The following is a 115,343-nucleotide window of genomic DNA, read 5'->3' on the forward strand; positions in this document are numbered from 1 at the left end:
CCGGTACACAGAGCGGCCGTTGACCACCTCCAGCTTGCCGTCCTGGTCGATGTCCACCGCGAAGGACACGGGGCCCGTGAACAGCGCGCCGCCCATGCCATCCGAGCCCACCCACTTCAGGGCGCCCGTGTTGCTGTAGACGCGGTTGCCGTCGAGGATCTCCACGGCGCCGTCGCCATCCAGGTCCGCCAGCGAGGGGCCACCCCACTCGTTGTAGTCGTTGGCGTCCGCGGAGGAGCGGAACTTGAAGGCGCCATCGTTCTCGAAGCAGATGATGCCGCGGCCGCTCTCGGGAATGCCGCAGATCTCCACGGCGCCGTCGCCGTCGATGTCACCGGCGGCGATGCTCGCGGCCGGCTTCACGCGGTAGGCCGGGTCCTCCACGGACCACAGCTCCGCCCCGGTGCTGCCGCTCACCGCGCGGAGCACGCCGTTGGTGTTGCCGTCGTAACCGTTCTGGTAGGCGGTGTTGTAGAAGTCACCGTCGAAGGTGCTGAAGACGATGTCCGGAGTGCCGTCCCGGTTCACGTCCACCACCACCGGCTGCATCATCACCTGCTTGTGCGTGGGGAGGATCGGGCTGCCCGTCCACTCCCACTGCAGCTCCGGCTCGAAGTTGGCCGTGAACGGCGGCTTCACCTCACACCGCTCCGCCAGGTTCCCCGTGTCGCGAGCAGCGGGCCGCTCCTGCGAATCCGTGGTGTCGCACGCGCTCCCCGTGGCCAGCGCCGCCAGCGCCAAGAAGAACCTCCCACGTCCCCGACCCTTCCACTGCGCGAGACCCTGCGTGCCGCGCTTGAGCTTCATGTGTGCCTCTCTCCTTCTGCGTTCGGGACTGGCCTGGTTCCCCGCTGCGCCCCAAGAGAACTTGACCGTGGGGTGGCAACTGGATCCCAGTCCGAACCCTGAAAGAACCGCGAGTACTGACACACGCGGAATACCACATCACAAGAATCCATGTCCGCCAGAATTATCTATTCAAAGCAGATAATCATCCCACAAAGAGTGCCTTGTCTGACAGTGTCACAGAAAGACAGACATCCACCGACGTAATGCAGACACCCGGAAGACGAGGCCCGTCCAAAAACAAAAGGCCCCAGGTTCCGGAGAACCCGAGGCCCTTGTCTGGGTGAAACGGAGGGATTCGAACCCGAGCCCCCCAGGGGATGTTGGCGCGGGTTTGTGGGTTGGCGAGGCTCAAGCCGCCCGGGACGGCTCCGGCGACATGTAGTCCTCGATCGGCGGGCACGAGCACACCAGCTTGCGATCGCCCAACACGTTGTTCAGCCGTCCCACCGACGGCCAGAACTTGTGATCGGCCACCCACGGCGCCGGGAAGGCCGCCTGCTCACGCGAGTAGGGCCGGTTCCACTCCGGATCCGTCATCACCCGCGCCGTGTGCGGCGCGTTCTTCAGGACGTTGTTGTCCCTGGGCGCCTTGCCCTCCTCGATCTCGCGGATCTCCCCACGGATGGCGATCAGCGCGTCGCACAGGCGATCGATCTCCGCCTTGGACTCGCTCTCCGTCGGCTCGATCATCAACGTGCCGGCCACCGGGAAGGACACCGTGGGCGCGTGGAAGCCGTAGTCCATCAACCGCTTGGCCACGTCCTCCACCTCGACCCCCGCCGTCTTCTTCAGGTGCCGCAGGTCCACGATGCACTCGTGCGCCACCCGGCCCCGCTTGCCGCGGTAGAGCACCGGGTAGTGCTCCTGGAGCCGCTCGGCGATGTAGTTGGCGTTGAGGATGGCCAGCTTCGTGGCCTTCGTCAGGCCCTCGGCGCCCATCATCGCGATGTACATCCACGAGATGACCAGGATGCTCGCGCTGCCCCACGGCGCCGCGGACACCGCCCCGATGCCGTCACTGCCACCGGTGGAGATGACCGAGTGCCGCGGCAGGAACTTCACCAGGTGGCTCGCCACGCAGATGGGACCCATGCCCGGGCCACCGCCGCCGTGCGGGATGCAGAACGTCTTGTGCAGGTTGATGTGGCACACGTCCGCGCCAATCGCCGACGGAGACGTCAGCCCCACCTGCGCGTTCAGGTTGGCGCCGTCCATGTACACCTGCCCGCCGCGCTCGTGCACGATGGAGCAGATGTCCTTGATCTCCTCCTCGAACACGCCGTGCGTGGACGGGTAGGTCACCATCAGGGCGGCCAGCTTGTCCTTGTGCGCATCCGCCTTGGCGCGCAGGTCTCCCAGGTCGATGTTGCCGTTCTCGTCGCACTTGACGACGACCACCTGGTAGCCCGCCATCACCGCGGTGGCCGGGTTGGTGCCGTGCGCGGAGGACGGAATCAGGCACACGTTGCGGTGCCCCTGCCCCCGGTTCTGGTGGTACGCGCGGATGACCAGCAGGCCCGCGTACTCGCCCTGGCTGCCCGCGTTGGGCTGCAGCGACACGCCCGCGAACCCGGTGATGCTCGCCAGCATCTGCTCCAGCTGCTCGAAGAGCACCTTGTAGCCCGCCGCCTGCGAGCTCGGCGCGAACGGGTGCATCTTGCCGAACTGCGGCCACGTCACCGGAATCATCTCCGCGGTGGCGTTGAGCTTCATCGTGCACGACCCGAGCGGAATCATCGACTGCGTGAGCGACAGGTCCCTCGACTCGAGGCGGCGGATGTACCGCAGCATCTCCGTCTCGGAGTGGTAGCTGTTGAAGACCTGGTGCGTGAGGAACGGGCTGGTGCGGCGCAGGCCCTCGGGAATGGTGCTCTGCAGCTCCTTGCCCAGCTCCTCGAGCGTGAAGCCCAGCGGCTTGCCGCCGGCGAACACGGAGAGGATGGCCTCCACGTCGGACGGACGGGTGGCCTCGTCCAGGCTCAGCCCGATGGCCCGCTCGTCGATGCGGCGGAAGTTCATCCCCTTGGACTCGGCGGCCGAGAGGATGCCGCGGATGTGCGGCGGCGCCGTCTCCACCCGGAGGGTGTCGAAGACGTTCTCGTAGTTGGCGCCATAGCCCAGCTTGCGCAGGCCGCGCGCCAGCAGCACCGTCAGGCCGTGCACGCGCTCGGCGATGGCCTTCAGGCCCCGGGGCCCGTGGTACACCGCGTACATGCTCGCCATGATGGCCAGCAGCACCTGCGCGGTGCAGATGTTGCTCGTGGCCTTCTCGCGGCGGATGTGCTGCTCGCGCGTCTGCAACGCCATGCGCAGGGCGCGCCGGCCCTGGGCGTCCTCGGACACGCCGATGATGCGGCCCGGCATGACGCGCGTGTAGGCGTTCTTCGTGGCGAAGAAGGCCGCGTGCGGACCGCCGTACCCCATGGGCACGCCGAAGCGCTGGGCGCTGCCCACCGCCACGTCCGCGCCGAACTCGCCCGGCGGCGTCAGCATCGTCAGCGCCAGCAGATCCGTGGCGACGATGAAGAGGCCGTTGGCCGCGTGCACCTTCTCGCTGAAGGCGCGGTAGTCGTGCACCACGCCGTCGGTGGCCGGGTACTGCACCAGCGCGCCGAAGTACTTCTTGGCGCCCAGGTCCACCGTGCGGTGGTCACCCACCACCACCTCCACGCCCAGCGGCTGGGCGCGGGTGCGCACCACCTCGATCGTCTGCGGGTGGCAGGCCTCGGAGACGAAGAAGACGCCCCCGTTCTCGTCACCCTTGGTGTGCAGCGCCAGGGCCATGGCCTCGGCGGCCGCGGTGCCCTCGTCGAGCAGCGAGGCGTTGGCAACCTCCAGGCCGGTGAGGTCCATCACCATCGTCTGGAAGTTGAGCAGCGCCTCCAGGCGGCCCTGGGCGATCTCCGCCTGGTAGGGCGTGTACTGGGTGTACCAGCCCGGGTTCTGGAGGATGTTGCGGAGGATGACGTGCGGGGTCTGGGTGTCGTAGTAGCCCATCCCGATGAAGGACCGGAGCAGCTGGTTCTTCGACGCGATGGCCTCCAGCACCGCGAGCGCATCGTGCTCCGAGTTGGCCACCGCAATCTTCAGCGGCTCCTTCGAGCGGATGGCAGCGGGGACCGTCTGGTCGATGAGCTCGTCGAGCGAGCCCACCCCCATGGCCTTCAGCATCCCGTGCAGTTCCTTCTCGTCCGGCCCGATGTGCCGGTCGGAGAACGATTCCTGGTATTTCCAATTCAAGGACATGGTTTGAGCACTCGCAGTGCGGGTGTAACGAAAGGCCTGTGTAACAACCAGGCCGCGCGCGTTCAGCCCGGAGGGCGCGTCACGCCTAGGCGTCGTCCTTCACAAACTCCTCGTACGCGGTGGCGGACAGGAGCTCGTTCAGCTGATTGCTGTCCGAGAGCTCGACCTCGATGAGCCACCCGTCACCATAGGGCTCTTCGTTGATCAGCTCGGGGCTGGCGACCAGTTCCTCGTTCACCTTCGTCACCTTGCCGGAGAGCGGAGCAAAGGCCTCGGACACGGCCTTGACGGACTCGATGGAGCCGAACGGCGAGCCGGCCTCGAAGGTCTCACCCACCTTGGGAAGCTCCACGTACACCACGTCTCCCAGTTGCCTCTGGGCGTGGTCGGTGATGCCCACCACCGCGGTTTTGCCATTCACGCGAACCCACTCGTGGTCCTTCGTGTACTTGAGATCGCTGGGAACGTTCGCCATGTCCGTCTTCCTCGCTTCAGGTGCTTCGGATGGGACTGAGTCAGGACTTCTTCCAGAAGGGCGTCTTCACGACGACGGCGGGCACCGCGCGTCCACGGATCTCCACCTCGAAGGTCGAGCCCTCGGCCGCCAGCTCGGCGGGCACGTAGCCGATACCGATGGACTTCTTCAAGGAGGGACCCATGGTGCCGCTCGTCACCTCGCCCACCTTCTGGCCATCCTTGAGGATGGGGTAGCCGTGGCGGGGGATGCCGGCAGCGGTCAGCTCGAAGCCCACCAGCTTGCGCTTCACACCCTCGGCCTTCTGCTTCGCCAGCGCGTCACGGCCAATGAAGCCGCCCGCCTTGTCCAGCTTGCAGATCCACCCCAGCCCCGCCTCCAGGGCCGTGTGGGTGTCGTCGATGTCGTTGCCGTAGAGCGCGTACTTCATTTCCGTGCGCAGGCTGTCGCGGGCGCCGAGGCCGCAGGGCTTCACGCCGTCCTGCTGGCCCTCCTTCAGGAGCGCCTCCCACAGCTTCTCCGCGTCGCCGGGCGCGCAGTACAGCTCGAAGCCGTCCTCCCCGGTGTAGCCCGTGCGCGAGATGATGCACTGCACGCCGGCCACCGGGCCCTCGGTGAAGCGGTAGGTGCTCACCTTGGAGAGGTCCGCCGGGGTCATCCGCTGCACCAGCGCCACGGCCTTGGGGCCCTGCACGGCGATCTGCGCGTAGTCGTCGCTGCGATCCACCGGCTTCACGCCCTCGGCGCGGGCCTGCATCCAGGCGAAATCCTTGTCCTTGTTGGACGCGTTGACGACGACGAGGATCCGCTCGGGCGAGAAGCGGTAGGCCACCACGTCATCCACGAAGCCACCCTGCTCATTGAGCAGCCCGGCGTAGACGGCCTGGCCGTCCGCGCACTTGGAGAGATCATTGGTGATGAGCTTGTTGGCCGTCTCGAGGGCCCCGGGGCCGGAGAACTCGATCTCCCCCATGTGCGAGACGTCGAAGAGGCCCACGGCGGTGCGCACGGCCTCGTGCTCGCCAATGACGGAGGTGTACTGCACCGGCATGTCCCAACCGGCGAAATCCACCATCCTGCCGCCCAACCTGCGGTGGGCCTCGTTGAGGGGCGTACGCCGGGCCATGCTCTTCTCTCCTGAGGGGGGTGAAAAAACGGCGCGGACTATAGCCGCGCACTTCCTTCAATCAAGGCTCTCGGGAACCCCACTGAAGCGTTCTAGACTGCTCGCGTCATGAAGATTCGTAATCGTTTGAATCCATCCAACCCCTGCTTCTCCTTCGAGTTCTTCCCGCCGAAGACGGACGAGGGCACCGCCAACCTGCTGAAGACGCTGGAGGAGCTGGCGCCCCTGGAGCCGGGTTTCGTCTCCGTCACCTACGGCGCGGGCGGCAGCACCCGGGACAGGACGGTGGAGCTCGTCACCCGTATCAAGCGCGAGACGGGCATCGAGGCCATGGCCCACATCACCTGCGTGGGCCACACGCCCGGAGAGCTGCGCGACGTGCTGCAGCGGCTGAAGGACGCGAAGGTGGAGAACGTGCTGGTGCTCCGGGGGGATCCACCCCAGGGACAGACGGCCTTCGAGCCCGTGCCCGGGGGTTTCCGTCATGCCTCCGAGTTGGTGCGCTTCATCCGGGACGAGGATTTCAATTTCAGCCTGGGCGGAGCGTGCTATCCGGAGGGCCATGTGGAGACGGCCTCGCGCGACGACGACCTGCGTCATCTGAAGGAGAAGGTGGACGCGGGCCTGGACTTCGTCATCACCCAGCTCTTCTTCGACAACGCCTTCTACTTCGACTTCGTGGAGCGGGCGCGCCGCATCGGCATCAACGTCCCCATCGTCCCGGGAATCATGCCCATCACCAACTACGAGCAGGTGCAGCGCTTCACCCGCATGTGCGGGGCCACCGTGCCCATGCGCCTGGGGCTCCAGCTCGAGCGCGTGAAGGATCAACCCGAGGCGCTGGTGCAGCTGGGGGTGGCGCACGCCACGGTGCAGTGCATGGAGCTGCTGTCGCGCGGCGTGCCCGGCATCCACTTCTACACGCTCAACAAGTCACCGGCGACGCGGATGATCGTGAGCGCCCTGAGGGCCCGGACATGAGTGGACCTGGATTGAACGTCCCGCGGAGCGATCCGCGGTGGCCGGCGCTGCGGAAATTGCGCCCGCCGGCGTTCATGCTGATGAACGTGGGCTTCATCAGCATCGCCTACGCCCTGGTGATGGCGGCCGTGCTTCAGGGCTGGCTGCCCGTGCCAACGGATTTCGCCACCTCGCTGCGGGGGCAGTCCGAGTGGGAGGCTCCAGTCAAGGTGCTCGTGGCCATCGTGACCGGGGCGATGACCATCGTGGGGGCGTGGAACGCCTTCGGCCTGCGCAGATGGGGCCTGGTGGTGGTGGGCGCGGTCACCGCCATCACCCCCGTCACCCCCGTGTGCTTCGTGGGCTTCCCCTTCGCCCTGTGGGCGCTGTGGGTCCTCAGCATGCCCGAGGTGCGACAGCACTTCACTTGAAGTCCACGGGGTCTCCCGGCACCCGTCACGGCGGCCTTTCACTCCCGGGCTGCCGGTCCTATTCTGCGCGCGCAGCCGCACAGCCACCGGGAGCCGTCCTTGCAGCACCACTACGCGGACATCAATGGGGTCACCCTGCACTATGTGACGCACGGTGCGGGCGAGCCAATCCTCTTCATCCATGGGTTCCCCGAGTACTGGGGGGTCTGGAAGAAGCAGCTCAACGAGCTGGGGAAGGATCACTTCGTGGTCGCCCTGGACTTGCGTGGGTACAACCTCAGCTCCAAGCCGAAGGAGGTCGAGGCGTACCACATCAAGCACCTCGTCGAGGACATCCGCAGCCTCATCCAGCACCTCGGGCTGAAGAAGATCTCCATCGTCTGTCAGGACTGGGGCGCGCTGCTGGGCTGGAGCTTCCTGCTGCGCCACCCGGACCTGGTGCACCGGTTCATCACCCTCAACATCACGCACCCCGCCCTCTTCGACCGCGAGCTGCGCGAGAATCCCCGCCAGCAGCTGGCGGCCCAGTACATGCTCGTCTTCCGCTCGCCGCAGGCGGAGCCGCAGATCATGGGCGACGACTTCGCCTGGCCCAAGCAGGCCGTCTTCAATGACGCCCGGGCCCACGGCGCCATCCTGTCGGAGGAGGACACCTCCGAGTGGATCTCCGCCTGGAGGCAGCCGGGCACCATCACCTGCATGCTCAACTACTACCGGGCGGCGAAGATGGGTCCGCCCGATGGCGAGGGCCACCCGGGTGGCAGCAACCTCCTGGAGGGACTCAAGCCCGAGCAGTACGTGGTGCAGACGCCCGTGCTCCTCATCCACGGCGAGCAGGACACCTACCTGCTGCCGGACGGACAGCGCGGCCTGAAGGATCTCGTGCCCAACCTGACCATCCACCGCATCCCGGATGGGACGCACTGGATCGCCCTGGAGAAGCCGCGCGAGGTCAGTCAGCTCGTGCGCGACTTCGTGCGTTCGTGATGGTCCCTGAAGCCCGCGAGCACGAGGAGCACGCCGAGGTCCGGCGCTAGTACCGGACCTTCTTCTTCGGAGCGGGAGCGGGGGCGGGCCTGGCCACGAGAGTGGACTCGTCCCGCCCCATGCGGGCCTGCAGCCAGTTCACGAGGTTCGCGGCCCGGTCCTGGTCACCCTTCCACTCGGCCACGAGCTCGGCACGAGACCCTCCGCGCAAACGGAACATGCACCGGTAGTACTCGGAGCGGCTTCCCTTGTTGGACCGGGTCTCCTTGTCGAGGATCACCGCCCGGATGGCATCCCACTCCAGCTCGCGCCGTTTGGTGCGGCCGTGCATGGGCGGCAGGGAGAGGCTCCGGGCCTGCTCGTCGAGGATCAGATCGTAGTCCCCCGTGCCAAGCCGCGACCGCCACCACATGGCGCCCCCCACGCCCGCGGCCACCGCGAAGGCCCCCGCCAGCACAATGGCGGTCAGGGGCGCATCCATCCCCATCACCATGCCCACGATCATGGCGAGCAGGATGGCCGCCGGGAGCGAGCCCTCGAATCCCACGCGCACGGGGGTCCTGTCCGTCAGACGCACATGGACGCGGCCATTCCGCTCGAAGGCCCGGACTCCCAGCCTGGATTTCCTCGTGGAATCCAGCATCAGGTACAGGCCCCAGAAGATGGCGAGATTGAAGGGCGTGAAGCCCAGCAGCAGGAGGAGCGTGCGGCCCTGCACCCCCGGCACCACCACCGACTCCCAGGGCGATCCCGGCCGGTAATACACCCGGAGGGGTGAGCCCGCGCGGAACTCCGGCCCCGACCACGCCTTGAAGTCGGACTCGTTCTTCACGGTGTACCGGTAGTTGTCCCCCTGGTACGCCCGCCCATCGACTTCATAGGCGTAACTCAGCGTCTCCAGGCCCTGGGTGGTGACCGTCCCCATCACGCTGGGGTAGGTCATCGAGTACAGCCCCCGCGAGAAGATGCGGAGCAGGCTCAGCTCGAAGTACGCGAAGCCGAGGATGAAGGGGCCCAGCATCAGGGTGAGGCAGCCCAGGTTGACGAGACGCATGGCGCCATCCTAGCGCGCCACCCGGTGGAAGCCTCTTTGCTACCCCGGAGGGCGGGCGAGCAGCTGCTCCACCATGGGCCGCAACCACTCCTCCTGCCCGCGCAGTGCCCTCCTCCAGCGTTCCGGAATGGCCTGGATGCCGTCCCGGAGCCCCGCGATGCCGCCCGCCACCGCCGCCGTCGTGTCCGTGTCGTGCCCGAGCGCGATCGCCGCCTTCACCACGCGCTCGTAGGGCCCCACCGCGACGCAATCCCGGGCCGAGCGCAGGCAGTCCACCACATACCCGCTCCCCCGCCCCGTATCGGGCGAGTCGGGCCGGATCGCCCCCTCCAGTTCCTCGCGCGGCGCCGTTCCCTCGGGGAACAGCGCGCGGAACGTAGCCACCGCGTCCACCCACGCATTCGCGGAGCCCTCCAGCGTCCGCCGGGCCCAGAGGCAATAGAGCGCACAGCACACCTGCGACCGAGGGTGCCCGTGCGTCACCCTCGACTGAAGCATCGCGTCCCGCGCCAGCGCCGCATCGTCACCCTGGTGCCAGAGCGCCAGCGGCAACACGCGCATCAGCGAGCCGTTCCCGTTCTCCTGCTCGCCGCTCGGGCCCGCTTCCAGCGCGGGGACTCCGGCACGCACGTTCGCCAGGGCCTCCCGCGTCTGGATGCCCACGTCGAACACCTCGTAGTCCACCGCCATGTAGCCCAGCTCGTACCAGTTCACGAGCCGCCGCCCCAGGTCCTCCACATCCAGCGTTCCCCGGTACAGCAGCGAGGCCAGCAGGCACAGCGCGTGCGCGCCGTCGTCGGACCACGTGCCGGGGGGCACACCGCCGTGCGCTCGCGAGAAGCCAGGGGGCGGCTCGAATTCGAGCAGTGCCAGCTCGGGAATCTGGGCGGGCGGATGGAACTCGTAGGGGACGCCGAGTGCGTCCCCGATGAGCAGGCCGTAGAGGCCTCCTTCGATTCGCTCCTGACGCGCCGGCATGATTCACGTCCCTCGTGTAGGAGCGGCATGGAGGGCCTCGTAGATGATGTGCTGCCCCGAGGCCAGATCGTGAAGGATGAGGATGACCTTGTCGGCCTCCAGGCGCGCGTCCATGTCGAGGATGATGTCGCCCCGCCCCTGGCTGAGAGCGGCGTGCATCCCGTCATAGCTCTCCTTCAACCGGCGTGTCTGGAGCTCGCCCCGCGCGTCCAGCCACGCATAGCTGGCCACGGTGTCCGGTCCTTCCCCATCGTGGGTGGACTCGTACTGGTAGACGAGACCCCAGGTCGCATGTCCCTGGAGCAGGAGCGGCTTGTAGAGCGACTGGTAGCGCGGCTGCGAGAGGTAGCCGTTCTCACCCCAGACGTCGGGGCGCGGCGCAGGCACCGCCAGTTCGGGCGGCAGCGGACGGCTCCGCAGTTCCTGGAGACGCCGCAGCACGAGGGGACCGGCCGTGGCGGGCTTCGGCTCACCTGTCGAGGACATGCGCTTGACCACATACAAGACCGCGGCACCGGCCAACAGGGGCAGAAGGGGAAGCGCCATCCGAGCGTCTCCGTGTGGCCGGTGCGATGGGGTTTACAGCGTGGCCTTCGCCGCCTCGAGCGTGTTGCGCATCAGCATGGCGATGGTCATGGGCCCCACGCCTCCCGGCACCGGCGTGATGAACGAGGCCCGCTCCTTCGCCTTCTCGAACTCCACGTCACCCTTGAGCTTCCCATCCGGCATCCGGTTCATGCCGACGTCGATCACCACCGCCCCGGGCTTGATCCACTCGCCCTTGATCAACTCGGGCACGCCCACCGCGGCCACCAGGATGTCCGCGTTGGCCACCTCGGCCGCCAGGTTGCTCTTGCGGTGACACACCGTCACCGTGGCGTCCGCCGCCAGGAGCATCAGCGCCATCGGCTTGCCCACGATGTTGCTGCGCCCCACCACCACCGCCCGCTTGCCGGACGGGTCACACCCCGCCTCCTTCAGCAGCCGCATCACCCCGAACGGCGTGCACGGCCGCGGCGCCGGCTTGCCCACCGACAGCATGCCCGCGTTCATCGGGTGGAAGCCGTCCACGTCCTTCTCCGGCCTCACCGCCGAGATGATCCGCTCCGCGTCGATGTGCTTGGGCAGCGGCAGCTGCACCAGGACGCCGTGCACCGCTGGATCCTTGTTCAGCTTGTCCACCAGCGACAGCAGCTCGTCCTCGGTGATTTTGTCGTCCGGGTGCAGCTCCCAGGAATTGAAGCCCACCTCCTCCGCCGCCTTCTTCTTGCCGGTGACGTAGATCTTCGAGGCGGGATCCTCTCCCACCCGGACCACCGTCAGTCCCGGCACCAGGCCGTGCTCGGCCTTGAGCTTCTCCACTTCCGCCTTCACCTCCGCCCTCACCCGCGCCGCCACCGCTTTTCCGTCGATCAACTGGGCCATAGCGCGGCGGACTCTATGCGAAACTCCCCCCTGGCAAGGGAGTGAAGCGATCGTGGCACCTGGAAAAGTTCTCGGAGCGATGCTTGGGCTGGCCCTGGGTCTGTTGATCGGCGGACCGCTGGCCATCGTCCTGCTCGTGCTCGCGGGGCTCCTGGTCGGCCACCAGGTGGACGAGCTGAACCTCCTGCCCTCCGGCAAGGCGGAGGCGCAGAAGAACGGCAAGCCCGTGGACACCCGCTCTCCCCAGGAGCTCGCCGCCCAGGATCACTTCGCCCGCCACCTGTGTGCCCTCTTCATCGAGGTGGCCCGCGCCGATGGAGACGTGGTGCGCGACGAGGTGCGCGTGGTGCGCGAGTACTTCGAGCAGCGGCTCAAGTATGGCCCCGAGGCACTCGGGCTCGTCCGCCGCTACCTCAAGGAGCACCTCGCCCGCCCACCGTCCCTCGAGCACGCCGCCGCCGCGTGCCGGGACGAGCTCCCCGCCTCCGAGCGTCTGCTGCTGCTGGACGCCCTCTACGGACTGGCACTCGTGGACGGCCACCTCCAGCGCGCCGAGCAGGACACGCTGCGCAAGGTGTCCCAGGGGCTCGGGCTGTCCGAGGAGGAGTTCCGCTCCGTCACCGCACGCCACTTCGGGGATGGGCAGGTGCACTACGCCCGGCTCGGCCTCACCCCCGAGGCAAGTGACGCGGACGTGAAGCGCGCCTTCCGCCAGCTCGCCGCCACCCACCACCCGGATCGTGTCGCCAACCTCGGCAAGGGCGCTGTCGAGCAGGCCTCCCGCCGCTTCCAGGAGATCCGCGAGGCCTACGAGGAGATCCTCCGGCTGCGCGGGAAGTGAGCCGCGAGGGCACTTTCCTCCCTTCGACGCTCAGGCCAGTTTCTTCTGCCCGGTCAGGTCGAAGAAGGAGGACACCACCATGTAGGGCGCCGCCTCTCCATGGCGCTGCAACGGCTGGGCATTGACGAGCAGCCAGACCCGGGAGCCATCGGGCCGGTGGATTCCCATGATCACGTTCCTCACCGGCCTGCCCGTGCGCAGCGCCACCATCGCCGGATGCTGCTCGCCGGGGAAGTCCGAGCCATCCTCGTGCATGGCCCGCCACCGGGGATCCATCGAGGTGCGGCCCGTCAACTGGTCCATGGGCAGGCCGAGGATGAGCTCGGCGCTCGCGTTGGCGGTGACGATGCCGCCCTCGCTGTCCTGCACGACGATGCCCTCCCAGAGCGCGGTGAGGATGGTGCGGAAGATGGACTCGCCCTCCATGAGCGCCAGCGCCTCGGCGGCCTCGGCCTTCTGCTGCCCGGGCCACGAGGAGCTCTGTCCCCGGCAGTCCCCCCTCTCCGCCGCCATCACCCGGCGAGGCAGCTCCACCGTGAAGGTCGCGCCCTTGCCCGGCTCACTCCGCACGCTGATGTGTCCACCCAACTGGAGCACGAACCGTTGGCTGATCCACAGCCCGAGTCCCAGGCCGCCATAGTGGCGCTCGGAGACGGCCCGCTCGAAACGCCCGAAGATGCGGGCCTGGTCCTCGGGAGTGATGCCGATGCCTTCGTCCCGCACGCTCACGCACACCCTGTCCCCGGGCAGGGCCGAGGCGCGGATCTCGATGGGCCGGCCCTTGCCATACTTCGCCGCGTTGGACAGCAGGTTGGTCAGCACCTGATCCAACCGCGAGCGATCCCAGTACCCCGTGAGGGGAGACTCCAGCGCCAGCACCACACGACAGCCCGCCCGCGCCAGTTCGGGCCTCAGGCGTCCCACCACCTCCTCCACCAGGGCCTGAAGGTCCATCTCCTGGCACACCAGGGCCAGGCTCCCCGAGCTGAGGCGTCCCACGTCCAGGAGATCATTGACCAGCCGGCCCAGCCGCTCGCCCTGGCGCTGGCAGTTGGTGAGCCACTTCGCCATGCGCTCCCGCTCGCCCAGGGACTCGGCCTGCCGGGAGAGGTTCTGCAACCCGAGCTTCAACGCGGTGAGGGGCGTGCGCAGCTCGTGTCCGGCGATGCCGAGGAACTCGTCACGCAGGGCCACGGCCTCGCGGGCCTCGTGGTAGAGCCTCGCGTTGTCGAGGGCGGTGGCCGCATGGGTGGCGAACTCCCGGGCGAAGGTGCGGTCGTCCTGGGTGTAGACCCACTCCGAGGAGCCGAGCACCAGCACATGGGTGACGCGCTGGCGCGAGGAGATGGGGACGAGCATGACGGAGCGCAGGGCGAGCCGTTGGCGCACGTGACACCACTCCGGATCCTCGTGGCCCGTCCAGAAGCCCGGCTCGTCCGTCGCCAGGATGATCCGGGGCAACCCCGTGCGCAGGACGTCATGGAGGGGATGCGCCGGCGAGGCGTGGAAGTGCTGGAAGGCCCGGGCGATCAGCGGCTCGAGCTCGGGCTCCGCGTGCGCCATGGACAGCACGCCGGGAGGGCCCTCCTCCGGGGAGCCCAGGAGCACGGCCATGCTGGCGAGCCCGGGGACACACAGCCGGACGAGTACCTGGAACGTCTGCTCCGGCTCCAGGGAGGAGGCCAGTGCCGCGCTGCTGTCCGCCAGGAAGCGCTGGGCCTCCATGGCACGTGTACGAGACGCGTGCTCCTCATGGCGAAGCCGATCCGCCTCGAGGGCCCACGCCACGAAACCGGCCACGCTCTCGGCGAGCGCCTGCGTGTCCGGGTCGAAGCGCACGGTGGGCTCCCGGGTGGCGAACGTCAGCACGCCCAGGATTCGTCCGCCCAGACGCACCGGCACCGCCATGCAGTCCAGGAGCCCGGCGTGCCGGAGCTCCGGCAGCCGCGTCTCGTCCGGCGCCAGGGTGGCGGCCACCTGCTCCGAGGGACCCGAGAGCCGCTCCGGCACACCCGTGAGGGCTACCCGCCGGGCCATGGGCGTGGGTGATTCCCCGGGATGCTCCAGGTCCGGAACCCGGAAGGTGGCGGTACGCCGGAGCACCCCGTTCTCGAGCAGATCCACATCACACCAGTCCCCCAGCCCACTGCCCACGCACTGGCGCAAGGCGCGCAGCACGTCCTCCCCGCTGGTGGCCGAGCCCAGACTCCCGTGCAGCCGTGCGAGGAGCGCGCAACCCGTCAGGCGCTGGTGCACGGCAGGTGGTGGTGAGGCTCGCGCGAACGGACGCGGGCGGCGGCTGGCGCGGTGCCGGTACGTCTCGCATCGCACCGACAGCACATGGCCCCGGGAGCCGAAGACGGGCTCCAGGTGGGCCAGGAAGAGAGCGGGCTCCTTCGATCCGCACTCGTCCCGGAGAGGGAACTCGAACTCGAACCACCGGCCTTCCTCCCGCTGGAAGACGCGCCGCAGCTCTTCATGCCAATGCCGGACGAGCCGTGGGGGCATGCCGAGCTCCTCGTTCGTCCTTCCGATGAAGGAGGAGACGGGCAGCCCGGTGACCTCCTCTATCCTGCGGTTCACATAGAGGTGGCGCAGCTCGCGGTCGAAGTGGGCCACGATGAAGGGGAACACGCCCTGTGCGACCGAGCCCCCCTGCGGGGGCTTCATCATCCGCCCCCGGAGGCACCGGGTGCGGCCGATGCATTCGTGCTCCAACACGAGCTCGGTCCAACGGGTGCGGCCATCCGCCGAGCGGGCACGGCAGCGCTCCTGGATCCTCGCGCCCCTGGCGGCGGCCCGGCATCCGGCGAGAAAGAGCTCCCGGTCGGGCGCGAACAACGTGCAGGAGAGGAATCGCTCGTCATCCAACCACCGCTCGCGCGGGAAGCCGAGGCTCCGGGCCTGCTCGTTCACCGACAGACAGCGCAGGGTTCGCCCATCCGCCTCCCACTGGATGCACCCGTCTCCTGCGAGCGGGCCGTGCCAGGCGTTGCGGATCTGCATGAGCGACTCCCCCTGTTCCATGAAGAAACCGGGCGTTTCCCCCGCCTAGTCCCTCCCCCCGTCAACGTGCCGCCTGGAGCGCCTGTTCGAGGTCCCCGAGGATGTCCTCCAACGCCTCCAGGCCGACGGAGTAGCGCAGCAGTCCATCCCCGATGCCCCGCTGGAGGCGGATCTCCCGCGGCATGGCCGCGTGCGACATCATGGCCGGGTAGGACAGGATGCTCTCCACCGCGCCCAGGCTGACCGCCACCAGGGGAAGCGTGACGTGCTCGAGCACCTTCCGCGCGCGCTCTCCCGAGCCGACATCGAAGGACACGATGGCCCCGTACCCCTGGGACTGCCGCTCGTGGATGGCACGCCCGGGATGTTCCGGGAGCCCGGGGTAGTACACCCGCGACACCGAGCGCTGCCGCGTCAGCCACTCCGCCAACTGTCGCGCGCTGCGCTCGGCACACTCCATGCGGGCCAGGAGCGTCTTCATTCCGCGCATCAGCAGCCAGGAGTCCTGCACCCCCAGCACACTGCCCAGGCCGTTCTGCAGGTGCTTGAGTTTGTGGCCCAGCCGCTCGTTGGACACCACCGCCAGCCCGGCCAGCACGTCGCTGTGGCCCCCGAGGAACTTGGTCGCGCTGTGCACCACGATGTCGATGCCCAGCTCGATGGGCCGCTGGAGGCACGGCGTCATGAAGGTGTTGTCCAGCATCGTCAACAGGCCGTGCTTCCGCGCCCACTCCGCCACCGCAGAGATATCGGTGATCTTCAACGTCGGATTGGACGGCGTCTCCAGGAATACCGCCCGCGTGTTCGGCCTGCGCGCGGCCTCGAGCCTGTCCAGGTCCGTCGCGTCGACGAAGGTCGTCTCGATGCCCATGCGGCCGAGGATCGTCGTCAGCAGCCGGTACGTGCCGCCGTACACGTCCTCGGAGCAGATGACGTGGTCCCCGTTGGACAGCAGCATGAAGGCGGTGGAGATCGCCGCCATTCCCGAGGAGAAGGCGAAGCCCCTCGCCCCACCCTCGAGCTGGGCGATGGTGTCCTCGAGCGCCTGACGGGTCGGGTTCCCCGAGCGCGTGTAGTCGTACTCCGGGGGATTCTCGAGCGAGGCGTGATGGAAGGTGGACGCCTGGTAGATGGGAACGCTGGAGGCACCGGTGCGTGCATCCGTCCCCGAGACGGTGCGGACGACTCGCGTGGCGAACTTCCGGCCGGTGCCGGCGGTACAGGGACTCTCCTTGGGATGAATCATGACGCTTGAACCTCCTTCCGGGCCGCCTCGAAGGCCTGCCACAGGTCGGCGATGAGATCGTCCACGTGCTCGATGCCCACCGAATACCGGAGCAACCGCTCGTCCACGCCCACCCTCCGGCGCATCTCCTCCGGGATGTCCGCGTGCGTCTGCACCGTGGGGTACGTCATCAGGGACTCCACCCCGCCGAGGCTCTCCGCGAAGGCGATCAACTGAATGTGGCGCAGCACGGGCTCCACGAGGCGCGCGTCCTTCAACTTGAAGGAGAAGATGCCCGTGTTCCCCGAGGCCTGCCGCTTCTGCAGGGCATGGCCCGGGTGGCTCTCCAGGCCCGGGTGGTAGACCTGCTCGACGAGCGGATGCGCCGCCAGCCACTGGGCGATGCGCAGCGCGTTCTCCTGATGGCGCTCCATCCGCAGCGCCAGCGTCTTCATCCCGCGCATCAGCAGCCAGCTGTCCTGCGGTCCCAGCACCGCCCCCATGGAGTTGTGCAGGAACGCCACCTGCTCGGACAGCGCCTTGACCCGCGTCACCACCAGGCCCGCCAGCACGTCGTTGTGCCCCCCCAGGTACTTGGAGGCACTGTGCACGACGATGTCCGCGCCCAGCTCGATGGGCCGTTGGAAGAACGGCGTCATCAGCGTGTTGTCCACGATGGAGATCAGCTCGCGGGCCCGGGCCCAGCGGCACACCCGCTCGATGTCGGTGATCTTCATCAGCGGATTGGTGGGCGTCTCCAGCAGCACCGCCTTCGTCACACCGGGCCGGAACGCGGCCTCGAGCGCGTCCGGGTCATTCGTGTCCACGTAGGTCGCGGTGATGCCGTACCGGGAGAGCACCTTCTCCAGCAGCCGGTACGTGCCGCCATACAGGTCCAGCGACACGAGCAGGTGCGCGCCCTGGCCAAACAGGGAGAAGACGAGCTGGAGCGCCGCCATGCCCGAGCTACAGGCGAAGCCGGCGTCTCCCGACTCGAGCCGGGCGATGGCTTCCTCCAGGACGGCCCGTGTGGGGCTCTTCGTCCGCGCGTAGTCGAACCCCGTGCTCTGACCCAGGCGCGGGTGCCGGAAGGCGGTGGCGTGATGGACGGGAAAGCTGACCGCGCCCGTCACGGAATCGGAAACGGAACCAATCTGTGCCAGCAGGCTTTCGAGCTTCATGTTCATCTCCTTCCCCGCACGTTCTGGGCGAGGCGCAGGATGTCGGCCAACACACCGGCGGCGGTGACATCACCACCCGCGCCGGCTCCACGGACGATGAGGGGGAACTCCCGGTAGCGCTCGGTGAAGAAGGACACCATCGCCTCCGCGCCCTTCAACCCGGTGGCCGGGTGCGCCGCGTCCACCGCCACGGGGCCCACCTTCACGCGGGGCCCCCCGGGTGCATTGGGAAGTATCTGGGCGAGGTAGCGCAGGCTCCTGCCCGCCGCGCGGTAGCGGGACACCTGGGCGCTCACGTCCGCATCCAGCGAGCCCAGGGTGCGCAGGAAGGTCTCCGGATCCTCCTCACGAAGGTGCTCGGGCGGGACGAGCGGCTCCACGGCCACATCCCCCAGCTCGAGCTCCAGCCCCAGCTCCCGCGCGAGGATGAGGGCCTTGCGCGCCACGTCCAGGCCCGACAGGTCATCCCGAGGGTGCGGCTCGGTGTAGCCATTCGCCCGGGCCGTCCGCACCGCCTGCGAGAGGGGCACGCCGTCCATCAGCGCATGGCAGATGGCGCCGAGCGAGCCGGAGAAGCACCCCTCGATGCGCTCCACGCGGTCCCCGGTACGCACCAGGTTCTTCAACGTCTCGATGACCGGGAGACTCGCGCCCACGGTGGTCTCGTAGTGCCAGGTGCGGAAGTGCGCGCGGGCCAGGGCCTGCAGGGACTCGCACTCCTTCCAGGGACGCGCGAGCGGCTTCTTGTTGGCCGCCACCACGTGGATGCCCCGCCGGAACGCCTCGGCGTAGAGCGTCTCGATTCCATCCGCCGCGGTGCAGTCCACCAGCACCGGCACGGACAGGCGTGACAGCCGGTCGAGCAGCGGCTTCACGTCCGGAGGCGTCGTGCTGGCCGGGGACACCTCCGCGAGCCTCGCGTGGACCTCGGCGGGAGGCAGACCCCGGGGCTCGAAGAGCGCGCGGCGGCTGTCCACCACGCCCACCAGCCGCAGGGCCACACCGTGCCGGGCCTTGAGCGTCGTCGCGTTCTCCGCGAGCTGGGCGAGCAACCGTCCACCCACCGTCCCCTTCCCCACCAGGAGGACGTTGATCTCCGTCTCGTTGAGGTTGAAGGCGCTGTGCACGGTGCGCACCGCCACGGCCGTGTCCTCGGCATCCACGGCGCACGACACGCTTCGCGAGCTGGCTCCCTGGAGGATGGCGCGCACGTTCACGCCCACGTTCCCGAGCGCATGGAAGAACCGGCCCGCCACGTTCGGCCGATGGCCCATGGACTCGGCCACGAGGGTGACCAGCGTCACCGGCGCGTGGGGCGGAGGGACACGCACCTCCCGCCGCTCGCGCTCGCCTCGCAGCGCCTCCTCGAGCACGGCGTGGGCCCGCTCCGCCTGCGCCTGGGGCACCACCAGGGAGATGGAGGGCGCCAGCGCGGACAACGTCCCGCCCCACACCGTGATGCGGGCCGCCTCGAGCGCCTGCAACACGCGGTGCCCGAGCGGCTCGCTGAGCGTGGGACGCAGCGACTCGACGTGGAGCAGGGCCAGACGCTCCAGGCTCGTGACACTGGTGGGACGGTGGGGATCCGGGTTGCCCTCGGCGTCGATGCGCGTGCCCGGCGCGTCCGGCTCGGTGGTGCCACGGATGTGCAGCGCGGCCCCGCTCTCCAGCAGCGGAATCATCGTGCGCGGGTGGAACATGCGGGTGCCGAAGTGGGCCAGCTCGAGCGCTTCCGCGTAGGTCATGCGCGGCACGGGGTAGGCGTCCGCCACCAGGGCCGGGTCCGCCGTCATGACGCCGGGCACGTCCGTCCACACCGTCACCTGCCGGGCCTCGAGCAGCCACGAGAGCAGCGTGGCGGTGTAGTCGGAGCCATTGCGTCCCAGCGTGGTGGTGCGCCCCTGGTGCGAGCGGGCGATGAAACCGGTGATGACGGGCACCTTGCCCTCCCATCCGGGGAGGAGCGGCGTGAGCCGGGCACGGCTCGCTTCGATGTCGACCCGGGCCGCGCCCGCCGTCTCATCGGTGACGAGGAAGGAGCGCGCATCCACCGCGAGGGCGGGAATGCCCCGGGCCGTCAGGGCGCGAGCGACGAGCTCGGAGGAGATGCGCTCGCCCACGGACAGCACCTCGTCGAGCGTGGCCGGCGTGCACTCGCGGGTCAGCTCCACGCCCGTGAGCAGCCGCTCGATGGGGGCCAGGAGCTGATCCACCGTCTTCTCGTGCGCGGTGAGGACAGCGCCCTCGAGGACCGTGCCCGCGATGGACCGGGCGAGGCCGCGGACCCGCGACAGCTCCGAGCCGCTGCCCACCGCGTCTCCCCGTGCGGCGGCGTTGGCCGCGGAGATGAGCCAGTCCGTGGTATCGCCGAGCGCGGACACCACGACGGCGAGTGGGCGCTGTGCCTCGGAGATGAGGGAGAGGACGCGCGGCAGCCGTCCGGGCGTGCCGACAGAGGAACCACCGAATTTATAGACACACCACGGCCTGCTCGCGGCGGGGTGCGAGGGATTGCTGCTCACGGATGTCTTCCTTTCGGAACTGCTGGGGCGAGGAACCGCGAGCCCACGGCGGAACGAAAGGCGGAGCTCGGAGCGAAGAAGCTCGGAACGCAGCCGTGCCGCGGGCGGTGTCAGGTGGGAAACCCGGGCACCCGCGGCGCTTCAGAGGGGGAGTTCAGCGAGAACCGGCTGGAGTCCCATTCCTCACGCGAACGCGCGCATGCCCGGGCCACGCATGAGCATGGCCTCCATGGACATCGGCATTCGGGTGACAGGACGGAACACGAAATTCTCCAGACGAATGCGATGGAGATACAGGCAGCGTGCCGCGCTGTCAACCCTGGGTTCGGTTACTTTTGAATCAATGACATCACTGGAGCAGGGCGGCGGCCCGCCAGCGGCTACGCTGTGGCGATGCCTGAGCACTCCACCATCCGGGTCCGGTTCATCGATGCGACCACGGGCGAGCTCGTCGGAGAGACGGACGTGCCCGCCGAACAGCTCCCCGAGAGCTTCGAGGCGGCCACGTCCATGGATGTCGGCGAGAACACCTTCGAGGTCGTCTCCGCCGAGCCCATGACGGCCCGGGAGTTCCGCCAGACGGGAACCCTGCGCATCGAGCTGCGGGAGGTGGAGTACACGACGGTGGATCCGAGCGAGCTGCTCTATTCGCTGCCCTCCATCTCGGAAGAGCTTCCGCCCATCACCGAGGGCTCGACGAAGCTGGGGAGGAACGTGCTCGAACTGCGCGAGGACGACTGGCGGCAGGTGGAATTCGTGGCGCTCGCGCTCCAGCCCGCCATCACCACGGTGTTCGCGGCCATCGAGCGCATCTACACCGAGCATCGTGAGGGGTACGGCTTCAAGGCGATCCACGTCCGCAAGGAGGTGCCCACTCCGCTGGAGGGGAGCTCACTCACCCTGGCGGAACTCCGTGGCTCCGTGGGAGAGGCCGTGACGTGGCTCGACGGCATCTCCTTCGCGGGAGTGGCCGGTCTGGTCGAGGGAGGCTTCGCCGTGAAGCTGCCCTCGGGACCCGCGCTGTACGGCCTCCAGCGGGAGGGCCGTATTTCCGTGCTGGGTCTCCATCACACGAAGGCCAGCGCGGCCGTCGAAGGGGATGCGCGCCTGCTGGCGGCACTCGCATCCAAGCACCAGTTGAGCCTCGTCGACTGGTGCCGGGTGAAGCAGCTCCCGCCGTCCGCCGAGCGCCTCCAGGCCTGGTTGTCCGGTCAGGACTGAATTCAGCGGGTACCGCCGCCCTGCTCCTCGCCCCAAAGGAAGGGCAATTCCAGCTCGAGAGCCTCGAAGGGCTCGGCGCGCACGTGGGCCAGACCCGAGTGCGTGACGAGCAGCGTATAGCGAGCCCCCTCCAACCGGAGGACCTCCAGCGTGCGAGCCTCCGGGTCCACGAGCCAGACGTGCCGCACGCCCTCTCGCACGAACACGGGCAGCTTCACGGCTCGATCCAGTGCCCGCGTGGAGGGGGATAGCACCTCACAGACCCAGTCCGGCGCGAGCGTGATGGCCGCGGTTCGCGGAGGCTTGGGCATCCGCTCCCGCCGCCAGCCGCACAGATCCGGAACCAGGACGTCCTCGCCCAGGTGCAGCTCCGGTTCATCGAGGAGAATCCACCCACCAGGGCCCCCCCTCCCCCGGTCGAACGGGCCTATCAGTTCCCCGCCCATTCGAGAGGACGCGAGCGCGTGCGGAGTCGCGGGCCTGGGGCTCGCATAGAGCTCTCCCGCGATCAACTCACCCACCATGTTCGCGGGGAGTGCTTCCAGATCCGCGTAGGTTGCTGGTCTCCGTCCCATTGCTTCCCCATATTCCTCGACGCCCGTCACCGTTTCCATGAGGTGAGGGCGTAACATCCTGGTCTGACGTCCCAGGACACCTCCGACAACATTCCCTCACAGGTTGCTCCCCCGATGAGCGAAGCGCAAGGACCCTCCCGGCCAGGGGCCATTCCATTTGGAACAGTGGACGATGATGGGATGATGCCGCCGCGAGGCTTTCCCATGAGTGCATCCGACGACCGGTGTACCCACCATCCGCGTGCTGCCGCCGTGGTCACATGCATGAGCTGTGACCAGCGTGTGTGCCGCGATTGCATCGATGTGATGAGCAGCGCGGACAGTTGCCACCCGTGCGTGGCCGCCCGTCCCCCCGAGGAACAACTCCCCACGCGCCGGCCCGAGGCCGCCGTGGTGCAGGCTCCCAAGGACCGGTCCTCCAAGGCCGTGCCCCTGGGATGGTTCGGGCTGTTGTTGGGCGGACTGTCCGCCGTCCTCCCCTTGGTGAGCATCATACAGCTCCCGCTCATGCTGCTCTGCCCCATGGTGATGTTGATCCTGGGCAAAAGAGCGTGGGTGATGGCCAGGTGCGACCTCGAGGACATCTACCAGGAGCGGATCCCTCTCGAAGTCAGGCCCGCGATCAGAGGCCGGGCCACCCATGCACGAGTGCTGGGCGTCCTCAACATCCTGGGCGGGCTGCTGGGCTGCATCCGCCTGAGCACCGTGGTGTCGTACTTCGGAGGGGCGCTCTTCTGAGCCCTCCAGGCAGGCCCGGGCCCCTCGCCCGCTCGGGAACCAAGAAACCGGGTTGAACTGTGGCCCGCCCTGACGCATTACAAGTTCCACCATGAGCGATCGCGGCTCCCCCAAGAAGAAGAGCGAAAGCTTCAACAACCCCTTCAAGTCCGCCCTCGCGGACCTCAAGAAGAAGCAGGCCGAGCCGCCCAAGAAGCCCCAGGCGCCTCCCCCACCCTCCAAGCCCTCCAGGTCCAAGCGCCCCCAGGAGGAGGACGACATGTCCCTCTTCCTCTCCGCCATGGACGGCGTCGAGCAGATCACCCACCGCGGCAGCGAGCCTCCCCCGCCCAACCCCCGCCTGCCCGAGATCATCGACGAGAACGCCGAGGCCCTCGCCGAGCTCGCCGAGCTCGTGGCCGGCCAGGGCGACTTCGATGTCTCCGATTCCAACGAGTACATCGAGGGCGCCGCTCCGGGCATCGACGCGCGCCTGCTGCGCTCGCTGCGCCGGGGTGACTTCTCCCTCCAGGGCCGCCTCGATCTGCACGGCATGACCCAGGCCGAGGCCAAGACGGCCGTGGACCGATTCCTCTCCGAGAGCCGCCGCGCCCACAAGCGCTGCGTGCTCATCGTCCACGGACGAGGTTTGAACTCCCAGGATCAGATCCCCGTCCTCAAGCAGCGCATCCGGGAGTGGCTCGGGCAGAAGAGCATCGGCAAGACGGTGCTGGCGTTCGCCACCGCACGTCCCCAGGACGGAGGCGCGGGCGCCGTCTACGTGCTGCTCCGCCGTTAGCTGGACGGCCGGGCGGCTCTGTGCATACATGCCGCCATGGCACGCGATCTCATTGATCTGCACATCCACGTGGGCAGCTCCGTGGCTCCCCACGTCCTCTGGTCCCTCGCGCACCAGCAGGGATTCAAGCTCCCCGTCAAGAACTACTTCGACTTCGTCGAGCTCATCACCTCGCGTCCCGGCAAGGTGGGCAGCCTCGAGGACTACCTGAAGATCCTCCACACCTGGACGGAGAAGATTCAAAGCTCGCCCATGGCCGTCGAGCGCTCCGTCTACGAGATCATCGGCAAGGAGTACCGCGGCAGCCGCGTCACGCAGATAGAGCTGCGCTTCAACCCCATGAAGCGCAACCTCAACTCCGAGCTCGATCTGGACCACATCATCCACGCGGCGCTGCGCGGCATGGACCGGGCGATGCTCGAGTACGGCGTGAAGGCCGGTCTCATCTTCTGTCTGGCCCGTGAGTTCGACCACCGGCTCAACAGCATCATCGTGGACAAGGCCATCAAGTACCGAAGCCGCGGCGTGTACGGCATCGACCTGGCCGGCACGGAAAAGCACGCGCTGGAGCTGGAGCCCACCGTGGTGGCGCAGTACGAGGACCTCTTCGCCCGCGCGCGCAAGGCCGGCCTCAAGTGCACCGTGCACACCGGGGAGACGAAGGGCACCGGCGCCGAGGGCGTCATGGCCGTGGTGGACAAGCTCAAGCCCCACCGCATCGGCCACGGCATCCGCGCCGCCTACGACGAGTCCGCCATGAAGCTGCTGCGCGAGCGCGACGTGGTGCTCGAGCTGTGCCCCACCTCCAACCTCCACACCCGCGCCGTGGAGGGGCTCGACGAGCTCAAGCACATCATGCGCACCTTCTGGGACCGGGGCGTGAAGTTCACGCTCAACACCGACGGCACCTACCTCCTGGAGACGGACATGCTCCGCGAGGTGGAACTCGTCGAGAAGAACGGGCTGCTCTCCACCGAGCAGGTGGATCAGACGCTCGCCTGGGCGCGCCAGTACTCCTTCATTCCCACGTGAGCCCCATGTACCGCCTCGCCCGTGCCCTCCTCTTCCTCTTCTCCGCCGAGCGCGCCCACCGCCTGGGCATGACCGCGTTGCGCTGGCTCGGGCACCTCGCGGGGACGTGCCGTGGCATGCGCGCGCGGACGCTCGCCGCCGTCACCTATGACGCCTCGGTGAAGGTGGCGGGACTGGAGCTGGCCCACCCGGTGGCGCTCGCGGCGGGGCTCGACAAGGAGGCCGAGGCCGTGGACGGGCTGCTGGCTCTCGGCTTCGCCGCCGTGGAGGTGGGCACGCTCACCCCGAGGCCCCAGCCGGGCAACCCGAAGCCGCGCCTGTTCCGCATTCCCGAGCACCGCGCGCTCATCAACCGGATGGGCTTCAACAACCACGGCGCCGCCAACGCCGCCGAGCACCTCCGGGCGCGCACCTGGCACCCCGCTCCGGTGGGGGTGAACATCGGCAAGAACAAGGACACGCCGCTGGAGCAGGCGGTGGACGACTACGTGGCGTGCGTGGACACCCTGGCCCCGCTCGGGGACTACGTGGTGGTGAACGCCAGCTCGCCCAATACTCCGGGCCTGCGGAAGTTGCAGGAGCCCGAGCAGCTCACCGCGCTCCTGCGGGCGGTGAAGGCGCGCCTGGATCAGGTGGCTCCGGGCAAGCCGCTCTTCCTGAAGATCGCCCCGGATCTCACCCCCGAGGCGGTGGACGAGGTGGTGGACGTGGTGCGCGCGTGCGGACTGGCGGGAATCATCGCCACCAACACGACCATCGCGCGGCCCTTCGAGCACCCGGTGGCGAAGGAGACCGGCGGCCTCTCGGGAGCGCCCGTGCGCGAGCCGGCCAACGCCGTCATCCGCCGGGCCTACGCGCGCAGTGGAGGTGCCCTGCCCATCATCGGCGTGGGCGGCGTCTTCACCGCCGAGGACGTGTACGAGAAGCTGCGGGCCGGAGCCTCGGTGGTGCAGGTGTACACGGGTTTCATCTACGAGGGCCCGGGCATGGTGCGCCGGTTGCTCGAGGGCCTGGGCCCGTTGTTGGCCCGGGACGGCTTCCGCTCGGTGCACGAGGCCATCGGCGCGGACCACCGCGTTGCCCCGCCAGCCGCCCTGCCCCAGCGCGAGCCCCTGCACCCCCAGGCCTGACTTCGCCGCAGCGGGACGGAAGCAGAGGCCGGGCTTGCGCTTTTCATGCGCGATCCCGAGGGCTTACAGCAGGCCAGGTTCCTCCGGGCGAGCCAGGGAGTACAGTCCTCGGCATGCGAACGCGTATCGCGGCTCTCCTGCTCCTCCTTCCGCAGCTCGCTCTCGCCGGGGGCTTGCGGCTCGTGGCCGAGCTACCCGACGTGCGGTACACGAACGCCGCGAAGGTCAGCGCGCAGCGCTTCGTCCTCGTCGGCGTCACGTGGGAGCGCGACGCGAAGAACCGCCCCATCATGCCGCATTACGAGCTGTTCGATTTCCAGGAGCGCAAGGTCATCGACGTGCCCGTGCCGTTGCACCAACTCCCGAAGACGCACACCGACACGCTGGGCCGCACGAACCCGTCCGCGACCGTCGTCCATCACGACGGCCAGGTCACCTCGCTCACGTTCAACGCGACGCAGGGCTACTCGGCGGTGGCCACCTACTTCTGCCAGTACGACCACCGCACCAAGCGGTTCTCCGACCTCGTGCTGCTCGGCCCCTGGAACAACACCCAGTACGTCGAAGACATCGGGTTCGATCCGGCTGACACGTACTTCTATTACGCGTCCGCCGTGAACCCCGCGGGCAATGTGCTCAAGGGCGGCTACACCTCTTTCGAGCTCGCCCGCATCAACCTCGAGACGCGCGCCATCGACTGGACGATGAAGGTCGACTTTCCCAAGCGCGACAAGCCGATCAAGTTGGTGTCCGGTCCCAAGAAATTCAGCCCTGACGGCACGAAGCTCGCGCTCGTCGAGTACAACGACAAGGGCAACGAGCGCCAGCACCCCGCCAGGCCACAGCAACAAGTGCTCGTCATCGACATCCCGTCGAAGCAGGTGGACTCCTACCCCGCTCCGCTCACCACCTACGGCACGGCCTTCACGCCCAACAACCGCTACCTCCTGCTCGGCTCGAACGAGCTCGGAGACGTCATCCGCATCGACCTCGAGAAGAAGAAGATCGACGCGAAGACGAAGGGAATGAAGAAGGTCCACCACTTCGTGGTCACGCCGTCGGGAAGGAGCTTCCTGGTGGTTTCGAACACGCAGCAGATCTCACCGAAGGTCATCGAAGTGCGGCGCGTCTCTGACTTGAGCCTCCAGACGTCGATCCCGATGCGGATGCTCTTCCCCGGCAACGACGGCGTGGCGATGGAAGTCATGGCCGGACTCAACGGGCGGATGCTCATGACCCCGTTCGTCGACGAGAAGGGTTGGTCCAGCAAGAAGGGCGTGCGGCTGTACGAAGTGCCCGACGACGTGGATTCACCGGAAGTCGCAGGCAGCGCGGGCGGCGACTTGAAGATCGCCCAGGGGGTGGTCCTCGGCAAGCAGTACGCGGACAAGCAGGGTCTCCGCTACGTGGACTACCGGGTGGATCCCACCGCGACGTTCGAGCAGTTCGTGGTCGCGCCGGACGGCGACGTCCTCCTCATCGGAACGCTCAGCGGCAACACCGACGGCGATTACAAGCCGGGAAGGACGAAGCCGGTCGTCGCGCGGCTGGATCCGGCTGGCAAGCCGCGTTGGAGCAAGGTGCTCGTGAAGAAGGGCTTCCTCGACTACGAGGGCGGCACGGTCGCGGCGACGCCGGACGGTGGTTGCGTGGCCCAGATCGCGTCCTACGTCCACCCTGGCCGGCATCCGGTCACCCGGCTCGTGAAACTCGACGCGAAAGGGAAGGTCCTCTGGGACCACCACTTCCGCGGCGATGGCGGAGCCCGGACGCCGCTGGGCGACCATTTCTCACTGCTGCCCGACGGCTCGGTCTTGATCACCGGCCGGTACTACGACGATGTGAATGACAAGCAGAGGCACGACTGGAAGGCGGTTCTCGACCCGAACGGGCAGGTGGTGTCCGACGAGGTCTCGCCGTAACACTCATGCTTCGCGGAAAATCCTGAACGGAGACACCATGACTCAAATCAATTTGATGTCACCCGAAGTTCTCGCGAATCCCTATCCCTATTACGCGGAGCTGCGGCGCTCGAGCCCGGTGTGTCAGGTCGAGCCGCATGGCATGTGGGCGGTGTCCCGCTATGAGGACGTGCTCTTCGTTCTCAAGAACCCTTCCCTCTTCTCGTCGTCGGGTTTCACGGTGGCGTGGCAGCCGGCCTGGGTGGGCTACAACCCGATGGCCAATTCAATGATTACCCGGGATCCGCCGCAGCACACGCGGCTGCGCGCCCTGTTGCTGCGTGCGTTCGGACCCCCCACCATCGCCCGCTTGGAGCCCCGCGTGCGGGCCACCGCCGAGAGGCTCGCGAGCGGTCTCGTGGACGGGGCTGACTTCATCCATACGCTGGCGTTGCCCGTGCCCGCGTATGTCATCAGCGAGATCCTCGGGCTCGATCACCAGCTCCTTCCCTATTTCAAGCAGTGGTCCGATGACATCGTCGCGATCACTCCCTCCCCCGCGTCTCCCGAGGCCGCCGAGCGCATTCGCGGCACCATCGCGAAGCTGACCGCGTATGTGGGGAAGGTGATCGAAGAGCGGCGCCGCGCGCCCGCGGACGACACGGTGAGCGATCTGCTGCGCGCGGAGGTGGAGGGACAGCGGCTGACGGACGTGGAGATCAAGGACTTCCTCATCCTCCTCTTGATCGCGGGACTGGAGTCCACCACGAACCTCCTCGGCAACTCGCTCCTCTTCCTCGCCGACCATCCCGAGATGATGGCCCGCCTGCGGGCCGAGCCCTCACTGATTCCGCCGTTCATCGAGGAGATGCTCCGCTACGACGGCGTGGCGCCGGGGGTTCCCCGGCTCACGGCCAGCGACGTCACGCTCGCGGGAGTGACCATTCCGCAAGGCTCGATGGTGTTCCCGCTCATGTCCTCCGCCAATCGAGACGAGCGGAAATTTCCGGATCCGGATCGCTTCGACCTGAACCGGGGCTCTCAGGGCGGCCTCGCGTTCGGGCAAGGCGCTCATTTCTGCCTGGGTGCGATGCTCGCTCGGATGGAGGTGCGGATCGTCCTGGAGACGGTGCTCGCGCGCTTCCAGCGGGTGGAGCGGATGCCGGGGAACATTCAATACCAGTGCGCGCTCACGACGCGCGGGCCCGTCGCGCTGCCGCTCCGGTACATCCCCGCCGGCGGTTGAACCCCTTCTTGGCTCAATGCAGCGAGCCGCCCTTGGCGTCGACGAGGATGGCTCTGATCACCGCCTTGAGTGGGTCGACTACCCCCACTCCCCGCGAGGCGATGGTCTCGAAGCTCGGGTATTTCCGCTGGGGATTGAGCCTCTCCTCCAGCTCCGCCACGGGAAGCGCGTCGGGCAGATCCCTTTTATTGTAGGAATAGACACGAGAGACCTTCGCGGAGTCGTACCCCTCCGCGGCCAGGTTGCTCTCCAGCTCTTTCAGGCTCGACAGGTTGGCTTCGGCGCGATGCCTCTGCGAATCGGCGACGAAGATCACCCCGTCAACGCCTTTGAGAATGAGGCGCCTCGTGTACTCCGAGACCCCGTTCTCGAGCACGATGAACACGTGGATACGACACTTGAAACCACGAATTTCTCCCAGGCCCGGCGGCACGAAGTCGAAGAAGTCCGTTCGGCCCATTATCGTGGGCTGTGAGAGAAAAACCCCTCTTGGGGATGGGAGCTTGCTGCGTACGTATTGAAAGGAGGCCTTTTTGCCCGCCAGTTCAGGTCCGTCGTAGACGACCTTGATATTGATTTCCTTCGAAGAATGGTCGAGGAACATGGCTCGCGATTCCACGGATGGGTCAGTGTGCCCTTCCTGCTGCGCAGCTCCGCCTAGGATCCTACTCGCTGGACACCGGTGAGGCCGAGTTCTTCTATAGCCGGCCCAAGCAGCCCGCCCAGGCGGCAGGCCGCGGGGGCCCAGGCCCCCGTGTCAGGGTCGATGCGGCTCGTGAGGAAGAGAGGGAGCGGGCTCCCTTCCTTCCCAGGACTTCAGCGACTACGGGCTGAACATGCCGGTGAGCACGCTGGCGCTGCCTCGAGGCAGCGAGCGCTTGTGCGGGCTCGTCGCGAGATCCGAGCCGGGCTGGTACCAGCTCTGGATCTCCGCGAAGTACGTCTGGCCCGCCTGCAGCACGTCCGGGGGCAGGTACACGCTCTGGAGATCCGTGTGCAGCACCGCCACGCGCGTCGCGGTGGTGGAACCGTTGCTCGCGCCTAGCCGGTAGATGTTCACCACGTAGTTCGTGGCCGTGCCGGCCAGCGGCTTCGACCAGCGCAGCGAGGCGTCGGTCCCCACGCCCGTGAGGTTCTGGAACGCGCCGCGCGTGTTCACCAGGGGTGCCTGCACCGGCCCGACGAGGGGCTGCACGGGCGCGGCGGTGAACGCGCTCGCCACTTGCTCCACGCGGATGTCCACGCTCATGGTGTAGGGCGTCGCGGTTCCCAGCGCGTAGCTCTTCGTGAAGCCCGCGGCGGCGAGCGCCACCTTCTGCCACGTCGCCGGGAGCGGGTTGTTGTAGGTCATGCTCCCCGTGACGATGTCGGTCCGCTGCGCGTCAGGATTGAGCGTCACGAGCAGTGGCGGCCCGCTGATGGACGCGTGCGCCGAGCTCAGCGCGGCCGGCCGGGCGGACATCCAGATCTCGTTGTACGTGCTGACCGCGCCCGGGTTCACCTGGGTGCGCATGGCCTCGAAGGCCGAGCGTCTCCAGTCCACCGCGAAGGTGCCTGTCGCGACGGGCTGGGTGAAGGTGCCGCTGACGGTGACGGGCTGGCCCTCCACCTGCGTCATGCTCGTGTCGAGCACCTTGTGCATCGCGTGGTAGGGCACTCCATTCGCGCTCGTCTGCAACCGCATTTGCGCCAGCGAGAACACATCCCCGCGGCCGCTGTCGAGCAGCACCGGGTTGAGCATGTTGGCGTAATCGAAGCTCAGCCCGGAGAGCGACGTGGCGCCCGCCAGGGGGAGCCCCGTGGCACTGCCGTCGATGTAGCCGAACGCGCCCGGGTTCAACGAATACATGTCCAGGAAGTCCCCCGGCTGCCAGGGAGACAGGCTGGTGGCGGACACCGTCACGGGGGTAGGCAGCGAGGCGAAGGTGCCATCGCGGCCCCACTCCGTGGAGCCCAGATCGAACGCGCGGCCGGTGCTCACCAGGTAGCGCGAGCCCAGCTTCAGGTAGATGCGGCCGGAAGGGACATTCGGCACGGAGATGGTGCCGTCCACGGAGCCCGTGCCCGGATAGGCCGTGAACGCCCCGGTCGTCGAGTCCCGCGTGTATGCCACCACCGGCGTGGCGGACTGGTCGTTTGGCTTCGTCTCGTTGCCCGACGTGGCGACGAAGGTCACCGGGCTGATGCCGGTGACATGGGTGATCAGGCCTTGGGTGACCTGGGAGGTCGTGTCCGCCGACACGGAGGAGTCCACCGCCTCGGCCTCGTCGAGCCCCGCGCAGCCGACCCCTGTCATACCGACCAAGAGCCCGAGGGAAATCAATGATTTATGCATTGGAAGTGCAACCCTTTCGACGACGCCCTGAATGGCGCCGCGCAAGGAAATTCATACCGGATTGGTCTGACATTTCCGGGAGCACTTCGATTTCAATTTTCTCTCAAGGACTGTGAAAGCAAACGCGCTTGCCGGCGGGTGAGCCCGGCAACAGCCTCCGTCGAGCGCGCGCTCCTGGGAGCGAAGCTGGGCCGCGAGATGCTCGAGGCTGGCGAGATTTCCTGTTCGCCATCGCGGCGCGCAGCAGGTTATTGAACGACTTCTAGCCTGCCGAGTGGTACGACGAAAACCGACCTTCAAAGCGCGGCCTGCATAGGAGAATCGTATGAGTCTTCTGGTGCTATGTGAGTTCAGAGCACGAACCGATGGGGAGGCAGAGTTCCTGCGGGTGGCGCGGGCATTGGCATCCGCCGCTGCGACCGAGCCAGGAACGTTGCGCTACCAGTGGTTCGTCACGCAGAGGCCCGGTCATTACTCGATAATCGAGGAGTACGTCGACGCTGACGCGGCCGAAACGCATAACAACCATGTGGATTCACTGCTCCGCGAACTCTTTGCGGTGGCTGATCTGGTTTCGGTGTCATTCTACGGGGAACTCAACCCGTACTTGCGCGAGTGGATTTCCGGCCGCGAGGGAATCGCGGTCAATGTACCGTTGTGACGGTTGTCCCTCACCGCCGCATACAACCCTGTCCCCTCCGGGAGCCGCGGCTCGCGAAGATGGGCAGGGGCCGGGGCTGGAATGGGGGATCGACAGGACGTCGCGAACAAAGTAGGTTGCTCCTGCTTTTCAGCTTTCGGCATGTAATGCAGGAGGAACTCATGAAAGCCGCACATCTGGTCTTTGTTGGCATTCTGCTTCTGGGCACAGCCGCGTCTGCCGGGGAAAGAAAGAACGTCGAAGTCAAAACCTTCTGTCCGGTTTCGACCCTCTGTATTGCATCAGGCTCGATGGCTGGGGCTTACAATTCATCCGACTCGACCCAATTCATCGAGTGCGCGTTTCAGGTGAATGCCTCTTCGTCCGGTGTGTCTTACTATTTGAGATGCGATGCCAAGGATAGCACCGGCGCTACGGGGTGGTGCGAGGTTTCCAACGCTTCCCAGGCATACATCGATGTGATTCAAAAGCTCGCCGACACCGACGTCATTCAGTTTTCATACAACCCGGCCGACCACAAGTGCGTCGGTTTGGTGGTCAGGAAGGGCTCTGCACAGAACCCCCGGGGAATGTGAATGGGTTCACCTGGAAGGCCCAGCAATCTCGAGGGATTGCTGGGCTTTTCCTTTGTCCCCTGTTCCTCAGGCGGATGACTTGCGCTACAGCGCGACGGCCGGGAGGGCATCTCCCATCTCACCCGGGGCATCTCCGCGATGCGCCTTATCGCCGAGCCCGAGATGGCCATTCTCGTTGTTACCCCAGCACTTGACGCTGCCATCGTCGAGGGTGGCACAGGCGTTACCGCCAATCGTGAGCGACGTCGCGGTACGGCCCGTACCGAGGTTGATCCGAGGCAGCGCGTCGCCCATCTCGCCCGGGTCATCCCCCAGGGTGTCAAAGTAGCCGAGCCCGAGCGAACCCGAATGGCCGTTCCCCCAGCACTTGACGGTGGCGTCATCGAGGAGCGCACACGTGTGAAAGTTGCTCATGTCGAGCGCTACCGCGGTCCGCCCCGTACCCAGGTTGACTGGAGGCAGCATGTCGCCCATTTCCCAAGGGGATTCCCCGCGGAGTGACATATCGCCGAGCCCGAGCTGGCCAAAGCCGTTGAAACCCCAGCACTTGACGGTGCCGTTATCGAGGAGCGCGCACGTGGAAGCCCCACCAGCGGCGAGTGCCTTCGCGGTCCGCCCCGCGCCGAGGTTCACCACGGGCAATGCGTCGCCCATCTCTCCGCGACCATCTCCGCGGTCCCGCGTATCTCCGAGCCCGAGCTGGCCAGTGCCGTTCGCACCCCAGCACTTGACGGTGCCATCGTCGAGGATTGCACACGTGTGAAGATCACCGGCGGCGAGCGCCCTCGCGGTCCGCCCACTGCCGAGGTTCACCATGCGCAATTCGTTGCCCATCTCTCCGGGACCATCTCCGCGGTCCCGCGTATCGTTGATCCCGAGCTGGCCAAAGCTGTTGCTACCCCAGCACTTGACGTAGCCCTCGCCGAGGATTGCACACGTGTGAAGATCACCGGCGGCGAGCGCCCTCGCGGTCCACCCACTGCCGAGGTTCACCGGGGGCAGCGCGTCACCCATCTCTCCGGGATTATCTCCGCGGTTCTGCCTATCGCCGAGCCCGAGCTGGCCATCCTCGTTGAAACCCCAGCACTTGACCGCGCCACTCTCGAGGAGCGCGCAGGTGGAGCTCAGACCGAGGGCGAGCGTCTTCACCTTCTGACCCGTGCCGAGGCTGACGAATGGGAGGAAGCCGCCCATCTCATTGGGGCCGTCCCCACGGTTGCCAACATCCTCGAGCCCGAGCTCGCCCCGGCTGTTTGCCCCCCAGCACTTGACGCGTCCATCCGGGAAGAGCGCGCAGGTGTGCATCATCCCGACGAAGACCCGCTTCGTGCCAGAGGCACGGATGATGACGGCGACCGACGCGGTCGCGGTTGCTCCGTGGGTGTCGGACACCTGGTACTCGAAGCCGGCGGCGCCCGCGAACCCGGGCGCCGGCGTGAACCTCACGTCGTCACCTTCGAGCTCGACCGTGCCGTTGCGCGCGTTCTCGACCAGGCTCACCGACAGCGGATCGCCGTCCCCATGCCTGTCATTGGAGAGGAGTGCCGCCACCGGGATGCGCAGCTCGACGTCCTCGTCGGCGAAGACTGAATCGAAGACGGCATCGGGAGCGTCCTGCACGGGGTTGACGGTGACGGTCACCTTCTCGTACCAGTTGGTGCTGACCCCGTCGCTGACCCTGTACTCGAACGCCGCCGTCCCGAAGAAGTCCGCCTCTGGCCTGAAGGTGACGTTGCCGCTGGCAAGCTCCACCGTGCCATGAGTGGCCCTGGCAACTTCCACCACCGAGAGGGTGTCGCCCTCGGCATCGGTGTCGTTGGCGAGGAGCGTAGCAGCCGGAATGACCAGCAGGGTGTCCTCATCCGTGCTCGCGGTATCCGCGACGGCCACGGGAGTGTCGTTCACCGGGTTGACGGTGACGATCACCTTCCCAGTGCTGGTGCTGACCCCGTCGCTGACCCTGTACTCGAACATCGCCATCCCGAAGAAGTTCGCCTCCGGAGTGAAGATGATGTTGCCGTCGGCCAGCCACGCTCGGCCATGCTCGGCCGCGACGGTTCCCACCACCCCGAAGATGTCGCCCTCGACATCAATGTCGTTGGCGAGGAGCGTGGCCGCCGGAATGACCAGGACGGTATCTTCGTCGGTGCTCGCGTCATCCTCGGAGGCAACGGGCGCGTCGTTCACCCGGTTGACGGTGACGGTCACCTTCCCAGTGCTGGTGTTGGTCCCATCGCTGACCGTGTACTCGAACGTCGCCGTCCCGAAGAAGTCCGCCTCCGGGGTGAAGGTCACGTTGCCGCCAGCAAGCTCCACCGAGCCATGAGTGGCCGTGCCGGCCGCAGACACCACGAGGATGTCTCCCTCGGCATCCGTGTCATTGGCGAGGAGCGTGGCCGTCGGGATGACCACGGCCGTATCCTCGTCCGTACGCGCGGCATCGCCGGAGGCCACGGGAGCGTTATTCTTGGGGTTGACGGTGACGGTCACCGTCGCAGTGCCGAGACCCGGCCCATCGCTGACCCTGTACTCGAACGTCGCCGTCCCGGTGAAGTTCTTCTGCGGAAGGAAGGTGACGTTGCCACCGGACAGCATCACCCGGCCATGGGTGGCCGAACCCACTCCAGCCACCACGAGGGCGTCTCCATCCGCATCCGTGTCATTGGCGAGGAGCGTGGCCATCGGGATGACCAGCTCGGCATTCTTGTCGGTGCTCACGGTATCGGCGACGGCGACGGGAGCGTCGTTCACGGGGCGGATGGTGACCGACACCGTCCCGGTGTCAGTCAGGCGTCCATCCCCTACCGTGTACGCGAACGTCGCCGTCCCGGAGAAGTCCGCCTCCGGGGTGAAAGTGACCTTGTCGCCGGCCAGCACCACGGTGCCATGGCTCGCCGCGCCAACGGAGGTGACAGTGAGGGAATCACCGTTCGCGCCGGTGTCGTTGTGGACGAGCCACGCGCCTGTCATCTCCAGGGCGGTGTCCTCGTCGGTCGTCGCCGAGTCGCTCATCGCGACCGGGGCCTTGCCGCCACATGCGGCGAGGGCGACGGAGACAAGGAGAATGGAGACTCGAATGTTGGGGAAGAATCCCCAGGGGTGGGCGATCTGCATCCAGCCACCGTATGGGGGCAAAGACCCAGGTGTAAACGAATGAGTTGCATTTGCAACAACACCCGGAGTCGCGGGCGGCGCCCTTCAGACGCCGCGGCGCAGGTGCAGGAGGGGGAACGGACGGCCCGCATCATCCGTCTCCGAGCGGCCGACGACCTCGAAGCCGAGGCGGGCGTAGAAGGCCCGTGCGCCGGGGTTCTGCTCGTTGACGTCCACCGTCAGCACCGGATGCAGGGCCGCGGCGTGGTCGACCAGCGCCCGCCCGAGTCCGCGACCGTGAGCGTCTGGATGCACGAACAGGCTGTCGATCTTGTTCCCCGTCATGCCGAGAAAGCCGCACACGGTTCCCCGCTCATCCGTGGCCAGCTCGAACGACGCGGTGGACACGTAGGCCCGGACCTGCGGCCGCAGGGCGTCGATGTCAGCTTCGGTCAGGAAGTCGTGGGTGGCGCGCACGGCCGCCTCCCAGATCTCCAACAGCCGGGGCGCGTCCACGGGCGTCGCGGGGCGGATGGTCGGGATCGTCATGGGCTCCACGAAAAAACAAGGCGCTCGCCGAATCCTTGGAGTGCATCCGGCGAGCGCCTCTCAACGCACCGTGACCGCACGGCGCGTGAACTCGTTTCTACCCCAACAATCACTCGGATTGCACGTCGAGCGCCCCACCCACGGTGCTCACCTCGACGTCGTGCTCCCCGTTGCCGTACTTCTTCGAGGAGGAGCCCAGGCTCACATCGCGCCCGTTGAAGGTGCCGCCCACCGAGGAGAACTGCACGTTGGCGCCCGCGCCCTTCGGCAGCTTCAGCTTCACATTGCCGGACACGGTGCTCACCTCGGTGTCCGCGAGCGACTCGGGTACCAGCTCCACGTTGCCACTCACCGCGGCCACCTCGAGATTGCCCCGCGAGCCCTTCACCGACACGTCACCGGCCACCACCGACACCTCCTGCTCGCCCGCCACGCCGGACACCTTCACCGGCGCGTTCACCGAGCTCGCCTCCAGCGAGGAGTCGCGCGGGACCTTCACCACGAAGTGCGTCTCCGGCGGGTTGTTGCAATTGGACAGCTTCTTCGAGCACGAGCCGCAGCACATGCGCACCGTCACCTCGTCCCCGTCCTGCTCCACCTGGAGGGGGTACTGGGCGCGCTCGGCCTCGCCGCCCTTCTGCGTCGCCTCCACCGATACCGTCTTCCCGGCCACGGCCTCCACCTGGATGGAGCCGTTGACGTTGGAGACGCTCACCTTCGGTGAGCCATCCGTCTCGAACTGCCAGGACTGCGGGGCGGGCGTGGCGGCAAGGATCAGCAGCAGGGCGAAATTCACGGCGATGGCCTCGTAGGAGAAGGTTGTCCCCCTCCCCTACGGGCCTTCGGAAAAACGATTTCACCCGCCCCGCGCGACCCGCCGGTACAGCACATCGTGCCGGCGCACCAACCGCTCCAGGGACAACTCACGCTCCACGAAGGCACGTGCCTCGGCGCCCATGCGGCGGCCCAGCTCCCGGTCCGCCAGCAGCGTGCAGAAGGCCTCGGTCATGGCCTGGGGCCTCAGGGGCGGCACCACCAGGCCCCGAATCCCGTCCGCCACCAGCTCCGGGTTGCCGCCCACCCGCGTCACCACCATGGGCAGCCCCGCCGCCATGCCCTCCATCACCGCGTTGGACATGCCCTCGGCCGTGGAGCACAGCACGCCGAAGTCCGCCCGCGCATACACGGCCGGCACGTCCGCCCGGTGTCCCAGGAAGTGCACCGTGTCCGTCAGCCCCAGCGAGCCCGCCAGCTGCTCCAGCTCCGCCCGCCGCGGGCCATCCCCCACCAGGAAGGCGTGCAGCGTCTGTCCCTTGAGGCGCACCATCGCCAGCGCCCGCAGCAGATCCTCCTGCCGCTTCACCGGGTGGTTCATGTTCGCCACGTGCACCACCACCGGCGCACCCCGCGTGTCCGGCAGCGGCGCCTTCAGCCCCTCGCGCACCCGCGCGTGGAAGCGCGTCAGATCCAGGCCGTTGGGGATGACGGACACCCGCTCCGGAGGCAGCCCCTCCTCCTCCACCAGCATGCGGCGGATGGCCTCGGCGTTGCCCACCACGTGGTCCGCCATGAGCGTGAGGCTGCGCAGCAGCGCCCTCCGCGCCGTCCCGTGCCAGTGCGCCAGATCCAACCGCCCGACGATCACCTTCGTCCCCGCCATCTTCGCCGCGGGTACCACCAGCATCGTCGAGTAGAAGTCGTGCGCGTGCACCAACTCCACCCGCTGGGTGCGGAACCACCGCGCCAGCCGCAACACCTGCAGCGCCGAGTTGGGCCGCGCCAGCGAGCCATTCAGGGGGAACACCTCCGGCGCGAAGCCGAGCTTCAGCACCGACTCCATCAACGGCCCCTGGTCCTGCAGCACCGCCAGCTGCACGCGATAGCTGGGCGGCAGGCCCCTCAGCAACTCCACGACCTGGACTTCCGTGCCTCCAATGTGGAACGACTTGGTGAACTGCACCAGGCGCAGGGGTTCCTCCGCCATCCGTACTTCTTCACGCCGCATGGTTGGAGCCCTCCCAGCTCGCGACCAGCCGACCCTTGACCTCTGGAACCTTCGACGACTCCTCCGCCTCCTGCGCCCGGGCGATGCGCTGCGCGCAGGCCGCCAGGCCGAACAGCACGTACAGGTGCGCGGAGAGGATGTAACCGGCGAACAACTGGCAGATGAGGTAGCCCGCCATCGAGGTCGCCAGGCCTCGGGCCAGCCACCCCACCCGTGGGTTGCGCGAGGCCTCGAAGGCACCTCCCGTCGCGCCCCCGGCGAACAGCAGGAAGAGACCCAGGCCCAACCAGCCCAGCTCTCCAATCACATCCAGGAAGACGTTGTGCGCCACGTAGGCGCGCGTGGCCTGGGGCGGCGCGTACAGGTGCCAGGCGTAGCGGAAGGCCCCCACGCCCACGCCCAGCAGCGGCTTGTCCAGGCTGATACGCGACGTCACCTGCCACGCGTACACGCGGCCCATGGCCGAGGCGTCCTCCTGGAAGGTGGCCACCGTCTGGTTGCGCTCCCAGTAGCTCTTGGGCGCGAACACCGCCAGGCCCAGCGCCAGCGCCACGCCCAGCAGCACCGAGCGCAGCTTCTTCTGCTCACGCATCGCCCACAGCGCCATGGCCACCGACAGGCCGATGAAGCCACCACGCGAGTAGGTGAAGACGATGGCCACCACCGCCATGGCGATGGCCACCGCGCACGCCGCGCGCCACAGCCAGCCGCTCTCCTTGCGCGCCAGGAAGGCCACCGCCAGCGGCACCACCAGCGCCAGGTTCATCGCCGAGCGGTTCGGGTCCGCGTATACCTCCACCCAGTGCGCGCGGTAGCCCTCCACCAGCGTCTCGGGCGTGCCGGTGAAGTAGGTATGGATGACGCCCTGTGACGTCACCATCGAGGCCACCACCAGGGCCCCACACACCACCGCCAACCGCCTGGGCGTGGTGACCACGTTCACCAGCGTCAGGTAGATGGCCGTCAGCTTCAGCAGCTCGACGGCCGTGAAGCGGCTCACCTCCGGATTCACCGACCACATCACCGAGGCCAGCGCCAGCCCCGCGAAGCACAGCAGCGCCACCCCGCGCAGACCATCGAAGTAGAGCGGCTCCGCGCGCCCCACCCGCCTCAGCGCCATGAACCCCGCCGCCAACCCCGATGTCAGCAGCGCCAGCCGCAACGGCGCCAGCGCGGGTATCCACGCCTGCGGCACCATGTACAGCAGCGCCGCGAAGGCGGTCAGCGCATAGAAGGACACCACGTCCCGGCGTTCCGCCTTGTCGCCCAACCCCATCCCGTCCTCCTCCCGCCCAGCCCGGAAGTACCTTCCGTTCGTCAGCTCGGAAACACAGGCTTCATGGGTACAGCTCCATGAACGCCTCTATCCGCTAGCAGCCAACATGCCAGCGGCTCATTCCGGCAAAGGCCCGTGGATCCAGGCCCTTAGCGATCAGGGGGGACAGTACCCACGGGAGGTGGGACTGAAAGGATTACGGCTCTCCGCCTTCGATGGGCAGGAGAACGGAGGCGATGGGATTCAACCTGCCCTCCTGGAGGAACGACGGAGCGAGCTCCTCCAACAACCGGGCAAGCGTCGCCCCCACCAGGCGGCGCAGCTCGGGCCGCGCGGACTCGGGCACCGCCGGCTCCAGCACCGCCACCGCGCGCTCGGCCACGTCCTTTCGCAGCCGCGGGGCCTCCGGAGTGCCCTCGAAGAGCAGCGCGCCCAGCTCGTCCCGCCGTGCCGAGGGCACCGGCCTCGGCCCCACCTTGCCCTCCAGCAGGGCCAGGGCCACGGCGGCGGCGAAGAAGCGCTCCACGCCCAGCACGCGCGGCTCCACGCCAAAGAGCGCCAGCACCTCGTGCGCCTTCTTCCCCGTGCCCCCGAGCAGCGCGCCCAGCAGCGCCACCTGGGCCTCCGCGCGCGCCAGAACCTCCTCGCTGGCCGCCAGCTCGCGCCTCGAGCGGAAGGGCACCGGCTCCGCTCCGGGCACCTTCAACGTGCGGCGCGGGCGCTTGCGGCGCAGGGCCTCGACGGCGGTGGCCTCCTCCGTGAAGAGCAGCGGCAGGCCCTCCACCTGCGCCAGCGGCTCCTTCATCAGCCGGTCCGCGCGGAACTTGAGCGCCAGTGTCAGGGAGAAGCCCACCTGGAAGACGCGCCGCGTCTCCGTGTCGCGCACCACCTGCGCGGCCCGCCCGGGGTCTCCTCCCGTCAGGTGCTCCAGGCCCAGCAGCAGGTAGTCGCGCACCATCTCGCCCACGCGGCGGATGGCGTCCAGGTTCCCGGGGTCCTCCACCTCCGCCACCAGCGTGGCGTTGGCCAGGTAGCGCAGCTCGCCCTCCAGGTTCTCCCGCTCCACGTCCTCCAGGGCCCGGAAGGCGGCGTCCAGGTAGTCCGGCTGCGCCTTCGTGGCCACCAGCGCCGCCACGGCCGCCGGCGCCGGCCCGGTCCCCGTGTCCACCCGGCTGAAGAGCCGCGCCGCCTCCTCCAGCGAGGGGAAGCCCAGGTCCTGCAACCGCCCCGTGCGGAAACGGTAGGCCGTCTCCTCCAGCTCGCCCGGCACCTCCCAGCGCGTGGCCTCGAGGAAACGCACCGCCTCGAAGGGGTTGTCCGCGATGAGGTCGTTGAGGATGGAGCGCATGGCCGCCAGCTCCGGGCCCTCCACGCCCTTGAACTCCACCAGGTAGCGGCCCTCGGGCGTCTCCAGCGTCACGCCCTCCACCAGCACGTCCGGGTTCTCCTCCAGATCGTGGATGAGGGTGAACTCGCGCACCAGCAACTCGAAGACCTCGGCGTCCACCTTGCGCAGCTTGCGCAGGAAGTCCCCGGCCTCATCCCCCCGCGCGGCACGCAGCCACGTGAGCACCTGGTGCGGCTCCACCTGGTCCTTCTTCCACCCGCCCAGGTCCACGAAGGTGAGGAACTGCTCGGGCGAGGCCAGTTGGACGAGCTCGGTCGAGTCCGCCAGCCCCACCTCCATGATGGTGAAGTACAGGTCCTCCGCGGGCAGCGAGCGCACCAGCGCCCGCGCGTCCCGCGACTCGATGAGGGCATCCAGCCGCCGCTTCGCGGGGAGTGACGCGAGCTGCCGCCGCAGCGTGCTCAGCGCCTGCTGGATGTCACTGCCGTTGCCCTTGCTTCCATTTCCGTTGGACACGGCGCGTGCCTACCACACTGGCGGCACGGCCGGGGGCTCAGGCCGTCAGGGTGTTCAGCAACGCGTCCCACACCTCGTCGAAGCCCAGCTTCTCCGTGGCCGAGAACGCCATCACCGCCTCCCGGGGCAGGGACAGCTCGTCGGCGATGGCCTGCAGGCGCGGCTTGCGGCGGGCCTTGGGCATCCGGTCGATCTTCGTGGCGACGACGAGGATCTGCCGGCTGGACTCCTGCAGGTAGTCGAGCGTCTGGAAGTCGTCCGGGGTGGGCCCCACCTCGGCGTCGATGATGCTCACCACGATCTTCAGATCCCGGCGCTTCTCCAGGTACGAGGTGATCATCTTCTGCCACTCGGCGCGCTCGGTCTTGCTCACCTTGGCGAAGCCGTAACCGGGCAGGTCCGCGAAGCGGACGGTGTGGCGCTTCGTGCCGCGCTCCACGTCCACGTCGAAGAAGTTGAGCGCGCGGGTGCGGCCGGGGGTGTTGGAGACGCGCACCAGCTTCCTGCGGCCGGCCAGCGCGTTGATCATGGAAGACTTGCCCACGTTCGAGCGGCCCACGAAGGCCACCTCGGGGGCGAGGGTGGTGGGGTAGCCCTTGGGCTCCACCGCCGTGGTGATGAAACGGGCGTCGAGAATCTTGATCACGCTATTTCTTCTTCGCGGGCTCGGACGAGGGGCTCTCGGCCCGGGCCGACTTGCCGGTGCGCGCGGCCGACCAGTGGTCGATGGCCTTGAGCGACTCGACGAAATTGAACGGCTTGAGCGATGGGGAGGACGCGTCGTGGCAGTTGCGGCAGGCCTTCTCCGAGGGGTCCACCAGACCCACCAACCGGGCCAGCTCGGCGTCCTTCATCACATAGTTGGGCGAGTAGTACTGACCACCGCCGTGGCACGTCTCGCAGGTGACGTGGCTGACGCCCTGCGAGGCCTGGTCCGGCGCGTGGCAGGACAGGCACCGCGCGTCCTTGCGCTGGGCCTCGGAGAGCGAGTCCCCCGCCCGGGCGTGCTTGGACTGCATCCAGGCGTCATAGGCCGCCGGGTGGCAGCCCTTGCAGCTCTCCGGGCCGAGGAAATCGGCGGCCAGGGCGGCGCCGGAGAGGGACAGGGCAGCGAGGGCGAGGGACAGGAGCCAGGAGCCGCGAGCGCGCATCGGCCGGGTCACTAGCAGACGACCCCCCAGGGGGCAAGGCGGAGGTGCGAAACCTGGCGCTCTTGTGACCTCCCGGACGAAGCGGGGGGAGCTTGAGGCGGTGCGGGGGGATCCGTTACACCGGAAGGATGAGAACGATCGCCATCGTCGCCGTGCTCCTCGCCGCCGCGCCCGTGGTGGCTAAACCCTGGCAGGGAGTCGAACCCGGGCAGACCAAGAAGGAGTTGCTCATCCAGAAGTTCGGAGAGCCCTCGCGCACCGTCACCACCGAGGGCAAGGAGATCATCGCCTACTTCGACCAGAAGGCCATCAAGGGCACCAAGCAGGTGCAATTCAAGGTGGATCCGGGCACGCAGCTCGTCGAGCGCATCGACGTCTTCCCCGGCCCCGTCATCGACAAGGAGTCGGTGGAGAGCACGTACGGCAACGCCTGCCCGGCGGGCAAGGCACCGGCCGGCCCCTGCTACCAGAAGAAGCTCACCGACGACTTCCGCACCTACATGCTCTACGCGAAGCTCGGGCTGGCCGTGTTCCTCAACGAGGACGGCAAGACGGTGCACTCCTTCATCTTCACGCCCCAGCCGGCCGGGAAGTAGGCCTCGCGCGTGGACATCTACGGACTGACCGGGGGCATCGCCTCCGGCAAGAGCACCGTGAGCCGGATGCTGCGCGAGCTCGGTGCCCAGGTGCTGGACGCGGACGTCATCGCCCGCGAGGTGGTGGAGCCGGGCACCCCCGGGCTCCAGGCCGTGGCCGAGCGCTTCCCCGGGGTCCTGGACGCGGACGGCCGTCTGGACCGGGCGAAGCTGGGCATGCGTGTCTTCGGGGACGCGACGGAGCGCGCCGCCCTCAACGCCATCCTCCACCCGCTCATCGGCCAGCAGTTCCTCCTGCGCACCCAGGCCCTGGCGGAGTCGGGGGTGGAGCGGGTCATCTACGATGCCCCCCTCCTCATCGAGAACCGGCTGCACGAGGCCATGAACGGGGTGGTGCTGGTGTGGGTGCCCCGCGAGGTGCAGAAGGCCCGGCTGATGGGGCGTGACGGCCTGGACGAGGCGGCGGCGGAAGCCCGGCTGGCCGCCCAGCTACCACTCGATGAGAAACGCCAGCATGCGACCTGGCTGGTGGACAACTCGGGAGATCTGGGGACAACCCGGGCCCGGGTGGAAGAGGTGTGGCGCGCCATAGTCGCGCGCGGCTGAGGGCCGGGTATGCTCCGCCGCCCATGAGCGAGAAGCGCAAGGAGCCCCGAGGCAAGGCCGGGACGTACTTCATCACCGGCTACCCCGGCTTCATCGGCAAACGGCTGATCGAGCACATCGTCCGCGAGGAGCCCAAGGCCCATGTCTATGCCCTGGTGCAGCCCAAGCACCTCAAGGAGGCGCAGAAGCTCGCCTCCCGGCTGCAGGGCACCGGGGCCACGCTGGAGCTGCTGACCGGCGACATCGTGGACATGCACCTGGGCCTGTCCGGCGAGGAGTACCAGCGGCTGTGCGAGCGGGTGACGCACATCTACCACCTGGCCGCCGTCTTCTACATGGGCGTGCCCAAGGAAACGGCCTGGCGCATCAACGTGGACGGCACGCGCAACGTGCTGGAGCTGGCGCGCGACTGCGAGCACCTGCGGCGCTTCAACCACTTCTCCTCCTGCCACGTCTCCGGTGACCGCGTGGGCGTCATCGCCGAGGACGAGCTGGACTGCGGCCAGGACTTCCGCAACGTCTACGAGGAGACCAAGTTCCAGGCGGAGAAGCTCGTCCAGCGCGCCGCCGCCACCGTGCCCACCACCATCTTCCGCCCGTGCAGCGTGGTGGGGGACTCGCGCACGGGGGAGATCGACCGCTTCGAGGGCCCCTACTACCTGGGCATCCTCCTGGTGACGAGCCCGCTGGTGGTGCCGCTGCCCCTGCCCGGCAATGGCGTGGCCCCGCTCAACGTGGTGCCGGTGGACTACGTGGTGAATGCCGTGTGGGCGCTGTCCCACGACGAGCGCGCCGTGGGCCGCACCTTCCACCTGGTGGACCCCAACCCGATGAGCGCCCGCCGCGTCTACGAGCTCATCGCCGAGAAGGCCAACAAGAAGCTGCCCCGCTTCAACCTCTCGGCCCGCGCCGCGGACGTGATGATGCGCCTGCCCGTGCTCGAGAAGCTGGCCCGCCCCCAGCGCGCCGCCCTCAGCTACGTCAACCACCTGGCCATCTACAACTGCCACAACACCCTGGAGCTGCTGGACGGCACCGGCATCCGCTGCCCTCCCCTCTCCTCGTACCTGGATCAGCTCGTGGCCTACGTGCGCGAACAGTACCGCCAGCGCCGCGAACAGGCCTCCGAGGTGGAGGATCCGCTCGACCGCACCCCCACTCCTCCCCCGGATGAAGAATCGGGCGCCCAGGCCCGTCGGAGCCGCTAGCCATGCACTTCCCCCTCTCCCGCTTCCTCTTCGTGCCCCTGGCCGCCGTGCTCGGCACGGGCTGCCTGGTGACCTCCAACCCCGACCCGACGCCGGATGATCCGTGCGATCCCAACCCCTGCACCCAGGGCGACAAGACCCTGTGCGTCAACGAGGCGGGCAACGCGCGCTGTCTGTGCAAGCAGGGCACCATCCTGCGGCCCAACGGCACGTGCGAGCCCATCTCCACCCTCAACTGCCCCGAGCACCCCGGCGACAGCTCCGAGCCGGATGACTGCCTCACCCGCGCCGTGACGATCGCCTCCGACGTCACCACGCAGCGCCAGCAGAGCATCGAGCCGGTGGGCGACTACGACTTCTTCCGCGTCGACGGCAAGCTGCGCACCGTCTACAGCGTCACCGTGGAGCCCGGCGCCGGCACGCTCCTGCCTCGCCTGGATGTCTTCGATCAGGGCGGCCAGTGGATCTCCTCGAAGGACGGCCGGCCCAAGGCCCAGGTGGGTTTCAAGGCCCGCGCCACCGCGCCCTACTACGTGCGCGTGAGTCACTCGCCGTTCGATCCGTCACCCGGCACCGGCCTGTACGCCCTCAGCCTCACCCCCGTGGGCGAGGACGTGCACGGCGACAGCCCGGCGGAAGCCACCACCATCGTCCCGGACGTGGCCGGCACCTCCTCGCCGACCGACCGCGACGGGCGCCTCGAGTACGAGCAGGACGAGGACTGGTTCGCCATCGCCGTCACCAAGGACGTCCTGTACCGGATCGAGTTCGACACCAGCCGCGTGGTGCCCTCCATGGCCGGATTCACCAAGGAGGACGTGAAGACGCCCTTCTACACGTGGAAGAACTCGTTCGTGGAGATCCGCGCGGCCAGCACCACCACGCTCTACCTCGTCATGTACGCGGACGAGGGCGTGACGGGGAACTACGGCTTCCGCGTGTTCCGCTTCTAGCTAGCGGATGGCGATGATGTCCTGGTCCAGCAGCCGGGCCAGGACGCGCAGCGTGTCCAGCCGGGACATGCCGGAGACGGAGAAGAGGGCCTCGAAGCTGAGGCTCCCGTCGATGCGCGACAGCAGGAAGCCCGCGCGGGGATCCAGGCTCAGCTTCATCAGCTCCGCCATGCGCAGCTTGAGCGTGGGCACCCGCTTCAGGTCCCCCAGCTTCGCCTCCAGCGAGACCTGGAACTGGCGCACGCAGCGCTCACGCGCCGACGCCAGCCGCGCATCACCCGGCGCCAACTGCTCGGCCTTGCGCAGCAGCTCCATCGCGCTCGTCACGTCTCCGAGCGCGAGCAGATCCTCCACTCCCTGCAGCAGCGTGGGCAGTTCCTGGCGCGGAGCCGCCTGGGGCACGGGCGCGGGCGTCCGCGCGGGCGCGGCGACGGGCCGGGCAGCCACGGGCGAGGGCGTGACGGCCTTCGCGGCCACCGGCGCGGGCGCGGGCGCGACGGCCCGGGCGGCAACAGGCGCGGGCGTGGCCACGGGCGCAACGGGCCGGGCGGCCACCGGCGCGGGCGCGACAGGCCGGGCGGCCACGGGCGCAACGGGCCGGGCGGCCACGGGCGCGGGCGCGACGGGCCGGGCGGCCACGGGGGCGGGGGCGGGGGCGGGGGCGGCCGGCTTGGGAGGCTCGGGCTCGGAGAGGAAGGCCAGCACGTCGGCGGTGATGTGGCGGCCCTCGGGCGCCACCTCCTGCTCGTCCAGCAGGACCACGCTCACCTCCAGCACGGGCTGGGGTGCCGCGGACTCCGAGGCCAGCGGGGGGACGGACGCGAGTGACATGGGCCTCACGGCCGGTGGCGGCACCGCCGTGACCGATCCGGCGACACGCGAGCCCTCACCCTTCGTGAGCCACTCCCTCGCCCGGTGGTTGCCCGGATCATGCTTCAGGGCGCGCGCGAACAGGGTCCGCGCGCCCGCAGCGTCCCCGCCCAGCTGCAGCCAGAACCCCGCTTCGATGAGCTGGTTGGCCTGGAGGACATCGTGGCCCGGATCGATACCAGGGGAAGCTTGAGGCGCGATCATCGGGAACCTCTGGAACGGAGCCCCTTCGGGGGAATTCAGGAAACCGGCAAAACCTCCGGAAATCCTAGGCATCCACCCGCATCGCGTCAAACGCTATTAGCGGATTTTTTCAGACACAATGTAGCCGCTCGTGCGACAAACACCCTGAAGTACTTCGGGGAGCACACGCCTGACGAACCAGGGTGCACTCCCCGAAGAAGAACGGCGGCGGTGGGCGATCAGGCCTTGAGGGCGCGCTCGAGGATGCGCACGCCGTGGTCCAGGTCGTCGTTGGCGACGGTGTAGGCCGGGGCGAAGCGGATGGTCTTCTCCCCGGCGGCGTTGACGAGCATGCCCAGCTCGCGGCACTTCGCGATGGAGGGCGCGGCGTCCTGGAAGAGCTCCACGCCCACCAGCAGGCCCATGCCGCGGGCCTCCTTGATGACGGTGGGCAGGCGGCTCTGGAGCTCGCGCAGGCGCGAGAGGAAGTACTCGCCCTTCTGGGCCACGTCGCGGAGCATCTGCGGCTCGGTCACCTTGCGCACGACGACGTTGGCGGCCGCGGCTGCGACCAGGTTGCCGCCGAAGGTGGAGCCGTGGGTGCCCGGCACCAGGCTCTTGCCAGCCTCCTCGGTGCACAGCATGGCGCCAATGGGCAGGCCGTTGCCGAGCGCCTTGGCCAGGCTGATGGCGTCCGGGAGGATGCCCTCGTGCTGGAAGGCGAAGACCTTGCCGGTGCGGCCCATGCCGGTCTGGATCTCATCCACGAGCAGCAGCAGGCCCTTCTCGTCGCACAGGGCGCGCAGGGCCTTGAGGAAGCCCGGGGGCGCCTGGCGCACGCCGCCCTCGCCCTGGATGGGCTCCACGAGGATGGCGGCGGTGTGCGGACCCACGGCCTTGCGCACGGCCTCCAGGTCCCCGTAGGGCACGTGGGTGAAGCCGGCGGGCAGCGGCTCGAAGCCCTTGTGGTACTTCGGCTGGCCGGTGGCCGTGACGGTGGCCAGCGTGCGCCCGTGGAAGGAGTTGTGGAAGGAGATGACCTCGTAGCGGTCCGGGTTGCCCCGGTCCTTCTGGACCTTGCGGGCCAGCTTGAGGAGGGCCTCGTTGGCCTCCCCGCCCGAGTTGCAGAAGAAGGCGCGATCCAGGCCCGCGGCGGCGGTGAGCCGGCTGGCCAGCTCGATCTGCGGCTCCGAGAAGAACACGTTGGAGACGTGCCAGAGCTTCTCGAGCTGGGCCTTCACGGCGACCACCACCTCCGGGTGGCAGTGGCCGAGCCCGCACGTGGCGATGCCGCTGATCAGGTCCAGGTACTCACGCCCCTCCGCGTCCCAGACGCGCGAGCCCAGTCCGCGCTCCAGCACGACAGGCTGCTGCTTGTAGTTCTGCAGGAGGTGGGCCTTGGCCTTGTCCATCCACTCCTGGTTCTTGCCCGTGGTGGAGTCCTGAGGGGCGGCGGAGTCGGTCTTGGCGGTTCTTGTCGGCGTGGTGAGCGGCACGTGGGCTCCTGGGTGTGACTAGAGGATGTAGCGCGACAAGTCCTCGTCCTGGACCACGGAGGCGAGGCGCTCGCGCACGTAGGCGGCGTCTATCTGTAGATCCTTCGGTCCCTGCTCGCTTGCGTTGAAGGATACATCGTCGAGCAGCCTCTCCAGAACCGTGTGCAGCCGCCGCGCGCCGATGTTCTCGGTGCGCTCGTTGACGGCCTGCGCAATGCGGGCGAGCTCCAGAATGGCATCGTCGGAAAAATCCAGACGCACGCCCTCGGTGGCCAGCAGCGCGGTGTACTGGCGGATGAGGGAATTGCGCGGCTCGCGGAGAATGCGGACAAGGTCCTCGCCACTGAGCGGATCCAGCTCCACGCGGATGGGGAAGCGGCCCTGGAGCTCGGGGATGAGATCGCTGGGCTTGGAGACGTGGAAGGCGCCCGCGGCGATGAAGAGCATGTGGTCCGTCTTCACCTGGCCGTACTTGGTGTTGACGGTGGAGCCCTCGACGATGGGGAGGATGTCGCGCTGGACGCCCTCGCGGGACACGTCCGGGCCGGAGCCCTTCCCCGCCCCCTCGCGGCTGGCGATCTTGTCGATCTCGTCGATGAAGATGATGCCGCCGGTCTCGGCGCGCACGAGCGCCTCGCGGTTGACACGGTCGGTGTCCACCAGCCGGGCGGCCTCCTCCTGCTCCATGAGCCGGAGGGCCTCGGGAGCGCGCACCTTGCGCCGACGCGAGCGGTTCATGCCGGGCATGTTCTTGAAGAGATCCTGCAGGTTGACGCCGATCTCCTCCATGCCCTGGCCGGAGAAGTTGCGCAGGAAGGTGGGCGAGTTGCCCTCGGCGAGCTCCACCTCCACCTCCTGGTCGTCGAGCGTGCCGGCACGCAGCTGGGCGCGGAGCTTCTCGCGCTCCATGTCCCCGAGCCGGGGCGCGGCGGGCGTGGGCGGAGGCGCCATGAAGCCGATTCCACCGGAGGGACGCGAGGGCGCGTTGCCGGAGAGCAGCTGGGCCAGCCGGTCCTCGGCGATCTCGATGGCGCGCTCGCGCACCTTCTCCATCTCCTCGTCGCGCACGAGCGCGATGGCGGACTCGACGAGGTCGCGCACCATGGACTCGACATCGCGGCCCACGTAGCCGACCTCGGTGAACTTGGAGGCCTCCACCTTGACGAAGGGAGCCTGGGCGAGCTTCGCCAGCCGGCGGGCGATCTCCGTCTTCCCCACGCCGGTGGGGCCGATCATGATGATGTTCTTGGGGTGGATCTCATCGCGCAGCTCCTCGGGGACCTGCTGGCGGCGCCAACGGTTGCGCAGCGCGATGGCCACCGCGCGCTTGGCGGCGTTCTGTCCGACGATGTAGCGGTCCAGCTCGCCCACCACCTCGCGGGGGGTGAAGGCGGGGATCTTGCGTCCGTTGCTCACGGTGATGCCCCCTCAGAGCTCTTCGATGGTGATGTTGGAGTTGGTGTAGACGCAGATGTCGGCGGCGATCTGCATGGCGTGGGTGGCCACCTCACGCGCGGGCAGTTGCGTGTGCGTCATGAGCGCGCGGGCGGCGGCGAGCGCGTAGGAGCCCCCGCTGCCCACGGCGGCGATGCCATGGTCTGGCTCGATGACGTCGCCCGCGCCGGAGAGGATGAAGGTCTTCTCGCGGTCGGCCACGACGAGCAGGGCCTCCAGGCGGCGGAGGAAGCGATCGGTGCGCCAGTCCTTCCCGAGCTCGACGCAGGCGCGGGCGAGGTTCTTCTGGTGCTCCTTGAGGCGGGCCTCGAAGCGCTCGAAGAGGGTGAAGGCATCGGCGGTGCTGCCCGCGAAGCCGGCGAGCACGGAGCCGTCGCCGATGCGGCGGACCTTCTTCGCCGTGTTCTTCATGATGGTCTTGTCGAGACTGACCTGACCGTCACCGGCGATGACGACCTTCGCATCTCGGCGAACACAGAGGATGGTGGTGCCGTGGAACATGTCTGGGGGTTTAACAAGTGGACGCGGACGTTTCCACGATTCCCCGAGCAGCTGTTCTCCCCTTCACCCTGACCCCGGGATACGTGGAACCCTCACCCCGTCCCTCTCCCGAGGGGAGAGGGGAAATCTGGCGCGAGGGGAACTCAGGCCCTCGGATGCGCGGCGTCGTAGACCTGCTGGAGCTGCTCCCAGCTCACGTGCGTATACCGCTGCGTGGTGGACAGGCTCGCGTGGCCCAGCAGCTCCTGGATGCTGCGGATGTCCGCCCCTCCCCCGAGCAGGTGCGTCGCGAACGAGTGACGCAGCGCGTGCGGGCTCACCTTGCGCTGCAACGCGCACTGCACCACGTACGTGTCCAGGTGCCTCCCGATGCTCCGCGGCGTCAGCCGGCCTCCCCGGTAGTTGAGGAACACCGCCTCCGCGTCCTGCCCCTCTCGCGGCACCGCGAGCAGCTCGCCCCGGCGCGCCAGGTATGCCTCCAGCGCCCGGATGGCCTGCGCGTTCACCGGGCACAGCCGCTCCTTGCTGCCCTTGCCCATCACCCGGATGATCCGCCCGCTCCGGTCCACGTCCAGCAGGTTCAGCCCGCACAGCTCGCTGATGCGCAGGCCTCCGCCATAGAGAATCTCGAGAATCGCCCGGTCCCTCAGCCCCAGCACCGTCTTCTGCGACGGCATGTCGAGGATCGCGAACAGCTCGTCCACCGGCAGCACCTTGGGCAGGCTCTTGGGCAGCTTCGGGCTCTTCACCAGCTTCGCCGGGCTGCCCGGCAACAGCTTCTGCCGCACCAGGTACTTGTAGAAGCTCTTGATGCTCGCCAGCCGCCTCGAGCGGCTCGATGGCGCGAGGTCCACCGCCAGCGTCCCCAGGTACCCACGGATGGCCGCGTGCGAGGCCGACAGCAGCGACAGCTTCATCCGCTCGGTCAGGTAGCGCTCGAAGTCCACCAGATCGATCAGGTAGTTGCGCACGGTGTGCGGGCTCGCGCCCTTCTCGTCATGGAGATGGACGCGGAACTTCTCCAGCAGTGGCGACAGCTCGGCGGTGCTCATGGGCGGCCCCAGCGTAGACCCAACCGGGCCGCCCGCAAGCTTCTCACGGCTCGGGCTCCCATGCTCTCCACGGGCGGTGGAACAGGTAGGGGATGCTCCGCCCCTCCTCATCCACCTGGACGAAACGCTCACTGCCCGAGGGCTCGGACGGCAATCGCTTGTACGTATCTCCACAGCCGCACACGTAGATGAACTTCTCAGGGTCACGCGCGTCGACCCTCACTTCGTAGTCCCGTTGGCCACACGCGCCCTTCCGGCAGGATGGCCAGTCCGGCTTCCACCGGCTGAGCACCCAGGAAAGCCCTTTGAAGAGCACATAGGGAACGCCCAGGCACAGCGAAGACGCCACGAGGCCCTCATGCACCCCGTGGCTGAACCCGAGCACCAGGCCCGTCAAGATTGCCCCAATGGGCCAGAGGATGACGATGAGCTCGATGAGCGTCATCGTCCCCTCACGGCTGGGCCGGCGCCACGTACACCCCGGCGTTCGCGCCCTTCAGCACGTACACCGCCAACGAGTCGTTCTGCCCCGCGAAGTACGCCGGCAGCTGCGCCCCCTGGTCGAGCGTCTTCCGCGCCTGCGTCTTCACGTCGTACACGGCCACGTCGAACGTGTCCGAGTCCATCCGCGCCGACGTCGCGAGGATCCGGTTGCCATCGTCGGACAGCTTGTAGCTGTAGATGCCCTGCAGCCACGTCTGCGGCTGGGCCTGCGCGTCCTTCGGCAGCGGCAGCGCCTTGAAGTCGCAGGCACGGCCCTCGCGGATGCAGCCGGCGCGGAACACCAGCGCCCCCGGGGCGAAGCCGTAACCGAACACTCCCGGGTGCGCCTTCTCCGCCTTCTCGGCGCCCACCTGGTACAGCATCAGGTCCACCGAGTAGATGGGCTTGAGGAAGCGCGAGAGGAAGGCCACGTACTTGCCGTCCTTGCCCCAGGTGAAGTTGGGCACGCGGCTGCCCACCAGCTTCGGCTCACCGTCCGGCAGCGCCACCACGCCCATCAGCCCCGCCCCCGCCGGCAGGTCGTACTTCGCCAGGAAGCCCAGCGCCTGCGAGTCCGGCGAGAAGGCCAGCTCCTTCACGCGCTCGCCCACCTTCCGCCCCGGCTCGCCCGAGGCCGGGCCCACGTACAGGTCCCCCGGCACCTCCGGCTTGCCCCCGTCGTTGCGCGCCAGCCACTTCGAGTCCGGGGAGAAGGCGAACGCCGTCGTGCCCGTGGCCACCTTCCGGCCCGTCAGCTCCGGCGCGTCCGCCAGGTACAGGTCATACATCCCCGCGAGCGCGGGATTGCGCACCTGGTACGCCACGCGCTTGCTGTCCGGAGACAACACGTAGTCGCCCACCTGGTCCGCCAGCTTGCGCGGCTCGGCCGGCTTGCCCGCGGGCTCCTCCACCGGCACCGCCAACAACCCGCCGGCCGCCACCAGCTTCCGCTTGAAGAACAGCGTCTTGCCGTCCGGGGAGAACTCCGCCGTGGACACCTCTCCGCCCACCTGCCGGAAGGGCCCCGTGGGCAGTGGCCCCAGCTTCAGCACCCCGCCGTCCACGAAGGCCAGCTTCGTCCCGTCCGGGCTCGGCAGGAAGTACCCCACCGAATCGCCCAGCTTCTGGGGCTCGGCGCTCGGGTCGCTCAGGGCCAGCACGTGCAGCGTGCCGGACTGGTTCGCCAGGTTGTACCCGGTGAGGTACAGCACGTGCTTCGAGTCCGGGGTGAAGAGCATCCCCCCGGGCACGTTGGTCACCCCATCCCCCACCGGGCGCGGCGAGCCGCCCGTCACCGGCACCACGTTCAGCGTGCCCAGCCGCATCTGCGGAGGAATCCCTTCCACCGTCGGCTTGCGCGTCTTCGTCAGGTACGTGGCGAACTGCCCATCCTCCGTGACGCGCAGGTCCTCCGCCGGGCCCCCGGCCAGCATCACGCCCAGCCCGCCCACGGCCGCGCCGGAGCGGGCCGTCCCCTGCCCTCCTCCGCCACCCTTGTCCTCGCCCCGCTTGCACCCCACCAGCGCGAGCGCCACCAGCGCCCCCGCCATCACGCTTCGTCGGTTCATGCGGTCCCCTGGTGCTCCTGTGCCGGCGGCACGCTCGGCAGCCACGTGGCCAGATCCGCCCGTGCCCGCTCCGCGTAACGCGCCCGCTTGTCCGCCTTCTTCACCCGCCCCGGCAGCGGCGGGAACAGCCCGAAGATGACGTTCGAGGGCTGGTAGTCATAGTCCGGCGGGTGCGCCTCGCCCGTCACGTGACGGTAGAGCGAGCCCATCGCCGTCGTGGCCGGCGGCGGGACGAACTCGCTCCCCGTCAGCCGCGCGTACACCGCCAGCGCCGTCATGTATCCGCACGCCGCCGACTCCACGTACCCCTCCACCCCCGTGATCTGCCCCGCGAAGAACAGCCGCGACTCCGCCTTCAGCGACAAGTCCCTCGCCAGCAGCCTCGGCGAGTCGATGAAGGTGTTGCGGTGGATCTGCCCCATGCGCAGGAACTCGGCGTTGGCCAGGCCCGGCACGCACGTGGTGAAGATGCGCTTCTGCTCGCCCCACGTCAGGCGCGTCTGGAAGCCCACCATGTTCCACGACGTGCCCGCCTTGTCCTCCATGCGCAGCTGCACCACCGCGTACGGCTCCTCACCCGTGCGCGGATCCTTCAGCCCCACCGGCTTCATCGGCCCGTAGGCCAGCGTGTCATCGCCTCGATCGGCCATCACCTCGATGGGCAGACAGCCCTCGAAGTATTTGGGTTCCTCGAAACTGTGCGGCTGCAGCTTCTGGCCCGCCTTCACCTCGGCGATGAACCGGTAGTACTCCTCCTTGTTCATCGGCAGGTTGATGTAGTCATCCCCCCCGCCCTTGCCGTAGCGGCTGGCGCGGAAGGCGATGTTCATGTCGATGGAATCCCCCGCCACGATGGGGGCGATGGAATCGTAGAAGTAGAGCTTCTCTCCCACGTACCGCTCGAGCTCCTTCGTCAGCGCATCCGAGGTGAGCGGCCCGGTGGCCACCACGACGATTCCCTCGGGCAGCGTGTCCACCTCGCCCGGCACCACCTCCACGCCGGGGGCCTCGCGCACCGAGCGCGTCACCGCCGCCGAGAAGGCCTCGCGCTCCACCGCCAGTGCGTCCCCCGCCGGCACCCGGTGCGTGTCCGCGCACCCCAGGATCACCGACGACAGCGTCCGCAGCTCCGCGTGCAGCAGGCCGATGGCGCTCTCCGGGTTGTCCGAGCGCAACGAGTTGGAGCACACCAGCTCCGCGAACTGGTCCGACTTGTGCGCCGGCGAACGCCGCTGCGGCTTCATCTCCCGCAACGTCACCGGCACCCCGCGCCGCGCCAGCTGCCAGGCACACTCGCTGCCCGCCAGTCCGCCGCCAATCACCGTCACCCGCTGAAGCTTCACGTCTCGAAACCCTCTCTCCACGGGCCGGTTTCTGCCCGTCCGCCAACTGTTAGCAGGACCCCCACCCCCTGTCCCACCCTTCCGTTCCTGTATGTCCACCCCCCGGATGCCGCGCCCCTGCCCGCTCGCCCCCTCCTCGGCCATCCGACAAGTAAGGTCTTTAGAAACAGTTTCCCTACCTACCTGTGGCTCCTAGGTTTTCCCCGTTCATCGCGCGGGAAATCGGGCCGGGCGACGCAGTGCACCATTGACGGAGCGACAGGCCATGAAGCGAACCAACGACCTTCTGAAGATCCGCGAGCTACTCCAACGGCGCCGCCGGGACATCCTGATGGCCAACCAGGGGGCCCAACGCGAGCTCTCGTCGCTGAAGGACCAGGAGCGGGATCCCGAGTACGAGGAGAATGCCCAGGCGGAACTGGCGGACTACACCCTCTCCAGCCTGATGGAAGCGCAGCGGCGCGAGGTGATGCTCATCGATGCCGCGCTGCGTCGCATGGACACCGGCGTGTTCGGCACCTGTGTGGACTGCGGCTACGACATCCCCATCGAGCGCTTGGAAGCCCTGCCCTTCGCCATCCGCTGCGAGGAGGACGCCACGCGCCACGAGCTGGAGGTCCGCGGTGGCCACCAGGCCACGCCGACCATCTGACACTCGGGGGCTGGCGCCCCGAGGTGTACGGGCTGCGGGGGCCTCCGGGAGACCGGGGGCTCTACTGCGGCTTGCCCTCGTCCTGGAGGACGACGAAGCGGTAGTTCTCCAGCTCGTTCTGTCCGGCGGTGTAGAGCACCGTGAGCAGCATGTCGTAGGGGATCGCCTTGTCCGCGATGATGGACAGTTCCCGGCTGAAGGGAGCCGCCGGGTTGCGCTCGGCGATGTACTTCAGCTTCTCCACTTCCTTCTTCAGCTGCGCATCCAGCGCCATCACCATCCGGCCCTCGAGCGCCTCGGGAGGAATCTGCCCCTTCACCAGCCGCAGCACTTCCTTCTCCCCCACGAGGATGTTCTTGGGGGTGACGGTGACAACGACGGTGTCCTTGGGCGTGGCGCGCGTGGAGGATACGGGCGGGCGCACGTCCTCACTGGCCGTCATCGCCGCCGAGGACGAGGCGAAGGACTTCAGGAGGAACACCAGGAGGATGGTCATCATGTCCATCATCGCGGTGATGTTCAGTTCCTTGATCTCCCCGGCCGCCTCGCGCTCCTTGCGCTTCTTGCGCGCCAGCGCCTTGCGGAAGCGCAGCCGCTGCAGCCGCTCCTCCTCGGGCACCTGCGGAACCATGTCGCCCGCGGCCATCTAGAGGGCTCCCAGGGTGACGTCGGGGAAGAGCTCGCGGTGCGGCCTCTCCCGCGTCTCGCGGATGGCGTCCATGGTCTGGATGAGCGCGTCGTACGGAATCTCCGGATCCGCGGCGACGATGACCTTGGTCTCGGTGGGGAAGGCGCTCTTGATCTTCACCATCTGCGCGTTGAGCGCCGCGTAGTCGTAGACGCCATCCGCCCCGAGCGGCACGGTGGGGGCGCCGTCCTGGCCGAGGATGGCGTTCTCGCTGTTGATGAAGTGCCCCTTCTTGCTGATGAGCACGCTGAGCGTCAGGCGCGGCTGCTCCGGGTTCTCCTGCGGGGCCACCGAGGTGCTGGGGCCGCCGTAGCTCGGCGCGCTCACGTTGACGATGCCGAAGGCCGCCAGCCCGTTGATGGACAGCAGCATGAAGAGGATGAGGTTCATGAGGATGTCGAGGTAGGGGATGATGTTCAGCTCCCCCGACTCCTCTTCCTCACGCGGCTTGAGCTTCCGCCTGGAGTAGTAGAACGCCATTGGCGCCTCAGGCGGCCCGGGCCTCGTCGACCTGCGTCTCGCCGGCGGCCTTGCGCGCCAGCAGGTTCTCCAGCTTGAGCGCGTTGAGCTCCATCGTCTCCACCATGCTCTTGGCGTACGAGGTGAGGAACAGGTGGAAGATGATGCACAGCACCGCGATGGAGAGCGCGAAGGCCGTGTTGTTCATCGCCTTGGAGATACCGTCGGACAGCAGCGCCTGCTTCTGCTCGGCGGGCACGTTGCCGAGCGCCTGGAAGGTGCCGATCAGACCGAAGATGGTTCCGACGAGTCCCACCAGCGTGGCGATGTTGGCCAGGGACCACAGCCAGGGGATGCGAGCGCCCACGTGGGGGCTGTTCTCCACCAGCGCCTCCTCCACGGCCTTGGCGACCTCGATTTCACCGCGGTTGGCGCGGGTGAGGCCGGCGCGGATGATCTTGGCCAGGGGCGAGTGGGGAGCGGCGGCGCACAGCTTCACGGCGCGGTCCACGTTGCCGGTCATCACCAGCTTCGTCACCTGCTCCATGAAGGGCGGCGCGTTGAGGTTGTAGCGGAACATCAGCGTGACAATCCGCTCCAGGGCCACCGCGAGCGCCGCGGCCAGCCAGAACAGATTGACGAACATGAAGGGACCACCGTCCTTGAAGAACTTGATGGTGGAGTCCACGACGCCGAGCTTGGCGGGCGCCGCCTTCACGGCCTCCGCCGCGGCCGGGGCCTGGGTGAGGACCACGTCCAGCAGCTCGCTCAACATGGGAATCATCGGGAAGGGGGTCCTTTCCACCAAACTTCTAGAGGACCCCCCTCCGGGGTGTCAAGCCAGGGGCAGGCCATGCCCCTGTAATCCTTGAACTTTCAGCCTCTCAAGCGGCCGAGGAGGCATCCGGTCCGGCCGGTGCGGGCGTGGCCGCGGCGGCCGCGGCGGCTGCCTCCGGCTCGACGATCTGCCGGCGGTAGTCGCACTCCTTGTTGGGGCAGGCGATGAAGGGGCCGTCCCGCTTGGAGTACTTCTGCACCAGGTAGGGCGCCTGGCAGCTCGGGCAGGCCTCCGGCAGCGGCCGATCCCACGCGGCGAACTTGCAGTCCGGGTAGCGGTTGCAGCCGAAGAAGATCTTCCCGAAGCGGCTGCGGCGCTCGGTGAGGTAGCCCTGCTTGCAGTCCGGGCAGTTCACCCCGATGGAGATGGGCTTGGACGTCTTGCACTCGGGGTAGCCCGAGCACGCGAGGAACTTCCCGAAGCGCCCGCGCTTCACCACCATGTTCTTGCCGCAGTTCTCGCACTTCTCGTCAGTCGTCTCCTCTTCGATGATGACGATCTTCCCCTCGGCGTCGCGCTTGAAGTCCTTGGTGTTCTTGCACTCGGGGTAGTTCGAGCACGCGAGGAAGTGGCCCATCTTCCCCCATTTGATCACCATGACGTTGCCGCACTTCTCGCACGCCACGTCGGTCTTGATCTCCTCGCGCTTGACGTCGCGCATCTCCGCTTCGGCCTTCTCGAGCGTCTCCTTGAAGGGCGCGTAGAAGTCCTGCAGCACGGCCTTCCAGTTGGCCTCGCCCTCGGAGATCTGATCCAGCTTCTCCTCCATGCTGGCGGTGAAGGCCACGTCCAGCTCATGGGGGAAGTGCTTGACGAGCAGCTCGTTGCAGATGAGGCCCAGGTCCGTGGGACGGAAGCGGCCCTCGAGCTTCTCCACGTACTTCTTGTCCTGGATGGTGGAGAGGATGGCGGCGTACGTGGACGGACGGCCGATGCCCTGCTCCTCGAGCTCCTTGACGAGGGTGGCCTCGGAGAAGCGCGGGGGAGGCTGGGTGAAGTGCTGCTCGTTGAGCAGCTTCTGCAGGTTGAGGGTGAGGCCCTCGTCGAGCACGGGCAGCTCGCCCACGCCGTCGTCGTCGGACTCCTCGCCGGCGGCGCGCGCCTTCTCCTGGGCGGCCTCCTCCTCGGGGGTGAGGCTGGCGCCGTAGACGGCCAGGTAGCCCGGGAACTTCAGCGTGGAGCCCGAGGCGCGGAACGTGGCCCGGCCCGCGGTGATGTCCGCGCTCGTCTGGTCGTACACGGCCGGCATCATCTGGCACGCCACGAAGCGGTTCCAGATGAGCTCGTAGAGGCGGAACATGTCCGCGGCCATGTCGTCGTTCATCGCGTCGAACTGCGCCTTCACCTTCGAGGGCGGATACTCGAGCGACGTGGGACGGATGGCCTCGTGCGCGTCCTGGGCACCCTTCTTCGTGCGGTACACCACCGGCGCCTCGGGCAGGTAGTCCTTGCCCCAGGTGGCACCGATGAAGTCACGCACGCCCGCCACCGCCTGATCCGACAGACGGGTGGAGTCCGTACGCATGTACGTGATGAGCGCCGTCTGGCCCTCCTCACCGAGCAGCACGCCCTCATAGAGCCGCTGGGCGAGCGCCATCGTCTTCTTGGCGGTGAAGTGCAGCCGGTTGGCCGCCTCCTGCTGCAGCTTGGAGGTGATGAACGGAGCGGGCGCATTGCGGCGCCGCTCGCGCTTGTCCACCTTGGACACCACGAAGGAGGCGTTCTGGACGTCCGCCACCAGCGCGTCGGTGGTGGCCTTGTCCTTCAGCTCCACCTTCTTGCCGTCCACCCGCGACAGCTTGGCCTTGAAGGTCGGCGGACCCGAGGGCCCCTGGACGAGCGCGTCCAGCGTCCAGTACTCCTGCGGCACGAAGGCCTTGATGGCGTCCTCGCGCTCGCAGATGAGGCGCACGGCCACGGACTGCACGCGGCCGGCGGACAGGCCCCGGCGCACCTTCTTCCAGAGCAGCGGGGAGATCTGATAGCCCACCAGCCGGTCCAGGATGCGCCGCGTCTGCTGGGAGTCGTAGTTCTCCTGGCTGAGCTGGCGCGGATGCGCGATGGCCTCCTGGATGGCCGGCTTGGTGATCTCGTTGAACATCACCCGGTAGGCGTTGTCGTGGCCGAGCTGCTGGTGGATGTGCCAGGCGATGGCCTCGCCCTCGCGGTCGGGGTCCGTGGCCAGGAAGACCTTGTCCACGCCCTGGGCGGCCTTCTTCAGCTCGTTGAGGACCTTCTCCTTGCCCTTGATGACCTCGTACTGGGGCTCGAAGTCGTGCTCGATGTCCACGCCCATCTTGCTCTTGGGCAGGTCGAGGATGTGGCCCACCGAGGCCTTCACCGTGTAGCCGGAGCCCAGGTACTTCTTGATCGTCTTGGCCTTTGCGGGGGACTCGACCACCACGAGGTAGTGCGGCCCCTTGCCCCGCCTGGGGGATTCCGTGGCCTCGCCGTCCTCGGCGTCGACCTCCACGGTGGGCAGGTCCCCGTCAGCGCCCTTGCGGCGTGCGGAGGCCTTCTTGGCGGCCGTCTTCTTCTTGGCCGCCGTCTTCTTCTTGGCGGCCGTCTTCTTGCGCGCCGCCGGCTTCTTGGCTGCCTTCTTGGGGGCCGCCGTCTCCTCGACCTCCAGCTCGCCCGCCGTTGCCGTCTTCTTCGTGCGCGTCGCCATGATTCTCCTCAAACCTTCTCGTACAACCTTCCAGGATGCTGGATGACGAGCCCGGACAGCTCGAGCTCCACCAGGGCGCTGGAGAGCGCACCGGGCGAGAGCCGGCTACCGGCCAGCACCTCATCAAATGACCTGGGAACCCTGTCCAACACCTGGTAGGCCCCCCTCGCTTCCGCCGAGAGCTCGTCCCGCCACGACGAGCCCTCCGTTGGCGGGACCACCCGCTCGGGATGGAACCCCACGGCCCGCCAGACTTCCTGAACGGAGAGGCAGGCCCGGGCATGACCATCCCGGATGAGCGCGTTGCAGCCGACCGCCCCCTCGTTCATCACATCACCGGGCATGGCCAGCACCGGCCGCCCCTGCGCACGGCCCGCCTCCGCCGTGTAGAGGCTGCCCGAAGTGGCCCCCGCGCGGAGGACCAATACCGCGTCCGATGCACCGGAGATGAGCCGGTTGCGCCGGGGAAAGGTCGTCGTGCTCGCCCGGACACCAGGGGGCAGTTCGCTGAAGAACACCCCGCCCCGGGCCAGGAAATGCGGCAGCAGCTTCGCCTGGGCGGGATCCAACTCGTCCAGCGCCGAGCCCAGGAAGGCCCACGTCTCGCCGCCCGCGTCCATCGCCCCCCAGTGACAGGCCCGATCCACCCCGGCGGCGGCCCCGGAGACGATGCCCACCCCACCCTCCGCCACCTGCCGGGCGAAGGTGCGCGCGAAGGGAAGGAAGCCCTGATCCGGGTGCCGGCTGCCCACCATGGCCACCCGGCGGCGCGGAGGACCCACCTCGCCCCGGTAGAAGAGCAGCGGGGGCGCGTCCTCCGTCTCCGCCAGCCGCGCCGGGTAGGCCGGATCCCCCTGGAAGGCCACGCCCATGCCCACGGCCGCGCAGCGCTCCAGCACGCGGTCCGCCAGGGGGCCCAGCTCGGGCACCTCCAGCAGCCGGCGGCGCACGGGGACGGGCAGGGGTGCTCCACCCACCCACTCCCTCACCGGGCAGGCAACCAGGCGAGCGAGCTCACCCCGGGCATAGGCGCGCAGACGCTCCAATGCCCTCGGGCCAAGCCCGGGGACCGCCCAGAGTGCCAGGAGCGCACGCCGCTCCACCATGTCCCTGTCCGTCGTGACGTCCACCATACCCGACCCCCTCCTGGAGCCCACCTATATAGAAGATGGGTCCGACTGGAAGGGGGCGGGACACTTAAACACCGGACTGGCGATGGTCAAGCGGCACGTCCCCCGCGGTAGGGGCCGGCCGAGCCGATCCAAGGGGTTCCGTGCCCCGTCCAGGGGAGCACGCGGTTCCACCCCGGGGTGCCTCAACGCTGGGCGGTGGGCTGCCCGTTGTTGATGCGCATCACCGCGCGATCCCCGGACGCCACTTCCTGGATGGAGTACGTGAGCACGCAGTTGGAGGTGCGCTCCTTCACCTCGGTGACGAGGCACAGGGCGACGTTCTCCATGGGCAGCTGCGGCCCCTTCTTCTTCTGGTTGGGCAGCTCCAGCTCCAGCACGCGCTGCTGGGTGGTGTCCCCCTTGCGGAGGATGGTGAAGGTGTTGCCCACCTGCACGCCATCCGCGCTGCCCTTGTCGACCACCAGGAAGTGGTGCTCGGCGGTGAGCGTCAGGTACGGCACGAGCGCGGTGACGACGTAGCCCTGGACCTCCTTCTCGTTGCGGCGCTGGACCACCGACTCCACCAGCCGCTCCCCGAAGGGGCCCACCAGGTCACCGCGCATCACGGCGTCCCACGTGTCCATCACCTGCGCCTTGACGAAGTTGTCGCCCAGCGCCACCACCTTCAGCGTGCCGACGAACTCGGTGAGGAAGCCGATGGGCTTGCCCGTCACCGGGTGCTTCACGGACTCGGCGGTGTGGAAGATGACGTACCGGTCCCCGAGCTTCGCGTCCGCCTTGCGCTTGAAGCGCACGTAGGCCACGTCCGGGAAGGACAGCATCTCCGCTCCGGTGGCGGCGCCCTCGATGCGGCCCGCCTCGTCCAGCTCGCGCGCCGTGACGAAGCCCTGCGTCATCACCGTGCGCGACGCCTTGGGCTCGTAGGTGAGCTTCCCGCTCACCGACACCAGCTCCTCGCCACTGAGGGGGCCCATCTCGGTGGACGCGGAGATCTCCCCGGGATCGGCCACCATCTCCATGGGCGCCGGGCCCACGCCCGCCTCCACCCGCGAGGGAACCTCCTCGCCCGCGGGGAAGAAGCGCACGTTGTTGCCCGGGTAGATCCAGTGCGGGTTGGCGATCTCCGGGTTGTAGGACCAGACCTTGGGCCAGTACCAGGGGCTGCCCAGGTACTTCTGGGACAGGTCCCAGAGCGTGTCGCCCCGCTCCACCGTGTGGACCTCGCCGGGAGCCGACTCACGGCCCCCCTGGCCCGGGGGAATGGCGATCTGACCGGAACGGGGCTGGGCGGGCTGATCGTCGGCCACATCGGCCCCTTCGGTCTCTTCACCGGCCTCGGGCTCCTGGTCCTCCGCCTCCTGCGCCCACACGGCGGGCGGCGCGAGAACGGCGGCGAGAAGGAGCGAGGAGAAGATCCGCGAGCGCATCGGAGGACTTCCTTTCGGACAGCTAGTGCGAGAGGGAGGCGAGCCGCTGCTCCGCCTGCGTGGCGGCGGCCGTTCCCGGGAACTGGGTCAGGATGCGGGTGTAGAGCGCCCGCGCGTCGTCTTTCTGGTTGAGCCGCATCCGGCACTCGGCCAGCCGCAGCATGCCGTCCAGCACGGCGTCACCGGCTGGATAGCTGGAGATGAGCCGCTCGAAGGACTTCGCCGCGGAGGCATGGTCCTTGAGCCCCATCTGCCCGAGCCCGCTGAAGTAGAGCGCGTTGTCCGCGCGCGGGTGGCGGGGATTCTGCTCCGCGAAGGACTGCAGGCGCGTCACCCCGCCCTCCACGTTGCCGGTGCGCAGCGCCGCCACCGCCTGCTCGAACTCGGCGTCCAGCACGGCCAGGGCCGCCTCGTCCATCTTCGGCTCGGAGACCTCGGCCGTGGCGGGGGCATCGTCCCCGTCGGGCGCGGGGCTGATGAACATCTCCATGTCGTCGGACGTGGGCTCGACGACCGCCACCCGGGTGGGCAGAGAGGGGGCGGGTTCATTGCGAGGCTTGAGCTTCACCACCGCGAGCTCCGGCGTGCTGTAGCCGGACGAGGTGGGAGCGGCCGGCGCGGAGGCCTCCCGGGCCGGGGCGGGAGCGGGAGCGGCGGCACGCGACTGGCTCACGCTGGCGTGCAGCTCCACACGCTCCAGCCGCTTCTCCAGGCGCGCCTGGGTCTCGCGCATGGCGCGCACCTCGGCCTTGAGCTCCGCCAGCTCCGACTGGGCGGAACCGGTGGTGGCACAAGCGGTCAGCGCACACAGGGGCGCAATGGCGAAGAGTCGGCGAATGATGCGGTGCTCCAGCACGAGGCTTCGGGGGGTCCGTCCGGAAGGATAGGAAGCGGTGTCGGAGACCGTCAAGAAATCGGCCTGGAGGACACCCCTCAGAACCGGTGAACCACGAAATTGAGGTGACGGCCGGTGCGCCCCGCGTCACGCCGGTGCGAGAAGAATCGCTCCGCATCACACGCGGTGCAGTGGGGGAGCACCTCCACGTGCGCCGCCTTCAGCCCCGCTCCCAGCAACGTGTCCCGCACTGCCCGTGCGAGATCCAACCGCACGTCCGCGTCCGCGCGCACCACCACCTCCGGCCCGAAGCCCGCGGTGAAGCGCTGGCCCAGGTCCTCGGAGACGACGTAGCAGCAGCGCTGGATGGACGGGCCCACCGCCGCGAGCAACCGCTCGGGCCGCGAGCCCCGGGCCACCAGGGCCTCCACCGTCCGCGCCACGATGCGCGCCTCCGTCCCCCGCCACCCCGAGTGCACCGCCGCCACCCGCCGGCTGTCCGGGTCCACCAGCAGAATCGGCACACAGTCCGCCGTCCCCACCGCCACCCAGTGCTCCGGCCGCTCCGTCCACAGCGCGTCCGCCTCCCCCTCCGAGGGCCTCAGCGCGCCCGTCGTCCCCTCCCCCGCTCCCGCCTCCACCACCCGGTCTCCATGCACCTGACTCACCCTGTGCAACGTCTCGAGCGCCGCGCCCGCCGCCACCGCCAGCCGCCGATGGTTCTCCTCCACCCGCTCTCGGAGGTCACCCACCGAGAAGCCCAGGTTGAGCGAGGCATGGGGGCCCTCGGACACGCCTCCCGCTCGGGTGGCGAAGCCGTGGGGCACGGGGAGCAGTGAGGACGTCACCAATGACGAAGGGTGTGCGGACATGGGTGGCTTCGTAGGGGGCTTCCGATGCAATCACAGCATCGAATGATTTCCGGCGGTGACCGTTTGACAGTCTGCGTCACCCGATCTGACAATCCGAGAAACTTACAGGGGCACTATGGCTTTGGCTCTCGAAACCGTTGGCAGGAAGCTCCTCTGGAGCGTCGCCCTGCCCGGTCTGCTCGCGGGCTTGCTGGGCCTGGGCTACTTCTGGCGTGAGGCGCAAATCGCCGCCCGGGACGCCACGCACGACGAGGCGATGGTGCTGGCGGAGTTCGTCGCCACCACCTTCCGGCTGCCCACGCCCGAGGGCCTTCCCCCCCACTTCCCCGTCACCGAGCTGATGCAGTCGGACACCCGGCTGCTGCGCTCCTCGGCGGAGCTGAACATCCTGTCCCCGGACGGCCACATCCGCTGGTCCGTGAGTCCTCGAGAGGTAGGCACGCGGCACCCCGACGCCGAGCGCCTCACGGCCCCCGGCCCCCAGTGGGCCCGCTCGGATGCACATGAGACGGAGGTGCTCCGCTCGCTCGGTGAGAAGACGTGCGAGGGCTGCCATCCCGACGCCCAGGGTACGCGCGTGGGCATGGTGCACCTGCGCGTGTCCGAGCCCGTGGTGCACCGCGAGCTCACCCATGCCCTCGGCGCCGCGTTCGTGGCCGTGCTGGTGCTGGGCGCCATGCTCATCGTCGCCACCGGCACCTCCCTGCACTTCTTCCTCACCCGCCCCCTGCGCCGGCTCACGGCCGCCATGCTCCGCGCCGAGGAGGGCGACTTCCTGGTGCGCGCCGAGGTGCGCGGCTCGGATGAGCTCTCCCGGCTCGGCTCGGCCTTCAACGCCATGCTGGCGCGCCTCACCTCCATGAAGGCCGAGGAGATCGACACCCACCGCGATCTCCAGGTGACGAAGTGGAAGCTCTCCCTCAAGGAGGAGCTGGAGGAGCGCATCGCCGAGCTGGCCCTGCTCTTCGACGTGGCGCGCTCGGTCAACTCCACCATCGAGCTGTCCGAGCTGCTCTCGCGCATCACCCGGCTGGTGCCCGAGCGGCTCCACATCCCCGACTTCTCCATCATGCTCGTCAACGCGGAGGGGCTGCTGGAGGTCAAGAGCACCTTCCCGGAGCACCCGGAGCTGGAGGGCATGACGGTACAGCCCGGCGACGGGGCCAGCGGACGCGCCGCGGAGCTGCAGCGCGTGGTGTACGTGCCGGACATCAAGGATCCCTCGAGCGCCTTCGCCCGGAACGGGCTGATGCCCGGGCACGACACCGGGGCGGTGCTGTGCATCCCCATGGTGCACATGGAATCGGTGCTCGGCGTGCTCAACTTCCGGCGCCCCGAGGTGGCCAGCTTCGCCCCCGAGGAGCTGGAGCTGCTCACCGCGGTGGCCGATCAGGCCGCCACGGCGGTGAAGAACGCCATGCTCCACGCCGAGGCGGTGAAGCTCACCATGACGGACCCCCTCACCGGGGTGCCCAACCGCCGCCACCTCTTCGCCCGCCTGGAGCTGGAGGTGGCTCGCGCCCAGCGCTTCGGCACGCCCATGTCCATCCTCATGGTGGACATCGACCACTTCAAGAAGCTCAACGACGCCGCGGGCCACCGCGCCGGTGACGAGACGCTGCGCAAGGTGTGCGACGTGCTCCGCGCCCGCCTGCGCAAGGTGGACACCCTCGCGCGCTACGGCGGCGAGGAGTTCATGCTGGTGCTCTCCAACGTCTCCAAGAACGACGCCTTCGAGGTGGCCGAGAAGCTCCGGCGCTCCATCATGGAGGCCCCCCAGCTCGCCGCCCCCACCCAGCCCGGCGGCCACATCACCGTCTCCATCGGCGTGGCCACCATGCCCACCGACTCCACCTCGCAGGACACCCTGGTGGATTGCGCCGACGCCGCCCTCTACGCCAGCAAGCGCGCCGGACGGAACAGCGTCACCGCCTATGCGTCCGGCATGGAGCTGCACCCCGGCCGCGAACGCGGCCTCTCCCGCCCCAACGATCCCGCCTCCCCCACCACCATCGCCAAGGCGTGAGCCGGCCCTCTCCCGAGGGGAGAGGGAGGGGATTGCCGAGGGGTGATGGGCCGCTACGGAATGTGCAGGGCTCGCAGGTAACGGCCGTTGCCCGGCACCTCCACGCGCAACAGCAGCGTGCTTCCCGCGGGCGCCTTGCGGATGATCTTCGCCAGCTCCTCCGCGTTGCGCACCGGCTTGCGATCCACCTCCACCACCACCATCCCCGGCTGCAGGTCCGCACGCTCCGCCGGTGAGCCCGGCAACACGTCCGTCACCAGCGCCCCCTCCTCCGAGCGCAGCCCCGTCCGCTCCACGATCCGCGGATCCACGTTGCTCAGTGACACGCCCACGCGCGCCTTGGAGGACTGCTCCGTCTCCTCGCCGCCACGCCGCTGACGCGAGCTCACCCCCTCGCGGTCCGGACGCGTCCCCAGCTGCACCTTCAGCGCCTGCCTCTTGCCGTCCCGGAAGACGTCCACCGTCGACGTGGAGCCCGGCTTCTTCAGCGCCACCGTGCGCGTCAACTGGCCTCCCGAGCCCACCTTCTGCCCGTCGATGGCCACGATGACGTCGTCCGACCTCATGCCCGCCTTTCCCGCCGGGGAGCCCTCGTTCACCTGCGACACGATCGCGCCCTCGTTGACCGGCAACGCCAGCGCCTTGGCCAGGTCCTGCGTCAGGTCCTGGATGCCAATGCCCAGCCACGCACGCGTCACCGCGCCGTCCTTCTCCAACTGCGGCTTGAGCGCCTTCACCAGGTTGCTCGGCACCGCGAAGCCGATGCCCGTGCCGCCGCCCACGATGGCCGTGTTGATGCCCACCACCTCGCCCTTCAGGTTGAAGAGCGGACCACCCGAGTTGCCCGGGTTGATGGCCGCGTCCGTCTGCAGGAAGTCGTCGTACGGGCCGGAGTGGATGTCGCGGGCTCGCGCCGAGAGGATGCCGCTGCTCACGCTCGAGGCCAGACCGAACGGGTTGCCGATGGCCACCACCCAGTCACCCACGCGCAGCGCGTCCGAGTCCCCCAGCTTCACCGTCTGCAGGTTCTCCACCTTGCCCTTGAGCCGGATGAGGGCCACGTCCGTGAGCGGATCCGTCCCGACGATCTCCGCGTCGAAGCTGCGCCCATCGTCCAGGCGCACGCGGATGGCCACCGCGCCCTCGACGACGTGGTTGTTGGTCAACACCAGGCCCTTGGCGTCGATGATGAAGCCCGAGCCCGAGCCCTGCCGGATCTGCTCGCGCCCTCGGCCCCGGCCCTCTCCGCCTCCGAAGAAGCGATCCATGAAGGGGTTCTCCCCCTGTCCGAAACCGGAGGCCTTGGACTGCACGTCCACGTTGACGACCGCCCCCTTCACGGACTCGACCAGCGGGGCGAGCGAAGGCAGGGCCTGCGCTTCCCGGGTGGCCGGCTGGGAGGGAGGAGCGGAAGGAGCCGCCGTCTGGGCCTGCGCCAGCACCGGCAGCGCTACGATGAGGGCGCCCGTAAGAGCGCGCCGCGATGCATTCAGTCGCTTGATCATGGTCTCCCCCGAAATAAGACGGAAAGACGTCAAGGCAAGGCAGATCCGCCCTGCCCGAGCGACTGGGAAACAGTGAGGCCCTCCTTCTCTTCCCGAGAATGAGAGCCAGGGATGTAGGCGCCACACCCTCAACAGCCCGGCGAGCGCCCCGGTCCCCTACCCCGGGCGGTACACCCGGTAGTCGATCTCCGGGAAGAGGTTGTTCTTGCCCTCGATGTGGGCCAGCCAACCCTCGTCGATGCTCCCGTTCCGGATTTGATCGTGCAGGCGCTGGAAGCGGAGGATGTGCTCCTGCGTGCGGCGCACGGCGTAGTCCACCATGGTCCCGGTCTTCATGATGAAGGCCCAATCCGAGGCCTGGGCCAACAGGAGCTCGCGCGAGGCCTGGTTGAGCGCCCGGCGCACGAGCGTCGGGGCATCGGGGTGGTCCTTCGCCAGGGCCACCATCTGCCGCGAACAGTGGTGGAGGTGCCGGTAGATCCAATCGTTGGTGCCGTCCAGCCACATGTTGGCGTAGCCACCCGCGCCCCACGAGGACAGGGGCGGCGTGGCCACCTGGTTCTCCGGGTGCTCGGCCAGATCGTCCGAGGGCGCCACCAACTGGAACGTCTTCTGCTCCCGGGCCACCTTGCGGATGAGCGCCTCGAGGAACCAGGGCCCCTCGAACCACCAGTGGCCGTAGAGCTCGGCGTCGTAGGGAGCCACCACCACCGGCTTGCGGCCTCCCATCTTCCCCGTGAGCCACTCGAATTGCTTCTCGCGGTTGAAGAGGAAGTTGCCCGCGTGGAGGGCGGCCCGCTCGCGCGCGACGTCCGGATCGTAGGGCTGCTTGTCCTGCGTCTTGCCGGTGATCCGGTAGTACTTGAAGCCCGTGTTCTTGCGATCCCCGGTGGGCTGGATGAAGGGCCGGATGTAGTCCAGGTCCAGGTCCCAGCCGATGTCCCGGTAGAACTCGCGGTAGACGGGGTCCCCCGGGTAGCCGTGCTGGGAGCTCCACACCTGCTGGCTGCTCTCGGGATCCCGCGCGTACGCGGCCACACCCGCTTCCGTGTAGATGGGCGCGAACGGGCCATGCACCGGCCGCGGCGAGGCATCCGTCAGGCCGTGTGTGTCCACGAAGAAGTAACGGATGCGCTCGGCCGCCAGGTACTTCTCCACCCCGGGGAAGTAGCCGCACTCGGCCAGCCAGATGCCCGGCGCGTCCCGGCCAAAGGTCTGCCGGTAGTGGTTGGCCGCCACGGTGATCTGCGCGCGCACCGCCTCGGGCGTCTGCTGCATCAGCGGCAGGAAGCCGTGCGTGGCGTTGCAGGTGATGATCTCCACGTGCCCCGCGTCCTGCAGCCGGCGGAACGCGCTCACCAGGTCCCGCTTGTAGCGCTCGCGGAAGGCGCCGCGCAGCGTCTCGAAGTGGTCCCGGTAGAAGTGGGCCAGCCGGCTGAAGACGGGATCGTTCCGGGTGCGGTGCACCTCGCGCGAGCCCAGCTCACACAGCTGGTCCAGCTTGCGCGCATAGCGGTCCATGAGCAGCTCGTCGCGCAGCATGGTGACGAGCGTGGGCGTGAGCGTCATCGTCACCCGGTAGGGCACGCCCTCTTCCGCCAGCCGATCGAAGACGAGCAACAGCGGGAGGTACGTCTCCGAGATCGCCTCGTAGAGCCAGTCCTCCTCGAGGAAGTCCTCGTACTCGGGGTGACGGACGAACGGCAGGTGGGCGTGCAGGACGAGCGCGAGCGAGCCGATGCTCATGTCTTCTCCCTACCGGCCCAGACCCGAGGAGGAAGGACGCATCCACGCCCAGACCCATTGCTCGGAGGACCCGCCCGGCCCTTGCGACCCCATCCACTCGCCCGACGGCCCTGCCGGCCCTTGCGAACGCGCCCACTCGTCGGAGGAGCCGCTCGGCCCCTGCGACTTCATCCACCACGACTCGGAGGAATCCGCCTGCGTCCGCGCGCCCGCCGGCTGCTCCGAGGAGCCGCCCGGACCCTGCGACCGCATCCACTGCTGCTCCGAGGAGCCAGCGGGACCCCAGGAGCCCATCCACGGCTGCTCCGAGGAGCCCTCGGCACGGCGGGCATGGAGGTAATCCTGGCCGGGGGGCCCCTCCTCCGGGGCACCGGGGCCGGTGCGCTCGCGCTGGAGCTCGGGGATGTCCTCGAAGCCCCCGCTGCCCGGCAGGGCCACGCGGCGCCAGATGATGTACTCGCGCTCCTCGTAGAGCGGGGTCCGGGTGGGCGCGGTGGCCGCCACCGCCTCCATGTTGGCGCCCCGGACGGCAACGGGCGGCATGCGCAGGTAGCGCACCGAGATGTCCTCGGACGGCCCTCCCGGCGGCAGGAAGACGCGGTTGGAGGAGTGGCCGATGCGGCGTGAGCGGCCACTGCTGCCCACGAAATGGGCCTCCACACGGTAGGGACGGCCGGGCGGCAGCCCGTGGATGTAGAAGCTGCGCGACTCGAGCGCGACGTCGATCACCCGCACCAGCACGTCGGCGTCGTCATAGACGCGCAGCACGGCGCGCGGCGACTGCAGCCCGTCCAGGGCACGCCGCCGGGCCTCGGCGCTGAAGTCCCAGAGCACGAAGAGCGTATGCGGATCTCTCGCCAGCAGCAGCGCCGTGTCGTCCTCGTAGTCCATCGGCAGCTCGCCGAGATGCTCTGCATAATCCGGCGAGCCGAGCGCCTCGCGGGGCCGGCGGTTCTGCGCCTCGGTGAGGTGGTGGTGCCAGGCCTCCTGCTCTCCCGCCATGCGGGCCACGAAGAAGCCCTCCACCAGCGGCTCGGCGGCATGCTGCGCCACGGGGACAGCCTCCGGAGGCGCGGCCGGGTCCACCGGCGTCACCAGGGTGACCTCCTCGTCGACCGAGAGCCGGCCCGGCGACTTGGGCTTGGGCGGGAAGGTCACCACCTCCGCGGGGCGGGGCAGGGGGTGGACCGGGGTCTTCTCGTCGTCGTCGCCGGGCAGGGGGTGCTCCGGGGCGGCGGGCTGCTTGGGACGCTCATCCTCGGGCTTCTCGGTGCGTGAAGCCGCAGAGACGGCCACCGGGGCCTTGCGTGAGCCCGTCGTCCCCACCGTCCCATCCGCCGGACGCGTCTTCTGGTTGACGGCCCCCGTCCCCTGCTCCTCGAGGCCCGCCAGCTTCGCCAGCCTGGGCACCCGCTGCGCGAGCGCCGCCAGCAGGTCCTTCTTGGTCTTGAGCTTGCTATGCCCGCGTCCGAGATGCTTACGCGCGAGCTCCCGCAGGTACTCCACCGTGACGCTCTTGAAGTCGGCCATAGGCACCTATCGGCTTAGGTCGCCAGGGCTCGGGGGTCAACGAGCGATTTCACTTCTGTTCGTGGTCTTACCTCGGGACTCGCCGGGGGCGGTGACAAGCCGGGAGTCGACTTTGTATTCTCCCGTCCGCCTTGAGCGACCTGCCCAGACTCCTGCTGTGCAGCTTCGATGTCCTCCCCGGCCCTTCTGGCTCGTCGCGGCGGTTGACGGAGTATTTGAAGGCATTGCCCGATCGCTTCTCCGTGGTGGTGCTCTCGGTCAAGACGCCGGACCACTCGCACATCGAGAAGTACCAGGGCGCCCGCCTGCTCCGCGTGCCCGTGGGCGCTGGAGATCTGGCCTCGCGCATCCAGTCCTTCGAGCGCGCCGTGCGCCGCCAGCTGGAGAGCGAGGAGTATGCGCTCGTCCACTTCACCGACCCCTTCGGCGGCTACGCCCTGTGCGAGCTCAAGGGCGACTACGGCTACCGGCTCATCTACGAGGCCCAGGGCTTCCCCTCCCAGGAGCTGCGCTACACGCACCCGCAGTTGGAGGGTGACCGGAAGTTCCTCTCCAAGGTCCGCCGCCAGGAACTCTTCTGTCTGATGAACGCGGACCGGGTCATCACCGGCTCGCCCACCACGCGCTCCTTCATCCAATCGCTGGGTGTGGGCCAGGAGTCCGTACAGGTGGTGCGCGCCCCGGTGGACCTGGGGCCCTATTCGCCCGAGGCGCTCGGCTCGCCGGATGGCACCCCCATGCGGCTGATGTACCTGGGCAGCCAGGTCGCCTGGCAGGGACTGGCCGGGCTGCTGCGGGGGCTCGCACTCGCGGTGCGGGAAGTGGACGTGCGGCTCACACTCGTGGGCGCACGCCACCCGGACTGGCAGCCCCACCTGGAGGACCTCGTCTCCGAGCTCGGTCTCAAGGAGCACGTCGAGTTCCAGCCGCCCGTGGCCCATGACGATGTGGCCAAGGTGCTCGCGCTCGCGGACGTGGGCGTGATGCCGCTGGACGACGTGGACCGCAACCGCGTCCAGGGCGGCGCCCTCGCCAAGGTCTCCGAGTACCTCGCCGCGGGCCGTCCGGTGCTCGCCGCCGATCTCCCCGTGGCCCGGGAGCTCATCCCCTCCTCGGCCGGTGTCTTCTATCCACCCGGTGACGCCCAGGCGCTCGCGGACCACCTCATCGCGCTGGCGCGGGACGTGCCCCGGCGCGTCTCCCTCGGGAAGCAGGCCCGGGCATATGCCGAGCAGTGGCTCGACGCGGGCCTCATCCGGGGCCGGCTGCTGGACATCTATGACGGCCTGCTCGGCAAGACCCCGGTGGCGACGGCGCCCGCCGATGAGTCCAAGCTCAGCCCGACGATGACGGGCACGCCCACCAACCGCATCCTCGCGCTCGCGGGGACGGTGAGTGCGATCACGCCCGGCTCCGTGGCCCCAGCACCCATCGAGGGCGCCTCCGCGGGCGAGCCCATCCCGGACACCGACCCGGGCCAGGGCGGCTCCGCGCGCGAGGAGCTGCCGCTCGTCACGGGCCACATCCTCTATGAAGAGGGCCTCGACACGCGCCTCATCAAGACGGAGCCGGCGGCCTCCCGGCCCGATGGTCCTCCCGTCATCATGGGGCTGCCCCTGCGCGAGCCCTCCTTCAAGGACCGGGACAACGCGCTGACGGAGCAGGACGTCCGGCCGGGCGGGCCTCCCGTCATCATGGGTCTGCCCCTGCGCGACCCCCCCGCTCCCGCTCCGCCCGCGTCTCCCCCTCCCATTCCGCCCCGCGCGAGTCTGATCACCCGGGCGGTCTCCGCCGAGCACCGGCCAGCCCCGGCCCCGGCACCCGCCGCGGCTCCCGAGCCGGCCCAGGCCCGGCCTCCCGCGCTGCCGCCCCGCCGCGAGGAACGTCCCACCCCCCGCCCGGCCGAGCCCCCCGTCCTGCTCCAGCAGGCCCCCAGCCTGCCGGAGAAGTCGCGCCCGTCGATCTCCATTCCGCCGCTGCCGCCCAGGGCCCGGCCTCCTGGAGACGCCCGCCCCGCCTCTCCACCGGTGCTCACCCCGACGGAGGTGCCCCCTGTCTCCGTCGCCCAGGCACGCACCCCGGCCAAAACCGAGGAGCCCGAGGAAATCTCCGAGGCCGAGGCCGAGGAGATTCAAGAGGTAGACAGCGTTCCGACACCTACCGACGCCCAGCCCCTGGAGGAGCCGGAGGAGATCAGCAGCGCGGAGATCCACGAGGCGGAGACGCCGGAGACGCCGCCCCGGGAGCCCCCCGAGTCGCGGTTGAACCCGTGGTTCGCCCAGTTGGCGCACGGCTACTGCCCGCCCGAGGGCACGCAGTTCGCCCGGCACACCCCGCCCACCACCATGCCCGGCCGGGACGAGGATCCCGCCCCGCCTCCCGCGCCCAGGGCGCAGGGAGTGTCACGTGGCAAACCCTCGTAATCCGAGAGAGACGCGTCCTGCTCGTGAGGCAAGCGGACGAGCCCGACACGGAAACTTTCCAAGCCCTTTCGCGCGCGGCTAGGATGTGCCGGTTTTCATTGCACTTTTCGTAGGTAAAAGGGCTCATGGAGCGCCGCGTCCTCATCGTCGAAAGCCAGAACGACTTCGCCCTCAGCATGGCCACCGTGCTCAAGAGCGCGGGCTATCAAACGGCCATGGCGGCAACCGCCGCCGACGCACAGCGTGAGATGGAGAAGCGTCGGCCGGACCTCGTCGTCGTCCGAGCCGAGCTGCCGGATCAATCCGGCTTCACCCTGTGCGGGCAGATCAAGAAGGGCAAGTGGGGGCAGAACCTCCGTGTGCTGCTGCTGTCCTCGGACACGGGCGTGGAGGGGCTGAACCAGCACAGCCAGACGCCGGGTGCCGCGGACGGCTACCTCATCATCCCCTTCGAGATGGGAGAGCTCGCCTCCATGAGCGTGGGCATCCTGCCTCCCGACGAGGAGCCGGCCCCCGCCGGCCACTCGGGTGACGGTCCGCCGCCCATGCCGCCGCCGCTCAAGGGCGCACCCGCCCCCGCTGGCAGCCCGCCCCGGCTGCCCAAGCGCGAGCGCCGCAGCGCCATCACCGAGGAGGATCGCGGCTTCCTCGAGCGCTCCTTCCAGTCCATCGCGGACCGCAAGGCCGAGCTGCTCGCCGAGTCCCGTCAGCTCAAGCGTCCGCCCCCGCGGCGCGACCTGATGGGCACGCCCGAGGGCAAGGTCCAGCTGCTGCGTGACGAGCTCAAGGTGCGCGAGGCGCAGATCGCCCGCATCTCGGAGATCTGGAACGTCCGCGAGCGCGAGCTGCTCTCCGTGGAGGACCGCCTCCACGAGAAGGACGTGGAGCTGCAGGGCCTGAAGATGCAGGTGGATGACCTGCTGCGGCGCTTCAACGAGGCCCAGCAGGGCATGCTCCAGAAGGAGCGCGAGCACGGCGCCACCGTCGACGACCTGCTCCTGCAGAAGTTCTCCGCCGAGAAGGATCTCATCGAGGTGGTGGCCTCCAAGGAGAAGGACATCAACGTCCTTCGCCGCGAGGTGTCCAGCCGCGATGACGAGCTGTCGCGCCGCGCCGGCGAGCTGGATACCGCCCGCGAGGAGTACGACAAGCTCGAGAAGCACCTGGGCATCGTCACCCTCGAGTTCGAGGTCAAGGAGCAGAAGCTCACCGAGACGGTGCAGGCCCACGAGGCCGAGCTGGCCCGCCGCCAGCAGCGCATCGACTCCGTGGAGGGCGAGCTGGCCCGCACCATCAGCGAGCGCGACCAGCGCCACGCCGAGATGAGCGGGGAGATCCAGGCGCTGCAGGAGCGGCTGGCCCAGACGGAGCAGGAGCGCGACACCACCGTGCGTGCCCTGGAGTCGCGTGCCCTCGCGGCCGAGGACCACGGCGCCCGGGCGGACGCGGAGCTCCAGCGGCTCACCGAGGAGCGCAACGCACTCGAGGCGCGGCTCAGCGAGCAGATCGCCGCCCTGGAGTCGGACCTGTCGCGCATGACGGGCGAGCGCGACCAGCTCCAGCAGGACAAGGACGCGCTGGAGAGCGATCTCACGCAGCGGCTGGAGGAGCGCGACGCGAAGGTCGCCACGCTCGAGCGCGAGCTGCAGGAGACCATCGCCCGCAACGAGCACCACGAGGCGGAGCTCAACGCCAACATCCAGCAGCAGATGGAGCGCATCGGCGAGCTGGAGGGCGAGGTCGAGTCCGTCAAGGCCCACCTGGCCGACCGCGAGGCCGAGCTGACCGCCGAGCTGGAGGCCCTCACCCAGGCTCGCAACGAGCTGGAGGCCTCCAAGAACGCCCTGGAGGCCGAGCTCAACGGGCAGATCCAGGCGCTCCAGGAGACCGTCGCCGACCGCGACACGCAGATCTCCAACCTGCGCGGCGAGCTGGACGCCACCTCGCAGACGCTCGCGCAGACGCAGGCCACGCTCTCCCAGACCGAGGAGACGCTGGCCAGCACCCGCGGCGAGCTGGACGCCACGGCCCAGACGCTCGCCGAGACGCAGGGCACGCTCGCCGACACCCAGGCCACGCTGGCCGACACGCAGGGCCGTCTCTCCGCCACCGAGGAGACCCTGGCCAGCACCCGCGGCGAGCTGGACGCCACGGCCCAGACGCTCGCCGAGACGCAGGCCACGCTGGCCGACACCCAGGGCCGTCTCTCCGCGACGGAAGAGACCCTGTCCTCCACGCAGGGCGAGCTGGAGGCCACCTCCCAGACGCTCGCGCAGACGCAGACCACGCTCTCCCAGACCGAGGAGACGCTGGCCACCACGCGCGGCGAGCTGGAGGCCACCTCCCAGACGCTCACCGAGACGCAGGCCACGCTGGCCGACACCCAGGCCACGCTGGCCGACACGCAGGGCCGTCTCTCCGCCACCGAGGAGGCCCTGTCCTCCACCCGCGGTGAGCTGGAGGCCACCGCCCAGTCGCTGGCCGACACCCAGGCTACGCTGGCCGACACGCAGGGCCGTCTCTCCGCCACCGAGGAGACGCTGGCCACCACGCGTGGCGAGCTGGAGGCCACCGCCCAGTCGCTGGCCGACACGCAGGCCACGCTGACCGACACGCAGGGCCAGCTGGAGCAGACGCGCGACGAGCTCGCCCGCACCGTGCAGGAGCGCACGGATCGCGAGACGGAGCTGCAGGCCGCCAACGCGGAGATCACCCGCGTCAGCGGCGTCCTCCAGGAGACCGAGGCCCTCAAGCAGGCCATGGAGGAGGAGCTGTCCGAGCAGCTCGGCCAGGTGCGCAACGAACTGGCCGAGACGCAGGGTGCCCTCGCCGCCACCCGCGAGGCGCTCGCGGGCGAGCAGGCCGCCCACGTGCAGACCCAGCAGCAGGCCTCCGCCACCCAGGCGGAACTGGAGGGCGCGCTCGGCCAGACGCGTGATCAGAACCAGGAGCTGGAGGAGCAGCTCTTCCTCACCAAGCAGGAGCTGGGCAGCCGCGTCGCCGAGGTCACCCAGCTCGGCGCGCAGCTCTCCCAGTCCGAGGACGAGCGCCACCGCGTGGAGGACCGCCTCAACACGCTCACCGCCGAGTCGCAGCGCCGCATCGACTTCCTGGAGAAGGACGTCGCCACCAAGGGCCAGGAGCTCTCGGACACGCTCCAGAAGCTCACCGGCATGACGCAGGAGAAGGAGCGTCAGCGCGCCGAGGTGGCCGCCAGGGCCGAGCAGATCAAGCAGCTCGAGTCCCGCCGCCAGCAGGAGGCGGAGCAGGCCAAGCGCACCGCCGACGAGCTCACCCGGCAGGCCGGCGCCCTCAACACCGAGCTGGAGAACGCGCGCAAGCAGATCGCCGCGCGTGACGAGCAGCTCAAGGTCGCGGGCAACAACCAGACGAAGCTGCAGTCGGATCGCGACGGGCTGGCCAACCAGCTCGCCGAGGCCCAGGCGCAGATCCAGGCGCTCCAGCAGGCCCAGGCCCAGGAGCGCAACGAGGCGAAGCGCGCCGCGGACGACCTGGCCGCCAAGCTGTCCCGCGCCGAGGCTCGTACCACCCAGCTCACCCAGGAGGCGCAGACCCGCGCCGCCGAGGCCGACGCCAAGGTCAAGGAGGCCCAGACGCAGCTCACCGCACGGGCCAAGAAGATCCAGGAGCTGGAGCTCGCCGTGGAGAACGCGGCCGGCGCCAAGACCCGCGTGGAGAAGGATCTCAACGCCAAGGTGGCCGCCGCCGAGGCCAAGACCACCGAGGCCGCCACGAAGCTCGCCGCCGCCGCCAAGGAGCGCAAGGAGCTGGAGGCCCGTCAGGCCAAGGAGCTCGAGGAGCTGGCCACCCGTCAGAAGGCGGAGCTGGAGCGCCGCGAGGCCCTGAAGACCCAGGAGATCGCCCGCCTGCAGCAGTCGGTGCAGGAGAAGAGCAAGGCCCTCAAGGTCGCCGAGCTGGAACTGGCCCGCTTCAAGACGAAGTCCCCGGGCACGGCGGCCGCGAAGTCCACCGCCGCGGCCAAGCCCCTGGCGGACGAGGACGACAGCGCGCTCACCACGCAGCTCAACACCACCATCGCGCCCGCCGCTCCGGCCAAGGCCGCCCGTCCCGCCGCCAAGAACACCGTGGCCAAGAAGGCCGCCGCGGCGCCTCCCCCCGTCGAGGAGGAGGGCGTCTCCGACCGCACCGTGGTCATGCAGATCCCCACGGCCGCTGCCTCGGACGAGGCCGACTGGACCTCGCTCGTGGACGAGCTGGACAAGTAGTGTGGTTCACCGGCCGCGCGTGGCTCCCTTGCCTCGCGCGGCCGAAGCTTGATGGCGGGAGCACCCTCCGGGGCCGGTCTCGCGAAACTTGTCCAACAGTTGGACAAGTTGGTGACGAGCGCGGCCGGGAGGTGTCTTGGAACGGCCTACGAGGAGAGGCTCAGAGCGCGGCGCGAGCCTGGCGCACGAGGTCCTTGAACTCGACGGTGGCGACCACTTCGCGGAAGGACACGTGGGTGCCCTGGGTCCGGGCCTCCATGAGAGCCTGCTGCCAACGAGCCCGCATGGTCCGGGTGGCGACGTAGGCGATCAGCAGCATGAAGGCTCCTGGAATCAGGGCCACCGCCACCACGAGCACCATGCGCAACAACCAGGACATGACCGCCGCCTCCCCGCTACGAATGCGCGGCTCTATTGCACGTCGCGTGCCCATTGTGGGGAAATAATTTCCCAAGTTGTTCCGGCCACTTGCACAGCGAGCAACCGGCGAGAGGGTGTGGAAAGGGCTGGAGGTCTGGCATTTTTGCCGCAGTAGCCTGAAAACCCTTCGGTTAAGTTGAGGAGCGTGAACACCCCCTCCCCTTCGACCCAAGCACACACCCTGAGCAGCGTGGAGGACGCGGAGACGCGCCTCGAGCAGGTGGGATATCTGGCTTCTCCGGAAATCGCGACCGCGAGCTTCCTGGCGGATCGGCTGCAGAAGCCCATCCTGGTGGAGGGACCGGCGGGGGTGGGCAAGACGGAGCTGGCCCGGGCATTGGGGCAGGCCCTGGGGCGCGAGTTCATCCGCCTGCAGTGCTACGAGGGCCTGGACGAGGCGAAGGCGCTCTACGAGTGGGAGTACGCCAAGCAGCTGCTCTACACCCAGCTCCTGAAGGACAAGATCGGAGAGATGGTGCAGGGCACGGGGACGCTGGGAGAGGCGGCGGACCGGCTGGCGTCGAGCGACGCGGTGTTCTTCTCGGAGCGCTTCCTGCTGCCGAGGCCGGTGCTGAAGTCCCTGCTGTCGGACAAGCCGGCGCTGCTGCTGGTGGATGAGATCGACAAGGCGGATCCGGAGTTCGAGGCCTTCCTGCTGGAGGTGCTGTCGGACAACGCGGTGACGATTCCGGAGCTGGGGACGTTCAAGGCGAAGCACGTGCCGCGGGTGGTGCTGACGTCGAACAACGCGCGGGAGCTGTCGGACGCGCTGAAGAGACGGTGCCTGCACCTGCACATCGACTTCCCGGACCGGGAGCGGGAGCTGAGGATCATCCGCAAGCGGCTGCCGGAGGTGTCGAGGACGCTGTCGGAGCAGGTGGTGGAGGCGGTGGCGGCGATCCGGAAGCTGGACTTGAAGAAGGCGCCGTCGATCAGCGAGACGCTGGACTGGGTGCAGAGCCTGGCGTTGCTGAACGCGGAGTCGCTGACGGCGGACATGGTGGCGGCGACGTTGAACCTGGTGCTGAAGCACGAGGGAGACATCGAGAAGGCGAAGAGCAACCTGGCGCAAATCGCACAGGCCTGAGCCCGACCAACCCCAAGCACACGCCAAACCCCAAGCGCCCACCAAACACCCAGCGCAAAACAAAACCCCTCTCCCGCCGGGAGAGGGACGGGGTGAGGGTGCCAGGATCCCAGGTTGAACCCGTGTATGCCCCCTCTCCCTCTGGGAGAGGGCTGGGGTGAGGGTCGAGATGACCTGGACCGAGGAAGGGCTGAAAGCAGAGGGCTTCGAGAACCCGAAGCGAGCGGCCAAGGAGCTCTCGGCGCTATCTGCGGAACTCGGAGCCCAGGCCGCGAAACGAATCCACGAGGCAGCGAAGCGGACCTCGGAGCCCGACGAGCTCATCGCGGCGTTCGACCGGATCCGCGAGGGCCTGAGAGCCCTCCCAGAGCCCACGCTCACGCGACTCCTGGAGCTACTCCCCCCGGTCTTCCACGCGAGCACCTTCGCGCCGCGACTCCTGACCACGAGGCCCGGGCTACTACACTGGCTCGCGGGCTCACGAACACTGACCCGGGAAAAACCGCGGGAGCACTACCGTCGGGAGGCACTGGGAGCCACAAGGCGCATCGCGGCAACAGATGCGGAGGGCCTATACCGCCGCCTGCGCCGCTACAAGTACCGCGAGCTACTACGCCTCATGGTGCGCGACGCGACCCTGCGAGCGCCCATGTCGGAGCTCGGCCGGGAGCAGACGGCGCTGTCCGAGGCGCTCATCGGAGCGGCGCTGTCCTGGGCGGAGCGGAGCCTCCAGGCGAGATACGGAACACCGGACGCCCCGGGCTTCTGCATCCTGGGGATGGGGAAGCTGGGCGGAGAGGATCTCAACTTCAGCTCGGACGTAGACCTCATCTACCTGTACCGGTCGGACGGACACACGACGGGAGGAACATCGGGCTCGCTGCCCACGGTGCAGTACTACACGCGGCTGGGCGAGGCGGTGACACAAGCCCTGACGAAGGTGACGGCGGAGGGCTTCTGCTACCGGGTGGACCTGAACCTGCGCCCGCAGGGACGAGCGGGGGCGATGGTGATCTCGCTGCCGGCCTCGCTGGCGTACTACGAGACATTCGGGCGCATGTGGGAGCGAGCGGCGCTCACGAAGGCGCGGGCGGTGGCTGGAGACGCGGCGCTCGCGGAAGAACTGTTGAGCGAACTGGGCCCGTTCATCTGGCGGCGGAGCCTGGACCTGTCGGCGGTGGACGGGCTGCGAGATCTGAAGGCGCAGATCGACATGCGCGGCAAGGCGAGCGCGGATGACGTGAAGCTGGGCCCGGGGGGAATCCGCGAGGTGGAGTTCTTCGTCAACGCGCTGCAACTGGTGCAGGGAGGCAAGGACCCGAGCCTGCGCGAGCCGAGGACGATGAAGGCGCTGCGCAAGCTGGAGCGAGCGGGCTTCGTCTCGGGACCGGATGCGGACGCACTGGAGGAGGCCTACGTCTTCCTGCGGCGGGTGGAGAACCGGCTGCAGATGTTGGAGGAGCGGCAGACGCAGGCACTGCCCACGGGAGAGCGGGAGCGCCGCCGGCTGGCCACGTCGCTGGGCCACGCGGACTGGGACACCTTCCGGGCCGAGCTGGAGCGGCACCGGCGCTTCGTGCTGGAGGCCTTCAACACACTGCTGGGGAAGACGGCGCGGGACGAGGTACCCGACGAGCCGCTGCTGGCGCTCGCGCTGGACCCGGACCTCGCACTGGAACAACGCCGGGCGGCGCTGGCGCAGCGGGGCTTCGAGGACCCCGATCGGGCACTGGCCGAGCTGGAGCGATTGGCCCGGGTGCCCCACTCGCCCTTCGCGGATGGAGGCTCGGGGGTGAAGGCGGTGCGGCTGTTGTCGGAGCTGGCACAGACGCCGGATCCGGACCAGGCGCTGCTGCACTTCTCGGATTTCCTCGCGCGGCTGCACCAGCCCGAGGGCTACCTCCGGCTGCTCACGGGCATGCCGCGGGCGAGCCGGCGCCTCTTCAACCTCTTCGGGCAGAGCGACTACCTCTCGCGCATCTTCCTGCGGCACCCGGAGCTGCTGGACGCCCTGGTGCAGGCGCAGCTGGACGAGGCGCACAAGTCCACCGAGCGCATCCGCCAGGAGCTGGGAGCACGGCTGGCGCGGCACCCGGACGCGGAGACGAAGCACGGGGCGATGCCGCGCTTCAAGAACGAGGAGGTGCTGCGCATCGGGCTCAACGACATCGGGGGAGACCTCTCGGTGCCGGAGGTGGCGCGGCAGCTCACGGCGGTCGCGGACGCCATCCTCGACGAGTGCCTCTTCCTGGCGCTGGAGGAGCAACGCGAGCGTTACGGCCTGCCGCTCGACGCGGGCGGGAAGCGCGAGGGGCTGGTGGTCATCGCCATGGGCAAGCTGGGCGGGTACGAGCTGGGCTACCACTCGGACCTGGACCTCATCTTCGTCTACAGCGGCAACGGCCAGGCGGACACGAGCGGAGGCAACCGTGGCGCCATCACCCACCACGAGTACTTCGCCAAGGCCGTGCAGCGGCTCCTGACGCTGCTCCAGGTACAGTTGCGCGAGGGGCACCTCTACAAGATCGACGCGCGGCTGAGGCCCTCGGGGAACCAGGGGGCGCTGGTGGTGAGCCAGGACACCCTGCGTGAGCACCACCAGAAGCGGGCCCAACTCTGGGAGCGCCAGGCGCTCATCAAGGCCCGGCCGGCCGCGGGAGACGCGGTGCGCTTCCTCCCCTTGAGGGACGAGGTGCTCACCCCGCTCGTCTACGAGCGTCCCCTGCCCCCGGACGCTGCGGCGGAGATCGACCGGCTGCGCACGCGCATGGAGCGCGAACTGGCCCACGAGAACGCCTGGCAGCTCAACCCGAAGCTGGGCCAGGGCGGGCTGGTGGACGTGGAGTTCACCGTCCAGTACCTGCAACTGGTGCACGGCCGGGAGCACCCGAGGGTGCGAAGCACCAACACGCTGGCGGCGCTGGAGGGACTCCAGGCCGAGGGCCTCCTGCCCCCCGAGGACGCCGAGGCGCTGCGCCAGGGCTACCTCTTCCTGCGCCGGGTGGAGAACCGGCTGCGGCTCGTGCACGCCAGCTCCCTGGCCCACATGCCCACCGGTGGCCGGCCCCTGGCGCAGCTCGCGCGCCGGCTGGGAGTCCTCGGCACCGAGCCGGGAGAAACGTTCCTCGCCCAATACAGAGCCAGCGCCGCCCGCGTGCGGGACGTGTATGCTCGCGTCCTTCGCGCCCCGCGCCCCGTCTGAGTCCTCCTGCCCGTGCTGCTGAAGCAACGCTTTCAAATCCTCCGGCCCCTCGAAGACATGGAAGTGGCCCTGGTGCGCGCGGCGGTGGACTCGCCCTCGCTGTTGGACTCGCGCGAGGAGGCCGTGTTGCGCACCGCCCTGTCCCTGGCGCGCCTCTACAAGCTGCGCCACGAGGGCCATGAGCACTCCGTGGAGACCTGGACGGCGCCCCTGCGCGAGGACGTGACGCGGAGACTCGGCCCGGTGCTGCTCGGCGGGCGGCGCATCACGAGGGATCAACTGGTGCCCCACGTGCGCGACCTGCGCGCCCCGGTGCTCAAGCTGCGCGACGAGCTCGTCCACCACCTCCAGGGGCGCGTGCCCGAGGAGGTCCTCCACCGCGAGCTGCGGCACAAGTCGCTGGTGGTGGTGGCCGGAGGCGGTGGCGGCGTGGCCTACGTGTACCTGGGCGTCATGAGCCTGCTGGACGAGCACGGTCTCAAGCCGGCGCTGCTGGCGGGCACCTCCATGGGCGCCATCCTGATGCTGATGCGCTCGCGCATGGCGCGCTTCGACCAGGGCGAGCTGGTGAGCATCATCCGCAGCCTCTCCTGGCGGAAGCTCTTCCGGTTCATCTCCACGGAGAACCGCTATGGGCTGCCGGCGGCGCTGCGGCTGTTCCTGCGCTCGGGCCTGGGCCGCTACTTCAACACGGGGCCGGGCATGCCCGAGTCGGGCCTGCGGCTGAAGGATCTGCCGGTGCCCATGATCATCGCGGTGGGCGGTATCCGGCGCGGCATGCTGCCCCAGCCCATCGAGTACTACGAGCGCCTGCTGGGCACGAGCCCGGTGAGCCTGCTCACTCCCACGGGCGTGGCGCGCCGCATCCAGGCGGTGATGGGCACGCTGGCCGAGTTCTTCACCCGGCCGGAGATCATGGTGAAGCTCCACCTCGGCGCGGACGAGGCGACGGCCGGATTCGACGCCATCGACGCGGCGGGCTTCTCCTCCTCGCTGCCCGGCGTCATCCACTACGACATGCTGCGCGACGACGCGCACATGCGCGGCCTGCTGGACGGGATGATGGAGGACAAGGGCATCTTCCGGCTGCTGGACGGGGGACTGGTGGACAACCTCCCGGTGAAGGCGGCCTGGAAGGCGGTGCACCACGGCAACATCGGCACGCGCAACGCCTTCTTCCTCGCGCTCGACGGCTTCGCCCCCAAGCTCACCACCCCCTTCTGGTTGCCCCTGCAACGGCTCGCGGCCATGACGGTGGCGCCCAACCTCCCCTACGCCCACCTCGTCAAACGCTTCGGCACCACCCTCTCCCCCCTGGAGCTGGTGCCCTCCGTCCAGTTGGCGACCAAGGCCATGCACTACGGCCGCAAGCAGCTCGGCGCGGACATGCCCTTCCTCTCCCGCATGCTCTCGCCCCTCCCCCACCTGGGGTGATGGGCTACTTTGAATTCAAACGAGTTCCTGGAAGAATGGGTCTTTTCCCCTTCACCAAGAGGACCCCTTCATGAGCTCGACCTCCGCCAACGTCGTGCGTGCCGAACAGATCTGGCTCGATGGGAAGCTGGTCAAATGGGACGACGGCCATGTGCCCGTCATGACCCACGCCCTGCACTACGGGTTGGGGGTCTTCGAGGGCATCCGGGCCTACCGCACCCACGATGGCCGACTTGCGGTGTTCCGCCTGCGGGAGCACATCGAGCGGCTTTTCGACTCGGCCCACATCTGCATGATGAAGCTGCCCTTCACGGTGGAGCAGCTCATGGAGGCGTGCCTGGAGCTGCTGCGCAAGCAGAAGGACCAGTTCGCCAACGGGGCCTACCTGCGCCCCATCGCCTTCATGGGTGACGGCGCCATGGGCCTGGGCGCCATCAACCCCACCCGCGTGGCCGTCACCGCCTGGGACTGGGGCGCGTACCTCGGCGACAAGGGCATCCGCGACGGCATCCGCGCCAAGGTGAGCTCCTACACCCGCATGCACGTCAACGTGAACATGGTGCGCGGGAAGATCTCCGGCCAGTACGTCAACTCCATCCTCGCCAAGCGCGAGGCCGTGCTCGCCGGCTATGACGAGGCCATCCTCCTGGACATCAGCGGCTTCGTCGCCGAGGCCTCCGGGGAGAACATCTTCCTCGTCAACAAGAAGGGCGTCATCAAGACCCCGCCCCTCTCCTGCCCCATCCTCGACGGCATCACCCGCGACACGGTGTTGAAAATCCTGCGCGACTCGGGCCGCACCGTGGAGGAGGTCACCGTCACCCGCGACGCCCTCTACATCGCCAACGAGGTCTTCTTCACCGGCACCGCCGCGGAAATCACCCCCGTCCGCGAGGTGGACAACCGCACCGTGGGCGCCGGCAAGCCCGGCCCCATCACCCAGTATGTGCAGGAGACCTACTTCCGCACCGTCCGGGGCCAGGAGCCGCGTTACATCGAGTGGCTTACCTACGTCTGACGGGCTCCTGAGCGGCCAGGGGACTCTGGACGTGCCGGAAGGGGGGCGGATCGGCTAGAAGTACGAGTCGATGCGCCCCGAGTACAACGCTCCCCCCAATCCCTTCAATCTCGAGAACCCGTCCATCCTCGACATCGCTCCGCCGGAGCCCAAGTCGCTGGAGGAGACGGGCCTGAAGATCGGCCTGCTCTCGGACATCGCCCTGCGCTACCTGTACTACCAGGGTACCGCCACGGGCATGGACATCGCCCAGGAGCTGCGCCTGCCCTGGCCCGGCGTCATCGAGCGCGTGGTGGACTTCCTCACCGCCGAGAAGCTCGTGGACCTCCGGGGCGGCAAGGGCTTCGGCCGCGCCTCGGTGGACTTCATCCTCACCGAGAAGGGCCGCGAGTACACCCGCGGCGCCATCGAGCGCAGCACCTATGTGGGCCCCGCCCCCATCCCCATCGAGCAGTACAACGCCCTCATCACCGCCCAGACGGAGGAGAGCCCCGTCATCAGCCGTGAGGACCTGGTCCAGGGCCTGGCCCACCTCACCGTCAACGCGGACCTGATGGACAAGCTGGGGCCGGCGGTGAACTCGGGCCGCTCGCTCTTCCTCTATGGGCCCCCGGGCAACGGCAAGACGAGCCTCGCCGAGGCCATCAGCCGCATGTTCGGCGGCGAGGTCTTCATCCCCCACTGTCTGGAGATCGACAACCAGATCATCAAGGTCTTCGACGCCCTCAACCACATCCCCATCACGCTCGAGTCCGAGCGCGATGCCCAGGGCCGGCGCGCCACCTTCGAGATGGACAACCGCTGGCAGCTGTGCCGGCGCCCCGCCGTCGTCGTGGGTGGCGAGCTGACGCTCGAAACGTTGGACCTCATCTATTCTCCCACCGCGCGCTTCTACGAGGCGCCCTTCCAGGTGAAGGCCAACGGCGGGATGCTCCTCATCGACGACTTCGGCCGCCAGAAGGTCCACCCCACGGATCTGCTCAACCGGTGGATCGTCCCCCTGGAGAAGCGGGTGGACTTCCTCACCCTGCACACGGGCAAGAAGTTCGAGATCCCCTTCGATCAGCTGCTCGTCTTCTCCACCAACCTGGACCCCAAGGAGCTGGTGGACGAGGCCTTCCTGCGCCGCATCAAGTACAAGATCGAGGTCAACAACCCCGACGAGGACGTCTACCGGGAGATCTTCGCCCGGGTGTGCGAGGCCTCCGGCATCCCCTACGTGGACCAGGCCGTCACCTACCTCTTCGAGCACTACTACAAGCCCAACAACATGCAGCTGCGCGCCTGCCACCCCAGAGATCTGGTGCAGCTCATCAAGGACGCGGCGCGCTACCGGCAGATTCCCCCGGCCCTTTCCAAGGACCTGCTCGACCAGGCGTGCGAGGTCTTCCTGGTCAGCCTCTGAGACAAGTAGCGTTTTAATTGTCCTAAGCTGCTGGAATTTCTACAATCCGTGAACCGTTGTTCCCACTGGCCGGGTTTACCCGTCCCGACCCGCCGGTCCCGCTGCCAGCCGGTGTGAAGGAGCGTCACGTCCGTGAAGGAACGCTACCAAGAGATCGACGAGAAGAACGAAACGCTGCGCGACTACCTCGGCATCTTCAAGGACAGGAGCCGCGACTTCCTGGAGAAGTTCGAGATGTCGTGGATCTACCACGACGCCGCGCTCGAGGGGACGGTGTACACCCAGCAGGAGCTGGTGTCGGCGCTCTTCCCCGAGCGGGCGAGCATGGACCCGGCGATGATCCCCGTGGTGCTGGAGGTGCGCAACCACAAGGCGGCGTGCGACTTCCTGCGTGAAGACGCGGCCAGCACGGGCAAGAAGCAGACGCAGATCACGCTGACCACCATCAAGCGGATCCACGACTTGCTGTGCGGCAACACGCCGGAGGCGCAGCAGGCGCGCGCCAACATCGAGCGGCGCGAGCGCACGGAGAAGGAGCTGGCCAAGGAGCGGGAGCGCAGCGGCTACCGCAAGGACATGCCCCTGCACCGCACGTACTTCCACGAGATCTCCCAGCCGGCGAAGATCCAGCCGGCGCTGGAGAAGCTGGTGGACTACACGGGCAGCGCCGAGTACCGCGAGTTCCACCCCATCAAGCAGGCGGCGGTGGTGCAGCACAAGTTCATGCAGATCTTCCCGTTCACGGAGAACAGCGGGAAGGTGGGGCGGATGCTCACCAACCTGGTGCTGCTGCGCAACGGGTACATGCCGGCGATCATCCACTCGATCGATCGTCAGCGGTACTACGAGTCGCTGCGAGGCGCCGAGGGTGTGTTCCGCGCGCTGCTGATGGACGCCATCGAGAACTCGTTGGACAACGGCGTGAAGTACTTCAAGGACATGAGCCGCCGCTACAAGGCCATCAACTAGGCCGTGCGAGTCGGGGCTCACGAGTCCATCGCGGGAGGCGTGAGCCGTGCACTGGCGCGAGCCGAGGAGCATGGCGCGCGCAGCCTGCAGGTCTTCACGAAGAACGCCCGGGGCTGGAAGGCCCCGCCCCTCACCGAGGAGGAGTGCCACGCCTTCCGCGAGGAGGTGCGGCGCACGGGGCTGCCGGTGGTGGCGCACGGCAGCTACCTGGTGAACCTCGGCGCCGAGGAGCCGGCGCAGCGCGAGAAGTCGCTGGACTGCGTCGTCGAGGAGCTCACCCGGTGTGAGCGGCTCGGCATCCCCTTCCTCATCCTCCACCCGGGTGGACACCCGGACGAGCGGCGCGGGCTGGCGCTGATTGCACGGGCGCTGGACGAGGTGCACGCGCGCACGCCGCGCTTCCAGTCACGCATCTGCCTGGAGGTGACGGCGGGCCAGGGCAACTGCCTGGGCTGGCGCTTCGAGCACCTGGCGGAGGTGCTGTCCCGGACGGCGGACGCGGGGCGCCTGGGCATCTGTCTGGACACCTGCCATCTGTTCGCCGCCGGGTACGATCTCTCGACGGAGGCCGGTTACCATCATGTGATGGAGGAGTGCGATCGGATGGTGGGGCTGGAGCGGGTGCATTGCGTGCACCTCAACGACAGCAAGAAACCGTTGGGATGCCGGGTGGATCGCCACGAGGAAGTGGGCAAGGGAGCGATCGGGCTCACGCCCTTCCGTTGCCTGATGAAGGATTCGCGCTTCGTCAACACCATTGGAATCCTGGAGACCCCGTACCCCGAGCGTTACGCAGAAGCCATCAAGCGTCTCGAATCGCTCGGCCGGAGGAAGTAAACACAGCACCCATGCCTGCTACACCGACAGCCAACAGCCGAAGGACGCCCGGAGGCGGCGAGGGCCCCGAGCCCGCGCCCCCCCGGCTCGCGAACCTGCCGGCACGCGCCAAGCTGGAGCGGCTGCTCCGGGTGGCCAAGGGTCACAAGAAGGCCCTCGTGCTCACCCACGACAATCCGGATCCGGACTCCATCGCCGCGGCGGTGGCACTCGCCCATTTGCTGAAGGAGCGAGCGGACGTGGAGGAGGCCCGGGTGGGCTACGGCGGCATCATCGGCCGGGCGGAGAACATCGCCTTCGTGAAGGTGCTGCGCCTGCCCGTGGTGCCCATCGCCCAGCTGGATCTGGACGAGTACGATCTGCTGGCGCTCGTGGACACGCAGCCGCCCACGGGCAACCACGCGATTCCGCCGCGCCTGCGCGGTGAGGTGGACATCGTCATCGACCACCACCCGCTGCGCAACGAGAGCCTGGAGTCGCCCTTCGCGGACGTGGGAGGAGACTTCGGCTCGACGTCGACGATGCTGGTGGAGTACCTGCGCGCCGCGGGGCTGGAGCCCTCCACGGAAGTGGCCACGGCGCTGTTCTACGGCCTGAAGGCGGACACGCGGGATCTGGGGCGCGAGACGACCCAGACGGACATCGACACGTACCTGTGGCTGTTCCCGCGGATGCACAAGCACCTGCTGGCGCAGATCGAGCACCCGGAGCTGCCGGCGAGGTACTTCCAGCTGTACCACACGGCCTTCGAGCGGGCGAAGGTGTACGGGGACACGGCGATCGTGACGGACCTGGAGGAGGTCTACTCGCCGGACATGGTGGCCGAGGTGGCCGAGCGGTTGATGTTCCTCGAGGGGATGAAGTGGTCGCTGGCGTACGCGACGTACCGCAACCAGCTCTTCCTGTCGCTGCGGGTGAAGGATCGGCGGATGAACGCGGGGCGGCTGATCCGGGAGATCTGCGAGGACTACGGCGGCTCGTCGGGAGGCCACGGCAGCATGGCGGGCGCGAGGATTCCGCTCTCGGGGAGGGCGACGCAGCGCAAGGCGGTGAAGCGCGAGCTGGTGCGCAAGTTCCTCGAGGCCTTTGGAGTCGCGGATGAGCGTCCGGTGGGACTGCTGTCCGCGCCCTCGCCGTGATCTACTGGGACCACAACGCGGCGGCGCCGGTGAGGCCGGAGGTGGCGGCGCTGCTGACGAAGACTTTCGCCGAAGGAGGCTGGGGCAACGCCTCGAGCGTGCACCGGAGCGGGCGGGAGGCACGGGGCCGGCTGGACGCGGCGCGGGCCCGGGTGGCGCGCGTGCTGGGCTGTGAGCCGAAGGAGGTGTGCTTCACCGGCTCGGGCTCGGAGGCGGACGCGCTGGCGGTGAAGGGAGCCTGGCTCGCGCGGAAGGAGACGCGGCGGCGGCGGGTGGTGAGCTCGGCGATCGAGCACCCGGCGGTGCTGGCGGCGTTGAAGCAGCTGGAGGCGCTGGGCGCGGAGGTGGTGCGGGTGCGTCCGGAGCGGGACGGCCGGGTGCCGCTGGAGGCGATGCTGGAGGCGCTGACGCCGGAGACGGTGCTGTGCTCGTTGATGTGGGCGAACAACGAGACGGGCGTGGTGCAGCCGGCGGCGGAGCTATCGCGGGTATGCCGTCAGCGGGGCATCCTGTTCCACACGGACGCGGTGCAGGCGGTGGGAAAGCTGCCGGCGCACCTGCGCGAGGTGGACGCGGATCTGCTGGCGCTCTCGGCGCACAAGTTCGGAGGGCCGGCGGGAGCGGGAGTGCTGGTGGTGCGCAAGGGCGTGGAGCTACAGGCGCTGACGCCGGGACACCAGGAGGCGGGATTGCGCGGAGGGACGCAGAACGTGCCCTACGCGGAGGCGCTCGCCCTGGCGCTGGAGCTGGCACACGAGGAGCAGCCGGCACACGCGGCGCGGGTGCAGCAGCTGAGGGACACGTTCGAGCGGGAGGTGCGCTCGCGCATTCCGGACGTGACGGTGAACGGAGAGGGAGCGCTGCGGGTGCCGAACACGAGCAACCTGTGCTTCCACGGCGCGGACGGCGAAGCACTCCTGATCGCGTTGGACCTGGAAGGCATCTGCGTCTCGTCGGGAGCGGCGTGTGCCTCGGGGACCCTGACGCCCTCGCACGTGCTGTTGGCGATGGGACTCACGCCAGCGCAGGCGAACGGAGCCCTGCGCTTCTCACTGGGCCCGAAGGCAACGGAAGAAGAAGTGGCCCGGGTAGTGGAGGCCCTGAGCACCCATGTCCCGAGGGCCCGGGAGCTGAACCTGGAGTAATCAGTCCAAACCCCACCCTGCCCAATCTCCCCTCGCCCTCCGGGAGAGGGACGGGGTGAGGGTGCCACGCATCCCAGGTTGAACCCGTGTCTGCCCCCTCTCCCTCTGGGAGAGGGCTGGGGTGAGGGTCATCCCGTCCCCACCCGTGCTCCTCGGCTACCACTTCTGGTCGGGGAGCTGCTTCTCGCGAACGTCACCGGGAGGCTGACCGTAACCCGGCGAGCCCTCATGGGACTCCTGGGGTTTGTCCGGCTTGCGCTCGACCTTGCGCTCGGTGTCCGCCTCGCGGGTCTCCTGGGGCTTCTTCTCCTTCTGGGTCGCCATCTCGAATCCTCCTTCGCGCGCTGGCGCTGACCTCGTGCAGGGGAAGATCGGCATCGAACAGAAGACCGGCAGCGGGGAACCAGGCGGACAGGAGAGCGCAGACCCTCACCCCAGCCCTCTCCCAGAGGGAGAGGGGGCACAACACGGATCCAACCTGGGGTACCCGATACCCTCACCCCGACCCTCTCCCGGAGGGCGAGGGAGGGATGCGGGGAGCAGGCGGAGTAACGGAATTACTTCGCGTCGGTGATGCCGAACAGCCCACGCACCACAGCGGCGATGGCCAACGGCGTGCCCACCCGCTCGTCGTAGTGCGGCGCCAGCGCATCGGCGAAGGCCTCGGCCGTGACGAACCGGTCCTCGGGATTCACCGCGAAACCGCGGTGGATGATCTCATCCAGCGCCTCGGGGATCTCCGGGCGGATGAGGCTCGGCGGCAGGTAGTCCCGGTAGACGATCTTCGTGAAGACCTCTTCCGGGGTGGTGCCGGTGAAGGGGCGCTGGAGCGTCAGCAGCTCGTACAGCACGACCGTCGCGGCCCACAGGTCCACCGACGGCGCGATGGCGCCCTGCAGTGCCTCGGGCGACAGGTAGTAGGGCTTGCCGAGCACCTCGCCGCCCTGGAGCACGCCGTCCACGCGCAGCCGGGCCACGCCGAAGTCACCCAGCTTGATGTCCCCCAACCGCGAGATGAACAGGTTGGAGGGCGAGATGTCGCAGTGGACGATGCCCAGGGGCTCGTCCTGGGGTCCGGTGGCGGAGTGGGCGTACGCCAGGGCCTCGAGCAGCGTGCGCGCCAGGTAGACGGCGAAGTCCAGGGGCAGGTGGATGCCGCGGTGCTTGCAGCGGCGGAGGATCTGCCCCAGGTCCCGGCCGTCCACCAGGTCCATGACGATGAAGTACTGGCCCTCGACCACGCCCACGTCGAGCACCTGGACGATGTTGGGGTGATCCAACTGCTTGGTGAGGCGGGCCTCGGAGGCGAAGAGGGCGACGGAGGCCGGATCCTTGGTGAGGGCGGGCAACAGCCGCTTGACGGCCACCGTCCAGCCCTGGCGGGGGCCGGAGCGGACACGGGCGCGGAAGACCTCGGCCATGCCCCCCTTGCCGAGCTGCGATTGGATTTCGTAGTTGCCGAGGATCCGGGGGATCCGCGGCGTGGGAGAGGTGCTCACGCGCTCAGGGTCCCGTCTGTTGCCGCCTTCCGGCAGAGGCCTTGTTGTTCGCGACTGCCTGCTGGAGCAGCCCCAGGTACTTGTTGAGGAAGGCCCCGTCCGAGCTCAAGAGCCGATCCAACTCCGCGTCCTGCGAGCCCTCGGTGATGGCGAAACCGAGTTTCACCGCCTGCCCCAGGCTGGCCAGCGCCTGCTTCTTGTCCCCCAGCCGGCTGTAGGCGCAGGCCAGGTTGTAATGGATGCTCGACTCGCGCGGATTGAGCAACCGCGCCCGGTTCAGGGCGTCGATGGAGTCCTGGGCCTGGCCGCGCATCAACCAGGCCGTGCCCAGCCCGAAGAAGGCCACCCAGTTGCGGTCATCGAGGGTGATGCTCCGCTCGAACTCGGCCGCCGAGCCGCTCCAATCCTTCCTGCCCAGGAGCTGGTTGCCCAGCTCCAGCGCCTCCTTGGCGGCCTCGGGGTTGCGCTTCTCCGTGCGCAGGCGCGCCAGGCCCCCCCGCACCGGAGCCTGCGCGGACACCGCCTCCGCCGGCTGCAGCACCAGCAGTCCACCCTTGCCCAGCCCCGGCACCTGGCACCCCGCCTGCGGCCGCACATAGGCCGTCAGCGACCGGTCCTCCGTGCTGTACAGGGCGAGGACGGGCACGGTGCCCAGGGCCGGGCAGGACGGGCCCTCCAGGCACAGGGTGAGTTGCCCCACCAGCACGTTCCCCAGCACTTGCCCCTCCAGCACCGGGCTCTTGGGCTTGAAGCGGCAGGGGCCCCCATCGACAGCGTGCGCGACCAGGCGCTCGTTCGCGACGGTCCACTCCACCCGCCCCAGCACGGCCGCCTGGTAGCTTCCCTGGGGCACGGCTTGTGCCCTGGCGGCGGCTCCGGGGGCTGCGGCGATGAGGGCCGCGAGGCCGATTGTTCTGGAAACGGACGCCATGGGTGAAGTGGGAGCCCCTCCATCATAGGAGGTGGCCGCCTGCCTTGTAAACGCGCGGCAATGGCTTGACCCATCCGCTCCGCGTTCTTATCATTCCTTCAGGCATTCCTGGGTTTCCCCAGGAGTTTCAAGCGTTTGCAGTCAGGAAAGGTTTGGTAGAAGGGCTGTCCCCTGCGGGGCGCGTGATGCCCAGCAGAAATTCGAACCGATACGTCCATCACGGGGTCCGTTTCGAGCTCCATGAGCAAGCCCTCCCCTCGCGGGATGAGGGAAGCCTACGGAGCCACGACTTCGAACCCCACCTGGCTTTTTAGGGTTCAATGGACGCTAGGCACACGGCCATTCGGCGGGGGACTTTTTTTCACTCTTGGCGGGAGCGGGGCAGGTGGCGAGCGAGACGGTGGCACAAGAGGGAGCGGCTCGGAAGGTGTCTCTGCGCGAGGAGCTCACGGCGCGGCGCAAGGCGATGACGCCGGACATCATCGACGAGCGTGGGCTGAAGGTGCAGGCCCGATTCCTGGCGACACCTTATTACCAAAAGGCGAGGACGGTGGCGCTCTACGCCCCCATTCGGGGTGAAGTGCCCACACGGGACATCCTCATCGCGGCACTGCAGGACGAGAAGATCGTCTGCTACCCGCTGTCCCACGTCCATGGACGTATCCTGTCCTTCCGGGCCATCAAGTCCGAGGCGGAGCTGGAGCCGGGCAGGCTCGGAGTACGCGAGCCCACCAACTCCGCCGAGCTCATCCCGGTGGACCAGATCGACCTGTTCGTGGTGCCCGGGTTGGGCTTCACACGCGACGGCAAGCGGCTGGGCCGGGGCGGCGGCTACTACGACGCCACCCTGAAGGCGGCCTCCGCGCGCAGCCGGCGGGTGGGGCTGGCCTTCGGCGACCAGGTCGTCGATACCATGCCGACGACGAATGACGACGTGGACATGGACCTCGTCGTCACCGAGTCGGAGACACTGCGCGGGCTCTACCGCGACTGGGATTTTCTGGACACGTGAAAGTACTCTTCATGGGCGATGTGGTGGGCAAGCCGGGCGTAACGGCTGTGCGCACCCTTCTCCCCAAGCTCATCGCGCGCCACTCGGTGGACCTCGTCATCGCCAACGCTGAGAACAGCGAAGGCGGTGCGGGGATCTCCCCCGAGTCGGCCGAGGCGCTGCTCGCCAGTGAGGTCAACCTCCTGACGAGCGGCAACCATTTCTGGACCAAGAAGCAGATCCTCCCCTGGGTGGAGGACAATCCACACCTGCTCCTGCGGCCGGCCAACTACCCCAAGGGGGCGCCGGGACGGGGGCACACCGTCATCCAGACGCCGGACGGGCGCAAGCTCGGGGTGCTCAACCTCGAGGGCCGCGTCAACATGAAGCCCCTGGACAACCCGTTCACGGTGGCGCCGGAGCTGGTGGCGGAGCTGCGCAAGCAGACGCCCTGCATCCTGGTGGACATGCACTGCGAGGCCACCAGCGAGAAGAACGCCATGGGCGCCCACCTGGACGGCAAGGTGTCCGCGGTGGTGGGCACCCACACCCACGTGCAGACGGCCGACGAGCGCATTCTGCCCGGCGGCACGGCCTACATCACCGACGTGGGCATGTGCGGCCCGCTGGACTCCGTCATCGGGATGAAGAAGGAGTCCTCCATCGAGCGCTTCATCACCCTGCGCCATGTCCCCTACGAGCTGGCCAAGAACCTGGTCTACCTGCAGGGCGTGATCATCGACATGGACGACAAGACGGGGAAGGCGCGCGGCATCGAGCGCGTGCGCGAGCACCTGCCGGGAACCTGAGCGGCACGCACGCCGGGCGACGTCCTTTGTCCACCTGCCCGCGTTTTCGGGTAGGTTGCGCTGCGTCATGTCCGAAAATCCGCTGCGCAAGGCGACCCCCCAGGAGCAGTTCGAGGAAGTGACCCGCGGCACCGTGGACATCCAGGTGCCCGAGGATCTCAAGAAGAAGCTCGAGCGCTCGTATGAGACGGGCAAGCCGCTCATCATCAAGGCGGGCTTCGATCCGAGCCGGCCGGACCTGCACCTGGGCCACTCGCTGCTGCTCACGCGCATGCGGCGCTTCCAGGAGTTCGGCCACCAGGTGGTGTTCCTCATCGGTGACTTCACCGCGCTGATTGGCGACCCCTCCGGGAAGAACGTCACGCGCCCCGCCCTCACCCGCGAGGAAGTGAAGGTCAACGCGAAGACGTACCAGGATCAGGTCTTCAAGGTGCTGGACGCCGCGAAGACGCAGGTGCGCTTCAACTCCGAGTGGTTGGACAAGCTGGGGACGGAGGGAATGATCCGCCTGGCGGCGCGCTACTCGGTGCAGCGCATGCTGGAGCGCGACGACTTCAAGACGCGCTTCCGGGAGAACCGCTCCATCTCCATCCACGAGTTCCTCTACCCGCTGCTGCAGGGCTACGACTCGGTGGCGCTGAAGGCGGACGTGGAGCTGGGCGCGACGGATCAGCTCTTCAACCTGCTGGTGGGCCGGCAGCTCATGAAGGAAGAGGGCATGGAGCCGCAGGTCATCATGACCGGGCCCATCCTCGAGGGCCTGGACGCGAAGATGGTCGACGGGAAGATCGTCGGCGACAAGATGTCCAAGAGCCTGGACAACTACGTGGGCATCAGTGATCCGCCGGAGCAGATCTACGGCAAGCTGATGAGCATCACGGACGACCTGATGTGGCGGTACTACGAGCTGCTGTCGTCGCGGACGCTCAAGGAGCTGGGCGAGCTGAAGCAGAAGGTGGCGAGCGGGGAGGTGCACCCGAAGGCCGCCAAGTCGGGCTTCGCGCAGGAGATGGCGGCGCGCTTCCACGACGCGGAGTCGGCGCAGAAGGCGATGCAGGGGTGGGAGGAGCGCTACTCGCAGAAGAAGATCGTCGCCGAGGACCAGCCGCTGGTCGAGGTGGGGATGGGCGGAGCGCCGAAGCTGCTGCTGGCGAAGGCGCTGGCCGAGGCGAAGCTGGTGGCGTCCGTCACGGAGGCGCGCAAGCTGATGGGCCAGGGCGGCGTGAAGGTGAACGGGGAGAAGGCCACGGACCCGAAGCACGAGCTGGATGCGGGCGAGTACCTGGTGCAGGTGGGCAAGCACAAGTCCGCGCGCATCAAGCTGGCTTGAGCCCCCTCTCCCTCTGGGAGAGGGCCGGGGTGAGGGTATCCTCCGCGGATCCATGCGGACCCTCACCCTGCTGCTGATCGCCCTCTGTACCCTCCCCTTCCGAGCCCACGCCTCGGGCGCCTTCGTCTCCGGCACCCGGCTGGAGGCCGTGGCGGAACCCGAGTCCACCCGGGTCGTCTTCACCGTCGAGCCGGACAAGGCCTATCCCGTCCTCAAGAAGGGAGGCCCCGGACGCGCGTGGTGCAAGCTGAAGGGGGCCACGGGCGAGGGCTGGGTGAAGTGCGACGGCACGGCGGAGCTGCCGGAGCAGCCGCGGATGAGTGGTGAGTTCCTGGCCTCGAAGGACCGGGCCCCGGAAGCCGCTCCCCTGTCCGCCGACATCCCCCAGGCCACGGGCTGCGCGACCCGCTGCGACAAACCGCCCCTGTTCCGCCAGCTCCCCGCGCTCAAGCCCGTGGACCGCGAGGTGCTCGGAATGTGCCCGGCGCGGCCCGACGCCTCGGTGAGCCGCGGCGACGTGCAGCGCTTCATGTCCGCGCACTACGACGATCCACGCATCCAGCGCGCCCTGTCCACCGCGGGCCGCCCGGGCTCGCGCCAGGGGAACATCGAGTGGCTCACCGGCCTGTGGGTCAGCACCGGACCGCGCAACGCCTTCACCCACGTCTTCTGCGGCGACGAGTGGCTGGAGAAGAACATCGGCGGGCTGCACTACCTGCCGCGCTACGCCCAGCTCGAGTCCGAGGGGAAGCTGTGCTTCGACGGCCCCGCGCGCGGGGGCAAGGCGCTCCAGGGCTCGCAGTACCTCATCCGCTTCCGCGGCGTGGCCCCCTGGTCCTGCGCCGAGAAGAAGCTCGGCGGCTTCGCGCAGGCGGAGGATCCGGTGGCCATGGTGGCCATCGGCACCCGCGCCTTCGCCCGGTGCTGCGCTCGCGATGGGGCGAAGAGGGAGGGCGGCGTGTACTCGGCGCCAGACCTCGGTGGCAAGTCGTGGCGCATCTGGTGCGGGACGCGCAATGGCACCTACGGCATCGCCACGCTGTATCCCACCGACGAGCGCGCCACCTGCGGCGAGTGACGCGGAACCGCGATGACCGGGGCTCAACCCGGGGCGCGTGGCACCCTCACCCCGTCCCTCTCCCGAGGGGAGAGGGGTGGATGCGTGAGCTGGTTATCTGCCCACCTCGAGCACCGCTCCCTTCGAGTACGCCGTGAACTCGGGCGCGTACATGGACTGGACCGTCGCGGGACCCACACGGAACGTGCCCGCCATGTTCGCCCTCAGCCGGTAACGGAACGTGTACTCACCCGCCGGCAGCCACTCGAAGAAGAAGTTCGTCCCCGAGTCCCTCGGCTCCTCGTACCAGACGATTCCCAGATCGTACCGGTGCCGTGACTGCGTGCTCGCCGGCTCCATCCCCGCCGCCCGCGGGTCCCTCAGGTGCACGTACTCCGCCGCGTGCTTCGTCTTCAGCGACAGGTGCACCTCCACCTCGTCCCCGGGCACCAGCTTCGTCCCCTCCTCCAGGGGCCGCAGCACCGCTTCCGTCCCCTTCTGCTCCCGGAGGAAGTAGCGGCGCGACACGTGGAAGAAGTCTCCCCGCTCCTCCTCCGGCAACCGCTCCGTCGAGAAGTGCCAGGTCGCCGAGGCGAACGCCATCCCCTTCCCCTCCTTCTCCACCACCACCGTGCCGCTCGTCTCCGGCTTCACTTCCGGCCCCGGCACCACCACCCGGCTCCCCTTCCCCGTGTACACCTCCGGCGCGAACGCGAGCGCCACCGTCCGGCCTCCCACCGTCACCTTCGCATCCTCGCGCGCTCCCAGCGTCCCCTCGCGCTCCAGGTACTTCACCAGCGCGTACACCGCTTCCGCCGTGGCCCTCGTGGACTTCCAGTGGCCCAGCTTCCGGTCCAACAGCAGCCACTGCGCCAGCCCGTGCCGCCGCTCGTCCTTCGGGTTCAGCTCCAGCAGCGTGCGCAACGCGAAGGCATGTGTCTCCGTCGTGTCGTTGTACCAGAGCCAGCTCCGCTCCTCCGGCGCCCAGTACGTCCCCAGCTCCTCGCTCGTCTTCGCCGAGTCCATCACGCTCTCGAAGACCCGCCGCGCGTCCCGCTCCCTCCCCGCCCGCTTCAGCGCCAACGCCAGGTAGCCCTTCAGGTACGGCGAGTGCTCCTTCCAATGCTGGAAGCTGAAGTCGCGGATGCGCGCCCGCTCCTCGTCGCTGAGCGCGGCTCCCATGTAGCTCGCGTCCGGGAAGCTCGACGCCACGTACTCGAGCAGCGTGAGGAACTCCCAGCAGCAGCCCGCCTTCCGCAGCTTCTCCGCGTAGTCCGAGCGGAAGTGTTTCGCGAGGTACTCCCACGCCGGCCTCGTCATGTTCGGGTCCAGCTTCACGCCGTGCTCGGCCGCGCGTGCGAGCCCGTGCAGGATGTAGAGCGTCATGTACGGCGACGGCGGCCCTCCCGGCCACCATGGGAAGGCTCCGCTCGACAACTGCGCCTGACGCAGCTTCGTCAGCGCCGCTTCCCGTTCGGCCTTCGCCACCTCCGGATCCAACACCTTCGCCAGCCCGAACTCCCCACTGCTCCCGCCCCCGGCCTCCTCCAGCCAGGGCGACTCCTCCAGCGTCATCTTCCGGTTGGGGTCCACCGCGTCCCACGTCTCGAAGCGCGTGGTGCGTGTGCTCATCGACTTCGCCAGCTTCGCCACCTCGGGGTAGCGGCCATACAGGCTGGAGACGATGCCCGTGGACACGAAGCGGTTGAGCGTCTGCTCCGTGCACTCGTACGGGTAGTCCACCAGGTACGGCAGTGCCCCCAGCACCGCGTGGAAGGGCTGCGCGTCCACCGTGACGACGAGCTGCTCGTTGAGCAGGCTCGGATCATCCCCGCGCCGGAGATCCGCGAACTCCATCACCTCGCGCTCCCGGCCTCGCAGCGTCACGAAGCGAGACTGCGTCAGGTGCATCCGCCCGGGCAGCACTGGCAGCGGACGCAGCTCCCCATCACTGAAGTCACCGGCCCGCGCCGTGACCCGGAAGGCCACCGGCCCCAACTCCGCCGGCGCCTTCAGCGGGAAGCGCACCGTCGTCCCCTTCCCCGCCGCCACCCGGAAGGGCTGGCTCGCCACCTCCACGCCGAAGCGCGACAGCAGGCTCGCATCCGTCTCCGGATCCACGATGTCCAGCACGAGCGAGCCCTCCAGCGCCGCCTCGCCCGCGTTGTTCACCGCCACCTCCAACACAGCGCGGTCCCCCTCGCGCAGGAAGCGCGGCACGTACGGACGCACCATCAGCTCCTTCACGCTCCGGGTCTGGCGCTGCAGCGAGCCACCCTTCAAGTCCCTCGTCAGCGCGTGCACCCAGACGTTCCACGCCGTCACCGAGTCCGGCACGGTGAACTCCAGCACTGCCGAGCCGTCTTCCCCCGTGAGCAACTGCGGCACCCAGAAGGCCGTCTCCTCGAACCGGGCACGCACCGCGTCCGAAGGAGCCACGGGGCCCCGGGCACGCGAATTCATCTCGTCCAGGGACGGATCACGGTTGATGCCAAAGGCATGATCGTTCGCGGAGAGCCCATCGACGACGTAGCCCTCTTGCTTCCGCGAGGCCTCGGGCATGGCGGATCTCCTGCTTCTCATGAGCGCGAACCCCTTCACCGTGGGGATCAACGAAAGACCGCGCCGGCCCGGTCCTCCCACGCCGTGCCCCTCCTCGAACACGAGTGCATCCTCCCGGGGCGGCACCCACTTCGGCTCATGCACCCAATCCCCGCTGGTGAGCCACCAGCTCGAGCCCTGGCTCGGACTGGCCCGAAGCGCCACGGTCTCCGTGCGCTGCGGGTAGTACTCCGCCACGTTCTGGGGCGCGTGCGGCGCGAAGAGGTCCAGCGACCGATCGTACATGTACGCGAGCAGCTCGGCCGCTCCCGCCTCCACCTTCGCTCCGGCCGGGCCCTTCACCGTCACCCGCCATGTCTCCTTCGCGCCCGGCCGCACGCGGTCGCGGAAGGTCGCGAACTCCACCCGCAGCTCCTTGTCATCGAAGGGCACGAACACCGGCTGCTCGTACCGCAGCACCTGGTAGTCCCTCACCGCCACCAGCGACACGATGAAACCGCCCCGCAGCGACTCGGTGACGGGCACCTCCAACACCGCCGGGTCCTTCCTCCCCATCAACATGTGCCGCTGGATGAACCGCTCTCCCTGGTAGAGGTCCAGGAACAGCGGCTGGCCCTCGAACCCGGAGAAGGCCAGCACGCGCGCTGTCTCGCCCACCTTCACCGTGGTGCGCTCGAGCCGCAGCAGCGCCGGCAATGGGATGGGTGCCTGCTCGCCCGCGACCAGCACCTCTCGCGAGGTGGTGAAGCGCTCCCCGAAGGCATCCTCCGTCTCGTAATGCACGCGATAGGCACCGGGCCTCAGCCTGGGCAGCTTCACCCGTGCGAGCCCTCGCGCGTCATGCGTCACCTCACCTCGTGACAGCTCCTCGCCATCCTTCCAGCCATGAAGCGGCTCCTCCTTCTCCTCCCCCCACTCGCTCTTCAGCCATCGGGGCCGCGAAAGGTCCCCCGGAGTGGTGACCCAGGCGTCCGCGTCCACCGGCTGCTCCGGGAAGCTCGGCGGGGGCAGTTCGTCCGGCATCAGCGGCCGCGAGGGCTGCTTCAGCGTCACCAGCCTCCACCGGCCCACTCCGGGCAACGGCACCCCATCGAGGTTGGCGCGCACCAGACGGACCTCCGCGGGCACTCCCTCACGGAAGAAGCCCTCGTCCGTCTCCACGCGCCCCTCCACCGCCACCAGGCCGAGCCGGAAGGCCCTGCTGGCCGAGCGCGTCTCCCCGCCCTCGTCCGTCACGTCCGCCTCCACCCGGTAGCGCCAGGAGACCTCCCGCGACGCGAGGGCTCGCTCGTCCGCCTCCGGGGTGAAGGTGAGCTGGAAGTTCCCGTCCCCCTCCAGGGCAGAGGTACCGCTGGCCACCACCCGCGAACGCAGCGAGCTCCCGCCCGAGCGGCCCCACCACCATGGCAGGAGCGGCTCGCGGTGGACGCGCCAGCGCACGGAGCCTTGCGTCACCGGCAACCCGAAGAAATAGCGTGCCTCGCCCCGGAAGGTGACTGGACGATTGAGGCGCAGCGCCGCGTCCGGGTCCTTCACCGTCACCTCGAAGGTGGGCCGCTTGTACTCCTCCACTCGCACGAGTGCGTGGCCCACGGTCTCTTCGCCCACCTGCGCCCTCACCCGCCATCCGCCGAGCAACCGCCCCGCCGGCACGGTGAACCCTCCGGCCACCGATCCGAAGCCGTTGGTCCCCACCTCCCGCTTCTCGACGATCTGGCCGTTCGCATCCTCCAGCGACACGGTCAGCCGCTGCTCCGGCAGTGTCCGGTAGCGCGCCTGCGCTCCACTCCCCCGGAAGGCCACCACCTTCCACAGCACCTGCTGGAGCGGCCGGTACACGCCGCGATCCGTGAAGACGAGTGCCCGCGTCCGCTCCTTCTCCGGCGCGCGCCCGGAGACGTAGCGGGGCTCCTGATCCAGCAACACCTGCCGGCCCCGGCCCACCGCGAGGGAGAGGCGATGCACCGTCCGGTCCGGCAGCTCCGGGAACACCACCTCGCCCCGAGCGTCCGTCTTCAGGCTCCGCAGCATCTGGTTCCGCCCATCTCCCGCCTTGAAGAGGCGCACCTCCACACCGGGCGAGGGCCGGCCCGACTCGCCCTCCACCACCCGCACCTCGATGCGTCCCGCCGGGTCATACCGGCTGACGAAGACCCAGGGAGTCACCGTCATCAAGGTCGCCGCCAGGGCGTTGCCCTCCTTCCGGAAGTCCTCGCGCGCCGAGGCGACGATGAGATAGCTGCCCGGCTCCGTCAGCGGCGGCACCACGAACGTCCGGTGCGAACGCAGGTCCGGTGTCCCCGGTAGCGACGCACTCCAGGCCGCCACCGGCCGCTCCCTCGCCGTGAGGCGGAGCACCGCCTCTTCGCCATCATCACCGTCATCCATCAACAGTTCGTCGTGCAGGTCGCCCCGCTCGAGCCGCGGCTCCAGGTCGTACGCGTAGGCACGGAAGTACAGCCGCGGCAGGTTCCGGTGCGTCACCTCGATGGACCGCTTGCCGGCACCGTCGTAACGCATGCTGGACACCGAGAAGTCCGGGGCCTCCAGTCGCGCCACCAGCCGCGCGCACCGCTGACCCCCGAGGCTCTCCGGGAAGGCCGCCGCGCAGTCCTTCGCGATCGCATGCGCCCTCACCGGCCGATCCGCCCACTCCTCCTGTTCCGCCAACCAGCCCTGTCCCATCGCCCACCACGGCACGTCCCGGTAGCCCTCGAGCACCCCGGCCACGTGGCGGCGGATGCGGGCCTTGTCCGACTCTTCCTGGAAGGCCTCGAGGAGACGCTCGCCGCGCCGCAGATGAGCCTCCAGTGCCGCCTCGCGCCGGCCCGAAGCCTGGTGCCAGGCCTCCAGGTCTCCCAACACGGCGGCCAGCTTGCGCAACGGGTGCACCGATGAGTCCACCAAGCCGACCCGCGGCGTGCCCTCCAGCAGTTCGCCCAGGTCCAGGCGATGCACCTCGCTGGACTGCTCCGGCCTCCACTGGGCCTCATCCGACAGCATCTCCACCCAGAGGTACGTCACCGCATCGCGCAGCGTGTCCCGGATGCCGGGAGGATAGGTGTTCGGCTCCAAATAGCCCGCGAGCTCCCCGACCTTTCGCGAGCCCAACCGCTCCCGCTCCGCCCACACCTCCGCGAGTGCACGCCGGGCCTCGGTGTAGATCTGCTCGGCCGTCCACCGCTTCAGATCCACCAGCCCACCGGAAACCACCTGCTCGCGCTGGCGTATCTCCCAGCCGTACCGCCCCGCGTATTGGATGAGCGATGCGGCGTAATACAGATGGAGCGCCGTGCGCGGCAGCAGGCCCTCCGGCCACGGCTGCTCCCGGAGGAAACGTACCGCCGTCTCCTCGCCATGCAGCGCCGTGCGGAGTTGCTCGACGCGGACGAGCGCCCGCGTCCACTCGTCCTCGTTGGCCTGTGCGCGGGCCTGGGCCAGCCGCGCCTCGGTGCCCTGGATGGCGGCCTCGAGCTTTTGATCCTCCACCAGCGCGTCGATGTCCTTCCACGACGGCACGGGTTGCTGCCCCTGGGCGGCAGGGGCGGCGAGAACCAGGAAGAGGAGCGTCAGGAGGGTGGCGAGCGTCCGGGGGCTCGGGAGTGGCGGCATGTGGACACTCTAGACACACAGCCCGCTGTGGAGCGCACCTCTGTCACGGGGCATACTGCGTCCCATGTGTGGCCGCGTCACCATCCAGACCCCCGCCCTGGCGATCGCCCGTGAGTTCGCCCTCACCGGCGTCCGTACCGCCATCGAGCGCCCCCGTTACAACCTCGCCCCCACCCAGCTCATGCCCGTCGTCATCAACGACGGCGAGCGCATGCTGGACGCCTACCGCTGGGGCCTCATCCCCTCCTGGGCCAAGGAAGCCTCCATCGGCAGCAAGCTCATCAACGCCCGCGGCGAGACCGTGGCCGAGAAGCCCAGCTTCCGCTCCGCCCTCAAGCGCCGCCGTTGCCTCGTGCTCGTGGACGGCTGGTTCGAGTGGAAGCAGAACACGAAGCCCAAGACGCCCTACTTCTTCCGCCGCAAGGACGGCCTCCCCATGGCCTTCGCCGGCCTCTGGGAGGAATGGACCGCCCCCGACACCGGCGAAATCCTCCGCACCTGCACCGTCATCACCACCGGGCCCAACCACCTCATGGCCCCCATCCATGACCGCATGCCCGTCATCCTCCCGCAGGCGGCCCAGGAGCTGTGGCTGCGTCCGGAGCCCCAGGAGGCCTCGCTCCTCCAGCCCCTGCTCGTCCCCAACGAGGACGAGCCCCTCGAGGCCTGGGAGGTGGCGCGCGTGGTGAACTCACCCACGAACGACGTGGCCGCCTGCGTGGAGCGCGTGGCCAGCCAGCCCACGCTCCTGCTCTGACGCCCTCTAATCGCCGAAGATCTTCCGGAAGAAGCGCACCACCGAGAACGACACGGCCGTGTCCTCGGGCCGCCCCTGCGTGTCCTGCTCCAGCGCCACGGGGGGCCGCTGCGCCTCCGGCTCCACCGAGAAGACGCTGAACTCGTCGTCGCCCCCGAGCGCGTTGAGCGCCTTGCGCGAGGCATTGCCACGTGTGGGCTTCGGGTCGGACATGGGCCTGGCTCCCGGCGTGCGTACCAGGCGCCAGTGTAGGACGAGCCCCGTCAAGGCGCCACGGGGGCCGGGGCGGACGGAGCCTTCCGGCGCAGGCCCACCACGTACACCTCCATGCTCGCACCCCGGGTGGCCTCGGGGCGCACCAGCTTCACCTCCTCGAAGCCGGCGCGCACCTCGTCGCGGAACTCCTCGAACTCGCCACCCATGAAGAGCTTGGCCACGAAGGCCGAGCCCGGACGGCCCCGGGTGAGGGACAGCTCCAGCGCCTTGCGCGCCAGCCGCAAACTGCGCGCCTCGTCCGTGGTGCGGATACCGCTCGTCTTGGGCGCCATGTCCGAGATGACCGCGTCATAGGGCCCGTCGTACAGCGCGCTCAGCTTCGCGTCGAAGTCGTCGGCCAGCACGTCCAGCACCGCCGTCTTCACGTACGGCTGCGAGAAGGGCCGGATGGCGACGATGTCCACCCCAATCACCCGGCCGTTGGGCCCCACCGCGTCCGCCAATATCTGCAGGAAACCGCCCGGGGCGGCCCCCAGGTCGAGCACCGTGGCGCCCTTCTTCAAGAAGGGGTAGCGCTTGAGGATCTCATCCACCTTGAAGGCGGAACGGGCCCTCAGCCCTTCTTGCTTGGCTTTCTTGAAATAGTGGTCTTTCGGACGGTAGGGCTTGCCCATGGCGGATGGGGTCCCTACCATCGGCTACTGTCTTCGGGAAGCCGGAGCAGCGGCGGGTGTCGTGGAACCCGTGAAACGGCGGACCGGAGGGGCCATGCGACTGTTCAGCGTGACGACGGCGGTGTGCGTCTCCCTGCTGACAGCTGCCTGCGCGGCGGGGTGCTGGTACCGCGCGGAGCAGCTGCGCTCGGAGGCGGACTGGCTCATGGAGCGGAGCAAGGCCCAGGCGAGCGAGTTCGCCCAGAGTTTCAACGACACCCTGGCCACCCAGCAGCTGGAGACGTTCGCCAAGCGCCGGGCGGTGCTGGAGCGGGCGCACCTGTGGCAGCGCGGCCAGGCGCTGGGCATCATGCTCACCGTGGCGGCGGGGACCTGCGCCTGGCTGCTGAGCCTGATGCGCCGCCTGGATGGCGAGCTGGAGGAGGCGAGCCAGGAGCTGGAGCAGGCACGGGCCGCCGAACCGGCCCCCCTGGGAGCCACCGTCCGGGCCTCGCGTTCCTAGAGGACTCGCGGCGCGAGCAGCGCGCTGGTATGGACTCCTCCACCCCTGACCGGGAGGAAGGGCATGACGGGCTGCGCGCACTGCGGAGGCAAACTCGACATCGTGGGCAACCAGGTGGGGCGGAGGGATACCTGCCCCCATTGCGGCGAGGAGGTGCACTCGTGCCGCAACTGCCGCCACTTCGACGTGACGGTGGCCAAGCAATGCAAGGAGCCCTTCGCCGAGGTGCCCTCGGACAAGGACGAAGCCAACTTCTGTGAGCTCTTCCAGATTGGCGAGGGCGGCCTGCACGCCCGGGAGAACAAGGACGCGCTGATGTCCGCCGCCGAGGCCCTCTTCAAGAAGAAGTAACGGACGCGCACCCGAGCGCTCCGTCCCGTGTGCGGCGAGCGGGCGGGAACACTTCCCGTCCCGGTCCTCCAACCAAATGTTCAGCAGAGAGCGGGAGCCCTGACGCAGCCAACTGGCTGAATCCTCGCGCCGCTGAACGGGACAGCGCGAGCGCCAGGCCACTCCCGCTCGCGGGGGACCGCATGGCGCTGCATCCGACCACAGAGGGAGGCCAGGGCTCCCAGGAGATCCACCGCGGGCGCCGGTACGTCGTGTCCCGGGTGTGGACGGGAGAGGGCGTCTCCTTGATCCTCAAGCAGGCCCGGCGGGGCTCCCTCGCCTCCACCAGCGCGGCGATGCTCCACCACGAGTTCGCGCTGCTGCGGGAGTTGGCGGAGGGGGGCGTGACGGGCGTGGTGAGACCACTGGCCCTGAAGGAGGAGGCCGAGAGCGTCACGCTCGTTCTCGAGGACGCCGGGCCCCGGGATCTGCGGGAATGGCTGAAGCGCCACCCGGCCGAGCCCGACACCTTCCTGGAGCTGGCCCTCCAGCTGGCGAGGATTCTCGCGGAGCTCCATCAGCGCTACGTCATCCACCGGGATCTCAACCCCTCCAACATCATCCTCGCCGGGCAGGAGCCCCGCGTGACGGTGATCGACTTCGACATCGCCACGAAGGCCGCCGGGCTCGCCGATGCGGCAAGCCTCCTCGGAGAGCTCGAGCTGACGCTGCCCTATATCTCGCCGGAGCAGACGGGGCGGATGGACCGCCTCGTGGATCACCGCTCGGACCTCTACTCCCTGGGCGCCACGTTCTACGAGATGCTCACGGGCCAGCCGCCGTTCACCTCGCCGGATCCCATGGAGCTCGTGCACGCCCATCTGGCGAGGCCTCCCCTTCCTCCGGTCCACGCCAACTCCAGGATTCCGGAGGCGCTCTCGGAGCTCGTGCTGAAGCTGCTCGCGAAGATGCCCGAGGAGCGCTACCAGAGCGCCGAGTCCCTCCTGTCCGATCTCCAGGAGCTGCGCAGACGGAAGCGGGCCTCGAGAAGACTCAAACCCCTGGAGCTCGGCCGGATGGATCTCGCCCGGCAGCTCCCCCTCCCGGAACGGCTGTACGGGCGGGAGCGGGAGCTGGCGGAGCTCGGAGCCACCCTGGAGCGGGTCCAACGCGGTCCCAGTGAGTGCGTGGTTGTGGTGGGGGCGGCGGGCATCGGTAAATCGTCGCTCGTCCAGACGCTGCGCCAGCGCCTCGGGCGCGCGGGCTGGTTCCTCTCCGGCAAGTTCGACCAGCTCCGGCGCAACGTGCCCTACGCGCCCCTGGTGAACGCCTTCCAGGGGCTGGTGCGCGAGCTGATGAACGAGCCGGCCCAGCTGCGCAACTCGTGGCGGCGCCGGCTGCTGGAAGCGCTGGGGAACCAGGGCGGCGTCATCCTCGAGGCCCTCCCGCAGTTGGAGCAGCTCCTCGGCCCCCAGCCGCCCGTGGTGGAGCTCGAGCCGGCCGAGGCCGAGAACCGCTTCCATCTGACCTTCCAGGCGTTCATCCGGGCCATGGCCTCACCCCAGGCGCCCCTCGTGCTCTTCCTGGATGACCTGCAGTGGGCCGATCCCGCCTCGCTCTCGCTCTTCCAGCGCCTGGCCCTGGACCCGGACTCCCAGCACGTGCTGCTCGTGGGCGCCTGCCGGCCCGAGGCCACCGGGCCGCAACAGCCCGTCGCCCGCACGCTCGCGGCCATCCGGGAAGGCGGCGCGGCCCTCACGCTCCTCGAGCTATCTCCGCTGGACCTCGACGCGCTCACGGCCCTCTGCTGCGACACCCTGCGCCGCGGGCCCGGGCAGGTCCAGCCGCTGGCCGGGCTCGTGCAGCGGAAGACCGCGGGCAATCCCCTCTTCGTCACCCGCTTCCTGCGCTACCTCCACCAGTCCGGCCTGCTGCGCTTCGACGTCGAGCGCGGCACGTGGCAATGGGACCTCGCCCGGATGGAGCAGGTGGAGATGACCGAGAACGTGGTCGAGTTGATGATCGCGACCATCCGCCGGCTCCCCGAGCGCACCCAGCGCCTCCTGAAGGTCGCGGCCTGCCTGGGCAACCGGGTGGATCTCCAGTTGCTCGCCACGTTGGTGGGCATGTCCGTGGACGAGACGGCCTCGGCCCTCTGGAGCACCCTCCAGGAGGGGCTCCTCGTCCTGGAACGCCCCGCCCTCTACCGTTTCGCGCACGACCGCATCCAACAGGCCGCGTACTCCCTGCTTCCGGAGGACCAGAAGAAGCGGCTCCACCTCGAGGCGGGACGCCTGCTGCGGAGCACCCGCGAACACGAGCTCGACGCGCGGATCTTCGAGGTGGCCGACCAGCTCGAGCTGGGCGCGGAGCTGGTCACGGAAGAGACCGAGCGGGAGGAGCTGGCCCGGCTCAACCTCCAGGCCGGCCGCAAGGCCAAGGCCGCCTCGGCGTTCCGCTCCGCGCTGGGCTACCTGCTCCGTGGCATTGGCTTCCTTCCACCGGACACGTGGCGGTCGAACCATGAGCTGAGCTTCCGTCTTCATCGCGAGGCCGCGGAGTGCGCCTACCTCACGGGCGATCCGGAGCTCGCCGGGAAGCTCCTCACCAACGCGCTGGACCAGGCCAGGTCCCGCTTCGAGAAGGCGGAGCTCTACATCCTCCGGCTGCTCACCTGCCTGGTGAAGCGGGACCACCTGGAGGCACTCCAGTCTGGAAAGGAAGGGCTGCGGTTGTTCGGCATGGAACTGCCGGAGAAGCCGGACCTCCCCCAGGCCTTCGCGGCCGAGCTGGCGGCGGTGAAGGAGAATCTGCGCGGCCGCTCGTTCGAGGAGCTCCTGGAAGCCCCCCAGATGAAGGAGCCGGAGCAACTGGCCTGTGTGCGGATCCTCTCCGAAGTCAGCACGGTCACCTTCTTCTTCGATCCCCTCCTGTTCGCCTTCATCAACCTCCGCATCGTCAACCTCACCTTGAAACATGGCAACACGGTCTACTCCTCCACCTCGTATGTCACCCATGGCATGCGCCTGGGATTGCTCCTGGGCGACTACGAGTCCGGCCATGCCTTCGGGCGCCTGGGAGTGGATCTCTGCCTGCGGTATGACGATCCACGGCAACGGAGCAGGACGCTCCTCACGTTCGCGGTGAGCGTGAACCATTGGAAGGCACCGCTCCGGACGGGTGTGCCCCTCTACCGTCAGGCCTTCACCACCGGGCTCACGAGCGGCGATCTCCAGTTCGCCGGATTCTCCGTCCCGGTGCGGGTGTACACCTTGTTCTCGATGGGGACGGGGTTCTCCCTCGTGCTCTCCGAGCTCGAGACCGGCCTCACCTTCCTACACAAGAGCAGTGTCCATCGGCTGGTCGACTCACTGCTCGGTCTTCGCCAGGCCATCCGGTGCCTGCGGGACCAGACGCATGAACGGGCCCGCTTCGAGGATGACGGATTCGACGAGGCGGCCTTCCTCTCCGTGAACCAGCATCTCTTCGCGACGCTCACCCTGTACAGGATCCTGCGCCTCCAGGTGTCCTATCTGCTGGGCGACCTCGAGGACGCCCGGGAGATGTCCCGGGAAGCGGCGGCACACCTCGATTCCATGCCGGGCTGGTTCTTCGTGGCCGAGCACAACGTCTACACCTCGCTGGTCCTGGCGGCGTCCTGCACCACGGCCACGTCCGAGGAGCAGACCCACCTGCTCACGGGGATCGCCGCCAACCAGCACCAACTCGGCATCTGGGCGGAGAACTGCCCGGAGAACTTCCGCCACAAGTACGAGCTGATCAGCGCCGAGGTCGCGCGTATCGAGGGACGGCACGTGGAGGCCATGAGGCTCTACGACAGCGCCATCGAGGGAGCCCATCGCGAGGGGTTCGTCCAGGACGAGGCCCTGGCCCAGGAGTTGGCGGGCCGCTACTTCCGGACGGCGGGTGGAAAACGGCTCGCCCACGTCTATTTGAGGGCAGCCATCGAGGGCTATGCCCGCTGGGGCGCGCAGGCCAAGGTGTCCGCCCTGCAGGAGGAGTTCCCGGACCTGGAGTCCACCGAACCCGTGGCCTGGAAGACCCCGGACCGCCCCGCGACGGGTGGCACCGTGGGGGGCTCGAGCCTCGACATGCTCAGCATCCTGAAGGCCGCGGATACCCTCGTGAGCGAGGTGGTGTTGGACCGCCTGCTCGACAAGCTCATGGCGGTGTGCCTGGAGGCGGCGGGAGCTCAACGCGGGGCACTCGTGCTCGGGGAGAAGGACACCTTGATGGTGCGAGCCCTGGGCGCGGTCTCCGAGACCGTCGCGCTGGAACGTACCCCCTTGAAAGACTCGGATCAGGTCCCCAGCTCGCTCATCGAGCACGCCTGCCACACGGGCGAATCCCTCGTCCTGGCCCATGCCGCCCGGCAGGGCGCGTTCGTCTCGGATCCCTATGTGGCCCGGCACGCGCTCAAGTCGGCCCTGGCCGTGCCCATCCAACGGCCCCCGAAGACGATTGGCGTGCTCTACCTGGAGAACAACCTCGCCACCCGGGCCTTCACCCCGGAGCGGGTCCGCGTGCTGCGGCTCCTGTCCTCGCAGATCGCCATCTCGCTGGAGAACAGCCAGTTGTTCGAGCGGCTGCGCATCGAGGTCGAGGAGCGCAGACGGGCGGAGCAGGCCGTCCGCTTCGTCGCCGAGTGGAGCCTGACGTTGTCCGAGTCCCTGGATTTCGAGACGACGCTGGCCAAGGTGACCCGCTCGGTGGTGCCCTACCTGGCGGACTGGTGCGTGGTGGATGTCATCGAGAAGGACGGGAGGATCCGTCCGATGACGATGGCGCACGTGGATCCCGCCAAGGAGATCATCCTGCGCAGGCTCAACCGGGAATATCCCCACAACTGGATGACGCCGGAGCCGATCGTCCGCGTGCTGCGGACGGGGCAGTCCGTGCTCTTCGCGGAGCTCGATGATGCGCAGTTGCGAAGGAACAACCCGTATCGCGAGGAGCGCTTCTTCGAGTTGCTCCATGCCGTCGCGGTCCGGACGGGCATCATCGTTCCGCTCACCGCGCGCGGAAAGACACTCGGCGCCATCATGTTCGCCTCGGCGGCGCCGGGCCGCCGCTACACGGAGGCGGAGCTGCACCTGGCGGAAGAGCTGGCACGCCGGGCCGCCGTCAGCATCGACAACGCCCGGCTGTACGGCGAGTCCCAGGACTCCATCCAACTGCGCGACAACTTCCTGTCCGTCGCCGCGCATGAGCTCTACACCCCCATCACCTCGCTGCGCCTCTCCGTGCAGGGACTCCTGCGGCGCTGCGGCTCCGAGCTGCCGGAACCCCTGACCCGGGGCATCCGGAGCGCCGAGGCCCAGACGCGCAAGCTGGCGAAGTTGATCGAGGAGCTGCTCGACGTCACGCGCATCCAGGCCGGACGCATCCACCTGCGTCTGGAGCAGGTGGAGCTGTCGGACGTGGTCCAGGACGTCGTCGAGCGCATGGGGGAGACGATCTCCCGGGCGAACTGCCCCCTGTCCCTGCATTTCCACGGGGGCGTGGTGGGCCGGTGGGATCGCATCCGGCTGGAACAGGTGACCACCAACCTGCTGTCCAATGCCCTCAAGTTCGGTGCCGGCAAGCCCATCGACATCACACTCTCCCAGGAGGGAGACGTGGCCCGGCTCCAGGTCAGTGACCAGGGCATCGGCATCGCACCCGACCGCCTGCCGCATGTGTTCGAGCGGTTCGAGCGGGCGGTCTCGGTGGAGAACTACGGGGGACTCGGGCTGGGGCTCCACATCGTGCGGGAGATCGTCTCCGCGCTCGGGGGCACGGTGAGGGCGGACAGCCATCCGGGAAAGGGGACCACCCTGACGGTGGAGCTGCCCTGCTCCGGACCGCCCACCACCGGAGCGGAGCACCGGGAGGCCCAGGGCATGGCATCCGCTCCGAGCCATTGAGCCCTTCATCCCGTTCAGAGATCCCTTCATCTCTTTCAGGAAAGTGGCCAGATAGCCCCTCTCCCCTCGGGAGGGCGAGGGTGGGGGATAGATATTTCCCCCAGGACTCCGGCCTATAGCCGGCTCGAGTTCTGCAGACGGGCTCGCATTCCCCGCGAAGTTCGCTGTGACGCAGCCAAGCACCCACAATACGGGCAAGGTCTTGGGCTCTGCGGAAGCCCGGTCTCGCGCTCCAGCGGATTGGGGAAGTGACGTAGCCCAGCGGGCGGATCATCTCCTCCACCTCAATGGCATAGAGGCGAAGTGAAGGGCGAATGCGTTTGGGCCACCAGGATGCAGCCAGCTTTATTATAATCTTCTACAATTCCTTCGATTCTATATCGAATGCAGCCACATCGCCTTCAGGTTCTTCATTGGTGGATGATCGGGGAACGACTTCAATTTCGAGTTCACCATGTATGCGTTCTTCCAAGTTGACCGCATCTGCGGTCCAGCGAATCTTATAGCGACCATCCACAACTTTCGGCGCCACTACAATACCATCGTCATCATCGTTGAAAGACAGCATCCGTCGCTGCGCCAATCTGCTGATGCACAACTTCACTTCGTTGTCTTTGACGGAAATGGACCTTCCCTTGATGTGAGAAGTTAGACGCAAAGCCGAAAGCCGTCCGATGTCAAATGATTGGGAAAAATCAATCCCAATGAGACCGTAATCTGGGAAATTGAACGAATTCAAACGCGAAATGCGCTCTGCCGAAAGCCTTGGCCTCACAGGCAACTCTGGACAATCGATCTTTTCAGGTGGGCATCCAATCTCGTAAACCTCAAACTGATCCGAAAAATCCAAGTAAATGAGAATATCTCTCGCTTCAACTCCATCTACCTCAACAGCAACTCCGCACTTCTTTCCAAATTTGTATCTGTCGAACGCATGGTGAGCGAGCCATTTTCTTTCAAGACTTTTATCTCTCAGTGCCACCTCGACTTCTTCGTTATACTTTTGCGCCAGTGCGCCATCTTGGGGATGTTTTGATTTCAGATATTCAATATCATTCCGCCTGAATGGCTTGAATTGCATCGCGAAGTTCGTAAGTTTCTCCGGGGTGGTTTCAATTCTCAGAATCTTGGTTGGCTCCTCTCCCAAGAGCCAGTGGACGTCAATGCTCGGTTGGCGTTCATCAACGGAAAGTTTGTTCCAATTGGGAAAATGCTTTGCGAGAAGATGTTTGTCTCCTGCTAGATCAAGGCAGATATCTTCCCAAAATAGGAGTTCGACTGGAAACTTTCCCAGCGAATGTCGCTCCACATTCAGAAAACGAACCTTTTCCTGGAGGTTTGCGTCTCTTGGCGTTGTGGTCGCAATAATAAATTCGCCAAGCGGGGGGAGGAATTCATCAGCTTTCTCCACCTCGTTTTTGACTGTGTGCCAAGAGATGGGGTCAGAAAGTCGCTTGCACTGCGCGCCTGCGTATTTGCCATCAAGGTGCTTGGGACGACCATAGACATCGACCCCCTTTTGTGGCTGGCCAGGGCGACCATGTCTGGTGACATGTGGAGTGCCCCAGCGCAGTTTGAGAATGTCAGCAGTAATGTCTTCGAACTCGTCCCAGGACTTTGGCAGAGGGAGCTCAGTAGTTGATGGTGACGGCATGTTTATAGACTCCTAACTTGCAACCCTCTGGAGATGTATCCTGAAGGTAATGCACGACGCTGAAGGAGGAGGACGGCCAGGACTCTCTTGAGGGGGGATTCTGCTCGTCTCCAACCTGAAAGCCGAAGAGCACCCCAGACCTCGGATCCTGGCATCAGGAGCCGCGTGCTTGCAGACTCTCAGCCTGTCACTACTTGAATGAACTGAGAACTTTACTGTAGTTCTCGTAGAATTTGATCACGTTACTGGTGTCACTAGCGGCAACTGCGCCAATGATATAGCCCAATGCAGAACGCCGACCCATTTTCTCGTCAGTCGGCCCCACGAATATGTGGGTATAAAGATCATACTCCAAGGGCAATGGTGCCCAATCACTCCACTGACCTTCCGTGCTTCTCGTTCGCAAGGAGAATGCACCATTCTCATACCTAAGAGTTGCAGCTAGTTGCTCCTTACTGGCGTCGCGAGCCTCTGGGGATTCCCAAGGGAAAATGTCCACGGAGTTCAGCTGTTCTTCGCTCTTATGCATTCTCCACCCGAATTGACCGCTGAGACTGGCCAATGTGCTCAGCAGTGCGTCCGCAGCGTTTCTCTCTGCTTCGGGCTCTCGATAGCCATGATCGCAAGCGTGTTTGGCCATCAGGTGGAGAGCTTCCCTGGCGTCGTAATCGGTCATCGCCTCGTCCCTTCGAAGGTGGGGCATCGTGCACAACCTGAACATAGGTGTAGATCTCCACGAACTACGCTTCAACCCTTTTGATGAAAGAAGAGCCCTTGGGGCTGTCAGAACACGGCAGATCTTCCCGGGTTCCTCCGAATGCGGGGGTCGTCCAGTTCCGTCGTCTGGGAGCGGTCCAGCGCGCCGCAGGTTGGGGGGCCTGGGTCCGAGTACCGAAGAGCCCAAGACCTTGAACGAGAGGCGCGTCTCTTCCCCGTAGATGCATCGCACTTGGTTGTCCCTCCCGAGGCTCCGTCCTACTCCTGCCGGATGCCCGGAGGTGATGACCTACCTAGTAAGGCGGCTTCCATTCTTCCTCTCTTCCATGATACGTATTGGAGCACCTTGGAAGTAACCAATGGGGATTCACGCTCCTCTCAATCGCTCCGCTGCGCACAGGAGACCACATGTTCGGAACCGGCAACCCGCCCACGGACACAGGGCCGTTCACCTTCGAATCGGACGGGTTCCGCTACGAGGTGCTTCGCTCCCTCCTCGAGCACGTGGATTACGACACTCTGTGGCTGGCGAGGTGCAGGCCCTTGAAGGAGAAGGCGCGCCGGAGGCTCGTTGTTCTGAAGCAGGTAGAAGTCCCCGAAGGGCTTGAGGGCCGCACGCGGGCAATCGAGGAAGTTCAACTCGCTGAGCACCTTCATCACCCGAAGATCGGCCGCGTTATCCAGTTCGCCGAGTACCAGTGCACTCCTTTCGTCGTGATGGAGCACATGACAGGAGCCTTCCTGGCTACGATCATCGGCTCCGCGCTGCTGCTGAATCGGAAGCTCTCTCCGGCCCTTGCAGCCTTCATCGCCGCCGAAGTAGCCAACGCTCTCGACTACGCCCACAACTGCGAGGATGACCGAGGGCGCGAGCTTCAAATCATCCACCGGGCCGTGAGCCACATGGCCATCCGCATCGGGAGCAACGGCCGGGTCAAGCTCACCAACTTCGGCGCGGCGTTCTCCGAGCTTCTCGGGCGGGTTCCAACTCCGCTGCGCGTGCTTCGAGGAAATTTCGCCTACGCGGCTCCGGAGATCATTCGCTCCGTCTCTCAGAAGGGCAGAGCCGGTCTTCTCGCGCCTAAGGGGATCGACAGCCGGGCGGACATCTTTTCGCTCGGGCTCGTGCTGCTGGAGATGATTGCGGGGAATCATCCGCTTGACCCTCTGGACACGCTTCCATCCGAGGTATCCAAGCGCGCGCTTCGGCTCGTCTCGGGTGTGCGCGCCGAGCAGTCGGCCTGGGCTTCCATCGAGGTACTCGCTGACCGTCTCCTCCGCTTTAGCCCCGAGGATGTGGACCGCATCGCATTCAAAGCC

At 68.2% G+C, this 115,343-nt stretch carries 90 protein-coding genes and 1 other RNA gene (1 of these 91 running past the window's edge); 40 read left to right on the plus strand and 51 right to left on the minus strand.

The features are described 5' to 3' along the window. The 4 genes from BO221_RS32820 to gcvT form a co-directional block, all read right to left on the minus strand. Window positions 1-807: VCBS repeat-containing protein (locus tag BO221_RS32820; RefSeq protein WP_143195813.1), on the minus strand; the 807-nt coding region annotated here is incomplete at its 3' end. Window positions 808-1,197: 390 nt separating this feature from the next. Beyond that, window positions 1,198-4,095 carry an aminomethyl-transferring glycine dehydrogenase gene (gcvP, locus tag BO221_RS32825; protein ID WP_073564817.1) on the minus strand — a complete coding sequence of 966 codons (2,898 nt, stop codon included), beginning with the start codon at window positions 4,093-4,095 and terminating at the stop codon, window positions 1,198-1,200. An 85-nt stretch (window positions 4,096-4,180) separates the two neighbouring features. Continuing rightward, a complete protein-coding gene (gcvH, locus tag BO221_RS32830; protein ID WP_073564818.1) occupies window positions 4,181-4,570 on the minus strand; it encodes a glycine cleavage system protein GcvH in 390 nt (129 codons plus the stop codon). 40 nt (window positions 4,571-4,610) lie between these two features. Then, a complete protein-coding gene (gene gcvT, locus BO221_RS32835) occupies window positions 4,611-5,696 on the minus strand; it encodes a glycine cleavage system aminomethyltransferase GcvT (protein ID WP_073564819.1) in 1,086 nt (361 codons plus the stop codon). A gap of 108 nt (window positions 5,697-5,804) precedes the next feature. Here gcvT and metF point away from each other — a divergent pair, with 108 nt between their 5' ends. The 3 genes from metF to BO221_RS32850 all read left to right on the plus strand — a co-directional run bounded on the left by metF (window position 5,805) and on the right by BO221_RS32850 (window position 8,074). Further along, window positions 5,805-6,677 (plus strand): methylenetetrahydrofolate reductase [NAD(P)H], encoded by an 873-nt coding sequence (metF, locus tag BO221_RS32840; protein WP_073564820.1) that lies wholly within the window; start codon window positions 5,805-5,807, stop codon window positions 6,675-6,677. After that, window positions 6,674-7,087, plus strand: a complete 414-nt coding sequence (locus tag BO221_RS32845; RefSeq protein WP_143195814.1) for a hypothetical protein — start codon at window positions 6,674-6,676, stop codon at window positions 7,085-7,087. Before metF ends, BO221_RS32845 begins: the two co-directional genes overlap by 4 nt. Before the next feature lie 99 nt (window positions 7,088-7,186). After that, complete coding sequence (locus tag BO221_RS32850; RefSeq protein WP_073564822.1) at window positions 7,187-8,074, plus strand: alpha/beta fold hydrolase; 888 nt, start codon at window positions 7,187-7,189, stop codon at window positions 8,072-8,074. Between the two features lie 46 nt (window positions 8,075-8,120). Here the strand turns inward: BO221_RS32850 and BO221_RS32855 are convergent, their stop codons facing one another. The 4 genes from BO221_RS32855 to folD are packed head-to-tail and all read right to left on the minus strand — an operon-like array spanning window position 8,121 to window position 11,531. Next, a complete protein-coding gene (locus tag BO221_RS32855) occupies window positions 8,121-9,128 on the minus strand; it encodes a DUF3592 domain-containing protein (protein WP_073564823.1) in 1,008 nt (335 codons plus the stop codon). Window positions 9,129-9,167: 39 nt separating this feature from the next. Continuing rightward, window positions 9,168-10,106, minus strand: a complete 939-nt coding sequence (locus tag BO221_RS32860; RefSeq protein ID WP_073564824.1) for an ADP-ribosylglycohydrolase family protein — start codon at window positions 10,104-10,106, stop codon at window positions 9,168-9,170. A 3-nt stretch (window positions 10,107-10,109) separates the two neighbouring features. Next, window positions 10,110-10,652, minus strand: coding sequence for a hypothetical protein (locus tag BO221_RS32865; RefSeq protein ID WP_073564825.1), 543 nt, complete (start codon window positions 10,650-10,652; stop codon window positions 10,110-10,112). A 33-nt stretch (window positions 10,653-10,685) separates the two neighbouring features. After that, entirely contained in the window at window positions 10,686-11,531 is an 846-nt protein-coding gene (gene folD / locus BO221_RS32870; RefSeq protein WP_073564826.1) for a bifunctional methylenetetrahydrofolate dehydrogenase/methenyltetrahydrofolate cyclohydrolase FolD, read from the minus strand. A 79-nt stretch (window positions 11,532-11,610) separates the two neighbouring features. Between folD and BO221_RS32875 the strand changes: the two genes are divergently transcribed. Then, complete coding sequence (locus BO221_RS32875) at window positions 11,611-12,372, plus strand: TerB family tellurite resistance protein (RefSeq protein WP_073564827.1); 762 nt, start codon at window positions 11,611-11,613, stop codon at window positions 12,370-12,372. A gap of 30 nt (window positions 12,373-12,402) precedes the next feature. On the opposite strand, the gene BO221_RS32880 is transcribed toward BO221_RS32875, so the two are convergent. The 4 genes from BO221_RS32880 to thrA form a co-directional block, all read right to left on the minus strand. Next, entirely contained in the window at window positions 12,403-15,378 is a 2,976-nt protein-coding gene (locus BO221_RS32880) for an ATP-binding protein (RefSeq protein ID WP_158079956.1), read from the minus strand. A gap of 61 nt (window positions 15,379-15,439) precedes the next feature. Next, window positions 15,440-16,624, minus strand: coding sequence for a PLP-dependent aspartate aminotransferase family protein (locus BO221_RS32885; protein WP_073564829.1), 1,185 nt, complete (start codon window positions 16,622-16,624; stop codon window positions 15,440-15,442). Then, window positions 16,621-17,784, minus strand: coding sequence for a PLP-dependent aspartate aminotransferase family protein (locus tag BO221_RS32890; RefSeq protein WP_073564830.1), 1,164 nt, complete (start codon window positions 17,782-17,784; stop codon window positions 16,621-16,623). The genes BO221_RS32885 and BO221_RS32890 overlap by 4 nt, the downstream gene beginning before the upstream one ends. A 2-nt stretch (window positions 17,785-17,786) precedes the next feature. Continuing rightward, a complete protein-coding gene (gene thrA / locus BO221_RS32895; RefSeq protein ID WP_073564831.1) occupies window positions 17,787-20,306 on the minus strand; it encodes a bifunctional aspartate kinase/homoserine dehydrogenase I in 2,520 nt (839 codons plus the stop codon). A gap of 393 nt (window positions 20,307-20,699) precedes the next feature. Between thrA and BO221_RS32900 the strand changes: the two genes are divergently transcribed. Beyond that, window positions 20,700-21,527: a hypothetical protein gene (locus BO221_RS32900; protein WP_073564832.1), complete on the plus strand. Its 828-nt coding sequence runs from the start codon at window positions 20,700-20,702 to the stop codon at window positions 21,525-21,527. Between the two features lie 2 nt (window positions 21,528-21,529). Here the strand turns inward: BO221_RS32900 and BO221_RS32905 are convergent, their stop codons facing one another. After that, window positions 21,530-22,102, minus strand: a complete 573-nt coding sequence (locus tag BO221_RS32905) for a Uma2 family endonuclease (protein ID WP_083681800.1) — start codon at window positions 22,100-22,102, stop codon at window positions 21,530-21,532. A 264-nt stretch (window positions 22,103-22,366) separates the two neighbouring features. Between BO221_RS32905 and BO221_RS32910 the strand changes: the two genes are divergently transcribed. From BO221_RS32910 to BO221_RS32935, 6 genes are all read left to right on the plus strand, one after another. After that, window positions 22,367-22,840, plus strand: coding sequence for a hypothetical protein (locus BO221_RS32910; RefSeq protein WP_143195816.1), 474 nt, complete (start codon window positions 22,367-22,369; stop codon window positions 22,838-22,840). Between the two features lie 91 nt (window positions 22,841-22,931). Then, entirely contained in the window at window positions 22,932-23,618 is a 687-nt protein-coding gene (locus BO221_RS32915) for a Smr/MutS family protein (RefSeq protein ID WP_073564835.1), read from the plus strand. A gap of 36 nt (window positions 23,619-23,654) precedes the next feature. Next, on the plus strand, window positions 23,655-24,650 hold the full coding sequence (locus BO221_RS32920) for an adenosine deaminase (RefSeq protein WP_073564836.1): 996 nt from the start codon (window positions 23,655-23,657) through the stop codon (window positions 24,648-24,650). Window positions 24,651-24,655: 5 nt separating this feature from the next. Further along, complete coding sequence (locus BO221_RS32925; RefSeq protein WP_073564837.1) at window positions 24,656-25,780, plus strand: quinone-dependent dihydroorotate dehydrogenase; 1,125 nt, start codon at window positions 24,656-24,658, stop codon at window positions 25,778-25,780. 113 nt (window positions 25,781-25,893) lie between these two features. Next, window positions 25,894-27,702, plus strand: a complete 1,809-nt coding sequence (locus tag BO221_RS32930) for a hypothetical protein (protein ID WP_073564838.1) — start codon at window positions 25,894-25,896, stop codon at window positions 27,700-27,702. 37 nt (window positions 27,703-27,739) lie between these two features. After that, window positions 27,740-28,927, plus strand: a complete 1,188-nt coding sequence (locus tag BO221_RS32935) for a cytochrome P450 (protein ID WP_073564839.1) — start codon at window positions 27,740-27,742, stop codon at window positions 28,925-28,927. A 13-nt stretch (window positions 28,928-28,940) separates the two neighbouring features. Here BO221_RS32935 and BO221_RS32940 read toward each other — a convergent pair whose 3' ends face one another. Further along, window positions 28,941-29,531 carry an ATP/GTP-binding protein gene (locus BO221_RS32940; protein ID WP_073564840.1) on the minus strand — a complete coding sequence of 197 codons (591 nt, stop codon included), beginning with the start codon at window positions 29,529-29,531 and terminating at the stop codon, window positions 28,941-28,943. Between the two features lie 219 nt (window positions 29,532-29,750). Beyond that, window positions 29,751-31,262, minus strand: a complete 1,512-nt coding sequence (locus BO221_RS32945) for an ABC transporter substrate-binding protein (protein WP_073564841.1) — start codon at window positions 31,260-31,262, stop codon at window positions 29,751-29,753. Window positions 31,263-31,587: 325 nt separating this feature from the next. On the opposite strand from BO221_RS32945, the gene BO221_RS32950 reads away from it, so the two are divergent. Beyond that, window positions 31,588-31,923 (plus strand): putative quinol monooxygenase, encoded by a 336-nt coding sequence (locus tag BO221_RS32950; RefSeq protein WP_073564842.1) that lies wholly within the window; start codon window positions 31,588-31,590, stop codon window positions 31,921-31,923. A gap of 161 nt (window positions 31,924-32,084) precedes the next feature. Then, window positions 32,085-32,498 carry a hypothetical protein gene (locus BO221_RS32955; protein WP_143195817.1) on the plus strand — a complete coding sequence of 138 codons (414 nt, stop codon included), beginning with the start codon at window positions 32,085-32,087 and terminating at the stop codon, window positions 32,496-32,498. An 84-nt stretch (window positions 32,499-32,582) separates the two neighbouring features. Here the strand turns inward: BO221_RS32955 and BO221_RS32960 are convergent, their stop codons facing one another. From BO221_RS32960 to BO221_RS32995, 8 genes are all read right to left on the minus strand, one after another. Further along, window positions 32,583-35,612 (minus strand): Ig-like domain-containing protein, encoded by a 3,030-nt coding sequence (locus BO221_RS32960; protein ID WP_073564844.1) that lies wholly within the window; start codon window positions 35,610-35,612, stop codon window positions 32,583-32,585. 84 nt (window positions 35,613-35,696) lie between these two features. Then, window positions 35,697-36,140, minus strand: a complete 444-nt coding sequence (locus BO221_RS32965) for an acetyltransferase (protein WP_198956240.1) — start codon at window positions 36,138-36,140, stop codon at window positions 35,697-35,699. A gap of 109 nt (window positions 36,141-36,249) precedes the next feature. Beyond that, window positions 36,250-36,936 (minus strand): DUF4097 family beta strand repeat-containing protein, encoded by a 687-nt coding sequence (locus BO221_RS32970; RefSeq protein ID WP_233166356.1) that lies wholly within the window; start codon window positions 36,934-36,936, stop codon window positions 36,250-36,252. Window positions 36,937-36,996: 60 nt separating this feature from the next. Then, window positions 36,997-38,145, minus strand: a complete 1,149-nt coding sequence (locus tag BO221_RS32975) for a glycosyltransferase (protein WP_073564845.1) — start codon at window positions 38,143-38,145, stop codon at window positions 36,997-36,999. Next, window positions 38,135-39,421, minus strand: coding sequence for an O-antigen ligase (locus tag BO221_RS32980; RefSeq protein WP_073564846.1), 1,287 nt, complete (start codon window positions 39,419-39,421; stop codon window positions 38,135-38,137). Before BO221_RS32980 ends, BO221_RS32975 begins: the two co-directional genes overlap by 11 nt. A gap of 196 nt (window positions 39,422-39,617) precedes the next feature. Next, a complete protein-coding gene (locus BO221_RS32985; protein ID WP_073564847.1) occupies window positions 39,618-41,285 on the minus strand; it encodes a DUF6178 family protein in 1,668 nt (555 codons plus the stop codon). Window positions 41,286-41,322: 37 nt separating this feature from the next. Then, window positions 41,323-41,931 (minus strand): ribosome biogenesis GTP-binding protein YihA/YsxC, encoded by a 609-nt coding sequence (gene yihA, locus BO221_RS32990; RefSeq protein ID WP_073564848.1) that lies wholly within the window; start codon window positions 41,929-41,931, stop codon window positions 41,323-41,325. Between the two features lies 1 nt (window position 41,932). Next, window positions 41,933-42,436 carry a cytochrome c3 family protein gene (locus tag BO221_RS32995; RefSeq protein ID WP_073564849.1) on the minus strand — a complete coding sequence of 168 codons (504 nt, stop codon included), beginning with the start codon at window positions 42,434-42,436 and terminating at the stop codon, window positions 41,933-41,935. Window positions 42,437-42,564: 128 nt separating this feature from the next. On the opposite strand from BO221_RS32995, the gene BO221_RS33000 reads away from it, so the two are divergent. The 4 genes from BO221_RS33000 to BO221_RS33015 are packed head-to-tail and all read left to right on the plus strand — an operon-like array spanning window position 42,565 to window position 45,799. Then, window positions 42,565-43,032, plus strand: coding sequence for a hypothetical protein (locus tag BO221_RS33000; RefSeq protein ID WP_073564850.1), 468 nt, complete (start codon window positions 42,565-42,567; stop codon window positions 43,030-43,032). 9 nt (window positions 43,033-43,041) lie between these two features. Continuing rightward, complete coding sequence (gene coaE, locus BO221_RS33005; protein ID WP_073565132.1) at window positions 43,042-43,638, plus strand: dephospho-CoA kinase; 597 nt, start codon at window positions 43,042-43,044, stop codon at window positions 43,636-43,638. 23 nt (window positions 43,639-43,661) lie between these two features. Continuing rightward, window positions 43,662-44,846 carry an SDR family oxidoreductase gene (locus BO221_RS33010; RefSeq protein WP_198956241.1) on the plus strand — a complete coding sequence of 395 codons (1,185 nt, stop codon included), beginning with the start codon at window positions 43,662-43,664 and terminating at the stop codon, window positions 44,844-44,846. A 2-nt stretch (window positions 44,847-44,848) separates the two neighbouring features. Continuing rightward, window positions 44,849-45,799, plus strand: a complete 951-nt coding sequence (locus BO221_RS33015; RefSeq protein ID WP_073564852.1) for a hypothetical protein — start codon at window positions 44,849-44,851, stop codon at window positions 45,797-45,799. On the opposite strand, the gene BO221_RS55565 is transcribed toward BO221_RS33015, so the two are convergent. From BO221_RS55565 to trmFO, 8 genes are all read right to left on the minus strand, one after another. Then, window positions 45,800-46,873 carry a hypothetical protein gene (locus BO221_RS55565; protein WP_073564853.1) on the minus strand — a complete coding sequence of 358 codons (1,074 nt, stop codon included), beginning with the start codon at window positions 46,871-46,873 and terminating at the stop codon, window positions 45,800-45,802. Window positions 46,874-47,091: 218 nt separating this feature from the next. Next, complete coding sequence (locus BO221_RS33025; protein WP_143195856.1) at window positions 47,092-48,264, minus strand: aspartate aminotransferase family protein; 1,173 nt, start codon at window positions 48,262-48,264, stop codon at window positions 47,092-47,094. Between the two features lie 102 nt (window positions 48,265-48,366). Then, complete coding sequence (gene hslU, locus BO221_RS33030) at window positions 48,367-49,764, minus strand: ATP-dependent protease ATPase subunit HslU (protein WP_073564855.1); 1,398 nt, start codon at window positions 49,762-49,764, stop codon at window positions 48,367-48,369. Between the two features lie 12 nt (window positions 49,765-49,776). Next, window positions 49,777-50,304, minus strand: a complete 528-nt coding sequence (hslV, locus tag BO221_RS33035; RefSeq protein ID WP_043391523.1) for an ATP-dependent protease subunit HslV — start codon at window positions 50,302-50,304, stop codon at window positions 49,777-49,779. Window positions 50,305-50,447: 143 nt separating this feature from the next. Then, complete coding sequence (locus BO221_RS33040) at window positions 50,448-51,356, minus strand: tyrosine recombinase XerC (protein WP_073564856.1); 909 nt, start codon at window positions 51,354-51,356, stop codon at window positions 50,448-50,450. Between the two features lie 43 nt (window positions 51,357-51,399). Then, window positions 51,400-51,801: a hypothetical protein gene (locus tag BO221_RS33045; RefSeq protein ID WP_073564857.1), complete on the minus strand. Its 402-nt coding sequence runs from the start codon at window positions 51,799-51,801 to the stop codon at window positions 51,400-51,402. 7 nt (window positions 51,802-51,808) lie between these two features. After that, window positions 51,809-53,407 carry a gliding motility protein gene (locus BO221_RS33050; RefSeq protein WP_073564858.1) on the minus strand — a complete coding sequence of 533 codons (1,599 nt, stop codon included), beginning with the start codon at window positions 53,405-53,407 and terminating at the stop codon, window positions 51,809-51,811. After that, on the minus strand, window positions 53,404-54,750 hold the full coding sequence (gene trmFO, locus BO221_RS33055) for a methylenetetrahydrofolate--tRNA-(uracil(54)-C(5))-methyltransferase (FADH(2)-oxidizing) TrmFO (RefSeq protein ID WP_143195819.1): 1,347 nt from the start codon (window positions 54,748-54,750) through the stop codon (window positions 53,404-53,406). Before trmFO ends, BO221_RS33050 begins: the two co-directional genes overlap by 4 nt. Window positions 54,751-55,015: 265 nt before the next feature. Here trmFO and BO221_RS33060 point away from each other — a divergent pair, with 265 nt between their 5' ends. Then, window positions 55,016-55,402 carry a TraR/DksA C4-type zinc finger protein gene (locus BO221_RS33060; protein ID WP_073564860.1) on the plus strand — a complete coding sequence of 129 codons (387 nt, stop codon included), beginning with the start codon at window positions 55,016-55,018 and terminating at the stop codon, window positions 55,400-55,402. 61 nt (window positions 55,403-55,463) lie between these two features. Here BO221_RS33060 and BO221_RS33065 read toward each other — a convergent pair whose 3' ends face one another. From BO221_RS33065 to pgeF, 8 genes are all read right to left on the minus strand, one after another. Further along, the gene (locus tag BO221_RS33065; RefSeq protein ID WP_073564861.1) at window positions 55,464-56,048 is read right to left on the minus strand and encodes a biopolymer transporter ExbD; all 585 of its coding nucleotides are present in this window, start codon (window positions 56,046-56,048) and stop codon (window positions 55,464-55,466) included. After that, window positions 56,049-56,570 carry a biopolymer transporter ExbD gene (locus tag BO221_RS33070; RefSeq protein WP_073564862.1) on the minus strand — a complete coding sequence of 174 codons (522 nt, stop codon included), beginning with the start codon at window positions 56,568-56,570 and terminating at the stop codon, window positions 56,049-56,051. A gap of 7 nt (window positions 56,571-56,577) precedes the next feature. Continuing rightward, window positions 56,578-57,333: a MotA/TolQ/ExbB proton channel family protein gene (locus BO221_RS33075; protein ID WP_073564863.1), complete on the minus strand. Its 756-nt coding sequence runs from the start codon at window positions 57,331-57,333 to the stop codon at window positions 56,578-56,580. Window positions 57,334-57,433: 100 nt separating this feature from the next. Beyond that, on the minus strand, window positions 57,434-60,055 hold the full coding sequence (gene topA, locus BO221_RS33080; protein WP_073564864.1) for a type I DNA topoisomerase: 2,622 nt from the start codon (window positions 60,053-60,055) through the stop codon (window positions 57,434-57,436). An 8-nt stretch (window positions 60,056-60,063) separates the two neighbouring features. Beyond that, window positions 60,064-61,188, minus strand: a complete 1,125-nt coding sequence (locus BO221_RS33085; protein WP_073564865.1) for a DNA-processing protein DprA — start codon at window positions 61,186-61,188, stop codon at window positions 60,064-60,066. A gap of 182 nt (window positions 61,189-61,370) precedes the next feature. After that, window positions 61,371-62,615, minus strand: a complete 1,245-nt coding sequence (locus BO221_RS33090; RefSeq protein ID WP_073564866.1) for a LysM peptidoglycan-binding domain-containing protein — start codon at window positions 62,613-62,615, stop codon at window positions 61,371-61,373. 22 nt (window positions 62,616-62,637) lie between these two features. Next, window positions 62,638-63,525: a tol-pal system YbgF family protein gene (locus BO221_RS33095; RefSeq protein WP_233166357.1), complete on the minus strand. Its 888-nt coding sequence runs from the start codon at window positions 63,523-63,525 to the stop codon at window positions 62,638-62,640. 23 nt (window positions 63,526-63,548) lie between these two features. Beyond that, on the minus strand, window positions 63,549-64,322 hold the full coding sequence (gene pgeF / locus BO221_RS33100; protein WP_073564868.1) for a peptidoglycan editing factor PgeF: 774 nt from the start codon (window positions 64,320-64,322) through the stop codon (window positions 63,549-63,551). A 115-nt stretch (window positions 64,323-64,437) separates the two neighbouring features. On the opposite strand from pgeF, the gene BO221_RS33105 reads away from it, so the two are divergent. Further along, window positions 64,438-66,348, plus strand: coding sequence for a diguanylate cyclase (locus BO221_RS33105; RefSeq protein ID WP_073564869.1), 1,911 nt, complete (start codon window positions 64,438-64,440; stop codon window positions 66,346-66,348). Window positions 66,349-66,401: 53 nt separating this feature from the next. On the opposite strand, the gene BO221_RS33110 is transcribed toward BO221_RS33105, so the two are convergent. The 3 genes from BO221_RS33110 to BO221_RS33120 form a co-directional block, all read right to left on the minus strand. After that, window positions 66,402-67,853, minus strand: a complete 1,452-nt coding sequence (locus BO221_RS33110; RefSeq protein WP_073564870.1) for a trypsin-like peptidase domain-containing protein — start codon at window positions 67,851-67,853, stop codon at window positions 66,402-66,404. A gap of 156 nt (window positions 67,854-68,009) precedes the next feature. Next, window positions 68,010-69,599 carry a glycoside hydrolase family 57 protein gene (locus tag BO221_RS33115; protein ID WP_073564871.1) on the minus strand — a complete coding sequence of 530 codons (1,590 nt, stop codon included), beginning with the start codon at window positions 69,597-69,599 and terminating at the stop codon, window positions 68,010-68,012. Window positions 69,600-69,608: 9 nt separating this feature from the next. Continuing rightward, complete coding sequence (locus tag BO221_RS33120; RefSeq protein WP_073564872.1) at window positions 69,609-71,129, minus strand: DUF4912 domain-containing protein; 1,521 nt, start codon at window positions 71,127-71,129, stop codon at window positions 69,609-69,611. 224 nt (window positions 71,130-71,353) lie between these two features. Between BO221_RS33120 and BO221_RS33125 the strand changes: the two genes are divergently transcribed. Together BO221_RS33125 and BO221_RS33130 are read left to right on the plus strand one after the other, a co-directional pair. Further along, window positions 71,354-73,552: a glycosyltransferase family 4 protein gene (locus tag BO221_RS33125; RefSeq protein WP_369865923.1), complete on the plus strand. Its 2,199-nt coding sequence runs from the start codon at window positions 71,354-71,356 to the stop codon at window positions 73,550-73,552. A 125-nt stretch (window positions 73,553-73,677) separates the two neighbouring features. Next, window positions 73,678-77,799, plus strand: coding sequence for a response regulator (locus BO221_RS33130; protein WP_073564874.1), 4,122 nt, complete (start codon window positions 73,678-73,680; stop codon window positions 77,797-77,799). A gap of 160 nt (window positions 77,800-77,959) precedes the next feature. Here BO221_RS33130 and BO221_RS33135 read toward each other — a convergent pair whose 3' ends face one another. Further along, window positions 77,960-78,178: a hypothetical protein gene (locus BO221_RS33135; protein WP_198956242.1), complete on the minus strand. Its 219-nt coding sequence runs from the start codon at window positions 78,176-78,178 to the stop codon at window positions 77,960-77,962. 186 nt (window positions 78,179-78,364) lie between these two features. Here BO221_RS33135 and BO221_RS33140 point away from each other — a divergent pair, with 186 nt between their 5' ends. From BO221_RS33140 to BO221_RS33180, 9 genes are all read left to right on the plus strand, one after another. Then, on the plus strand, window positions 78,365-79,306 hold the full coding sequence (locus tag BO221_RS33140; RefSeq protein ID WP_073564876.1) for a MoxR family ATPase: 942 nt from the start codon (window positions 78,365-78,367) through the stop codon (window positions 79,304-79,306). A gap of 157 nt (window positions 79,307-79,463) precedes the next feature. Further along, window positions 79,464-82,508, plus strand: a complete 3,045-nt coding sequence (glnE, locus tag BO221_RS33145; protein ID WP_143195820.1) for a bifunctional [glutamate--ammonia ligase]-adenylyl-L-tyrosine phosphorylase/[glutamate--ammonia-ligase] adenylyltransferase — start codon at window positions 79,464-79,466, stop codon at window positions 82,506-82,508. A gap of 12 nt (window positions 82,509-82,520) precedes the next feature. Further along, the gene (locus BO221_RS33150; protein WP_073564878.1) at window positions 82,521-83,942 is read left to right on the plus strand and encodes a patatin-like phospholipase family protein; all 1,422 of its coding nucleotides are present in this window, start codon (window positions 82,521-82,523) and stop codon (window positions 83,940-83,942) included. 70 nt (window positions 83,943-84,012) lie between these two features. Continuing rightward, complete coding sequence (locus BO221_RS33155) at window positions 84,013-84,960, plus strand: branched-chain amino acid transaminase (protein WP_073564879.1); 948 nt, start codon at window positions 84,013-84,015, stop codon at window positions 84,958-84,960. A 70-nt stretch (window positions 84,961-85,030) separates the two neighbouring features. Next, on the plus strand, window positions 85,031-86,365 hold the full coding sequence (locus BO221_RS33160; protein ID WP_073564880.1) for an AAA family ATPase: 1,335 nt from the start codon (window positions 85,031-85,033) through the stop codon (window positions 86,363-86,365). 132 nt (window positions 86,366-86,497) lie between these two features. Next, window positions 86,498-87,334: a Fic family protein gene (locus BO221_RS33165; protein ID WP_043391574.1), complete on the plus strand. Its 837-nt coding sequence runs from the start codon at window positions 86,498-86,500 to the stop codon at window positions 87,332-87,334. 3 nt (window positions 87,335-87,337) lie between these two features. Then, complete coding sequence (locus BO221_RS33170; RefSeq protein WP_073564881.1) at window positions 87,338-88,171, plus strand: deoxyribonuclease IV; 834 nt, start codon at window positions 87,338-87,340, stop codon at window positions 88,169-88,171. An 11-nt stretch (window positions 88,172-88,182) separates the two neighbouring features. After that, a complete protein-coding gene (locus tag BO221_RS33175; RefSeq protein WP_073564882.1) occupies window positions 88,183-89,310 on the plus strand; it encodes a bifunctional oligoribonuclease/PAP phosphatase NrnA in 1,128 nt (375 codons plus the stop codon). Further along, the gene (locus BO221_RS33180; protein WP_073564883.1) at window positions 89,307-90,455 is read left to right on the plus strand and encodes a cysteine desulfurase family protein; all 1,149 of its coding nucleotides are present in this window, start codon (window positions 89,307-89,309) and stop codon (window positions 90,453-90,455) included. The genes BO221_RS33175 and BO221_RS33180 overlap by 4 nt, the downstream gene beginning before the upstream one ends. Before the next feature lie 156 nt (window positions 90,456-90,611). Here BO221_RS33180 and BO221_RS55570 read toward each other — a convergent pair whose 3' ends face one another. The 3 genes from BO221_RS55570 to BO221_RS33190 form a co-directional block, all read right to left on the minus strand. After that, window positions 90,612-90,779, minus strand: coding sequence for a hypothetical protein (locus BO221_RS55570; protein WP_198956243.1), 168 nt, complete (start codon window positions 90,777-90,779; stop codon window positions 90,612-90,614). A gap of 233 nt (window positions 90,780-91,012) precedes the next feature. Then, window positions 91,013-91,954 (minus strand): serine/threonine-protein kinase, encoded by a 942-nt coding sequence (locus tag BO221_RS33185; RefSeq protein ID WP_073564884.1) that lies wholly within the window; start codon window positions 91,952-91,954, stop codon window positions 91,013-91,015. Window positions 91,955-91,958: 4 nt separating this feature from the next. Next, window positions 91,959-92,885, minus strand: coding sequence for a tetratricopeptide repeat protein (locus BO221_RS33190; protein ID WP_083681733.1), 927 nt, complete (start codon window positions 92,883-92,885; stop codon window positions 91,959-91,961). 165 nt (window positions 92,886-93,050) lie between these two features. Here BO221_RS33190 and ssrS point away from each other — a divergent pair. From ssrS to BO221_RS33215, 5 genes are all read left to right on the plus strand, one after another. Beyond that, window positions 93,051-93,242: non-coding RNA, 6S RNA (ssrS, locus tag BO221_RS33195), on the plus strand. A 70-nt stretch (window positions 93,243-93,312) separates the two neighbouring features. Further along, the gene (locus tag BO221_RS33200) at window positions 93,313-93,897 is read left to right on the plus strand and encodes a 5-formyltetrahydrofolate cyclo-ligase (protein WP_233166359.1); all 585 of its coding nucleotides are present in this window, start codon (window positions 93,313-93,315) and stop codon (window positions 93,895-93,897) included. Beyond that, window positions 93,894-94,685, plus strand: coding sequence for a TIGR00282 family metallophosphoesterase (locus BO221_RS33205; protein ID WP_073564887.1), 792 nt, complete (start codon window positions 93,894-93,896; stop codon window positions 94,683-94,685). The genes BO221_RS33200 and BO221_RS33205 overlap by 4 nt, the downstream gene beginning before the upstream one ends. A gap of 67 nt (window positions 94,686-94,752) precedes the next feature. Next, window positions 94,753-96,015, plus strand: coding sequence for a tyrosine--tRNA ligase (gene tyrS, locus BO221_RS33210; RefSeq protein ID WP_073564888.1), 1,263 nt, complete (start codon window positions 94,753-94,755; stop codon window positions 96,013-96,015). A gap of 52 nt (window positions 96,016-96,067) precedes the next feature. Next, window positions 96,068-97,093 (plus strand): hypothetical protein, encoded by a 1,026-nt coding sequence (locus BO221_RS33215; RefSeq protein WP_198956244.1) that lies wholly within the window; start codon window positions 96,068-96,070, stop codon window positions 97,091-97,093. A gap of 93 nt (window positions 97,094-97,186) precedes the next feature. On the opposite strand, the gene BO221_RS57120 is transcribed toward BO221_RS33215, so the two are convergent. Beyond that, entirely contained in the window at window positions 97,187-103,246 is a 6,060-nt protein-coding gene (locus BO221_RS57120) for an alpha-2-macroglobulin (protein ID WP_073564889.1), read from the minus strand. A 64-nt stretch (window positions 103,247-103,310) separates the two neighbouring features. On the opposite strand from BO221_RS57120, the gene BO221_RS33225 reads away from it, so the two are divergent. Beyond that, window positions 103,311-104,003 carry an SOS response-associated peptidase gene (locus tag BO221_RS33225; RefSeq protein WP_073564890.1) on the plus strand — a complete coding sequence of 231 codons (693 nt, stop codon included), beginning with the start codon at window positions 103,311-103,313 and terminating at the stop codon, window positions 104,001-104,003. A 6-nt stretch (window positions 104,004-104,009) separates the two neighbouring features. On the opposite strand, the gene BO221_RS33230 is transcribed toward BO221_RS33225, so the two are convergent. Together BO221_RS33230 and BO221_RS33235 are read right to left on the minus strand one after the other, a co-directional pair. Then, entirely contained in the window at window positions 104,010-104,216 is a 207-nt protein-coding gene (locus BO221_RS33230; protein WP_043391596.1) for a hypothetical protein, read from the minus strand. A 50-nt stretch (window positions 104,217-104,266) separates the two neighbouring features. Continuing rightward, entirely contained in the window at window positions 104,267-104,914 is a 648-nt protein-coding gene (locus BO221_RS33235; RefSeq protein WP_073564891.1) for an RlmE family RNA methyltransferase, read from the minus strand. 73 nt (window positions 104,915-104,987) lie between these two features. On the opposite strand from BO221_RS33235, the gene BO221_RS33240 reads away from it, so the two are divergent. The 3 genes from BO221_RS33240 (at window position 104,988) to BO221_RS33250 (ending at window position 111,652) form a co-directional block, all read left to right on the plus strand. Next, a complete protein-coding gene (locus BO221_RS33240) occupies window positions 104,988-105,395 on the plus strand; it encodes a hypothetical protein (protein WP_073564892.1) in 408 nt (135 codons plus the stop codon). A gap of 63 nt (window positions 105,396-105,458) precedes the next feature. Then, window positions 105,459-105,746 (plus strand): hypothetical protein, encoded by a 288-nt coding sequence (locus tag BO221_RS33245; RefSeq protein ID WP_073564893.1) that lies wholly within the window; start codon window positions 105,459-105,461, stop codon window positions 105,744-105,746. Between the two features lie 182 nt (window positions 105,747-105,928). Next, window positions 105,929-111,652, plus strand: coding sequence for an ATP-binding sensor histidine kinase (locus BO221_RS33250; RefSeq protein WP_073564894.1), 5,724 nt, complete (start codon window positions 105,929-105,931; stop codon window positions 111,650-111,652). Between the two features lie 358 nt (window positions 111,653-112,010). Here BO221_RS33250 and BO221_RS54155 read toward each other — a convergent pair whose 3' ends face one another. Both BO221_RS54155 and BO221_RS54160 read right to left on the minus strand, forming a co-directional pair. Continuing rightward, window positions 112,011-113,306, minus strand: a complete 1,296-nt coding sequence (locus BO221_RS54155; protein ID WP_143195822.1) for a restriction endonuclease — start codon at window positions 113,304-113,306, stop codon at window positions 112,011-112,013. 190 nt (window positions 113,307-113,496) lie between these two features. Then, on the minus strand, window positions 113,497-113,982 hold the full coding sequence (locus BO221_RS54160; protein ID WP_143195823.1) for a hypothetical protein: 486 nt from the start codon (window positions 113,980-113,982) through the stop codon (window positions 113,497-113,499). A gap of 449 nt (window positions 113,983-114,431) precedes the next feature. On the opposite strand from BO221_RS54160, the gene BO221_RS33260 reads away from it, so the two are divergent. After that, a protein-coding gene (locus BO221_RS33260; protein WP_073564896.1) for a protein kinase crosses the window boundary here: on the plus strand, window positions 114,432-115,343 show its 5' portion. 249 nt of this gene lie beyond the right edge of the window; the window shows 912 of its 1,161 coding nt (coding positions 1-912); its start codon is at window positions 114,432-114,434; the stop codon falls past the right edge of the window.

Origin of the sequence: Archangium sp. Cb G35 (assembly GCF_001896145.1) — a bacterium.
Lineage (GTDB): Bacteria > Myxococcota > Myxococcia > Myxococcales > Myxococcaceae > Archangium > Archangium violaceum.

Coding starts and splice junctions, on each gene's coding strand:
- BO221_RS32995 (WP_073564849.1), bottom strand. CDS start 42,436: ATGCGCGCTCGCGGCTCCTGGCTCCTGTCCCTCGCCCTCGCTGCCCTG.
- BO221_RS33250 (WP_073564894.1), top strand. CDS start 105,929: ATGGCGCTGCATCCGACCACAGAGGGAGGCCAGGGCTCCCAGGAGATC.
- BO221_RS32940 (WP_073564840.1), bottom strand. CDS start 29,531: ATGTTCCTCGACCATTCTTCGAAGGAAATCAATATCAAGGTCGTCTAC.
- BO221_RS33105 (WP_073564869.1), top strand. CDS start 64,438: ATGGCTTTGGCTCTCGAAACCGTTGGCAGGAAGCTCCTCTGGAGCGTC.
- topA (WP_073564864.1), bottom strand. CDS start 60,055: ATGGCGACGCGCACGAAGAAGACGGCAACGGCGGGCGAGCTGGAGGTC.
- folD (WP_073564826.1), bottom strand. CDS start 11,531: ATGGCCCAGTTGATCGACGGAAAAGCGGTGGCGGCGCGGGTGAGGGCG.
- BO221_RS33115 (WP_073564871.1), bottom strand. CDS start 69,599: ATGAGCATCGGCTCGCTCGCGCTCGTCCTGCACGCCCACCTGCCGTTC.
- BO221_RS54155 (WP_143195822.1), bottom strand. CDS start 113,306: ATGCCGTCACCATCAACTACTGAGCTCCCTCTGCCAAAGTCCTGGGAC.
- BO221_RS33135 (WP_198956242.1), bottom strand. CDS start 78,178: ATGTCCTGGTTGTTGCGCATGGTGCTCGTGGTGGCGGTGGCCCTGATT.
- BO221_RS32845 (WP_143195814.1), top strand. CDS start 6,674: ATGAGTGGACCTGGATTGAACGTCCCGCGGAGCGATCCGCGGTGGCCG.
- gcvH (WP_073564818.1), bottom strand. CDS start 4,570: ATGGCGAACGTTCCCAGCGATCTCAAGTACACGAAGGACCACGAGTGG.
- BO221_RS57120 (WP_073564889.1), bottom strand. CDS start 103,246: ATGCCGCCACTCCCGAGCCCCCGGACGCTCGCCACCCTCCTGACGCTC.
- BO221_RS33245 (WP_073564893.1), top strand. CDS start 105,459: ATGACGGGCTGCGCGCACTGCGGAGGCAAACTCGACATCGTGGGCAAC.
- BO221_RS33060 (WP_073564860.1), top strand. CDS start 55,016: ATGAAGCGAACCAACGACCTTCTGAAGATCCGCGAGCTACTCCAACGG.
- BO221_RS33075 (WP_073564863.1), bottom strand. CDS start 57,333: ATGATTCCCATGTTGAGCGAGCTGCTGGACGTGGTCCTCACCCAGGCC.
- BO221_RS54160 (WP_143195823.1), bottom strand. CDS start 113,982: ATGACCGATTACGACGCCAGGGAAGCTCTCCACCTGATGGCCAAACAC.
- BO221_RS32975 (WP_073564845.1), bottom strand. CDS start 38,145: ATGCGGCGTGAAGAAGTACGGATGGCGGAGGAACCCCTGCGCCTGGTG.
- BO221_RS33130 (WP_073564874.1), top strand. CDS start 73,678: ATGGAGCGCCGCGTCCTCATCGTCGAAAGCCAGAACGACTTCGCCCTC.
- gcvT (WP_073564819.1), bottom strand. CDS start 5,696: ATGGCCCGGCGTACGCCCCTCAACGAGGCCCACCGCAGGTTGGGCGGC.
- BO221_RS33025 (WP_143195856.1), bottom strand. CDS start 48,264: ATGGACAAGGCCAAGGCCCACCTCCTGCAGAACTACAAGCAGCAGCCT.
- BO221_RS32880 (WP_158079956.1), bottom strand. CDS start 15,378: ATGCAGATCCGCAACGCCTGGCACGGCCCGCTCGCAGGAGACGGGTGC.
- BO221_RS32865 (WP_073564825.1), bottom strand. CDS start 10,652: ATGGCGCTTCCCCTTCTGCCCCTGTTGGCCGGTGCCGCGGTCTTGTAT.
- BO221_RS32950 (WP_073564842.1), top strand. CDS start 31,588: ATGAGTCTTCTGGTGCTATGTGAGTTCAGAGCACGAACCGATGGGGAG.
- hslV (WP_043391523.1), bottom strand. CDS start 50,304: ATGTTCCACGGCACCACCATCCTCTGTGTTCGCCGAGATGCGAAGGTC.
- BO221_RS32860 (WP_073564824.1), bottom strand. CDS start 10,106: ATGCCGGCGCGTCAGGAGCGAATCGAAGGAGGCCTCTACGGCCTGCTC.
- BO221_RS55565 (WP_073564853.1), bottom strand. CDS start 46,873: ATGATCGCGCCTCAAGCTTCCCCTGGTATCGATCCGGGCCACGATGTC.
- BO221_RS33040 (WP_073564856.1), bottom strand. CDS start 51,356: ATGAGCACCGCCGAGCTGTCGCCACTGCTGGAGAAGTTCCGCGTCCAT.
- BO221_RS32960 (WP_073564844.1), bottom strand. CDS start 35,612: ATGCAGATCGCCCACCCCTGGGGATTCTTCCCCAACATTCGAGTCTCC.
- BO221_RS33065 (WP_073564861.1), bottom strand. CDS start 56,048: ATGGCCGCGGGCGACATGGTTCCGCAGGTGCCCGAGGAGGAGCGGCTG.
- BO221_RS32920 (WP_073564836.1), top strand. CDS start 23,655: ATGGCACGCGATCTCATTGATCTGCACATCCACGTGGGCAGCTCCGTG.
- BO221_RS32915 (WP_073564835.1), top strand. CDS start 22,932: ATGAGCGATCGCGGCTCCCCCAAGAAGAAGAGCGAAAGCTTCAACAAC.
- BO221_RS32925 (WP_073564837.1), top strand. CDS start 24,656: ATGTACCGCCTCGCCCGTGCCCTCCTCTTCCTCTTCTCCGCCGAGCGC.
- tyrS (WP_073564888.1), top strand. CDS start 94,753: ATGTCCGAAAATCCGCTGCGCAAGGCGACCCCCCAGGAGCAGTTCGAG.
- gcvP (WP_073564817.1), bottom strand. CDS start 4,095: ATGTCCTTGAATTGGAAATACCAGGAATCGTTCTCCGACCGGCACATC.
- BO221_RS33235 (WP_073564891.1), bottom strand. CDS start 104,914: ATGGTAGGGACCCCATCCGCCATGGGCAAGCCCTACCGTCCGAAAGAC.
- BO221_RS33155 (WP_073564879.1), top strand. CDS start 84,013: ATGAGCTCGACCTCCGCCAACGTCGTGCGTGCCGAACAGATCTGGCTC.
- BO221_RS32875 (WP_073564827.1), top strand. CDS start 11,611: ATGCTTGGGCTGGCCCTGGGTCTGTTGATCGGCGGACCGCTGGCCATC.
- pgeF (WP_073564868.1), bottom strand. CDS start 64,322: ATGTCCGCACACCCTTCGTCATTGGTGACGTCCTCACTGCTCCCCGTG.
- BO221_RS33090 (WP_073564866.1), bottom strand. CDS start 62,615: ATGCGCTCGCGGATCTTCTCCTCGCTCCTTCTCGCCGCCGTTCTCGCG.
- BO221_RS33175 (WP_073564882.1), top strand. CDS start 88,183: ATGCCTGCTACACCGACAGCCAACAGCCGAAGGACGCCCGGAGGCGGC.
- BO221_RS33050 (WP_073564858.1), bottom strand. CDS start 53,407: ATGAACCGACGAAGCGTGATGGCGGGGGCGCTGGTGGCGCTCGCGCTG.
- BO221_RS33120 (WP_073564872.1), bottom strand. CDS start 71,129: ATGGCCGACTTCAAGAGCGTCACGGTGGAGTACCTGCGGGAGCTCGCG.
- BO221_RS32955 (WP_143195817.1), top strand. CDS start 32,085: ATGAAAGCCGCACATCTGGTCTTTGTTGGCATTCTGCTTCTGGGCACA.
- BO221_RS32900 (WP_073564832.1), top strand. CDS start 20,700: ATGCCTGAGCACTCCACCATCCGGGTCCGGTTCATCGATGCGACCACG.
- BO221_RS32980 (WP_073564846.1), bottom strand. CDS start 39,421: ATGGGGTTGGGCGACAAGGCGGAACGCCGGGACGTGGTGTCCTTCTAT.
- BO221_RS33010 (WP_198956241.1), top strand. CDS start 43,662: ATGAGCGAGAAGCGCAAGGAGCCCCGAGGCAAGGCCGGGACGTACTTC.
- BO221_RS32910 (WP_143195816.1), top strand. CDS start 22,367: ATGAGCTGTGACCAGCGTGTGTGCCGCGATTGCATCGATGTGATGAGC.
- BO221_RS33110 (WP_073564870.1), bottom strand. CDS start 67,853: ATGATCAAGCGACTGAATGCATCGCGGCGCGCTCTTACGGGCGCCCTC.
- metF (WP_073564820.1), top strand. CDS start 5,805: ATGAAGATTCGTAATCGTTTGAATCCATCCAACCCCTGCTTCTCCTTC.
- BO221_RS32945 (WP_073564841.1), bottom strand. CDS start 31,262: ATGCATAAATCATTGATTTCCCTCGGGCTCTTGGTCGGTATGACAGGG.
- BO221_RS33000 (WP_073564850.1), top strand. CDS start 42,565: ATGAGAACGATCGCCATCGTCGCCGTGCTCCTCGCCGCCGCGCCCGTG.
- BO221_RS32890 (WP_073564830.1), bottom strand. CDS start 17,784: ATGAAGCTCGAAAGCCTGCTGGCACAGATTGGTTCCGTTTCCGATTCC.
- BO221_RS33190 (WP_083681733.1), bottom strand. CDS start 92,885: ATGGCGTCCGTTTCCAGAACAATCGGCCTCGCGGCCCTCATCGCCGCA.
- BO221_RS32930 (WP_073564838.1), top strand. CDS start 25,894: ATGCGAACGCGTATCGCGGCTCTCCTGCTCCTCCTTCCGCAGCTCGCT.
- BO221_RS33070 (WP_073564862.1), bottom strand. CDS start 56,570: ATGGCGTTCTACTACTCCAGGCGGAAGCTCAAGCCGCGTGAGGAAGAG.
- BO221_RS32885 (WP_073564829.1), bottom strand. CDS start 16,624: ATGATTCATCCCAAGGAGAGTCCCTGTACCGCCGGCACCGGCCGGAAG.
- BO221_RS32855 (WP_073564823.1), bottom strand. CDS start 9,128: ATGCGTCTCGTCAACCTGGGCTGCCTCACCCTGATGCTGGGCCCCTTC.
- BO221_RS32935 (WP_073564839.1), top strand. CDS start 27,740: ATGACTCAAATCAATTTGATGTCACCCGAAGTTCTCGCGAATCCCTAT.
- BO221_RS33230 (WP_043391596.1), bottom strand. CDS start 104,216: ATGTCCGACCCGAAGCCCACACGTGGCAATGCCTCGCGCAAGGCGCTC.
- BO221_RS33085 (WP_073564865.1), bottom strand. CDS start 61,188: ATGGTGGACGTCACGACGGACAGGGACATGGTGGAGCGGCGTGCGCTC.
- BO221_RS33215 (WP_198956244.1), top strand. CDS start 96,068: ATGCGGACCCTCACCCTGCTGCTGATCGCCCTCTGTACCCTCCCCTTC.
- BO221_RS55570 (WP_198956243.1), bottom strand. CDS start 90,779: ATGGCGACCCAGAAGGAGAAGAAGCCCCAGGAGACCCGCGAGGCGGAC.
- BO221_RS32905 (WP_083681800.1), bottom strand. CDS start 22,102: ATGGGACGGAGACCAGCAACCTACGCGGATCTGGAAGCACTCCCCGCG.
- BO221_RS33240 (WP_073564892.1), top strand. CDS start 104,988: ATGCGACTGTTCAGCGTGACGACGGCGGTGTGCGTCTCCCTGCTGACA.
- BO221_RS33160 (WP_073564880.1), top strand. CDS start 85,031: ATGCGCCCCGAGTACAACGCTCCCCCCAATCCCTTCAATCTCGAGAAC.
- BO221_RS33015 (WP_073564852.1), top strand. CDS start 44,849: ATGCACTTCCCCCTCTCCCGCTTCCTCTTCGTGCCCCTGGCCGCCGTG.
- BO221_RS33045 (WP_073564857.1), bottom strand. CDS start 51,801: ATGACGCTCATCGAGCTCATCGTCATCCTCTGGCCCATTGGGGCAATC.
- BO221_RS32965 (WP_198956240.1), bottom strand. CDS start 36,140: ATGACGATCCCGACCATCCGCCCCGCGACGCCCGTGGACGCGCCCCGG.
- BO221_RS33225 (WP_073564890.1), top strand. CDS start 103,311: ATGTGTGGCCGCGTCACCATCCAGACCCCCGCCCTGGCGATCGCCCGT.